Source organism: Mycobacterium sp. Soil_C_30 (assembly GCF_057656995.1).
Window position 1 is genome coordinate 1 of sequence record NZ_JBDGJH010000012.1, and the last position, 112,737, is coordinate 112,737.

112 protein-coding genes, 2 tRNA genes, 1 other RNA gene and 2 pseudogenes (1 of these 117 only partly in view) are annotated in these 112,737 nt (G+C 66.8%); 52 read left to right on the forward strand and 65 right to left on the reverse strand.

Going from position 1 to position 112,737, the window contains the following annotated elements; translation table 11 throughout:
* Positions 1–89: 89 nt before the first annotated feature.
* Positions 90–1,388 carry an aspartate aminotransferase family protein gene (locus tag AC3A6P_RS21225; RefSeq protein ID WP_487693726.1) on the reverse strand — a complete coding sequence of 433 codons (1,299 nt, stop codon included), beginning with the start codon at positions 1,386–1,388 and terminating at the stop codon, positions 90–92.
* A gap of 66 nt (positions 1,389–1,454) precedes the next feature.
* Here AC3A6P_RS21225 and AC3A6P_RS21230 point away from each other — a divergent pair, with 66 nt between their 5' ends.
* From AC3A6P_RS21230 to AC3A6P_RS21250, 5 genes are all read left to right on the forward strand, one after another.
* Positions 1,455–3,332 carry an alkyl/aryl-sulfatase gene (locus tag AC3A6P_RS21230; RefSeq protein WP_487693727.1) on the forward strand — a complete coding sequence of 626 codons (1,878 nt, stop codon included), beginning with the start codon at positions 1,455–1,457 and terminating at the stop codon, positions 3,330–3,332.
* A 77-nt stretch (positions 3,333–3,409) separates the two neighbouring features.
* Positions 3,410–4,210 carry an LLM class flavin-dependent oxidoreductase gene (locus AC3A6P_RS21235; RefSeq protein ID WP_487693728.1) on the forward strand — a complete coding sequence of 267 codons (801 nt, stop codon included), beginning with the start codon at positions 3,410–3,412 and terminating at the stop codon, positions 4,208–4,210.
* A gap of 55 nt (positions 4,211–4,265) precedes the next feature.
* Positions 4,266–5,522, forward strand: a complete 1,257-nt coding sequence (locus tag AC3A6P_RS21240; protein WP_487693962.1) for an LLM class flavin-dependent oxidoreductase — start codon at positions 4,266–4,268, stop codon at positions 5,520–5,522.
* Between the two features lie 22 nt (positions 5,523–5,544).
* Positions 5,545–6,159 (forward strand): histidine phosphatase family protein, encoded by a 615-nt coding sequence (locus tag AC3A6P_RS21245; protein WP_487693729.1) that lies wholly within the window; start codon positions 5,545–5,547, stop codon positions 6,157–6,159.
* Positions 6,160–6,240: 81 nt separating this feature from the next.
* Positions 6,241–7,044 carry a transglutaminase-like domain-containing protein gene (locus AC3A6P_RS21250; RefSeq protein WP_487693730.1) on the forward strand — a complete coding sequence of 268 codons (804 nt, stop codon included), beginning with the start codon at positions 6,241–6,243 and terminating at the stop codon, positions 7,042–7,044.
* A gap of 65 nt (positions 7,045–7,109) precedes the next feature.
* Here the strand turns inward: AC3A6P_RS21250 and AC3A6P_RS21255 are convergent, their stop codons facing one another.
* A complete protein-coding gene (locus AC3A6P_RS21255) occupies positions 7,110–7,466 on the reverse strand; it encodes a LapA family protein (RefSeq protein WP_487693731.1) in 357 nt (118 codons plus the stop codon).
* 93 nt (positions 7,467–7,559) lie between these two features.
* Between AC3A6P_RS21255 and AC3A6P_RS21260 the strand changes: the two genes are divergently transcribed.
* From AC3A6P_RS21260 to AC3A6P_RS21280, 5 genes are read left to right on the forward strand one after another with little or no spacing between them, the layout of a single operon-like run.
* Positions 7,560–8,516, forward strand: coding sequence for a glycine betaine ABC transporter substrate-binding protein (locus tag AC3A6P_RS21260; RefSeq protein WP_487693732.1), 957 nt, complete (start codon positions 7,560–7,562; stop codon positions 8,514–8,516).
* A gap of 7 nt (positions 8,517–8,523) precedes the next feature.
* The gene (locus AC3A6P_RS21265; RefSeq protein WP_487693733.1) at positions 8,524–9,627 is read left to right on the forward strand and encodes an ABC transporter ATP-binding protein; all 1,104 of its coding nucleotides are present in this window, start codon (positions 8,524–8,526) and stop codon (positions 9,625–9,627) included.
* A gap of 3 nt (positions 9,628–9,630) precedes the next feature.
* The gene (locus tag AC3A6P_RS21270; RefSeq protein WP_487693734.1) at positions 9,631–10,296 is read left to right on the forward strand and encodes an ABC transporter permease; all 666 of its coding nucleotides are present in this window, start codon (positions 9,631–9,633) and stop codon (positions 10,294–10,296) included.
* The gene (locus AC3A6P_RS21275) at positions 10,296–11,081 is read left to right on the forward strand and encodes an ABC transporter permease (protein WP_487693735.1); all 786 of its coding nucleotides are present in this window, start codon (positions 10,296–10,298) and stop codon (positions 11,079–11,081) included. The genes AC3A6P_RS21270 and AC3A6P_RS21275 overlap by 1 nt, the downstream gene beginning before the upstream one ends.
* Entirely contained in the window at positions 11,078–11,671 is a 594-nt protein-coding gene (locus AC3A6P_RS21280; RefSeq protein WP_487693736.1) for a putative glycolipid-binding domain-containing protein, read from the forward strand. The genes AC3A6P_RS21275 and AC3A6P_RS21280 overlap by 4 nt, the downstream gene beginning before the upstream one ends.
* Here AC3A6P_RS21280 and AC3A6P_RS21285 read toward each other — a convergent pair.
* Positions 11,634–12,605 carry a prephenate dehydrogenase gene (locus AC3A6P_RS21285; RefSeq protein WP_487693737.1) on the reverse strand — a complete coding sequence of 324 codons (972 nt, stop codon included), beginning with the start codon at positions 12,603–12,605 and terminating at the stop codon, positions 11,634–11,636. The two genes, AC3A6P_RS21280 and AC3A6P_RS21285, sit on opposite strands and share 38 nt — an antisense overlap.
* A gap of 79 nt (positions 12,606–12,684) precedes the next feature.
* Between AC3A6P_RS21285 and AC3A6P_RS21290 the strand changes: the two genes are divergently transcribed.
* The 3 genes from AC3A6P_RS21290 (at position 12,685) to AC3A6P_RS21300 (ending at position 13,871) form a co-directional block, all read left to right on the forward strand.
* A complete protein-coding gene (locus AC3A6P_RS21290) occupies positions 12,685–13,212 on the forward strand; it encodes a tRNA adenosine deaminase-associated protein (protein WP_487693739.1) in 528 nt (175 codons plus the stop codon).
* Positions 13,209–13,661: a nucleoside deaminase gene (locus AC3A6P_RS21295; RefSeq protein WP_487693740.1), complete on the forward strand. Its 453-nt coding sequence runs from the start codon at positions 13,209–13,211 to the stop codon at positions 13,659–13,661. Before AC3A6P_RS21290 ends, AC3A6P_RS21295 begins: the two co-directional genes overlap by 4 nt.
* A gap of 119 nt (positions 13,662–13,780) precedes the next feature.
* A tRNA-Ser gene (locus AC3A6P_RS21300) sits at positions 13,781–13,871 on the forward strand.
* A 31-nt stretch (positions 13,872–13,902) separates the two neighbouring features.
* On the opposite strand, the gene AC3A6P_RS21305 is transcribed toward AC3A6P_RS21300, so the two are convergent.
* The 6 genes from AC3A6P_RS21305 to AC3A6P_RS21330 all read right to left on the reverse strand — a co-directional run bounded on the left by AC3A6P_RS21305 (position 13,903) and on the right by AC3A6P_RS21330 (position 23,729).
* Positions 13,903–14,877 (reverse strand): alpha/beta fold hydrolase, encoded by a 975-nt coding sequence (locus AC3A6P_RS21305; RefSeq protein ID WP_487693742.1) that lies wholly within the window; start codon positions 14,875–14,877, stop codon positions 13,903–13,905.
* Positions 14,874–16,643, reverse strand: a complete 1,770-nt coding sequence (locus AC3A6P_RS21310; protein ID WP_487693743.1) for a hypothetical protein — start codon at positions 16,641–16,643, stop codon at positions 14,874–14,876. Before AC3A6P_RS21310 ends, AC3A6P_RS21305 begins: the two co-directional genes overlap by 4 nt.
* A gap of 53 nt (positions 16,644–16,696) precedes the next feature.
* Positions 16,697–18,412 carry a hypothetical protein gene (locus AC3A6P_RS21315; RefSeq protein WP_487693744.1) on the reverse strand — a complete coding sequence of 572 codons (1,716 nt, stop codon included), beginning with the start codon at positions 18,410–18,412 and terminating at the stop codon, positions 16,697–16,699.
* Positions 18,413–18,506: 94 nt separating this feature from the next.
* Positions 18,507–20,258 (reverse strand): hypothetical protein, encoded by a 1,752-nt coding sequence (locus tag AC3A6P_RS21320; RefSeq protein ID WP_487693745.1) that lies wholly within the window; start codon positions 20,256–20,258, stop codon positions 18,507–18,509.
* Positions 20,259–20,549: 291 nt separating this feature from the next.
* On the reverse strand, positions 20,550–22,256 hold the full coding sequence (locus AC3A6P_RS21325; RefSeq protein WP_487693746.1) for a hypothetical protein: 1,707 nt from the start codon (positions 22,254–22,256) through the stop codon (positions 20,550–20,552).
* A 516-nt stretch (positions 22,257–22,772) separates the two neighbouring features.
* Positions 22,773–23,729, reverse strand: a complete 957-nt coding sequence (locus tag AC3A6P_RS21330) for a threonine ammonia-lyase (RefSeq protein ID WP_487693747.1) — start codon at positions 23,727–23,729, stop codon at positions 22,773–22,775.
* Between the two features lie 143 nt (positions 23,730–23,872).
* Between AC3A6P_RS21330 and AC3A6P_RS21335 the strand changes: the two genes are divergently transcribed.
* Positions 23,873–25,219 (forward strand): NAD-dependent succinate-semialdehyde dehydrogenase, encoded by a 1,347-nt coding sequence (locus tag AC3A6P_RS21335; protein WP_487693748.1) that lies wholly within the window; start codon positions 23,873–23,875, stop codon positions 25,217–25,219.
* Positions 25,220–25,302: 83 nt separating this feature from the next.
* Here AC3A6P_RS21335 and AC3A6P_RS21340 read toward each other — a convergent pair whose 3' ends face one another.
* On the reverse strand, positions 25,303–25,956 hold the full coding sequence (locus AC3A6P_RS21340) for an SGNH/GDSL hydrolase family protein (RefSeq protein WP_487693749.1): 654 nt from the start codon (positions 25,954–25,956) through the stop codon (positions 25,303–25,305).
* 102 nt (positions 25,957–26,058) lie between these two features.
* On the opposite strand from AC3A6P_RS21340, the gene AC3A6P_RS21345 reads away from it, so the two are divergent.
* From AC3A6P_RS21345 to AC3A6P_RS21365, 5 genes are read left to right on the forward strand one after another with little or no spacing between them, the layout of a single operon-like run.
* The gene (locus tag AC3A6P_RS21345) at positions 26,059–27,318 is read left to right on the forward strand and encodes a L,D-transpeptidase (RefSeq protein WP_487693750.1); all 1,260 of its coding nucleotides are present in this window, start codon (positions 26,059–26,061) and stop codon (positions 27,316–27,318) included.
* 20 nt (positions 27,319–27,338) lie between these two features.
* A complete protein-coding gene (locus AC3A6P_RS21350) occupies positions 27,339–27,716 on the forward strand; it encodes a BlaI/MecI/CopY family transcriptional regulator (protein WP_487693751.1) in 378 nt (125 codons plus the stop codon).
* The gene (locus AC3A6P_RS21355) at positions 27,713–28,627 is read left to right on the forward strand and encodes a M56 family metallopeptidase (RefSeq protein WP_487693752.1); all 915 of its coding nucleotides are present in this window, start codon (positions 27,713–27,715) and stop codon (positions 28,625–28,627) included. Before AC3A6P_RS21350 ends, AC3A6P_RS21355 begins: the two co-directional genes overlap by 4 nt.
* 53 nt (positions 28,628–28,680) lie before the next feature.
* Positions 28,681–30,042: a WS/DGAT/MGAT family O-acyltransferase gene (locus AC3A6P_RS21360; protein WP_487693754.1), complete on the forward strand. Its 1,362-nt coding sequence runs from the start codon at positions 28,681–28,683 to the stop codon at positions 30,040–30,042.
* Positions 30,043–30,066: 24 nt separating this feature from the next.
* Positions 30,067–30,528 (forward strand): NUDIX hydrolase, encoded by a 462-nt coding sequence (locus AC3A6P_RS21365; RefSeq protein ID WP_487693755.1) that lies wholly within the window; start codon positions 30,067–30,069, stop codon positions 30,526–30,528.
* 65 nt (positions 30,529–30,593) lie between these two features.
* On the opposite strand, the gene AC3A6P_RS21370 is transcribed toward AC3A6P_RS21365, so the two are convergent.
* Positions 30,594–31,121 carry a lipoprotein LpqH gene (locus AC3A6P_RS21370; protein ID WP_487693756.1) on the reverse strand — a complete coding sequence of 176 codons (528 nt, stop codon included), beginning with the start codon at positions 31,119–31,121 and terminating at the stop codon, positions 30,594–30,596.
* A gap of 110 nt (positions 31,122–31,231) precedes the next feature.
* Positions 31,232–31,672, reverse strand: a complete 441-nt coding sequence (locus AC3A6P_RS21375; RefSeq protein ID WP_487693758.1) for a lipoprotein LpqH — start codon at positions 31,670–31,672, stop codon at positions 31,232–31,234.
* 183 nt (positions 31,673–31,855) lie between these two features.
* Between AC3A6P_RS21375 and tgt the strand changes: the two genes are divergently transcribed.
* Both tgt and AC3A6P_RS21385 read left to right on the forward strand, forming a co-directional pair.
* Entirely contained in the window at positions 31,856–33,097 is a 1,242-nt protein-coding gene (tgt, locus tag AC3A6P_RS21380) for a tRNA guanosine(34) transglycosylase Tgt (RefSeq protein ID WP_487693759.1), read from the forward strand.
* Between the two features lie 51 nt (positions 33,098–33,148).
* Positions 33,149–34,375 carry a cytochrome P450 gene (locus AC3A6P_RS21385; protein ID WP_487693760.1) on the forward strand — a complete coding sequence of 409 codons (1,227 nt, stop codon included), beginning with the start codon at positions 33,149–33,151 and terminating at the stop codon, positions 34,373–34,375.
* 18 nt (positions 34,376–34,393) lie between these two features.
* On the opposite strand, the gene AC3A6P_RS21390 is transcribed toward AC3A6P_RS21385, so the two are convergent.
* The 18 genes and pseudogenes from AC3A6P_RS21390 to AC3A6P_RS21475 form a co-directional block, all read right to left on the reverse strand.
* Entirely contained in the window at positions 34,394–35,758 is a 1,365-nt protein-coding gene (locus AC3A6P_RS21390; RefSeq protein ID WP_487693761.1) for a flavin monoamine oxidase family protein, read from the reverse strand.
* Positions 35,759–35,840: 82 nt separating this feature from the next.
* Positions 35,841–36,611 (reverse strand): amino acid ABC transporter ATP-binding protein, encoded by a 771-nt coding sequence (locus tag AC3A6P_RS21395; RefSeq protein WP_487693762.1) that lies wholly within the window; start codon positions 36,609–36,611, stop codon positions 35,841–35,843.
* On the reverse strand, positions 36,608–38,056 hold the full coding sequence (locus AC3A6P_RS21400; protein ID WP_487693963.1) for an ABC transporter permease subunit: 1,449 nt from the start codon (positions 38,054–38,056) through the stop codon (positions 36,608–36,610). Before AC3A6P_RS21400 ends, AC3A6P_RS21395 begins: the two co-directional genes overlap by 4 nt.
* Positions 38,048–38,809: pseudogene (locus tag AC3A6P_RS21405) on the reverse strand (amino acid ABC transporter substrate-binding protein); the annotation flags it as partial. The pseudogene AC3A6P_RS21405 and the gene AC3A6P_RS21400, both read right to left, overlap by 9 nt.
* Positions 38,810–38,853: 44 nt before the next feature.
* A complete protein-coding gene (gluQRS, locus tag AC3A6P_RS21410) occupies positions 38,854–39,735 on the reverse strand; it encodes a tRNA glutamyl-Q(34) synthetase GluQRS (RefSeq protein WP_487693763.1) in 882 nt (293 codons plus the stop codon).
* 103 nt (positions 39,736–39,838) lie between these two features.
* Positions 39,839–40,138 (reverse strand): hypothetical protein, encoded by a 300-nt coding sequence (locus AC3A6P_RS21415; protein WP_487693764.1) that lies wholly within the window; start codon positions 40,136–40,138, stop codon positions 39,839–39,841.
* 192 nt (positions 40,139–40,330) lie between these two features.
* Positions 40,331–40,990 (reverse strand): MBL fold metallo-hydrolase, encoded by a 660-nt coding sequence (locus tag AC3A6P_RS21420; RefSeq protein WP_487693765.1) that lies wholly within the window; start codon positions 40,988–40,990, stop codon positions 40,331–40,333.
* Positions 40,971–41,354, reverse strand: a complete 384-nt coding sequence (locus tag AC3A6P_RS21425) for a hypothetical protein (RefSeq protein WP_487693767.1) — start codon at positions 41,352–41,354, stop codon at positions 40,971–40,973. Before AC3A6P_RS21425 ends, AC3A6P_RS21420 begins: the two co-directional genes overlap by 20 nt.
* Positions 41,355–41,396: 42 nt before the next feature.
* A complete protein-coding gene (locus AC3A6P_RS21430) occupies positions 41,397–42,167 on the reverse strand; it encodes a GntR family transcriptional regulator (protein WP_487693768.1) in 771 nt (256 codons plus the stop codon).
* 44 nt (positions 42,168–42,211) lie between these two features.
* The gene (gene fabG / locus AC3A6P_RS21435) at positions 42,212–42,991 is read right to left on the reverse strand and encodes a 3-oxoacyl-ACP reductase FabG (RefSeq protein ID WP_487693769.1); all 780 of its coding nucleotides are present in this window, start codon (positions 42,989–42,991) and stop codon (positions 42,212–42,214) included.
* A 19-nt stretch (positions 42,992–43,010) separates the two neighbouring features.
* On the reverse strand, positions 43,011–44,036 hold the full coding sequence (locus tag AC3A6P_RS21440) for a phosphotransferase enzyme family protein (RefSeq protein ID WP_487693770.1): 1,026 nt from the start codon (positions 44,034–44,036) through the stop codon (positions 43,011–43,013).
* The gene (locus tag AC3A6P_RS21445) at positions 44,036–44,701 is read right to left on the reverse strand and encodes a microcompartment protein (protein ID WP_487693771.1); all 666 of its coding nucleotides are present in this window, start codon (positions 44,699–44,701) and stop codon (positions 44,036–44,038) included. The genes AC3A6P_RS21440 and AC3A6P_RS21445 overlap by 1 nt, the downstream gene beginning before the upstream one ends.
* Positions 44,702–44,708: 7 nt before the next feature.
* A complete protein-coding gene (locus tag AC3A6P_RS21450; protein ID WP_487693773.1) occupies positions 44,709–44,990 on the reverse strand; it encodes a BMC domain-containing protein in 282 nt (93 codons plus the stop codon).
* Positions 44,991–45,021: 31 nt separating this feature from the next.
* Positions 45,022–45,273, reverse strand: a complete 252-nt coding sequence (locus AC3A6P_RS21455; protein ID WP_487693774.1) for a EutN/CcmL family microcompartment protein — start codon at positions 45,271–45,273, stop codon at positions 45,022–45,024.
* On the reverse strand, positions 45,270–45,749 hold the full coding sequence (locus AC3A6P_RS21460) for a hypothetical protein (protein WP_487693775.1): 480 nt from the start codon (positions 45,747–45,749) through the stop codon (positions 45,270–45,272). Before AC3A6P_RS21460 ends, AC3A6P_RS21455 begins: the two co-directional genes overlap by 4 nt.
* Positions 45,746–46,351 carry a BMC domain-containing protein gene (locus tag AC3A6P_RS21465; RefSeq protein ID WP_487693776.1) on the reverse strand — a complete coding sequence of 202 codons (606 nt, stop codon included), beginning with the start codon at positions 46,349–46,351 and terminating at the stop codon, positions 45,746–45,748. Before AC3A6P_RS21465 ends, AC3A6P_RS21460 begins: the two co-directional genes overlap by 4 nt.
* 3 nt (positions 46,352–46,354) lie before the next feature.
* Positions 46,355–47,899, reverse strand: coding sequence for an aldehyde dehydrogenase family protein (locus tag AC3A6P_RS21470; protein ID WP_487693777.1), 1,545 nt, complete (start codon positions 47,897–47,899; stop codon positions 46,355–46,357).
* Positions 47,896–49,176: a class-III pyridoxal-phosphate-dependent aminotransferase gene (locus AC3A6P_RS21475; RefSeq protein WP_487693779.1), complete on the reverse strand. Its 1,281-nt coding sequence runs from the start codon at positions 49,174–49,176 to the stop codon at positions 47,896–47,898. Before AC3A6P_RS21475 ends, AC3A6P_RS21470 begins: the two co-directional genes overlap by 4 nt.
* 214 nt (positions 49,177–49,390) lie before the next feature.
* Here AC3A6P_RS21475 and AC3A6P_RS21480 point away from each other — a divergent pair, with 214 nt between their 5' ends.
* Genes AC3A6P_RS21480 through AC3A6P_RS21495 form a run of 4 tightly spaced genes read left to right on the forward strand, consistent with a single transcriptional unit; the run spans position 49,391 to position 55,228 of the window.
* Entirely contained in the window at positions 49,391–50,923 is a 1,533-nt protein-coding gene (locus tag AC3A6P_RS21480; RefSeq protein WP_487693780.1) for an APC family permease, read from the forward strand.
* A gap of 26 nt (positions 50,924–50,949) precedes the next feature.
* Positions 50,950–53,190 carry a propanediol/glycerol family dehydratase large subunit gene (locus tag AC3A6P_RS21485; protein ID WP_487693782.1) on the forward strand — a complete coding sequence of 747 codons (2,241 nt, stop codon included), beginning with the start codon at positions 50,950–50,952 and terminating at the stop codon, positions 53,188–53,190.
* On the forward strand, positions 53,187–53,522 hold the full coding sequence (locus AC3A6P_RS21490) for a diol dehydratase small subunit (protein WP_487693784.1): 336 nt from the start codon (positions 53,187–53,189) through the stop codon (positions 53,520–53,522). The genes AC3A6P_RS21485 and AC3A6P_RS21490 overlap by 4 nt, the downstream gene beginning before the upstream one ends.
* Complete coding sequence (locus AC3A6P_RS21495) at positions 53,519–55,228, forward strand: diol dehydratase reactivase ATPase-like domain-containing protein (RefSeq protein ID WP_487693785.1); 1,710 nt, start codon at positions 53,519–53,521, stop codon at positions 55,226–55,228. The genes AC3A6P_RS21490 and AC3A6P_RS21495 overlap by 4 nt, the downstream gene beginning before the upstream one ends.
* A 4-nt stretch (positions 55,229–55,232) precedes the next feature.
* Here AC3A6P_RS21495 and AC3A6P_RS21500 read toward each other — a convergent pair whose 3' ends face one another.
* On the reverse strand, positions 55,233–55,652 hold the full coding sequence (locus tag AC3A6P_RS21500; RefSeq protein WP_487693786.1) for a VOC family protein: 420 nt from the start codon (positions 55,650–55,652) through the stop codon (positions 55,233–55,235).
* A gap of 92 nt (positions 55,653–55,744) precedes the next feature.
* Positions 55,745–56,389: a TetR/AcrR family transcriptional regulator gene (locus AC3A6P_RS21505; protein WP_487693787.1), complete on the reverse strand. Its 645-nt coding sequence runs from the start codon at positions 56,387–56,389 to the stop codon at positions 55,745–55,747.
* 95 nt (positions 56,390–56,484) lie between these two features.
* On the opposite strand from AC3A6P_RS21505, the gene AC3A6P_RS21510 reads away from it, so the two are divergent.
* The gene (locus tag AC3A6P_RS21510; RefSeq protein WP_487693965.1) at positions 56,485–57,915 is read left to right on the forward strand and encodes a cytochrome P450; all 1,431 of its coding nucleotides are present in this window, start codon (positions 56,485–56,487) and stop codon (positions 57,913–57,915) included.
* On the opposite strand, the gene AC3A6P_RS21515 is transcribed toward AC3A6P_RS21510, so the two are convergent.
* From AC3A6P_RS21515 to AC3A6P_RS21530, 4 genes are all read right to left on the reverse strand, one after another.
* Positions 57,887–58,525, reverse strand: coding sequence for a TetR/AcrR family transcriptional regulator (locus AC3A6P_RS21515; RefSeq protein WP_487693788.1), 639 nt, complete (start codon positions 58,523–58,525; stop codon positions 57,887–57,889). The genes AC3A6P_RS21510 and AC3A6P_RS21515 overlap by 29 nt on opposite strands.
* A 37-nt stretch (positions 58,526–58,562) precedes the next feature.
* Positions 58,563–59,627, reverse strand: coding sequence for an ATP-dependent DNA ligase (locus AC3A6P_RS21520; RefSeq protein ID WP_487693789.1), 1,065 nt, complete (start codon positions 59,625–59,627; stop codon positions 58,563–58,565).
* Positions 59,628–59,660: 33 nt separating this feature from the next.
* On the reverse strand, positions 59,661–60,014 hold the full coding sequence (locus AC3A6P_RS21525; protein ID WP_487693790.1) for a J domain-containing protein: 354 nt from the start codon (positions 60,012–60,014) through the stop codon (positions 59,661–59,663).
* A gap of 632 nt (positions 60,015–60,646) precedes the next feature.
* Positions 60,647–61,069: an Hsp20/alpha crystallin family protein gene (locus AC3A6P_RS21530; protein ID WP_487693791.1), complete on the reverse strand. Its 423-nt coding sequence runs from the start codon at positions 61,067–61,069 to the stop codon at positions 60,647–60,649.
* A gap of 111 nt (positions 61,070–61,180) precedes the next feature.
* Here AC3A6P_RS21530 and AC3A6P_RS21535 point away from each other — a divergent pair, with 111 nt between their 5' ends.
* Positions 61,181–61,507, forward strand: a complete 327-nt coding sequence (locus AC3A6P_RS21535) for a MerR family transcriptional regulator (RefSeq protein WP_487693792.1) — start codon at positions 61,181–61,183, stop codon at positions 61,505–61,507.
* Between the two features lie 42 nt (positions 61,508–61,549).
* Here the strand turns inward: AC3A6P_RS21535 and AC3A6P_RS21540 are convergent, their stop codons facing one another.
* From AC3A6P_RS21540 to AC3A6P_RS21555, 4 genes are all read right to left on the reverse strand, one after another.
* Positions 61,550–62,515, reverse strand: coding sequence for an anti-sigma factor RsbA family regulatory protein (locus AC3A6P_RS21540; RefSeq protein ID WP_487693793.1), 966 nt, complete (start codon positions 62,513–62,515; stop codon positions 61,550–61,552).
* Positions 62,512–63,600, reverse strand: a complete 1,089-nt coding sequence (locus AC3A6P_RS21545; protein WP_487693794.1) for an MEDS domain-containing protein — start codon at positions 63,598–63,600, stop codon at positions 62,512–62,514. Before AC3A6P_RS21545 ends, AC3A6P_RS21540 begins: the two co-directional genes overlap by 4 nt.
* Positions 63,601–63,746: 146 nt before the next feature.
* Positions 63,747–64,376 (reverse strand): hypothetical protein, encoded by a 630-nt coding sequence (locus tag AC3A6P_RS21550; protein WP_487693796.1) that lies wholly within the window; start codon positions 64,374–64,376, stop codon positions 63,747–63,749.
* The gene (locus AC3A6P_RS21555; RefSeq protein WP_487693797.1) at positions 64,357–65,571 is read right to left on the reverse strand and encodes a hypothetical protein; all 1,215 of its coding nucleotides are present in this window, start codon (positions 65,569–65,571) and stop codon (positions 64,357–64,359) included. The genes AC3A6P_RS21550 and AC3A6P_RS21555 overlap by 20 nt, the downstream gene beginning before the upstream one ends.
* Before the next feature lie 571 nt (positions 65,572–66,142).
* On the opposite strand from AC3A6P_RS21555, the gene AC3A6P_RS21560 reads away from it, so the two are divergent.
* Genes AC3A6P_RS21560 through ligD form a run of 3 tightly spaced genes read left to right on the forward strand, consistent with a single transcriptional unit; the run spans position 66,143 to position 69,347 of the window.
* Entirely contained in the window at positions 66,143–67,159 is a 1,017-nt protein-coding gene (locus AC3A6P_RS21560; protein ID WP_487693798.1) for a class I SAM-dependent methyltransferase, read from the forward strand.
* A 30-nt stretch (positions 67,160–67,189) separates the two neighbouring features.
* Positions 67,190–68,293 (forward strand): ATP-dependent DNA ligase, encoded by a 1,104-nt coding sequence (locus tag AC3A6P_RS21565; RefSeq protein ID WP_487693966.1) that lies wholly within the window; start codon positions 67,190–67,192, stop codon positions 68,291–68,293.
* A 1-nt stretch (position 68,294) separates the two neighbouring features.
* On the forward strand, positions 68,295–69,347 hold the full coding sequence (gene ligD, locus AC3A6P_RS21570) for a non-homologous end-joining DNA ligase (RefSeq protein ID WP_487693799.1): 1,053 nt from the start codon (positions 68,295–68,297) through the stop codon (positions 69,345–69,347).
* Between the two features lie 31 nt (positions 69,348–69,378).
* On the opposite strand, the gene AC3A6P_RS21575 is transcribed toward ligD, so the two are convergent.
* On the reverse strand, positions 69,379–69,552 hold the full coding sequence (locus AC3A6P_RS21575) for a hypothetical protein (protein ID WP_487693800.1): 174 nt from the start codon (positions 69,550–69,552) through the stop codon (positions 69,379–69,381).
* A gap of 3 nt (positions 69,553–69,555) precedes the next feature.
* On the opposite strand from AC3A6P_RS21575, the gene AC3A6P_RS21580 reads away from it, so the two are divergent.
* Positions 69,556–70,212 carry a sigma-70 family RNA polymerase sigma factor gene (locus tag AC3A6P_RS21580; protein ID WP_487693802.1) on the forward strand — a complete coding sequence of 219 codons (657 nt, stop codon included), beginning with the start codon at positions 69,556–69,558 and terminating at the stop codon, positions 70,210–70,212.
* A 52-nt stretch (positions 70,213–70,264) separates the two neighbouring features.
* On the opposite strand, the gene AC3A6P_RS21585 is transcribed toward AC3A6P_RS21580, so the two are convergent.
* The 5 genes from AC3A6P_RS21585 to AC3A6P_RS21605 all read right to left on the reverse strand — a co-directional run bounded on the left by AC3A6P_RS21585 (position 70,265) and on the right by AC3A6P_RS21605 (position 73,879).
* The gene (locus tag AC3A6P_RS21585; RefSeq protein ID WP_487693803.1) at positions 70,265–70,564 is read right to left on the reverse strand and encodes a hypothetical protein; all 300 of its coding nucleotides are present in this window, start codon (positions 70,562–70,564) and stop codon (positions 70,265–70,267) included.
* Between the two features lie 229 nt (positions 70,565–70,793).
* The gene (locus AC3A6P_RS21590; RefSeq protein WP_487693804.1) at positions 70,794–71,828 is read right to left on the reverse strand and encodes a S1C family serine protease; all 1,035 of its coding nucleotides are present in this window, start codon (positions 71,826–71,828) and stop codon (positions 70,794–70,796) included.
* Between the two features lie 77 nt (positions 71,829–71,905).
* Positions 71,906–72,967: an NAD(P)H-dependent amine dehydrogenase family protein gene (locus AC3A6P_RS21595; RefSeq protein ID WP_487693805.1), complete on the reverse strand. Its 1,062-nt coding sequence runs from the start codon at positions 72,965–72,967 to the stop codon at positions 71,906–71,908.
* A gap of 51 nt (positions 72,968–73,018) precedes the next feature.
* Positions 73,019–73,729: a lipid uptake coordinator LucA gene (gene lucA, locus AC3A6P_RS21600; protein WP_487693806.1), complete on the reverse strand. Its 711-nt coding sequence runs from the start codon at positions 73,727–73,729 to the stop codon at positions 73,019–73,021.
* Between the two features lie 64 nt (positions 73,730–73,793).
* Positions 73,794–73,879 (reverse strand) — tRNA-Ser (locus AC3A6P_RS21605).
* Between the two features lie 115 nt (positions 73,880–73,994).
* Here AC3A6P_RS21605 and ffs point away from each other — a divergent pair.
* From ffs to AC3A6P_RS21620, 3 genes are all read left to right on the forward strand, one after another.
* Positions 73,995–74,089: signal recognition particle sRNA small type (gene ffs / locus AC3A6P_RS21610), an RNA gene on the forward strand.
* A 27-nt stretch (positions 74,090–74,116) separates the two neighbouring features.
* Positions 74,117–75,406 carry an aspartate aminotransferase type Ic gene (locus AC3A6P_RS21615; protein WP_487693807.1) on the forward strand — a complete coding sequence of 430 codons (1,290 nt, stop codon included), beginning with the start codon at positions 74,117–74,119 and terminating at the stop codon, positions 75,404–75,406.
* An 88-nt stretch (positions 75,407–75,494) separates the two neighbouring features.
* Positions 75,495–77,426, forward strand: a complete 1,932-nt coding sequence (locus AC3A6P_RS21620; RefSeq protein ID WP_487693808.1) for a DNA polymerase III subunits gamma/tau — start codon at positions 75,495–75,497, stop codon at positions 77,424–77,426.
* 28 nt (positions 77,427–77,454) lie between these two features.
* Here the strand turns inward: AC3A6P_RS21620 and AC3A6P_RS21625 are convergent, their stop codons facing one another.
* Both AC3A6P_RS21625 and AC3A6P_RS21630 read right to left on the reverse strand, forming a co-directional pair.
* On the reverse strand, positions 77,455–78,768 hold the full coding sequence (locus AC3A6P_RS21625) for a class I SAM-dependent methyltransferase (RefSeq protein WP_487693809.1): 1,314 nt from the start codon (positions 78,766–78,768) through the stop codon (positions 77,455–77,457).
* Positions 78,765–80,144 carry an FAD-binding oxidoreductase gene (locus AC3A6P_RS21630; protein WP_487693810.1) on the reverse strand — a complete coding sequence of 460 codons (1,380 nt, stop codon included), beginning with the start codon at positions 80,142–80,144 and terminating at the stop codon, positions 78,765–78,767. The genes AC3A6P_RS21625 and AC3A6P_RS21630 overlap by 4 nt, the downstream gene beginning before the upstream one ends.
* 88 nt (positions 80,145–80,232) lie before the next feature.
* On the opposite strand from AC3A6P_RS21630, the gene AC3A6P_RS21635 reads away from it, so the two are divergent.
* Positions 80,233–80,670, forward strand: coding sequence for an SRPBCC family protein (locus tag AC3A6P_RS21635; protein ID WP_487693812.1), 438 nt, complete (start codon positions 80,233–80,235; stop codon positions 80,668–80,670).
* Here the strand turns inward: AC3A6P_RS21635 and AC3A6P_RS21640 are convergent.
* Complete coding sequence (locus AC3A6P_RS21640) at positions 80,667–81,410, reverse strand: Rv3717 family N-acetylmuramoyl-L-alanine amidase (protein ID WP_487693967.1); 744 nt, start codon at positions 81,408–81,410, stop codon at positions 80,667–80,669. The two genes, AC3A6P_RS21635 and AC3A6P_RS21640, sit on opposite strands and share 4 nt — an antisense overlap.
* 104 nt (positions 81,411–81,514) lie before the next feature.
* On the opposite strand from AC3A6P_RS21640, the pseudogene AC3A6P_RS21645 reads away from it, so the two are divergent.
* Positions 81,515–81,814 (forward strand): annotated as a pseudogene (locus AC3A6P_RS21645) (YbaB/EbfC family nucleoid-associated protein); the annotation flags it as partial.
* A gap of 45 nt (positions 81,815–81,859) precedes the next feature.
* On the forward strand, positions 81,860–82,471 hold the full coding sequence (recR, locus tag AC3A6P_RS21650) for a recombination mediator RecR (protein ID WP_487693813.1): 612 nt from the start codon (positions 81,860–81,862) through the stop codon (positions 82,469–82,471).
* Between the two features lie 5 nt (positions 82,472–82,476).
* Here the strand turns inward: recR and AC3A6P_RS21655 are convergent, their stop codons facing one another.
* The 7 genes from AC3A6P_RS21655 to AC3A6P_RS21685 are packed head-to-tail and all read right to left on the reverse strand — an operon-like array spanning position 82,477 to position 87,468.
* Positions 82,477–82,785, reverse strand: a complete 309-nt coding sequence (locus tag AC3A6P_RS21655) for a hypothetical protein (protein ID WP_487693814.1) — start codon at positions 82,783–82,785, stop codon at positions 82,477–82,479.
* Positions 82,782–83,834, reverse strand: coding sequence for an LLM class flavin-dependent oxidoreductase (locus AC3A6P_RS21660; protein WP_487693815.1), 1,053 nt, complete (start codon positions 83,832–83,834; stop codon positions 82,782–82,784). The genes AC3A6P_RS21655 and AC3A6P_RS21660 overlap by 4 nt, the downstream gene beginning before the upstream one ends.
* Positions 83,831–84,082: a tautomerase family protein gene (locus AC3A6P_RS21665; protein WP_487693816.1), complete on the reverse strand. Its 252-nt coding sequence runs from the start codon at positions 84,080–84,082 to the stop codon at positions 83,831–83,833. The genes AC3A6P_RS21660 and AC3A6P_RS21665 overlap by 4 nt, the downstream gene beginning before the upstream one ends.
* A 1-nt stretch (position 84,083) precedes the next feature.
* The gene (locus AC3A6P_RS21670) at positions 84,084–85,571 is read right to left on the reverse strand and encodes an aldehyde dehydrogenase (protein WP_487693817.1); all 1,488 of its coding nucleotides are present in this window, start codon (positions 85,569–85,571) and stop codon (positions 84,084–84,086) included.
* Complete coding sequence (locus AC3A6P_RS21675) at positions 85,564–86,295, reverse strand: alpha/beta fold hydrolase (protein WP_487693818.1); 732 nt, start codon at positions 86,293–86,295, stop codon at positions 85,564–85,566. The genes AC3A6P_RS21670 and AC3A6P_RS21675 overlap by 8 nt, the downstream gene beginning before the upstream one ends.
* Positions 86,296–86,308: 13 nt before the next feature.
* Entirely contained in the window at positions 86,309–86,860 is a 552-nt protein-coding gene (locus tag AC3A6P_RS21680; RefSeq protein WP_487693819.1) for an amino acid synthesis family protein, read from the reverse strand.
* A complete protein-coding gene (locus AC3A6P_RS21685) occupies positions 86,857–87,468 on the reverse strand; it encodes an amino acid synthesis family protein (RefSeq protein ID WP_487693820.1) in 612 nt (203 codons plus the stop codon). The genes AC3A6P_RS21680 and AC3A6P_RS21685 overlap by 4 nt, the downstream gene beginning before the upstream one ends.
* A 267-nt stretch (positions 87,469–87,735) precedes the next feature.
* Here AC3A6P_RS21685 and AC3A6P_RS21690 point away from each other — a divergent pair, with 267 nt between their 5' ends.
* The 5 genes from AC3A6P_RS21690 to AC3A6P_RS21710 all read left to right on the forward strand — a co-directional run bounded on the left by AC3A6P_RS21690 (position 87,736) and on the right by AC3A6P_RS21710 (position 91,955).
* Entirely contained in the window at positions 87,736–89,385 is a 1,650-nt protein-coding gene (locus tag AC3A6P_RS21690) for a BCCT family transporter (RefSeq protein ID WP_487693821.1), read from the forward strand.
* Entirely contained in the window at positions 89,378–89,806 is a 429-nt protein-coding gene (locus tag AC3A6P_RS21695; RefSeq protein ID WP_487693822.1) for an ester cyclase, read from the forward strand. The genes AC3A6P_RS21690 and AC3A6P_RS21695 overlap by 8 nt, the downstream gene beginning before the upstream one ends.
* The gene (locus AC3A6P_RS21700) at positions 89,803–90,300 is read left to right on the forward strand and encodes a flavin reductase family protein (RefSeq protein WP_487693823.1); all 498 of its coding nucleotides are present in this window, start codon (positions 89,803–89,805) and stop codon (positions 90,298–90,300) included. The genes AC3A6P_RS21695 and AC3A6P_RS21700 overlap by 4 nt, the downstream gene beginning before the upstream one ends.
* Positions 90,301–90,314: 14 nt before the next feature.
* Positions 90,315–90,989 carry a GntR family transcriptional regulator gene (locus tag AC3A6P_RS21705; RefSeq protein ID WP_487693824.1) on the forward strand — a complete coding sequence of 225 codons (675 nt, stop codon included), beginning with the start codon at positions 90,315–90,317 and terminating at the stop codon, positions 90,987–90,989.
* Positions 90,990–91,106: 117 nt separating this feature from the next.
* On the forward strand, positions 91,107–91,955 hold the full coding sequence (locus AC3A6P_RS21710; protein ID WP_487693825.1) for a type IV toxin-antitoxin system AbiEi family antitoxin: 849 nt from the start codon (positions 91,107–91,109) through the stop codon (positions 91,953–91,955).
* A gap of 59 nt (positions 91,956–92,014) precedes the next feature.
* Here the strand turns inward: AC3A6P_RS21710 and AC3A6P_RS21715 are convergent, their stop codons facing one another.
* Together AC3A6P_RS21715 and AC3A6P_RS21720 are read right to left on the reverse strand one after the other, a co-directional pair.
* Complete coding sequence (locus tag AC3A6P_RS21715; RefSeq protein WP_487693827.1) at positions 92,015–92,722, reverse strand: type 1 glutamine amidotransferase; 708 nt, start codon at positions 92,720–92,722, stop codon at positions 92,015–92,017.
* The gene (locus AC3A6P_RS21720; RefSeq protein ID WP_487693828.1) at positions 92,719–93,939 is read right to left on the reverse strand and encodes a MurT ligase domain-containing protein; all 1,221 of its coding nucleotides are present in this window, start codon (positions 93,937–93,939) and stop codon (positions 92,719–92,721) included. Before AC3A6P_RS21720 ends, AC3A6P_RS21715 begins: the two co-directional genes overlap by 4 nt.
* A gap of 90 nt (positions 93,940–94,029) precedes the next feature.
* Here AC3A6P_RS21720 and AC3A6P_RS21725 point away from each other — a divergent pair, with 90 nt between their 5' ends.
* A complete protein-coding gene (locus tag AC3A6P_RS21725) occupies positions 94,030–95,019 on the forward strand; it encodes a DEDDh family exonuclease (protein WP_487693830.1) in 990 nt (329 codons plus the stop codon).
* Here AC3A6P_RS21725 and AC3A6P_RS21730 read toward each other — a convergent pair.
* The 3 genes from AC3A6P_RS21730 to AC3A6P_RS21740 all read right to left on the reverse strand — a co-directional run bounded on the left by AC3A6P_RS21730 (position 95,016) and on the right by AC3A6P_RS21740 (position 97,459).
* On the reverse strand, positions 95,016–95,927 hold the full coding sequence (locus AC3A6P_RS21730) for an NmrA family NAD(P)-binding protein (RefSeq protein ID WP_487693831.1): 912 nt from the start codon (positions 95,925–95,927) through the stop codon (positions 95,016–95,018). The two genes, AC3A6P_RS21725 and AC3A6P_RS21730, sit on opposite strands and share 4 nt — an antisense overlap.
* Positions 95,924–96,751, reverse strand: a complete 828-nt coding sequence (locus tag AC3A6P_RS21735) for an alpha/beta hydrolase (protein ID WP_487693833.1) — start codon at positions 96,749–96,751, stop codon at positions 95,924–95,926. Before AC3A6P_RS21735 ends, AC3A6P_RS21730 begins: the two co-directional genes overlap by 4 nt.
* A gap of 108 nt (positions 96,752–96,859) precedes the next feature.
* Entirely contained in the window at positions 96,860–97,459 is a 600-nt protein-coding gene (locus AC3A6P_RS21740) for a TetR/AcrR family transcriptional regulator (RefSeq protein ID WP_487693834.1), read from the reverse strand.
* A gap of 102 nt (positions 97,460–97,561) precedes the next feature.
* Here AC3A6P_RS21740 and AC3A6P_RS21745 point away from each other — a divergent pair, with 102 nt between their 5' ends.
* Together AC3A6P_RS21745 and AC3A6P_RS21750 are read left to right on the forward strand one after the other, a co-directional pair.
* Positions 97,562–98,398, forward strand: a complete 837-nt coding sequence (locus tag AC3A6P_RS21745) for an oxidoreductase (protein ID WP_487693835.1) — start codon at positions 97,562–97,564, stop codon at positions 98,396–98,398.
* Positions 98,395–98,700, forward strand: a complete 306-nt coding sequence (locus tag AC3A6P_RS21750; protein WP_487693836.1) for an antibiotic biosynthesis monooxygenase — start codon at positions 98,395–98,397, stop codon at positions 98,698–98,700. Before AC3A6P_RS21745 ends, AC3A6P_RS21750 begins: the two co-directional genes overlap by 4 nt.
* Before the next feature lie 78 nt (positions 98,701–98,778).
* On the opposite strand, the gene leuA is transcribed toward AC3A6P_RS21750, so the two are convergent.
* Positions 98,779–100,584: a 2-isopropylmalate synthase gene (leuA, locus tag AC3A6P_RS21755; protein ID WP_487693837.1), complete on the reverse strand. Its 1,806-nt coding sequence runs from the start codon at positions 100,582–100,584 to the stop codon at positions 98,779–98,781.
* Between the two features lie 203 nt (positions 100,585–100,787).
* Between leuA and AC3A6P_RS21760 the strand changes: the two genes are divergently transcribed.
* Positions 100,788–101,822 (forward strand): hypothetical protein, encoded by a 1,035-nt coding sequence (locus tag AC3A6P_RS21760; RefSeq protein ID WP_487693838.1) that lies wholly within the window; start codon positions 100,788–100,790, stop codon positions 101,820–101,822.
* A gap of 23 nt (positions 101,823–101,845) precedes the next feature.
* Positions 101,846–102,301 carry a hypothetical protein gene (locus tag AC3A6P_RS21765; protein WP_487693840.1) on the forward strand — a complete coding sequence of 152 codons (456 nt, stop codon included), beginning with the start codon at positions 101,846–101,848 and terminating at the stop codon, positions 102,299–102,301.
* Between the two features lie 39 nt (positions 102,302–102,340).
* Here the strand turns inward: AC3A6P_RS21765 and AC3A6P_RS21770 are convergent, their stop codons facing one another.
* Positions 102,341–102,925 (reverse strand): nitroreductase family protein, encoded by a 585-nt coding sequence (locus tag AC3A6P_RS21770; RefSeq protein WP_487693841.1) that lies wholly within the window; start codon positions 102,923–102,925, stop codon positions 102,341–102,343.
* Between the two features lie 83 nt (positions 102,926–103,008).
* On the opposite strand from AC3A6P_RS21770, the gene AC3A6P_RS21775 reads away from it, so the two are divergent.
* On the forward strand, positions 103,009–104,274 hold the full coding sequence (locus AC3A6P_RS21775; RefSeq protein ID WP_487693842.1) for an aspartate kinase: 1,266 nt from the start codon (positions 103,009–103,011) through the stop codon (positions 104,272–104,274).
* A gap of 4 nt (positions 104,275–104,278) precedes the next feature.
* Positions 104,279–105,313, forward strand: a complete 1,035-nt coding sequence (locus tag AC3A6P_RS21780; RefSeq protein WP_487693843.1) for an aspartate-semialdehyde dehydrogenase — start codon at positions 104,279–104,281, stop codon at positions 105,311–105,313.
* Positions 105,314–105,327: 14 nt separating this feature from the next.
* Here the strand turns inward: AC3A6P_RS21780 and AC3A6P_RS21785 are convergent, their stop codons facing one another.
* Positions 105,328–107,199 (reverse strand): HNH endonuclease signature motif containing protein, encoded by a 1,872-nt coding sequence (locus AC3A6P_RS21785; RefSeq protein WP_487693844.1) that lies wholly within the window; start codon positions 107,197–107,199, stop codon positions 105,328–105,330.
* Between the two features lie 102 nt (positions 107,200–107,301).
* The gene (locus tag AC3A6P_RS21790; RefSeq protein ID WP_487693845.1) at positions 107,302–107,892 is read right to left on the reverse strand and encodes a helix-turn-helix domain-containing protein; all 591 of its coding nucleotides are present in this window, start codon (positions 107,890–107,892) and stop codon (positions 107,302–107,304) included.
* A gap of 186 nt (positions 107,893–108,078) precedes the next feature.
* Between AC3A6P_RS21790 and AC3A6P_RS21795 the strand changes: the two genes are divergently transcribed.
* The 3 genes in view from AC3A6P_RS21795 to AC3A6P_RS21805 are tightly spaced (at most 33 nt apart) and all read left to right on the forward strand, a layout consistent with a single transcriptional unit that may run on beyond the window.
* Positions 108,079–109,515: an APC family permease gene (locus tag AC3A6P_RS21795; RefSeq protein WP_487693846.1), complete on the forward strand. Its 1,437-nt coding sequence runs from the start codon at positions 108,079–108,081 to the stop codon at positions 109,513–109,515.
* A complete protein-coding gene (locus AC3A6P_RS21800) occupies positions 109,512–111,995 on the forward strand; it encodes a CehA/McbA family metallohydrolase (RefSeq protein ID WP_487693847.1) in 2,484 nt (827 codons plus the stop codon). Before AC3A6P_RS21795 ends, AC3A6P_RS21800 begins: the two co-directional genes overlap by 4 nt.
* A gap of 33 nt (positions 111,996–112,028) precedes the next feature.
* Positions 112,029–112,737 carry the start of a N,N-dimethylformamidase beta subunit family domain-containing protein gene (locus tag AC3A6P_RS21805; protein WP_487693849.1) on the forward strand. It continues 908 nt past the right edge of the window, so 709 of the gene's 1,617 nt are visible here — the first part of the coding sequence; it begins with the start codon at positions 112,029–112,031; its stop codon lies beyond the right edge, outside the window.

Sequence of the window (112,737 nt, forward strand, 5' to 3'; positions counted from 1 at the left end):
CCGACAAACACCTCAACCACACCCACGACAAACCCCTCCAGGCAGTCGCCGCTTGACATAGGAGCAATGCTCGCTCGCGCCGAGAACCGCTAGAGCAGGTCGTCCAGCACCGACTCGAGGATGTCCAACCCGGAATGCAACTCGAACTCGGAAACCGTCAGCGGCGGGGCGATGCGGAAGATGCCGCCCATCCCGGGCAGCTGCACGATGTTCATGTGCAGACCGCGCTCCAGACATGCCGACGTCACCGATGCACCGAGGGCGTCGGCCGGCGCCTTGGAACTCTTGTCGGCCACCAACTCCAACCCCTGGAGCAGACCCCGCCCGCGGATGTCGCCCACCTGCTCGAATCGCGCTTGCAGCGCCGACAGTCGGGCACCGAGCTGTTCCCCGAGTTCGGCGGCTCGGTGCACCAACTTCTCGCGCTCCACCACCGAGAGCACGGTCAACGCGACGGAGGCCGCCAGGGGATCGGACACATGAGTGGTGAAGAACAGGAAACCCCGTTCATGGCAGACACTTTCGATCTCTTCGCTGGTCACCACCACGGCAACCGGCAGCCCGGCGCCCAGCGTCTTGGACAACGTCAGCAGGTCGGGCACGATCCCGTCACGCTCGAAGGCATACATCAGTCCGGTGCGACCCACCCCGGTCTGGGCCTCGTCGACGATCAACAACATTCCCCGCTCGGCGCACAGCTCCTTGAGGCGGCGCAGATACCCGTCGGGTAGCGGGATGATGCCGCCGCTGGACAGGATGGGCTCCACCAGGCAGGCCGCCAGACTGCCGGAGGACTGCGCGTCCACCGCGGCGAATCCGTAGGCGAGTTCGGACTCCCAGTCGTATGAACCGTCGGCGTGCCGGAACGGCGACCGGTACGCATTCGGGGTGGGCAGCGTGAAGTTGCCCGGCATCGGCGGCCCGTAACCGCGGCGACCGGCGCTGAACGTCGCCGACGATGCGCCCGAGGTCATCCCGTGCCACGACCGGTCGAAGGAGACGATCTCATAGCGGCCGGTGTACAGCTTGGCCATCTTGATGGCCGCTTCGTTGGATTCGGCGCCGGTGCTCAGCAACAGGGTCTTGGTCAAGGGGTCGGGAAGGGTGTCCGACAACATGCGCGCCAGGTCCACCACCGGCGCGCTGAGCATTCCGCTGTAGAGGTGGTCCAACCTCGACACGGCGCCCGACACGGCCGCCACGATGTCGGGGTGCGAATGTCCCAGCACCGAGCTCATCTGACCGGAGGTGAAATCCAGAATGGCGTTCCCGTCGCGGTCATAGACGTAGCTTCCGTTGCCGCGCTCGATGATTCGCGGGACGAACGTCGCGCCGTAACGCACGACGTGCTTGTCGACATGACTCCAGAACTGATCGCTTCCGTCCATGTACAGACATGCTAGGTGGGCGCGGTCTACTGTGAGGGCACACCAGCGTCGAGGGGGACATCAGCCATGGACCAGAAACCGCCTTCCGCACCGATCGAGGCCGCTCACGCCCAGCATCTGAGCACCCTGCCGTTCGACGACACCGCAGACTTCGCCGACGCCGACCGCGGCTTCATCGGCGCACTCCAGCCGTGTGTGGTCAAGGCCGCCGACGGCAGGGTCGTCTGGGACAACGACGTGTACGGGTTCCTGTCCGGTGAGGCTCCGACGTCGGTGCACCCCAGCCTCTGGCGGCAGTCCACGCTGGCGGCCAAACAAGGCCTGTACGAGGTGGTCGAAGGCATCTACCAGGTGCGCGGCCTGGACCTGTCGAACATCAGCTTCATCGAAGGCAACACCGGCATCATCGTCATCGACCCCCTGGTCTGCACCGAGACCGCCGCCGCGGCACTCGGGCTGTACCGCGCCCATCGCGGCGACCGCCCGGTGATCGCGGTGATCTACACCCACAGCCACGTCGACCATTTCGGTGGTGTTCTCGGCGTGACCACCCAGGCGGACGTCGACGCCGGCAAGGTCGCCGTCATCGCCCCGCAGGGGTTCATCGATCACGCCGTGCAGGAGAACGTGTATGCCGGTACCGCGATGGCCCGCCGCGCCTCCTACATGTACGGCACCGTGCTGGACCGCGGACCGCAGGGCCAAGTGGGTTGCGGCCTGGGCCAAACCCCGTCCACGGGTGAGGTGGCGGTGATCGTGCCGACGCTGGACATCACCACTACCGGCGAGACGCACACCATCGACGGTATCGAGATCGAGTTCCAGATGGCGCCCGGTACCGAGGCGCCCGCCGAGATGCACTTTTACTTCCCGGGGTTCCGCGCGTTGTGCATGGCCGAGAACGCCACCCACAATCTGCACAATCTGCTGACGCTGCGCGGTGCCCTGGTGCGCGACCCGCACGGTTGGTCGGGTTATCTCACCGAGGCCATCGACAGTTTCGGTGACCGCACCGACGTGGTGTTCGCCTCCCATCACTGGCCCACCTGGGGCCGCGAGAGAATCGTCGAATACCTTGGGCTGCAACGGGATCTGTACGCCTACCTGCATGACCAGACGTTGCGGCTGCTCAACCAGGGGCACACCGGCATCGAGATCGCGGAGAACTTCGCCATGCCGCCGGCCCTGGAGAAGGCATGGCACACCCACGGCTACTACGGTTCGGTCAGCCACAATGTCAAGGCCGTTTACCAGCGGTACATGGGCTGGTTCGACGGCAACCCGGCCCGGCTGTGGGCGCACCCGCCAGAAGCCATCGGGCCTCGCTACGTGGCGGCGATCGGCGGGCCGGACCGCGTGGTGGAAGTAGCTCGGCAAGCCTTCGACGACGGTGACTTCCGCTGGGCCGCAACCCTGTTGGATCACGTCATCTTCACCGACGAGAATCATGCCGCAGCGCGCGAACTCTACGCCGACACGCTGGAACAGCTGGCCTACGGTGCCGAGAACGCGACCTGGCGCAACTTCTTCCTGGGCGGCGCCACCGAGCTGCGAGTCGGCAATTTCGGTACCCCGACCTCACCGAATTCGCCGACCTTGCTGTCGCAGCTGAGCCCGGAGCAGATCTTCGACGCCCTGGCCATCAACATCAACGGGCCCAACGCGTGGGAACTCGAGCTGGCAGTGGACATCTCGTTCACCGACCTGGGCGCGAACTACCGCTTGACGCTGCGCAACGGCGTACTGGTGTACCGCAAGGTACCCGCGGACCGGTCCACCGCCGGAGCGACCCTCACGCTCGCCGCCAAGGTGCGGATCCTGGCCCTGGTTGCCGGGGACTTCACCTCACCCGGCCTCGACATCGACGGTGACCCGCAGGTGCTGCAGCAGTTGGTGGGGGTGCTCGACCGGCCGGACCCGTCGTTCAACATCGTCACACCCTGATCACCCGGGTTTGCGCTACCGAATATGTGAAGCGGTACTGCGTTGATCGATGCCGGTCGCTGCCGGACGCTGGTCAGATGCCCTCATCTGTCATCGGTGCGGTGCTCAGCGCGGCGCAGATCGTCGACGTGCTCGGACCCGGCGCCGCCACCACCCCCGCTGAATTCGGGCGCCTCCTCGACGCATCGGGGATCGACTTCGTGATCCTGCGGCCGGACTCTCCCGCCGACGCGCCCGCGGTCCGCTTCGATCCGACCATCGCGGCGACCGTGCTGGCGCGGCACACCCGTTCCGTCGGACTGGTGGTCGCGATTGCTCCGCTTCGCGACCACCCCTACAACCTGGCCCGTCGCGTCGCGTCGCTGGATCACCTCAGCGGCGGCCGCGCCGGCTGGCTGGTCCTGCCGGACGATCCGGCCGCCCCGCACGGCAGCCTCTGGGCCGAGGCGTCCACCGCCGATGTGCTGGCCGACGCGGTGACGGTGGCCCGTGCGTTGTGGGAGAGCTGGCCGGCCGACTCCATCATCGGAGACGCGCAAACCGGGACGTTCGCCGACTCCTCACGTATCAGCTACGTCGACCATGCTGGGGTGCATCAGGTTTCGGGACCGCTCAACGTCCCAGAACCTCCCCAGTCGAAAGTGCCGATATTCGCGGAGACGGCCCTGGTGCCTCATGCCGATGTATATCTCGACGCTGACCAGGTGACACTGGTATCCCGGCCCGGACCCGCAGAAACCGCGATCAGGGCTGCCGCAGAGCATGTTCGGCCGGGATCCGAACCAGCGCCCGGCACGACCTTGCGCCGACGTCTTGGCCTGCCGGCACCCCATTCCGTCCTGCGCGCGCCGCTGCGCAGCGCGTTCCCGGCGGCCTGAGAGACGAAAGGACAAGCCCGTGACCGAACCATCCCAGGTGATCCTCAACGTCAACGTGCTCGATGTCGGAATCGCCCCTGGCGCATGGGCACTCGACGACGTACACCCGCGGTCATTCGTGGACGCCGAGCATTTCGCCAACGTCGCACGCATCGCCGAGCGCGGCACGCTGGATGCGTTCTTCCTCGCCGACGGACCCGGGTTCTGGGACAACCCACGCTTCAAGCCGACCCGCGGCCTGGAACCCACCGTCATCCTGGCCGCGGCGGCCGCGGCCAGCGAGCGGCTGGGCCTGATCGGCACGCTGTCCACCACCTTCAACGATCCGATCGAGCTCGCCGAGCGCATCCTGTCCCTGGACACCGTGAGCGGTGGACGCGTGGCGTGGAACGTCGTCACCACCTATGCACCGCAGGCGGCCCCCAACTTCGGCCTGCACACCCTGCCCGACCGCGACGAGCGGTACCGGCGCGCCGAGGAATTCATCGCGCTGGTCACCGCACTGTGGGCCGGCGCCGGACAGGGTGCGCCGGTGCGCCACCACGGCGAGTTCTTCCCGAACGTCAGTCACGCCGTCGCGGTCCCGCCGTCCGCCCAGGGCTATCCGCCGCTGGTTCAAGCCGGGGGATCACCTGCGGGCCGGCGACTCGCGGGCCGCACCGCCCACGCCGTCTTCTCCGCCGAACTGACTCTGCAGCAGGGCATCACGCACTACAACCGGGTCAAGGACATCGCCCGCGCGGCCGGCCGCAACCCCGATGACGTCAAGATCCTGCCCGGCCTGATCACCACCATCGGCTCCACCGAAGCCGAGGCCGTCGCCCGCCACGCCCACCTCAACAACTCCACCGCCGCCAAGGCGACGCTGGCCCGTCTCGAGCTCACCTTGGGAGTGTCGCTGGACGAATTGGATTGGGACCGGCCACTTCCGGCAGCGCTGCTCGACGGCCCGCCCGATCCGCAGACCTACTCCGGTTCGCTCGGCTTCCGGGAATCGGTGGTGGGGCTGGCGCGCGAGCGGAACCTGACCGTCGCTCAACTGGTCCGTGAACTCGCCGGCAGCAGCGGGCACCGGGCCGTGGTCGGAACGCCCGAGCAGGTGGCCGACACCATCGAGGAGTGGCTCCGGCGCGGCGCGGCCGACGGTTTCAATCTGATGCCGGACGCCATTCCGTCCGGATTGGAAACCTTCGTCGACGAGGTGGTTCCGATCCTGCGTCGCCGCGGGCTGTTCCGCCACGAGTACCAGGAGACGACGCTGCGCGAGCGGTTCGGTGTCCCTCTGCACCAGGGCGCGCTGCAACCCCTGTGACGGGGCCCCTAGGGTGGCCGCCATGCAACTGCTTCTGATCCGCCACGCGTTGCCCCACCGCACCGAGCACGGGCAGGGATCGGACCCGGACCTGGCCGCCGAGGGCATCGAGCAGGCGCGACGGCTCCCGGAGGCGTTGCGGCGGTACCCACTGGCGAGGTTGGTCAGCAGCCCGCAGCGTCGCGCCGTGCAGACCGCAGGCCCGCTGTCACAAGCGTGCGGCCTGCCCGTCGAGATCGACGAGCGACTGGCCGAATACGACCGGGACATGGCCGCCTACGTGCCGGTGGAGTTGTTGCGTTCGGAGCGGCCGCAGGACTGGGCCAGGATGGCCGATGGGCATCTGCCCGGTGGTGTCGACGAAGAGGCGTTCCGCGCACGGATCGGTGCGGCGCTGGCCGACATCGTGGCCGACGCTGCTCACGAGGACACCGTTGCGGTGTTCAGCCACGGAGGGGTGATCAATGTCCTGTTGCACGAGATCCTGGGCACCCGAAGGCTGCTGTCATTTCCGATCGATTACGCCTCGGTGACGCGGCTGCTGTACTCGCGGACCGGCCAGGCCACCGTCGCCGCGGTGAACGGTACCGAACACGTGTGGGACCTCTTGCCCCGCAACCAACGCCGAGCGAAGTGATGCGAGTCATGGTTTCATCAGTTGGCAGTCAGGGTAGATAGCGGCGTGCCCTTGCGACTTCCCAAGAGAAAGCGTGCCGAGATGAAGCGTGACGTCGGTGCCGAACTCGATGTGGACATCACCGCCCCCACCACCCTCGAGTTCCAGATCGCCGTCGCCCCGCAGCCCGGCGCGCAGGTCACCGAGGAATTGTCGTTCACGTTGGACGGTAAGGAGATTCGTCCGCAAGAGATCATCGGTGAGCACGGCAACCGGATCCACAAGTTCGACGCGGGTGTCGGCAACCTCAGAGCGTCGTATACGGCGACGATCCTCGGCCAGGCCGACCCGGCGCCGGTCACCGATATCGAGCTGTCGACGTATCTGCGGCCCAGCCGTTACGCCGAGGCCGACAAGTTCTTCGGTTTCGCCGGCACCGAATTCGGTGCCTACGCCGACTCGGCGACCATCCTGGAGAAGGTGTCGTCGTGGGTGGGGACCAGGCTCTCCTATGTCCCCGGCTCCAGCGACCCGATCGACGGCGCCGTCGACACCCTGCTGGCGGGCGCCGGTGTGTGCCGCGACTACGCGCATCTGACGGTGGCGTTACTCCGGGCGGTCAACGTGCCGGCCCGGCTGGTCGCGGTGTACGCGCCGGGTTGCCAGCCGATGGATTTCCACGCCGTCGCGGAAGCATTCGTCGACGGACACTGGCGGGTGGTCGACGCCACCTGCCTGGCGCCGCGTCAGGCCATGGTGCGAATCGCGACCGGCCGCGACGCCGCTGATACCGCGTTCCTGGACAACCACAACGGCGCAATCACGTTGAACAACGCCACCGTCACCGCCGTCGTGGACGGCGACTTGCCCAGGGACTCGGTGGACCAGCTGGTCTCGATCCGTTAGATCGACCGGGTGCGATTGTCTCGCTCCTCACCGGCTTCGTCCCTCAGCCGGATCGGTCGACTCGACTACAACCCCGCCTTGAGGTTCTTCTTCGCGGCCCGGCGCAGCTGGAAGATCCGCACGGCACCGACGGCGACGGTCAGAAGACCGCCCGCCACCGCGGCGAACAGGATCGCCACACCCAACGGCAGGCTCCAGTGCCAGCCCAGGAACGCGAACTCCGCGTATTCGGTGTTCTGCGCGATGAAGATCAGCAGCACGATCAGGATGAGGAAACCCAGGATGAGTGATCCCCAGAGGGCGGCGGCGCGGGTGCGTTTCACGGCCGACTGCGGCAGGGGTTTGGCACCGTGCGGGGCGACCGCCGGGTCGAAGGGGTCCGGCTCCCCGGAATGAGGTGCCATGGACGGATCGGTGCTCATAGCCTCATCATTGCCCTCAAAATGGCCGATGCAAACCATTCAGCGGGAGCTAAAAGATGTCGTGAACCGGCATACCACGCTAGGGTCGGCCAGATGACCACGCTGCGAGAACGCACGCGGACCCTGTTGCTTGCGGTGTGGGTGATCGCCCTTGGTGCCGCACTGACCGCCTGCGGCAGTTCCAATCCGCTCGGCGGGGGCGAGATCTCCGGCGACCTCAAGACGCTCACCGTCGGTTCGGCGGACTTCCCGGAGTCAAAGATCATCGCCGAGATCTACGCCCAGGCGCTGGAGGCCAACGACTTCACCATCTCCCGCCAGTTCGGGATCGGCAGCCGTGAGACCTACATCCCGGCGTTGCAAGACTTCTCCATCAACCTGGTCCCCGAATACACCGGCAACCTGCTGAAGTATTTCGATCCGGAAGCCACCGCCACCACACCCGATGACGTGGAGTTGGCCCTCTACCGGGTACTGCCCGGTGCGCTGTCGATGCTCACCCCGTCGCCGGCCGAGGACGTCGACACCCTGGCCGTCACCGCACAGACCGCTCAGCGCTGGAACCTCAAGACCATCGCCGACCTCGCAGCGCACTCCGCCGAGGTGAAGCTGGGGGCACCGTCGGAGTTCCTCAACCGCACCGAGGGGGTGCCGGGGCTGGCGCGCAACTACGGACTCAACATCACCCCCAACAACTTCATCGCGATCAGCGACGGCGGCGGACCCGCGACCGTGCGGGCGCTGGCCGACGGTACGGTCACCGCCGCCAATATCTTCAGCACCTCGCCATCGATCCCGCAGAACAACTTCGTGGTGCTCGAAGACCCGAAGAACAACTTCCCGGCGGCCAACGTGGTGCCCGTCGTCAGCTCGCAGAAGATGTCCGATGAACTGAAGAACATCCTGAACGCGGTCTCGGCCAAGCTCACCACCGAAGGCCTGATCGAACTCAACAGCGCAGTGGAGGGTAATCAAGGTGTCGACCCGGACGAAGCGGCGCAGAAGTGGGTGCAGGACAACGGCTTCGACAAGCCCTTCGCAGAAAAGTGATGCATAGATGATCACCTTCGACCAGGTGACCAAGCGGTACCCCGACGGGACGGTTGCCGTCGACGCGCTCGATCTGGAAGTTCCGGAGGGCACCCTCGCGGTGTTCGTCGGTCCGTCGGGCTGCGGCAAGACCACATCGATGCGGATGATCAACCGGATGATCGACCCGACATCAGGCACCTTGACCGTCGACGGAAAAGACGTCACCAAGGTCGACCCGGTCAAGCTGCGCCTCGGGATCGGCTACGTCATCCAGAGCGCCGGACTGATGCCGCACCAACGGGTGATCGACAACGTCGCCACCGTTCCCGTGTTGCGCGGCGAATCCCGCAGGACCGCACGCAAAGCCGCCTACGGCGTGCTCGAGCGCGTCGGCCTGGATCCCAAGCTGGCCAACCGGTATCCGGCACAGCTCTCCGGCGGCCAGCAGCAGCGTGTCGGCGTTGCTCGTGCCCTGGCCGCCGACCCACCGATCCTGCTGATGGACGAGCCGTTCTCCGCCGTCGACCCGGTGGTGCGCGAGGACCTGCAGACCGAGATCCTGCGCCTGCAAAGCGAGTTGAAGAAGACCGTCGTCTTCGTCACCCATGACATCGACGAGGCCATCAAACTCGGCGACAAGGTGGCGGTATTCGGCCGCGGCGGGGTGTTGCAGCAGTACGACGCGCCCAGCCGGCTGCTGTCCAACCCGGCCAACGACGCGGTGGCCGGGTTCGTCGGCGCCGACCGCGGCTACCGCGGCCTGCAGTTCTTCGGCGCCACCGGCATTCCGCTGCACGAGCTCCGGCACGTCACCGAAGCCGAGATCGACGCATTGCAACTCGGTGACGGCGACTGGGTGCTGGTCACCAAGGACGACGGCACACCGTACGCCTGGATCGACGCCGAAGGGGTGAAGCTGCACCGCGGCGGCAGCTCCCTGTATGACAGCACCATCGCGGGCGGCTCCCTGTTCCGGCCCGATCACACCCTGCGGCAGGCCCTGGATGCGGCGCTGTCGTCGCCGTCGGGCCTCGGCGTGGCCGTCGACAACGCCGGTCAGGTGGCCGGCGGGGTGAAGGCCGACGATGTACTCGTCGCGCTGGAGAAGCAACGCGCGAGTCGGGCCTGACACGTGCAGTACCTGTTCACCCACCTCGACGACCTGTGGACGTTGACGGTCATCCACCTGCGGCTGTCGCTGGTGCCGATCGTCCTGGGGCTGATCATCGCGGTGCCGCTGGGAGCGCTGGTGCGGCGCACCACGTTCCTGCGGCGGCTCACCACCGTCACGGCCAGCATCATCTTCACCATCCCGTCGCTGGCGCTGTTCGTGGTACTGCCGCTGATCATCCCGACCCGCATCCTCGACGAAGCCAACGTGATCGTCGCCCTGACGCTCTACACCGTGGCCCTGCTGGTGCGGGCGGTGCCCGAAGCGCTGGACGCGGTGAACCCGGCGGTGCTCGACGCCGCCACCGCCGTCGGGTACAAACCGTTCACCCGGTTGGTGAAAGTCGAACTGCCGCTGGCCATTCCGGTGCTGGTGGCCAGCCTGCGCGTGGTCGCGGTCACCAACATCTCGATGGTGTCGGTGGGTTCGGTGATCGGTATCGGCGGCCTGGGCACCTGGTTCACCGAGGGCTATCAGTCCAACAAGAGCGATCAGATCGTCGCCGGCATCATCGCGATCTTCATCCTGGCCATCATCATCGACACACTCATCATGGTGCTCGGTAAAGCCGCCACCCCCTGGACGCGCGCCAGCCGACCGAAGGCCCGAGCAAAGGTGGAGGCCTGATGGGACCCGCGAATTTCCTCAGTGAGGCCTTGAGCTTCATCTTCACCGCCGCCAACTGGGGCGGCCCGGCCGGCCTGGGCGCCCGCATCCTCGAACACCTGCAGTACACCTTTGTCGCCGTCCTGTTCTCGGTGCTCGTCGCCGTCCCGGTGGGCATGCTGATCGGCCACACCGGGCGTGGCACCTTCCTGGTGGTCACGGGGGTCAACGCGCTGCGCGCCCTGCCCACCCTCGGTGTGCTCCTGCTCGGTGTGCTGCTGTGGGGGCTGGGTCTGGTGCCCCCGACGGTGGCGCTGATGCTGTTGGGCATCCCCCCACTGCTGGCCGGCACCTACTCGGGCATCGCCAATGTCGACCGCAACGTCGTCGACGCCGCCCGCTCGATGGGGATGACGGAGTCGCGGATCCTGCTGCGCGTCGAGACACCCAACGCGTTACCGCTGATCCTCGGCGGGCTGCGGACCGCAACTCTGCAGATCGTGGCCACCGCCACGGTCGCGGCCTACGCGAGCCTCGGTGGTCTGGGGCGCTACCTGATCGACGGGATCAAGGTGCGCGAGTTCTACCTGGCGCTGGTCGGCGCCCTGATGGTGACCCTGCTGGCGCTGATCCTGGACGGCTTGCTCGCGCTGGCGGTGTGGGCGTCGGTACCGGGGACGGGCCGGTTCGGGCGAGTACCACAGCCCCTCCTGGATGACGAGGTTGCCCTGGAATCCCGTCCGGTCAATTCAAGTGCCGGACCGGGCTACGAACGTGGCGGCTCGTCGCATACGGTAGAGGAATGAGTGCAGCCACCGCTCAGAACGACAGTGCCTGGCCGAAGATCCTGACGTGGAGCGCCCACGATGTCCCGCGGATGGAATCGGTACGGGTGCAGCTGTCGGGCAAGCGAATCAAGGCCTACGGCCGAATCGTGTCCGCCGCCACCGACGCCACACCGGCGTTCAGCGCGTCCTATGACCTGGTGACCGACGAACGGGGCGCCACCAAACGGCTGTCGTTGACCGTCACGTGCGCCGAGCGGGAAAGACAGCTCTCGATCGCCCGCGACGAAGAGAACATGTGGGTGATCCAGCAGCATTCCGGGCAGACGTCGCGCTCGGAGTTCGACGGTGCGCTCGACGTCGACGTGGTGTTCAGCCCGTTCTTCAACGCGTTGCCCATCCGGCGTACCGGCCTTCACGAACATGCCGATTCGGTCACCCTGCCCGTGGTGTACGTGCGGATCCCCGATCTCGAGGTGGCGCCCGCCACCATCAGCTACACCAGCGGCGGTGACGGCATCAAGCTGCACTCACCGGTCGCCGAGACCACCGTCACCGTCGACTCCGACGGTTTCATCCTCGAGTACCCCGGGTTGGCAGGGCGGATCTGATCACCCCGCCCGCGCGGCCGGCCGCGGCCAGCGCGGTGCGCCACCCGTTCTCACCGATGGTGATGGTCATGATGTCGGGGCGGGTGAAACTGTCGTAACTGATCCGTGCGGCGTGGCCTGCCTCCACCAGCGCGGCAACCGACTGCTTCTCGGCAAGCGACGTGCGCGCCTTGGACAGCAGCTCGATCGCGCGGTCGAGCACGGTCAGTAGTTCGTCGGCGTTGGCTTCACACATCGCCCGGACCAGGTCCGGTGCGGTGGCCGCCACCCGGGTGCTGTCCCGGAACGAACCGGCCGCCAGCGCAAACGCGAGCGGGATGTCGGCCGCGGTGGCGGCCAGGGCTTCGGCTGTCAGGTGCGGCAGGTGGCTGATGGCCGCGGCGGCGGTGTCGTGCTCGTCGGCGCGCGCCGGGACCACGAACGCGCCGCAGTCCAGGGCCAGCGTCATGACCGTCGCCCACACACCGGCGTCCACATGCTCGTCCACCGACACCACCCAGGCAGTCCCGGTGAACAGATCGGCGTCACCGGCGGCCCACCCCGAAAAGGCGGTGCCGGTCATCGGGTGCCCACCGACGTAGCTGGTCAACAGACCGGCGGCGGCCACCTCGGCGCGTACGGCGCCCTTGACGCTGATCACATCGGTCAGTGGGCAGTGCGGTGCGACCTCCGCGATGTGGGCCAGCATCAGAGGCACTGCGGGCATCGGAACGGCCAGCACGATCAGCGCCTCGTCCCCGGCGGCGCGGCGCAACGTCGAGGTCAGGTCGGTGGAGGCGTCGAATCCGTCGGACGTGGCGGCCTGGGCGCCGTCGACGGAACGGTTGTAGCCGTAGACAGTTCGGCCGGCTGCCGCGGCCGCCCGCATCAACGAGCCGCCGATCAATCCGAGTCCGAGCACGCAGACCGGCGTGCCTGCCTTCGCGACGTTCACCCACCAAGGGTTCCACATTCCCCGACGTCAACCGTGATGCCCTGGTCAACGGGGTGGGTGAGTATTAGCGTTAGCAACCATGGGACCGCAGCGCGCCTCGCAGCAGGATGCGACACAAGCGCCGGACACGCCTGACGGCTTCGGTGTCGCGGTCGTCCGGGAAGACGGCAAATGGCGCTGCACGGCGCTGAAATCCGCCGCGCTCAACAGCCTCAAGGCCGCTGAAACCGAACTGCGCGAGTTGCGCAGCAGTGGAGCGGTGTTCGGTCTGCTGGACATCGATGACGAGTTCTTCGTGATCGTGCGGCCGGCGCCGTCGCGCACCCGGTTGCTGCTGTCCGACGCCACCGCCGCCCTGGACTACGACATCGCCTACGAGGTCCTGGAGAAGCTCGACATCGATGTCGACGAGGAGGAACTCGAGGAGTCCGATCCCTTCGAGGAGGGCGACCTCGGCGTGCTGGCCGACCTCGGGCTGCCGGAGGGTGTGCTCGGGGTGATCCTCGCCGACGCCGAGTTGTACGCCGACGAACAGCTGGTCAGGATCGCGCGGGAGATGGGGTTCGGCGACGAGCTGACGGCCGTGCTGGACAAACTCGAGCGGTGATCTCGGACGAACAGCTGATTCGCTCCGCGCTCGATGCCGCCGCTGCGGCCGGGCCGCGCGATGTGCCCATCGGAGCGGTGGTGTTCGACGCCGCGGGCATCGAACTGGCGCGGGCCGCCAATGCCCGGGAGGCGTCGGGCGATCCGACCGCCCATGCCGAGATCCTGGCCCTGCGCGAGGCCGCGGTGGTGCACGGCGACGGATGGCGGCTCGAGGGTGCGACGTTGGCGGTGACCGTCGAACCCTGCACCATGTGCGCCGGTGCGCTGGTGATGGCACGGGTGGGACGGCTGGTGTTCGGCGCGTGGGAACCCAAGACCGGCGCCGTCGGCTCGCTGTGGGACGTGGTGCGTGACCGGCGGCTGACCCACCGGCCCCAGGTGCGCGGCGGGGTGCTGGCCGCCGAGTGCGCAGCGCCGCTGGAGGAGTTCTTCGCGCGGCAGCGGTGATTCGGGGCGCCGCGATTGCAGCCGTGGTTGCGCACGGACCTTGGCCGCAGCCCTGGGTGCAATCTCGAGGCCGATCCACCGATTAGGGCGTGCGGCGAGGGACCGGTAAGCTGCCACACGGTGGCGTGTCCGAGCGGCCTAAGGAGCACGCCTCGAAAGCGTGTGACGGGTAACCCCCGTCCGAGGGTTCAAATCCCTCCGCCACCGCCACAAGCTCACCCGCCATCCAGTGCAGGTCGAGCTATGTCTCGAGCCCGGCCAGCCACTCGTCCAACGTGGCGACGTAGGTCTGCGGGTCGCTGCCGTGCATCGAATGCGGCATCTCCGGGAACGTGCGCAACGTGAACGGATTGCCCGCGCCCTCGATCAGCCGGCGCGCGTAGGCCACCTGCTGGTCGCTGACCGCGCCCAAGAGATTGCCCGTCTCCGGATCCACGAAGTGGAAGTGGTGGGTGAACAACACCGGCACCTTGACCTGGCGCAGCATCGCCTCATGGTCACAGGTGAGCGCCACGCGGCCCGAGACGAACGCATCACCCCATTCGGGGTCGTACTCGCGCAGGTTCTGCGGTGGCTCGCCTGCGTCGTTCGCGGCCCCGCCGACCAGTTGCATCCGGCGTAGCCACTCGGGCAGTTCACGACCCATCGCCGCCTGCATCCCGGCGTAGTCCCCGATGGACCACTGCGGGCCGAGCCACTTGTGCCACACCTGGAAGATAGCCCCGATACCCTGGCGGATCGACTGTCCGACAGCAGGATTCGTCTGTGACGAGAACAGCGGCGGATCCTCGTAGTAGGCGGCCCGGATCTGCCCGGGTGCCGCGAACGCCGACAGCCACGCCGCGATCACGCCACCGGAGGACAACCCGCACACCACAACATCTCGTCGGGGCTGGGCCGCCCGCACCACCAGTTCGATGAAGCGCACCAGGTCACCGCCGAACAGGTCCAGGCTGTAGCGGCCAGGTGTCCACGTCGAGCGACCCTGGCCGCGCAGGTCGACGGCGTACACCTGATAGCGGTCGGCCAGCAGCGTCATCACCTGCTCGTAACCCCACCACGATTCGCTCTGCCCCGGAATCAGCAGTAGAGCCGGACGGGCCGGGTCGCCGGCGACGGCGTAGTTCATCCGGATCTCGCCGAGGTCCACCAGGTGTTCGGGAAACGCGTGCTCGACGAACAGCTCTGGGTGGTCGCTGTATTCGAGGTAGGTCATGGCACCAACGTAGCCAGCCCCCGTCGTGGGTTATGCCGCAGCGTCGCTGCTCTCTCGCTGTCGGAGTCGGTTTTCCCGGCATCACGCTCGGCCCGCCTGGTGTCGTTGCGCGAGGAGTAGCTGCCGTCGGAATCGGCCTCTGACTCGGTGTCGTCGGACGGGGCGGTGTCGTCGTCCTCAGCGTCCGGCTCCTCGTCGGCCGGTGTCTCCTCGTCGGCCGGTGTCTCGTCGGTTACGTCGTCCTCGACCGGGGAGTCCTCGACCGGAGCTTCCTCGACCGCGGCGTCTTCGGTCGGCGCATCCTCGCTGCTGTCGTCGGCGACCGGCACGACGTCACCGGACGGCTCGCTGCCGGCCTGCCGTGCATCCGGTGCCGCATCGGCCTCAGGAACCGGCAGTACTCCCAGGATCACGCTCTCGACCTGCTCCGAGACATCGATGACAAAAGCGGTGCTCTGGTTGATGACGTTGTTGGCGGCGTCGAAGGCGCCGACCAAGGCCCGTGCACCGGCGTAGATGGCATCGTCCACCTGCTCGGCTATCACGTGGGGCAGGGCCACGATGTCCTCGGGAAGGCCGAATGCCTCCAGCAGGTGTGAGACGGCATTGGCGATGTCGCGGTTGGCGAAGACCAGTGCTGCGGTGATGGTTCCGCGCTCGGAGTCCGGCGAGAACAAGTTGATGCCGAAGTCGAAGGGCACCTGTGCCACCTCACCGAGCGTGTCGACGGTGAGGTTGAACGAGTCGAAGCTGCCTGCGACCAGAACGGCCGTGGCGGCGAGATACCGTTCCGGGCTCAGCGGGCCGTCGCCGATCTGGGCCAGCGCATCGATCACCGCCGACGTGGCTGTCGTGATGACACCCGGAATCGGCACCCCTTCTGCGTCCTTGTAGCCGAAGATGCCGTTGAAGACAGAGTTGAACCCCTGTTGCGCCGACAGCAGACCTTCGTCGACGACACTGGCCGGGATCCGGACACCCAGTTGCAACGGGGCAAACGCGATGGCCGTCACCGCATTCGTGACGGTTTCGATCAGCGCGCTCCCGGTGACCATGGACCCGGCTCCGATCACACGGCGGACGGTCTCGAGGGCGTTGAGGGTCTCGATTCGGACCAGATCGACCGCGCCGTACGACAGATCGAAGCCGGCGTTGGCAACCGCCTGCGCTATCAGGCCGCCCCCGTTGGCGGCCAACGCGACGCTGCCGATGCCGGAGGACACCAGGTTGGTGTAGTTCCTGAATGTCAACGGGTCGTTGAGAACGGCGACGGTCGCGGAGAGCACGTTCGACAGCGACCCGAGTACCACGCTGCTGAGCAGATCGGCGACCTGCTCCCCCGTCAACACCACCACGTCGTTGCTGTCGCCGACGAAGAACGCCAGCTGGCGCAAGGAGCGTTCGTTGTTGACGTCCAAGGTCTCGAACAAGAACCGCAGAGCCCGGCTGTCGGTGGCGTCTATCAGGGAATCGAAGATCTGCCTGTTGAGCGTGATCGCCGAGTTGAGCCCGTCGACCAGGGTCTGACCCGGGACGGCGGCTATCTCGGCGACGGCTGCATTGAACTGCTTGACCTGCACGAGTAGATCGTTGAAGAACGCGATGACCTCACCCGGGGTGACCGTCAGCTGGATGTCGGTGATGGTGACGTTCGGGACGGTCACCGTGCGGTCGTTTGCGGGGATGGCGATCGGTGCCAAGGCGACGGCAGTCGCAGCCGTCAGCGAGACGCCGGCGGTCAGGTAGGACCGGGCAGAGATCTGCATGCGTGTGAGTTCCTCGGGTTGATGGGCTGATGCGTAATTGATGTGACGTTCGCTTACGCTGCAGCGCTGCCGGCGGTTTCGCTGTCTTGCTTTTCGGCTTTCTCGGCTTCGCGCTGCGCCCTGCGGTCATCGTTCCTGGACGTGTAGCTTCCCGTGTTCTCGGACTCCTGGTCAGCGGCAGTGTCGTCGCCGGCAGGTGCGTCGTCCTCCGTGGAAGTCTTGTCCTCCGCGGGAGTCTCGTCCTCGACTGCATCCTCTTCGTCCGAAACCGCCTCAGTTGCAGTGTCTTCCGCGGAGGACTCGTCGTCGGAGCTGTCATCGACCACCGATGCGGTGGCGATCGGCGACGGCTCTGAGGACGTTTCGGGCGCAGAGGGCTCCGGCTCGGCCTCGGATCCGGTTCCCAGGATTGCGTTTTCGACCGAGTGAGATACGTCGACGATGAACGTCGCGCCGTTGTCGATCACATCGATGGCGGCGTTGAGGCCGCCGACGGCCGCGCCGGCTCCGGCGCGAATCACGTCGTTGACCTGGCTGGTGAGCGCCAACGGCACATTCACCACGTTCTCCGGCAGGCCGAGGGCCTGCAAGAGTCCGGCGATGGCACCGGCGACCTGATTGTTGAAGCGGATGATCACGTTGGTGAGGCTGGGGGCTTGCTCGTCCGGGTCGAGAATGTTGATTCCGAGATCGAAGGGAACCTTGGAAACGGCGGCCGCGGTATCGACGCTCTTGTTGAAGACGTCGAACCCGCCGGATGTCAGCAGCCGGGCGGCGCCCGTGTAGCTCAACACGCTGAGCGGGTCTTCGCCGATCGCGCGGATGGCCAACGACAGCGCGGTCCCCGCGATCGAGATGATGCCGGGGACGTATTCGCCGTCCGGACCGCTCCGGGTGCCGACCAGGCCGTCGAACACAGCGTTGAATCCGTCCTCCAATCCGCCGAGGACGTCGCCGGTCAGCGCGAGAGGGAGGATGGCCCCCAGTTGCAGGGGCGCAATGGTGATGGCCTGCGCCGCGGCCACGACGGCCTGGATCAGCGGGCTCCCGGTTGCCTGGGCTCCGACATTGATCAAACCTCGAACGGTATTGATGGCGTTGTTGATCTGGGCTTCCATCAGCTCGACACTGGTGTGGGCGAGCTCGAACCCGAGATTGCCGACGGTCCGGACGCTTTGGGCCGCAGCGTTGGTCACCAGCGTGGCCGACGCCACGACCGCTGCCGGCACCCGTACCCACTCGTAGAACGACAGCGGATCGTTGGCCACCCTGACAACTGCTGCAACAACATTCGCCAACCCGCCATTGACGATGGCGCCGAGCAGATCGGCGAGGTCCCTGCCGGAGAACACGATCGCGTTGTTGGCGTGGCCGATCGCCGCCGCGAGCGAACCGAGGCCGTTGTCGCCGCTGAGCCGCAGCGTCTGGAACAGCGCCTGAAGTGTCAGGTTGTCGGTGGAGCTGACCAGCGTGTCGAAGAACTGATCGTTGAGCGCGATGGCCGAACGCAGTGCCTCGACCACCGTCTGACCGGGAATCCGCGCGGCCTCGGCCACTGCGGCGTTGAACTCGGTCAGCTGTGCCTGCAGGTTGGCGAAGAACTCTCGCACCTCGCCGGGGGTGACGGTCAGTTGGATGTCCGAGATGGTGACGCTCGGGACAGTGACCGTCCGATCGTTTGCGGGCGCGGTGATCGGCGTCAGCGCGATAGCGGTCGCGGTAGTGAGGGATAGGCCGGCGGCGAGGCACGAGCGCGCGGAAATCTGCATGAATTGGCCGTTTCTGGTTATCGAGGTGTGTGAGGATGAGTCGAGCTGAAGTGGGCCCACCCTCGCGAGTGGGCCCTCTCTTCGGGGTCACTGGTTACGCAGTGGCGCCACCGTCCGAGCTGTTGTCCGAAGCGCTGTCGCGTTCTGTCTTCCTGGCCTCGCGCGCCGCCTTGCGGTCGTCGTTCTTGGACGCGTAGCTGCCCTTGTCGTCGGGGTTGTCATCGTCAGCGGGAGCCTCGATGTCATCGGAGGCTTCATCGTCCGCGGGGGTCTTGTCGGACACCGTGTCCTCGTCCGTGACGGTGTTTTCCACCGCGTCCTTCCCGGTGTCGTCGACGACTGCAACCTCGTCACCCGACGGATCCGGCTCACGAGCGTTGGACAATGCGGGAGGTGCCGACGGGTCGGCACCCACGCCCGCGCCGGGCAGGACCCCGAAGATCGTGCTCTCGATCTGGTTGGAGACGTCGATCACGAAGTTCGACGTGTCGGCGACCAGGTTGTTGGCGATGACGAGACCCTCGGTCAGCGCTGCTGCCCCCGCGTTGATGACGGCGTTGAGTTGCCCGGCGATGGCCAACGGCAGGTTGGCAACTGTTTCCGGAAGGCCCACTGCCGTAAGCAGATTCGACAGGGCCGCGGCGATCTCGGTGTTGAGACCGGTGAGGGCCGTGGTCAGGCTCGGACCGTCATCGGCGGGAACCGGATTGATGAGTTCGACGCCGAGCTGGAACGGCAGCTGTGCGACATTGCCGACCGTCTGGACCGACTCGTTGAACGTCGCGAAGCCGCCGGCGAGCAGCGCGGCGGTCGCGAACAGGTAGCTGCTCGGGTCCAGCGGGTTGTTGCCGATGGCTCCAATGGCGTCCTGCAGTGAGCCGCCGATGATGTTGACGATGCCGGGGTCGTCGCCGTACGAACCGATCAAGCCCGCGAATACCTCATCGAACCCGACCTGCAACGCGTAGAGGGTCTCATCGGCCACCCAGAACGGGAGGTCGATCCCCAGCTGCACCGGCGCGATGAAAATGCTTTGCACCGCGGCGTTCACGGCCTCGATGATCTGGCTCCCGGTGGCGCCGGCGGCGACGTCCATCAGCCCACGCACCGACCAGACGGCGTTGTCGATCTGGTCCCAGACCGCCTCGACACCGAACTCGGCGAACTCCAAGCCGGCAGTGCCAAGGGTGTGAACGATGCCGAGGCTGTTGTCGGCGAGCAGTTGGCCGGTGGCCACGCCAGCACCCAGGAGGCCGGCGTAGTTGGCGAAGCTCAGCGGGTTGTTGGCCACTGCGACCACGGCGGACAAGACGTTCGACAGCGACCCGGTGACCGCACTGGTCACGAGATTCAGGACGGTGTCGGTAGTGGTGTAGATGGTTCCGGTCGAGAGTTCGACGGTCTCGAGGAGTGAGTACAGCCCGTTGTCGGACGTGGCCTGGAGGGCGTCGAGCAATGCCAGGAGCGTCGCGTTGGTGGTGGCGCTGCGCAGGCTGTTGTACAGCGAGTCGGTCAGGCCGATTGTGGTGAGAAGCCCGTCGGCCAGAGTGTCACCCGGCAACGCCACCGCGGCTGCGATCGACTCGTTGAAACCTGCGAGCTCTGACTGCAGGGCGGAGAAGAAGGCCTGGATGTCGGCGGGCGTGACGGTCAGTTGGATCTCTGAGACCGTCACGTTCGGCACGGTGCTCACGCGATCGTTTGCGGGCACAGCGATGGGGGTCAGCGCAATGGCACTGGCCGTAGTTAGCGACAGACCTGCGGCGAGGTATGAGCGGGCTGAAAGCTGCATGTCCAGGCGCTTCCTAGTTAATTGGTCGAATGCATTCAACAGCTTAAGCGACACTCTCAGCTTCTGCTAAGGAACCACCGAAAACGCACCCCCGGATCGCACTTTGAGCTCTAGGCCCGGGGATTTGTTCCGGTCTTGGGTCTACTCCGGGCAGAATCAGCAAAACCGATCACGCTGGCTGTAATCATCCTCATGCTGCAAGCCTCGGTTTGCCAACCGCGGACCCGGTGACGCTTTGCGCTGTTTATTGACGTTAACGGTGAATATGGGGGATAACCGGGCGCCTGACCGGCGCACGAGAATGGGCCCACTCTTCGAGTGGGCCCATTCCGGTGGTGCTACTGACTACGCTGCGGCGCCGCTGTCCGAGCTGTCGGAACCGCTGTCGCTGTCCGAGCTGCTGTCGCTGTCGGAGGCGGAGCTGTCGTCGCTGTCGGCCTTGGCAGCTTCGCGCTCGGCCTTCTTGGCGTCGCGCGCAGCCTTGCGGTCCTCGCGCTTGGAGGAGTAGCTGCCCTTGTCGTCGGCGTCGTCATCGCTGGCGGCGTCGTCATCGGCGGGAGCCTCGTCGTCGGCGGCCGGGGCGTCGTCGTCGGCGGCGGGAGCCTCGGCGGCCGGAGCCTCTTCCTCGGCGACCGGAGCCTCGTCCGCAGCCTCTTCCTCGCTGTCGTCGGCAACCGCAACCACGTCACCCGACGGGTCACCCGCGGGCTCGGCAGCGGAGCGCTGCGTGGCGAGAGTGGTGTCACCGGCAGCCTCGGGGGCCGGGACGATGCCGATGATGGCGTCCTCGATGTCATTCGACACGTCGATGACGAAATCGGTGCCGGTCTCGATCACACCGTTGACGATCTCGAAGCCGCTGACGATGGCATCGGCGCCGGCCTCGATCACCGCGTTGAACTGGGTGGCCAGGGTGACCGGCAGGCTGGCGATGTCCTCGGGCAGACCGACAGCGGTCAGCACGCTGGACAGCGCGGTGGCGAACGTCAGGTTCAGGTCGGTGATGACACCGGTGACGCCGTTGGTCACGTTGATGCCCAGGTTGCCCGGGATCTGCGCGACGTTGCCCACCGTGCGGACACTGGTGTTGAACGTGCCGAATCCGCCGGCGAGCAGAGCGCCGGTGGCCTCCAGGTAGTTCCCCGGGTTCAGCGGGTTGGAGCCGATGACGTCGATGGCGACCTGCAGCGAGGAGCTGACGATCTGGACGATGCCGGGAACGAAGATCTCGTCTTCGCCGTCTTCGACGTAGTAGCCATTCAGGCCACCGAGGATCTCGTTGAAACCGGTCTGGAACGCACCGAGGACGTCACCGGTGACACCGAACGCAGCGTCGCTGATGGCCTGAGCCGGCGCCAGCGTGACGCTCTGGACGGCCTGGGTGACCGCGGCGATCAGGGCGCTGCCGGTGGCGTCGGCTGCGACGTCGCTCAGGTCGGCGATGGTCGCGATGGCGTTGTCGATCTGGTCCTGGAACAGCCAGAGGCCGGTGGAAACGAAATCGAAGCCGGAGTTGCCGACGACCGAGACGGCCGACAGCGCGTTGGAGGCGATGATCTCGCCGGTGTCCACCAGGCCGGTGCTGAGGAGCCCGGCGTAGGCGCTCACCTCGAAGGGGTTGTTGAGCACGGCCACGAACGACGACAGCACGTTCGACAGCGATCCGGTGATGGTGCCGGCCAGCAGGTTGGAGAGCTGGTTTGTGGTCAGAACCAGGTTCTCGTTGAAGCCCACGACTCCGAGCTCCCCGTCGCCTTCGATCGCGATCTGCAGCGATTCGAGCCCGTAGGTGCTGCTGAGCTCCAGGGCATCCAGCAGATCCAGCAGCGTCTCGTTGGTGGTCAGGCCGCGGAGGGTGTTGTAGAAGTCCTCGTTGAGGTCGATGGCGCTACCCAGAGCGTCGGCCAGCGTCTGACCGGGCAGGCCGACGAGCTCGGCGACACCGGCGTTGAACTCCTCGAGTTCACCCTGCAGGTTCGCGAAGAACGCCTGAATTTCCGCAGGCGTAACAGTCAGTTGGATGTCGGAGACGGTGACGTTGGGGATCGTCACTGCGCGCTCATTTGCAGGGATTGCAAGAGGCGTCAGCGCGATGGCGCTAGCAGCAGTTAGCGAAATGCCGGCGGTCAGGTAGGAGCGGGCAGAGATTTGCATGATGTTCTTCCCCCTTTGGTTACGGATGGGCTGTGTGAGAGATCGTAAGCCTGATCTCAGGTTGCGTTAAGGAATCTAGCAAAATTCCTGCTTAAGAGTTTTTTGAGATGGGTGCAGACATGCTTATTGACGTTACGGAAAGGTCAATCTCTGTATCCAGCAAACGTCTTCCGGTGCCGGTACGCGCGGAAGCTAGTTGCTCTAGGTAAAAGTTGCTAGAAACGCCGGGGTCGGTGGTCTTCCCAGATAAATTGACGTTAGCGAGGCAAGCCTATGAATAACTTGCGTTCTGGCGTGGCGCAGATCACATCCGCGTCATTCGGTGCGCCTCACGCAACAGTTCTGATTTCCGGCCGCAACCTGGCCGTCACATGGAGTTACCAAGATCACACCCGTCTCCGGGGTGAGAAGTCCTCAGGAGGGATCTCCGCCGAGGATCTCGCTCAGCATCGTCGGCTCGATGTTGCCGCCAGACATGACGACCACGGTGCGCCCGGGCGGTGTTGAACCCTGCCGGTACCCCGCGAGCGCCACGGCTCCGCTCGGCTCGGCGACCAGGTGCGCGCGGTACGCGAGTTCGCGTACCGCGGAACGGATCTCGTCCTCACTCACGGTGATGATGCCGTCGAGCACCTTCTGTAGGTGCGCGAAGGTGAGGTCGGACAGCACGGATCGCAACCCGTCGGCGATCGTGCGGTTGCGGTCCTGTATCGACCACTCCACCCGCCGGCCCACCCGCAGGCCTTCGGCGGCATCAGCGGCCAGTTCGGGTTCGACGCCGTACACCGCTGCGTTGGGGCACAGCGCCTTGATCGCGGTGCCGATCCCGGACGCCAGGCCGCCACCGCTGACCGGAACGAGCACGATCTCGACATCGGGCAGGTCTTCGGCGATCTCGAGCCCTATGGTGCCCTGCCCGGCGATGATCGCGGGATGGTCGAACGGCGGCACCAGCACACCGCCGGTTTGCTCGACCAGTTCGGCAGCCACCTTCTCGCGCTGGCCCGCGCCGCACAGCACGACCTCGGCGCCGTGGTCGCGGGTCGCCCGGACCTTGATGTCGGGGGTCTCTTCAGGCATCACGATGTGCGCCGGAATCCCGTACCTGGCTGCCGCATAGGCGACGGCTTGAGCGTGGTTGCCGCTCGAGTAGGCCACCACTCCGCGGGCCCGGATGGCCTCGTCGAGACTGTCGATGGCGTTGAACGCCCCACGCACCTTGAACGCACCGATCGCCTGCAGGCTCTCCGGTTTGATCCAGAGCGGTCGATCGCTGTCGGCCCACAGCGCCGGCATGAGGGGAGTACGGATCACCGAGCCGCGGATCCGCTCTGCGGCTGCCCGGATGTCGTCGAGGCTGACCAAGTGCATGCGGCGATTCTCCCCGATTTGAACAACCGCTGGCGCAACGTCGGATTCCGGCGAAGGATGGGCGAAGACGGATTCTGTGGTCGAAAGCCGGCCAAGCTAGGGAATCCGCGCCGAAAACTCGAAAAGACGACGAAGGGCAGGGCATGAGTCTGTACGCGGTGGTTGATCCGGCGACCGGTGATGTGGTGAGGGAGTACCCGACTGCGACCGACGAGCAGATCGAGGCTGCACTGGCGTCGGCGGCCAAGGCGTTCAAGGACTGGTCGAAGTCGACGACGGTGGCCCAGCGCGCCGAGCTGATCCGCAAGGTCGCCCAACTGCACAACGAACGCAAAGACGAACTCGCCAAGATCATCCAGCGCGAGATGGGCAAGCCGCTGGATCAGTCGGTCGGTGAGGTCGAGTTCAGCGCGGCGATCTATGAGTTCTACGCCGACAACGCCGAGAAATTCCTGGCTGACGAGCCGATCGAGCTGCTCGACGGCGAAGGCAGCGCGCTGATCCGGCGCGGCCCGGTCGGGGTGCTGCTGGGCATCATGCCGTGGAACTACCCCTACTACCAGGTGGCCCGATTCGCCGGACCCAACCTGGTACTGGGCAACACCATCGTTCTCAAGCACGCCCCGCAGTGCCCCGAATCGGCGGCGGCGTTGCAGAAGATCTTCGATGACGCCGGCTATCCCGAAGGCGCCTACGTCAATGTCTATGCCACCAACGAGCAGATCGCCGAGGCGATCGCCGACCCGCGGGTGCAGGGGGTGTCGTTGACGGGTTCGGAGCGCGCCGGCGCGGCGGTGGCCGAGATCGCCGGGCGCAACCTGAAGAAGGTGGTGCTCGAACTCGGTGGCTCGGATCCGTTCATCGTGCTGTCCTCTGATGACTTGGATGCCACCGTGGAGGCCGCGGTCGACGGGCGGTTCGAGAACACCGGGCAGGCCTGCAACGCGGCCAAGCGCATCATCGTCGCCGAGAACCTCTATGACGAGTTCCTCGACAAGTTCACCGCCCAGGTCAAGGCCAAGGCCGACGGGCTGGCGCCGCTGTCGTCGGTGGCCGCCGCTGAGCGCCTGGCCGAGCAGGTTGATCGGGCGGTCGCCGACGGGGCGAACCTGGTGTCCGCGGGGGAACGCAAGGGGGCGTTTTTCCCGCCGGGTGTGCTGACCGGGGTGTCGAAGGATTCGCCGTCGTACAAGGAGGAGCTGTTCGGGCCGGTGGCCACGGTGTACAAGGTCGCCGATGAGGACGAGGCCGTCGAGTTGGCCAACGACACCCCGTTCGGGCTGGGGTCATATGTGTTCACCACCGATTCCGAGCAGGCCAAGCGGGTGGCCGACAAGATCGAGGCCGGCATGGTGTTCGTCAACGCCGTCGGCGCCGAAGGTGTCGAGCTGCCCTTCGGCGGTGTGAAACGCTCCGGCTTCGGCCGCGAACTCGGCCGCTTCGGTATCGATGAGTTCGTCAACAAGAAACTCATCCGCATCGCCGGCTGACGCGGCTCAGCTCGAGATTCACTGTAGGGCGGGATTCGGCGACGAATCCCGCCCTCATGTGACTCTCGACCGAGCGGAGGCCGTCAGAGCAGGGCGCGAACCTGCTCGGCCAGCGCGACGCCGAGGTCGCGGTTGTTCTGCTCGGTGAAGTGGATACCGTCGACGCCGTCGGTGCTGATCACCGAGCCGGCGTCGAAGAACGGCACCTTCATGAACGAGGCCAGCGCGCTGTACACCCGGGCCAACTCGGCAGTCTTCTCCCGGCCGCCCTCGAAAACCAGGTCGAACCACGGGTGCGGCATCTCGGCCAGCGGCGGCGGCGCCACGATCAGCACCTGCGGCGCCGGGTAACTGGTGCCCACCCCGCCCGCGCTGGTGAGTACCTGGGTGGCCAGCACGCCCATTCCACTGGCGATGTCGACCGGCGTGCGGTTCAGATTCACCTTGGTGTCGTTGGTGCCGAGCATCACGATCACCAGATCCAGCGGCAGGTGGCTGGCCAGGCATGCGGGTAGGTAGTTCGAACCGTTCAGGCGGGGATCGGTAGGGTCATCGGCGGTTGTGGTGCGCGCACTCAACCCCTCTTCGACAACCTCATAGCCTGGACCGAGTTCGTCGGCCAGCACCCCGGTCCAGCGCGCCTGCCGCGGAAACCGTTGGGTGGGCACACCTTCCTCGACCGGGATCCAGCCCCACGTCAACGAGTCACCGAAACACAGGATGCGTTTGTTGGTCATACCGGTCAGGCTACGGTCACGTCACGGAGGCGCAGGACCGCCCGTGAGCACCTACTATGTTGGTACGTAGACCCCCCGCCCTCGTCACCCCGGAGTAGTTTCGTGTTCCTCGATCGCCGACGTAATCGTGTTGCACTCGGCGTGTGCGCAGTGGTCGTCGTGGCAGCCGCGGTCCAAACAGGTTCCTCTGCAACACGTTTGGTGACCGAGATCGCCGCACCGCAAGCCCCGGCCGAACTTCCGCCGCCCCCGCCGGCGCCGCCTTCGGTGACGATCGTCCCCGCCGCGGATCAGCAGGGGGTCGCCCCGGTGGACGCCGTGCGCGTCACCGCCACGTCGGGCACCCTGACCGACGTCACGATGACCAACGAGTCCGGCCGCGTGGTCAGAGGCGCCTTGACTCCCGACGGTGATGCGTGGATGCCGGCGGAACCCCTGGGCTACGGCCGCACCTACGCTCTGACCGCGACCAGCCGCGGTACCGACGGCACCACCATGACGCGGACGTCGACGTTCTCGACGGTGGTGCCGGACCGGCAGGCGTCGGTCTCGTTGAACACCACCCTGGGTACGAGGCTGACCGAAGGGGCCACCTATGGGGTCGGCACCGTCATCGTCGCTCAATTCGATGCCGACATCGAAGACCGCGCGGCCGCCGAACGGCAGTTGAAGGTCACCACTTCACCCCCGGTGCAGGGGTCGTGGATGTGGATCAACGACCGGAAGGCGCACTGGCGGCCCAAGGAGTATTTCCCCGCTGGCACCAAGGTGAGCGTCAACGCCGACATCTACGGCGCGGACCTCGGTGGCGGCGTCTACGGGCAGGACGACTCCAGCGTTGATTTCACGATCGGCCGCGCGCGGGTGAGCATCGCCGACGACACCACCAAACAGGTCAGCGTCTACGAAGACGGCAAGTTGATCCGCACCATGCCGACGTCGATGGGCCGCGGCGGCACCACGACCGCCGGCGGCCGGACCATCGCGTTCTGGACCCAGCCCGGCACTTACACCGTGATGGAGAAGCAGCGCTCGGTGGTGATGGACTCCTCGACGTACGGACTACCGGTGGGCGCTTCGTCCGGGTACCGGCTCAACGTCTCCAACGCGGTCCGGATCAGCCCCGACGGCATCTATCTGCACGAGCTCGCCTCCACGGTGTGGGCGCAGGGCAGCCAGAACGTCTCGGCCGGGTGTCTCAACCTCAGCCCCGAGCACGCCGCATGGTTTTACGAATTCGCGCAGCCCGGCGATGTCGTCGAAGTGCGCAACACCGGCGGCGCTCCGCTGGAGCAATGGCAGAACGGCGACTGGAGCGTGCCGTGGGAGACCTGGTTGGCCGGCAGCGCGCTGCGCGCCTGAGCACGCGTTAGCCTCAACACGTGCAGCAACGAGGATTCGGTGATCTCGAAGCCGTTGTGATGGACCAGGTGTGGGCCAGCGATGGCGCCGTCAGCGTCCGCGAGGTGTTCGTCGAACTGGCCGCGCAGCGCGACATCGCCTACACCACCGTGATGTCGACCATGGACAACCTGCACCGCAAGGGTTGGCTGGAACGTGAACGCGACGGTAAGGCCTACCGCTACTGGGCGACGATGACCAGAGAGGAACGCTCCGCCAATCTGATGAGCGATGCGTTCCACTCGGGCGGCGACGCCGATCTGGTCCTGAGTTTCTTCCTGGGCAAGATGAACGCAGAGGAGTCCGATCAGTTGCGGGCCGCGCTGCGCAAGGTGTCGCGGCGGCGGCCGGTCTCGTGAGTGCCACTCTCTGCCTGATGTCCTACGGCGCGGTGTTGGCGTGGCTGTGCCCGGCACTGCTGGACCGGCTGACCCGCAACGGCCTGAGTCCACGACTGTCGGTCGCGGTGTGGCTGGCCGCCATCGCCGTGGCGGCCGGGGTGTGGGTGGTGGCCGGCGTCGGACTGATCGCGAACTTCACCGTCGTGCACTGGGGCGCCGACCCGGTGCGCTACTGCCTGGATGTGGTCCTGGCGGTACACCGATTCGGCTGGATCGGAGATCTGGTGCTGATCGCCGCCGCTTTCGCCGGTGTCATCGGCACCGCTCTGGCGGCCCGGCGGATCGTCCGCACCATGCGCCGGCTGTCCGCGCGCAGCTGCGAACATGCCTATGCCGCACACATGTTGGGGGCGGCCGGTGATGGCGTGGTGGTCGTGCCGTCGGACAAGCGGGCGGCTTACTGCGTGGCGGGGCGACCGTCGGCGATCGTCGTCACCTCCGCTGCGGTGTCCAGTTTGCAGGCCGACGAGCTGAGCGCCGTGCTGGCTCACGAACGTGCCCATCTGCGTGGCCGCCACCCGCAATTGATGATGCTGCTGAAGGCGCTGGCGGCCACGTTGCCGCGGCTGCCTCTGGTGCGGGTGGGCGCCGAGGCGGTGGGCCGGCTGGTCGAGATGTCCGCCGACGATGCCGCCGCCCGCCGGCACGGCCGCGACACCTTGCTCGGCGGACTGCTGGCGTTGGCGGGTCAGCCGCGGGCGACGGGCACCGCGCTGGCCGCCGGCGATACCGCGATTCTGGCGCGGGCTATGCGGCTGGCCGACCCCGCCGGTGTAGGCGCGCGGCTGCGGCAGCAGATGGTCCTGGTGGCGGTGCTCGCGACGGTGATCGTGGCGCCGGTGACGCTGCTGGTGCTGGCACATTCCTGACAGCTGTTCAGAAAACGAAGTTTGACGATCGCTCAGCGCGTCTAATTGAAGGCATGCAACTCATCTCGCCGACCGATTCCATCTTTCTCGTCGGCGAATCACGCGAACATCCCATGCACGTCGGTGGGTTGCAGCTCTACCAGCCACCAGAAGGCGCGGGCGTGGACTTCGTCCGCGAGATCTACCAGGGGATGATCGCCCACACCGAGTTCCAGCCGACGTTCCGCAAGCACCCGTCGACCATTCTCGGTGGCATCGCCAACCTCGGATGGGCGTTCGACGAGGAGATCGACATCGACTACCACCTACGGCGGTCGGCTTTGCCGCAGCCCGGCCGGGTTCGGGACCTACTGGAGATGGTGTCGCGGGTGCACGGCACTCTGTTGGATCGGCACCGCCCGCTGTGGGAGGCCTACCTGATCGAGGGCCTCAACGACGGCCGGTTCGCGGTGTACACCAAGGTGCACCACTCGCTCATCGACGGGGTGTCGGCGCTCAAACTCACCGAACGGACCCTCAGCGAGGACCCGGCCGACACTCAGGTCCGGGTGCCGTGGGACCTGCCGCCCAAGTCCCGGGCCAGAAACAGCGACGGCGCCGGCACACTCGCCACCGTCGCTGGAACCGCGAGTTCGCTTGCCGCCCTTGTCCCCTCCACCCTCGGGCTGGCGCGGGCGGCGTTGCTCGAACAGCAGCTGACGCTGCCGTTCGCCGCGCCGAAGACCATGTTCAACGTCAACATCGGCGGCGCGCGACGCGTTGCTGCCCAGTCGTGGTCACTGGAACGCATCCACCGGGTCAAGTCCGCGGCCGGTGTCACGGTCAACGATGCCATCCTGGCGATGTGTGCCGGTGCGCTGCGGGCCTATCTGCTGGAACACAGCGAACTTCCGGACGCCCCGTTGATCGCCATGGTGCCGGTCAGCATGCGTGAGGACGACGACGCCGACGGCGGCGGCAACCAGGTGGGTGCCATCCTGTGCAACCTGGCGACCAATGTGGACGACCCGGCTGCCCGGTTGGACGTGATCGGCGAATCCATGCGCAGCAACAAGAAGGTGTTCTCCGAGCTGCCCAAGGTGCAGGCACTGGCGTTGTCTGCGGTCAACATCGCGGCGCTGGGTCTGGCCATGGTGCCGGGTTTCGTCGGGACCACACGGCCACCTTTCAACATCGTGATCTCCAATGTCCCCGGCCCGCGTAAACCGTTGTACTGGAACGGGGCCCGGCTCAACGGCAACTACCCGTTCTCGATCGCACTGGACGGTCAGGCACTGAACATCACCATGGCCAACAACGGGGACAACCTGGACTTCGGGCTGGTGGGGTGCCGCCGCAGCGTCCCGCATCTGCAACGGCTGCTCGGGCATCTGGAGGACTCGCTCAAGGATCTCGAGCGAGCGGTGGGGGCTTAGCAGTGACCGGCTTAGACTACGCGGGTGCCGAAGCTGAGCGCAGGTCTGCTGCTGTACCGGACGGGCGACGAGGGCCTCGAGGTGTTGATCGCTCATCCCGGTGGGCCGTTCTGGGCGCGAAAAGACGACGGCGCCTGGTCGATTCCCAAGGGGGAGTACGGCACTGACGAGGATCCGTGGGAGGCGGCGCAGCGTGAGTTCGCCGAAGAGCTCGGTCTAGCGGTCCCGGAAGGCCCCCGCGCCGATCTGGGGGAGGTGCGCCAAGCCGGCGGAAAAGTCGTGTCGGCCTTCGCCATTTGCGCTGATCTGGATGTCACCGAGGCCCGCAGCAACACCTTCGAGATGGAGTGGCCCCCGCGGTCTGGACGCATGCAGGAGTTCCCCGAGGTGGACCGGGTGGCGTGGGTGACTGTCGAGGTGGCCAGGGCCAAGCTGCTCAAAGGGCAGTTGCCGATTCTGGATCGACTGATCGCCACCCTGGCCTGAGGCCACATGGTCGAGCGGCGGCACCCATAGGTGCCGCCGCTCGAACGATGCTGTGACGACCGGACTTACGGGCAGGTCACCGCGAGCTCGAACGGTTTGGTCACCGGCTGCGTCGGGTTGGCCATGTCGATTCCGGTGGCGCTGCCGCTGATCTTGTAGGTGTTGCCGTCCTTCTCTGCGGACGCTTCACCACCGGGCACACCTTCGGTGTAGCCGAGGGCGACGCCGTTGACATTGCCCAGACCAACCTGTTTGACCACCGGCGGGTCGGCCTCGGTGACTTGGGCGCCGATTCCCTGGGTCGCGTTGCCGATCGCGATCTGGATGTTGCCGCCGAGATTGGTGCACACCGCCTGGCCTTCGATGTTCTGCTCTTGGCCGTCGATGGTGACCGTGGCCGCACCGGGCGGAGGGTTGCCCTTGGCGACGTCGGTGGCGGAAGTGATGACGCTGGTCGCCGAACTCGCTCCGCTCTCGACGGTTTCCGTCGCCGAGGACACGCTTTCTTCAGCAGATTTGTCACCGGAGCAGCCGACCAGACCCGCGACCACAATGGCCGCGCCGCCCACGGCGACTCCTAACGCACGCTTCACCAGTGTTTCTCCTTCGTATCGGGACCCGTCAACACTGACGGACCTCTCAGCAGTATGGGTGGCCGCTGAGGTCCGGTTCGGAGATTGCCCAAAACTCGGCCGGGTATGCCTCAGCAGGCCGCCTTGATCTCGAAGGTGCCCTCGGTGCGGAAGCTCGGTTTCTCGGTGTCGAACCCGTCGGCGCGACCGCTGATGGAATAGGTGTTGCCCGTCATCTCGACCTCGGCGCTGCCCCCGAGATCAAGGTTGTAGCTACCGGTGAACCCGCCGAGGTCCCTGATGTACACCGACTGCGCGGTCAGTCCTTCGGCGTTGGACACCACCGACGTGCTGCCCGAGGTCTCGGTGCCGGTGGTGATCGTCATCAACGGGCCGGCGGAGGTGCACTGCACAGACGTGACCTCGCCGACAGGACGATCGTTGATGGTGATGCTCGCCGTACCCGGTGTCAGCGCGCCGGGCGCCAGCGGCTGCTGCTCGGCATCGGACGAACAGCCCACGGCAGTGGCGGTCAGCAAGGCGGCCGCGGCCACACAGACTCCGTTGTTCACCCGACGAATGTAACGAGGCGATGCGGTTCCGTCCGGGGTTCGTGCATCTGGACTCGCCGCCTCGTCGCCCGGCTCGTGCCTCGCCGCCTCGTCGCCCGGCGGGTTCGATGGCGCCGGCTCTCCTCCCCGGCTCGTGCCTCGCCGCCTCGTCGCCCGGCGCGTCCCCAGTGTTGAATACCTGCTGTGACGGACGGCTTCTTCTCGGTACACGATGTCCTACCCGGTGAACGTGGACGCACGGGTGTGATCCACACCCCCCACGGGGACATCCACACCCCCGCGTTCGTCGCGGTGGGTACCAAGGCCACGGTCAAAGCGGTGTTGCCGGAGACCATGAAATCGCTTGGTGCGCAGGCAGTTCTGGCCAACGCCTATCATCTGTACCTGCAACCGGGGCCCGATGTGGTCGACGAGGCCGGCGGTCTCGGCGCTTTCATGAACTGGGACGGCCCGACGTTCACCGACAGCGGCGGTTTCCAGGTGCTGTCGCTGGGGTCGGGTTTCCGCAAGGTGCTGGCCATGGACACCACCCGTGTCCAGGCCGACGACATCATCGCCGAGGGCAAGGACCGTCTGGCCCGGGTGGACGACGACGGTGTGACGTTCACCTCGCACCTCGACGGATCGACGCACCGTTTCACCCCCGAAGTGTCGATGCAGATCCAGCATCAACTGGGCGCCGACATCATCTTCGGGTTCGATGAGCTCACCACCCTGGTCAACACCCGCAGCTACCAGGAATCGTCGGTCGAGCGCACCCATCAGTGGGCCATCCGCTGCCTGGCCGAGCACCGGCGCCTCACCGAGGAGCGGCACACCAAGCCGTATCAGGCGTTGTTCGGGGTGGTGCAGGGCGCGCAGTACGAAGACCTGCGCCGGCAGGCCACCCGCGGCCTGGTGGGGCTCAGGGATTCCGACGGGCGCGGCTTCGACGGCTACGGCATCGGCGGGGCGCTGGAGAAACAGAACCTGGCCACCATCGTCGGCTGGGTGACCGACGAGCTGCCCGAGGACAAGCCGCGGCACCTGTTGGGCATCAGCGAGCCCGACGATCTGTTCTCCGCGGTCGAGGCGGGTGCTGACACCTTCGACTGCGTGTCGCCGTCGCGGGTGGCGCGCAACGCGGCCATCTACTCGGCCACCGGCCGGTACAACATCACCGGCGCCCGCTACAAACGCGATTTCACCCCGCTCGACGCCGAGTGCGACTGCTACACCTGCGGCCACTACACCCGGGCCTACCTGCATCACCTGTTCAAGGCCAAGGAGATGCTGGCCTCGACGCTGGCCACCATCCACAACGAGCGGTTCATCATCCGTCTCGTCGATCAGATCCGGGGCTCGATCAGCGACGGCCGGTTCACCGAACTGCGCGAACACGTGCTGGGTCGCTATTACGGGGCCAAGAACGCGCCGTCGCGTTGATCTCGGCGCAGCGCTGACCAGCACCATCTTCAACGCGTGCACAATAAGACCATGGATGGTGCACTCGCCGAATCCCAGGAGCTGCTGCTGCGACTGCTCGATCCGGGTAATCGCGCCGATCCCTACCCGCTCTACGGAGAGATCCGTGACCGCGGTCCGCTGCTGCTGCCCGATATCAACCTCGTGGTGTTCTCCGGGTACGACGACTGCTTCGATGTGCTGCGCCACCCGGACTCGGCCAGCGACCGGCTCAAGTCGACCGTCGCCCAGCAGGCCATCGCCAACGGTGAGCCGGCCCGGCCGTTCGGGCCGCCGGGCTTCCTGTTCCTCGACCCGCCGGATCACACCCGGCTGCGCAAACTGGCGCAGAAGGCGTTCGCGCCGAAAGTGGTCAAGGCGATGGAAACCGAGATCGCCGTACTGGTCGATGCCCTACTCGACAAGGTGGCGGCCGCAGGCGAATTCGACGTGATCACCGACCTGGCGTATCCCCTGCCGGTGGCCGTGATCTGCCGGCTGCTCGGGGTGCCGTTGGAGGACGAGCCCGAATTCTCGCACGCCTCAGCGTTGTTGGCGCGGTCTCTGGATCCCTTCATCACCTTCACCGGCGAAGTGCCCGACGACATGGACGAACGCCTCCAGGCGGGTCTGTGGCTGCGGCAGTACCTGCGCGACCTGATCGCGCGGCGGCGGGCTGACCCGGGCGAGGACCTGATGTCGCGGCTGATCGCCGCCGAGGAGGACGGTGATCAGCTCACCGAGGACGAGATCGTGGCCACGTGCAACCTGCTGTTGATCGCCGGTCACGAAACCACGGTCAATCTGATCGCCAACGCCATCCTGGCGATGCTGCGGGAGCCGCGGCACTGGGCCTCGTTGGCCTCCGACCCCACCCATGCCTCCGCCGTGATCGAGGAGACGCTGCGCTACGACCCGCCGGTGCAGTTGGTGGGCCGCATCGCAGCCGAGGACCTCGACATCAATGGCACGACGGTGCCCAAGGGGGATACCGCGATGCTGCTTCTGGCTGCGGCGCAACGGGATCCGTCGGCGTTCGTCGACCCCGATGTATTCGACCCGCACCGTGCCTCGATCAAACACCTGGCCTTCGGCCACGGCGCGCACTTCTGCCTCGGTGCGCCGCTGGCCCGGCTGGAGGCGCAGTTGGCGCTGACGATGGTGACGGCGCGGTTCCCCGATGCCGAGTTGGCCGGACCCGCCGAGTACAAGCCGAACCTGACCCTGCGCGGCCTGTCCACGCAGCGAATCACCATCTAGTCCGCGGTCGAGGTTTGACTAGCCCAGCGCGTCGATGACCTCGGCGGCGGCCCGTTCGCCGGCGTCCACCGCGCCCTCCATGTAAGCACTCCAGAAGGTCGCGGTATCGGTGGAGGCCCAGTGGATCGCCCCGATGGGTGTGGACAGCGCCGAGCCGTAGGTGGTCCACACGTGCGGACCGTGGTTGGCGTTGTAACAGCCCCGCGTCCACTGCCGGTCCGACCATTCCCCGTCGACGTAGGCGTCGGGATGTGCTGCCGCAGTTCCGTAGTGGCGCACCAGCTCGTCGGTCAGCAGTTGGCGGCGCTGCGCCTGCGGCAGCTGGCCGTACCTGCGGGCCTCGTCGCCTTCGAGGAACATCAGGATCACGCCGTGGTCGTCGCCGGGGATGCAGGTGTCGTTCGACATCCGGGCCGGTCCGATGTCGGAGATCAGTTGTCCATTGAAACCATCTGCGCGCCAGAAGGGTTCGCTGTAGACGAAGAACGCCTTCATCGCCGAACCGTTGGGCATCCGCTGGGTCAGCTGATCCCGCACGCCGGGCAGCGGCGGGTCATACATGATGCGCCCCGCCAGCGTCGGCGAGATGGCGACTATGACCCGGCGACCCCGCACCACCTGCCCACCACGGCAGGTCACCGTGACCTCGGTGGCGCTGTGTTCGATCAGCTGCACCGGCGCTTGGAGCACGATGTGCTCGGAGATCAACGCCGCCAACCGCTTTGGTATCTCACCGGTACCACCGACGAATCGGGTGGTCTGCGCGCCGCCTTCGGATTCGGCGAACAGCTCCGAGGTCACGCCGCAGGTCTGGATGGTGAACAGGAGATGCAGGAACGACACTTCGGCGGTCGGTACAGCCAGGATGCCGACGGTGCAGATCTCGACCAGAGTGCGCGCCACCGGTGAAAGGCTTTGGCTGTCATACCAATAGCCGGCGGTGATGGTATCCCACTCCAGCGCTCGGGGCGCCTCCCACGGTGCCTGCACGGGTACCTCGGCGGCAAGCTCGTCGAGCCGTCGCAGCACCTTCTCCAGTTCGGCGAGTTCGTCGGCGAACCGGGTGTGGAACTCGTGTTCCCGCAGTACCCCGGTGCCCCCGAGTTCGTAGGACGTCTCCCCTTGGTCGTACTGCGGGTAGGTCTCGACGCCGAGTTCGGCGGCCAGGGCGAACATCCGCTGATGGGTGTCACCGATCCATTGCGCGCCGATCTCGACCGGCACACCGGGCAGTACCTCCTCGGTGAGGATGCGTCCCCCTACCCGGTCGTCAGCCTCGAGCACCAGGGGCCGCAGACCTGCGGCCAGCAGCGTCCGTGCGGCGATCATTCCGGAAAGGCCGGCACCGACGATGATGACATCTGCTTCTCTGGCCGCTGGCATGCAGGCCATCTTCTATGGCGCGAGCGCACGTCTTTGTACGCGACACGCCGCGCCGGGGCGTACAGACACGCTCGGTCGGCCTTTAGAGGGGGTTGAGGATTCGCTGCAGGAACTGCCGCGTCCGCTCCTCTTTCGGGTCGCCGATCACCGCTTCGGGCGGGCCCTTCTCCAGGATCACGCCGCGGTCGGTGAACAGCACCTGGCTGGAAACCTGACGGGCGAACTGGATCTCGTGGGTGACGACCACCAGCGTCCAGCCCTCGACGGCCAGGTCCTTGATGACCGAGAGCACCTCGCCGACGAGTTCGGGGTCCAGCGCCGAAGTCGGTTCATCGAAGAGCACCAGCTTGGGTTTGAGTGCCAGGGCCCGGGCGATACCGACGCGCTGCTGCTGACCACCGGAGAGCTGATACGGGTACTGGTCCTTCTTCTCGGCGAGCCCGACCTGAGACAGCAGTTCGAGAGCCTCGGCGACCGCCTCGTCCTTGGGCCGTTTCTGCACGATCACCGGTCCCTCGATGATGTTCTGCAGCACCGTCTTGTGCGGGAAAAGGTTGTGCGACTGGAACACGAACCCGCTGCGTGACTGGAACTTGCGGATCTCGGGTTTCGGTGTCGGCGTGGCGAAGTCGATCTCGACGTCGTCCACGCGGATGACGCCGGCGTCGGCGCGGTCGAGCGCATTCAGCGTGCGCAACAACGTCGTCTTCCCGGATCCCGACGGGCCGATGATCGCCGTGGCGGTGCCTGCGGGCACCTCGAAACTCACACCTTTGAGCACCTTGTTGTCGCCGAACGCCTTCTCCACGCCTTGGGCGACGACTCGGTACTCCACTTCTTCTGAAGAAGTCATCGGACCACATACCTTTCCAGCCGGCGTTCCAACCGACTCTGGCCGAACGACAACACCAGGCAGATCACCCAGTAGTAGATCGCGGCGGTGCCGTACAGGGCGAAGAACTCGAATGTCGGCGCGGCGATGATCTGCGCCTGCCGCAGCAGCTCGGTGACCAGGATGGTCGAGGCCAGCGAGGTGTCTTTGACCAGCGAGATCAGGGTGTTCGACAGCGGCGGCACCGCCACCCGCGACGCCTGCGGCAAGATGATCCGTCGCAGTGCGCCCACGTAGTTGAAGCCGATGGTCTCGGCGGCCTCCCACTGACCCTTGGGGATGCTCTGGATCGCTGAGCGGATGATCTCCGCCGCGTAACCACCGACGTTCAACGAGAAGGCGATGACCGCCGCCGGGAACGGATCGATCTTCACCCCGAACTCGGGGAGCGCGTAGAACACGATGAACAGCTGCACCAGCAGCGGTGTGCCCCGGATGATCGAGATGTAGAACCGCGCGACATTGGTCAGGATCACGTTCGGCGACAGCCGGGCCAGCGCCACCGCCAGTGCGATGACCAAGCCGATGGCGAAGCTGATGATCGTCAGCGGGATCGTCATCGTCAGGGCCGCCTTGGCCAGCGGCCACAGGTTGTCGAGTACCAGCTGCAATGCCGAGCGGACCTGCGGCGGGTTCTCGCCCTCGGCCGCCTGCGGGGTGCCCTGGGTACCAGTCGCGTCGGCCTTCAGGTATTTCTGCGAGATCTCGGTGAGCTTGCCGTCGGCCCGCAGTTCGTCGAGCGCCCCGTTCAGTTCCGGCAGGAACCCACTGTCCTTGCGGGCGGCGAAACCCTGCTCGCTCTTTTCCCCGGTCTGCGCGGCGATCTTGACCGACGTGTCCCCGGTCTCGGCGAGGTAGGCGTACACGGCGATGCTGTCGTTGACGGTGGCATCAACGCGGCCCTGGTTGAGCAGGGTGATCGCCTGGGCGAAACCCTCGACGCCTTCGACGGTCGCGCCGGCGTCCCGCGCGACCTGCGCCCAGTTGCTGGTGATCGACTGGGCGGTGGTCTTGCCCTTGAGATCGTCCAGCGAGGTGATCGAGTCGTCATCGGCTCGGGTGACGATCACCCCCTCGCCGATCGAATACGGCGACGACAGGTCGTATTTCGCCTGCCGTTCCGGGTTGATGGTCACCTCGTTGGCCACGATGTCGAAGCGGTTGGCCTCCAGCGCGGCGAAGATCGAGTCCCATGGGGTCTCGACGAACTGAACGGGGACGCCCAGTTTCTCTCCGACGGCCCTGGCGACGTCGACGTCGTATCCGGTGAGTTCACCGGTCGCCGGATCGTGGTAGCTGAACGGCGAGTACGTGCCCTCGGTGCCGACCCGTAACACCCCGGCCGTCCGGATCGGGGTGGTCGCGGGTGCCCCCGTGGCGTCGGCCTTGAGGTAGCGCTGCGAGATCTCCGACAGGGTGCCGTCGGCGCGCAGTTCGCTCAGTGCGTTGTTGAGTTCCGGGAGGTAGCCGCTGTCCTTGCGGGCGGCGAAGCCCTGTTCGCTCTTCTCGCCGACGGTGCCGGCGATCTTCACGGACTTGTCGCCCGTTTCGGCGAGGTAGGCGTACACGGCGATGCTGTCGTTGATGACGACGTCGACGCGGCCCTGGTTGAGCAGGGTGATGGCCTGGGTGAAGCCTTCGACGGCCTCGACGTTGGCGCCGGCGTTGCGGGCGACCTCCGACCAGTTGCTGGTGGCGTTCTCGGCGGCGGTCTTGCCCCTGATGTCGGCCAGCGACTTGATCGAGTTGTCGTCGGCCCGCGTCACGATGACGCCCTCACCGACGGTGTACGGCTGGGACAGGTCGTACTTGCCCTGACGTTCGGGGTTGATGGTCACCTGGTTGGCGACGATGTCGAAGCGGTTGGCCTCCAGCGCGGCGAACATCGAATCCCACGGGGTCTCGACGAATTCGACCGGCACGCCCAGCTTCTCGCCGACGGCCTTGGCGACGTCGACGTCGTAGCCGACGAGTTCGCCGGTGGCGGGGTCGTGATAGCTGAAGGGTGAGTAGACGCCTTCGGTGCCGACGCGCAGCACGCCGGCGGCCTTGATCGGCTCGTCACTGGTGTCGTCCGATGAGCTGCAGCCGGCCGCGCCGAGAACCACCGCGGCGACGAGGAAGACGGCAAGCAGCGCCCGCCGGAAGTATCCGAACATCGGCGGAAACTACCAACTCCACCGCGGCCCACAAAGGGTTTTCTTCAGCTGGGCTGATAAATCCAAGGCTTCCGCGGCAGATGGGCCGGGTCGAACTCGTCGAGCATCCCGTCCAGCGTCACCGCGCGATAGTCCAAGGACTCCGCGATCTGCGCCAGCGCGGCATCCACGCCGATCTGGGCGAGTGTCACCGCGCCGTCACGTTTGGCCAGGCGCTTGCCGTCGGTGTTGAGCGCCAGGGGGACGTGCGCGTACACCGGGGTCGGGTAGCCCAGCAGCATCCCGAGGTAGGCCTGCCGCGGCGACGAGGGGAGCAGGTCGTCACCGCGGACCACCTGGTCGATGCCCTGGGCGGCATCGTCGACGACGACGGCCAGGTTGTAGGCGGTGACCCCGTCGCCGCGGCGTAGCACCAGGTCGTCCACGACGCCGGTGTAGCTGCCGTGGAGCAGGTCGGTGACGGTGTAGCTGTAGGTGTCCGACCGCAACCGCAGCGCCGGTGGCCGGGACCCGGCACGTTTCTCGGCACGCTGCGCGTCGGTCAGGTGCCGGCAGGTGCCCGGGTAGGCACCCTCGGGGGCGTGCGGCGCCCGTGGCGCCTGTTGGATTTCTTTTCTGCTGCAATAACATTCATAGACCAAGCCGCGCTGCTGCAGTTCTTCGATGACGCGGTCGTAGCGGTTCTCGTGCGCGGTCTGATACTCCGGGTTCTCGTCCCAGGTGATGCCGATCGCGGCCAGATCCGCGACCTGCCGCGCCGCGATCTCGGGAAAGGTGCGGTCGTCGAGATCCTCGACGCGGACCAGGAACCGGCGGCCGGTGGACCGGGCGAACAGCCAGGCCAGCGCGGCGGTGCGGAGGTTGCCGATGTGCAGATCGGCCGACGGGCTGGGGGCGAACCGCCCCGCGCCGGCGGAGCGGGTCATGCCCGCAATCTAGCGTCGTCCGCAGACTCGGTCACACCGCACACCGTGAACACGAAAAGGGGCACCCCTCGGGGGAAAGGGGTGCCCCTGGCTCGTGGTGCGCTCAGCGCACGTTGACGTAGACCGTGGTGAGGGCGACGGGTCCGTACAGTTTGTCGCCCTGGTTGCCGGTACCGGAGTCGCTGAAACTCTGACCCCGGCCCAACGACACCACGTTCGCTTGGTCCAGCGGTGTGGCGCTGAGGCGGTTGACGATGACGTCGTAGCCCTCGGCTTGCAGCGACTCGATGGTTTCCTGGGCGCTGCCCGCCCCGGTGGGGGCTGCCATCGCCGGCGCCGCCAGGCCTACGAAGCCCGCAGCGACCGCGCCCGTCGCCAGTGCGGCAAATCCAAACTTCTTCATGGTCAACCTCTTTCGTTCTTCGTCTGGTGGTTCAAACCACCTGTCCTGGCGGTTCCATTTCCGTTGGCAGGAATTGAGCGTCGATTGGCAGAATCTGCTCTGTTGCCGCGACGGTAATCATGGTTGCTGGCGCGCGGCATCGCCGATATTCCCATCGCGGGGGAATATTCGTCTCGATCTGGCAAACGGGAGTTATACGGCCGCGCGCAATCCGTCGAGGGCTTCGTCGACGCAGGCTGCCCAGGACCGGCCGTCGAGAACGTGCACAGCGGTGTCGCTGGGGAAGGCGCTCGAGATCACCACGTCAGGCGACAGTGTGCGCAACAGCTCGAGGCTGCGGGTCAGGGTGGTCGCGTCGCTGATCGGCGGAATGTAGCCGGCCGCCCACCTGCCGTCGGCGCCGCGGAACAGCGTGTCCCCGGTGAACAGGCCACGCGCACCGTCGTCGAAGGTGACCAGGTAGCAGGTGCTGCCCACGGTGTGGCCGGGGGTGGGGATCACCTCGATGCCGTTGCTGTCGACATGCCGGCCCTCCAGCGGCACGTCGACGTGCGCGTGTGAGCCGATGCTGTCGAGTTCGGCTGCCGGCGCGTGCAATCGGGCGTCGAATCGCTGCTTGATGCGGGCCAGTGTGGGCCCGGCTTCGTCCTGGTGGGACAGGTACTGGTGGCGTACCCCGCCGAGCCGGTCCAGCTCGTCGAAATCGGCCTCGGTGGCAGGGGAGTAGAACAGCACGTTGTCGGCACCGGAGGTACCCGCGGCCCCTGCGGTCCACAGGTAGGCGTGGGTGGTGAGTCCGGGGAACGGGCTGTCGACGCGGGTCTCCCACAGATCAGAGCGGATCTGGCGCATGATCGTCCTCCTTGGTGTCAGTGGCGGGATGGATGACGCGGGCGAGGGTGAATCGCGGGGGCCCCGTCATCTGGGGCACCGCGGTGCCGGAGACGCCGGCCACGGAGGCCTCGATGGCCGCGACGCGACCCGCGGTGTCCGAGACCTTCTCGAAATGCTCGAAATCGGCCCGGCTGGCCCACTGCACGAGGTTGTAGACCCGTCGGCCGTCGACACTCGCGAACAGCCGGGCCCCGCGGTACCCGGGGTAGAAGCACACCCAGCGCTGCTGGATATCGGCGAACGCGTCGATCAGCTCTTGCTGGCTGCGCTCGCCGTCGACGGCGTAGTCGATGATCGAGAAGAACCCTTGCTGGTCATCCATGTGCCCCAGGCTGCAACATGAACCTTAGTTGAGGTCAAGGTTTCAACTGGCTTTGGTGCGGCTCTGCAGCGTCACCGAGGCGATATCGGCAGCGGGCACACCGATGCCGCGGCCGTTGACGGTGACAGCCAGTCGGGTGCGGTCACCGCGGAAAAGGTCATGGGAGAACTCGCACGGAGCGCCGTCCTGGTCGTAGGCCGTCCGCGTGATCAGCAGCAGTGCCGAACGCTTCTTGATGCCCAGCAGGGTGGCTTCCTCCGGAGTGGCGTTGACCGCTTCGATGCGTTCGTCCGCGCGGGAGGTGACCAGGCCGTACTGCGACTCCAGGACTTCGTAGATGGAGCCGCCGAGTTGCTGCTCGAGCAGTCCGGGGAACCTGTCGGCGGGAAACTGGGCCCGCTCCAACGAGATCGGCGAGCCGTCGGCCAACCGCACCCGCTGGATCTCGACGACGAACTCGCCTGCGCCCAGCCGTAACGCCTGCTGGGTGGGGCGGTCGGGGACCGCGATCTTGGTCGACAGCACACGGGTGCCGGCCACGTACCCCTGGTTGGCCAGGAATGCGGGTACGCCCACGACATCGGTGAGGCTGCGCTGCACCTGCACATGGCTGATGAAAATGCCTCCGGCGCGGCCGATCACCCGCTCCACCAGACCGGCCTCCTCGAGCGCCGCCAGGACTTGGCGCAGCGTGGACCGACTGGTGGCGTACCGTTGCGCGAGCTCTCGCTCACTACCGAGTTTGGTGCCGGGGGTGCCGGCGTTGACGTCGGCGACGATCTGGCGCCTCAACTCCTCGACTCGCGATGGCACCTGATCCCCCTCGTCAATTGGTCATACCAAATATACGCACCCCGCTACATGTCCGCGATAGCTTCGGCCGACTCGGGCAGGATCTGCCCGCCGTCGACCACGAGCGACTGCCCGGTGATGTAGGCCGACTCGTCGGTGGCGAAGAACAGTGCGGCGTTGCCGATGTCGGACACACTGCCGAGCCGGCCCGCCGGCACCGAGGCCGCCATCCGGTTCATGTACTCCTCGCCCATGTCGATGAGGCCTTCGGTGATGATGTTGCCGGGCAACACCGCGTTCACGGTGATCTTCTTCGGAGCGAGCTCCATCGCGGCCGTACGCAGGAATCCCAGCTGCGCGGCCTTGCTGGCCCCGTAGTGCGACCAGCCCGGGTAGCCGGTGATGGGCCCGGTGATCGAGGAGGTGATGATCACCCGGCCGTGCCCGCTGGCGGCCAGGGCCGACAGCGCCGCCTGCACCATGAACACCGTGCCCTTGAAGTTGACCGACATCACCTGCTCGATGTCGTCAGGGGTCAGATCTTCCAGGCGGCCCGACGGGAAGATGCCCGCGTTGGCGCACACGATGTCGAGCCCGCCGTTGCGTTCGACCGCCGTGGCCACCACCCGGCGGCAGTCAGCCGGGTCGGACACGTCGGCGGCCACGCCGGTGACCGTGCCGGGTGCGCTCGCCAATGCGTCTGTGGCAGAGTCGATATCGGACTGATTACGGCCGGTGATGACGACGTTGACACCGGCGCGGGCGAAGGTCTCGGCGATGCCGCGGCCGATCCCCTTGCTCCCACCTGTGACGATGGCCGAGCGGCCGTGAAGTGATGCAAACATCTGCGTGCCTTTCAACGTGTCAGGCCAGTCGACGGCCGTTGTGGGTGAGGTAACGCTCGGCCAGCCCGCAACTGCCCGCTGCATAGGTGACCGACATGGCCTGGGATTCCCGGCTGTGACTGTGTGATCCCATCCACGCGAGCAGGAGAAGCCGGCGCAGCAGGACGAATGAGGGCAGCATGTCCTCGTGCTCGGCCGCCAGCGGCAGTCTGGTGCGGTATCCCGCTGTCCAGGCGTCCTGCCACTCGGGCAGCGCCGGGTCGTCCTCCATGAACGACACGGCGGTGCCGAAATCATAGAAATACCAACCGAACCCGCAGTCATCGAAGTCGATGACGGTGACCGTCGAAGGAGATCCGGCGCTGTCAGTGGTGTCGTCGTCGACGAGCAGGTTCGCCAACCGCAGGTCGGCGTGCACCAGGCCGAAGGTGTCGGCGCCGGTGCCGTACTCGGACAGCCGGTGGTGCAGCAGCTCTTGGGCCTGCTGCAGCACCGCCGCCTCTCCCGGACCCACTCCCACCGCGTCCTGCCAACGGCCCCAACGGGGCTCGTCACCCAGGCAGTGCGCCCAATCCCAGGAGAACCGCCCGAAGGACGGAGGGCGGGTCCACCTCCGGGCGTGATCGTGCAGGGCTGCGGTGATCCGGCCCAAGGTGTGGAAGTCGTCCACGGTCAGGGTTTCGGGGTCCGGCTCGGCACCCGGAACCATGGCGAAGTGCACCACATGGCGCTCGGTGCCGTCATGGTCGACGGTCACCACCCGTTGGCCGTCGCGCGTCGGCAGTACCGTGGGCACCGTGACGTCGCTGTCCCGGCCGAGGGCTGCCAGCCAGTCCAGTTCCGATTCGATCTCGTGGCGACGATGGTAGTTCTGCCGGTGCACCCGCAGAATCGAGCGCTCGCCGGTCTCGGCGTCCTCCACCGCATAGGTGGCGTTCTCGGAGAGGTTGAGCAGCTGCAGCTTTGACGCGGGCGGCAGGTCGTAGTTCCGCAGCGCGTGTTCGGCGACCACCAGATCGTCGCCGATGAAGTCGGCCCCCGCCATCAGTGGTCGCGGCCTTCGATACCGGCCAGGACGGCGGTGATGCGGTCCCGCGCCGTGGTGACGTCGGCGGTGCTGCCACCGATGTAGAGCCGGCCTGCGGCCCCGATCATCTGGACGTCGACGAGGTTGAGTCCCGGTGCGGCCCGCTCGGCCTCATTGGCGGCGACCGCGGCGAACAGCGCCGGAGTCATCTCGTAGACCAGCAATGACTCGCCGGGTAACACCATCGAGGCCTGCCTGTTCCGGTTCAGGATCACCGCATGCTGATCGGTGATGTCTTCGATGATGTCGTGGTAGAGAACCCGTGGCCGCAGTTGATCGGTTGCGGAGTTGCCCGTGCCCGCCAGGATGGCTTCGCCGGCCCGCCGGATCTCGGCGAGCTCGGCGGAGTGGATCTCCAGGACACCGAATTGGCGTTCCACGTAGAGGATTCCGGGCTGAACGCCGGGCACCTCGCGCAGTGCCAGATCGATCACACGTTCGATCGCCAACGCGGGTGACACTTCCACGATCAGCGCGTGTTCGCCGGCGTACGGAGGATAGCCGCGCGCCCGGGTGGGGGTGCCCAGATATGCGGCGAACTGTGGTTGCAGGTCTTCCACCGGTAGGTAGACCCGGATGTCGGTGCGGGTACCGGTGGCGGTGTGCTGGTCGGTCACGGCCATCGGCGCGCTACTGGGTGGACACGGAGAAGTGTGCGCCGAGTTCGTTGTGCGGGCGCGGAATGACGTGCACGCTCACGAGTTCGCCGACCTGGGAGGCGGTTTCGGCGCCGGCCTCGGTGGCGGCTTTGACCGCTCCCACCTCACCGGTGACGATGACGGCGACCAGCCCGTCGCCCACCTGCTGACGGTCTGTGATGGTCACGTTCGCGGCCTTGACCATCGCGTCGGCCGCTGCGAGTGCGGCGACGTAACCCTTGGTCTCGATCATCCCGATCGCATTGCTGGCCATGGTATTTCTCCTTCTTTCGAGTGTCGAACTGTTATCCGGTGGTATCGGGGTCGATCGAGCCGATGATCAGAGCGTCGATGGGTGGGGGACTGCCGGCGAACCAGCCGGCCGCCACCGAACCCTGGGTGACCAGGACGTGCTCGCCGACACCGCTGCCGAGTACGTCGAACGCGATCAGCCGGGATCCGCTGCCGTCCACCTCGACCTCGAGCAGCGCCCCGGCGGGCATCCCGTCGACGCAGCGGGTGGACCAGACGTGGCCGGTGACCGTGCCGGTGATCATGTGCGCTCCTTCTGGACGGTGATGCCGAGGGCTCGGGCCCGTTCGCGAGCCAGCGGGGTGAGCACGGCCCTGGGGCCGAGCACCAGCGTGGCGCCGGTGCCGCCGAGTTCGGCGATGTGGCGCTCGGTGACGGCGCCCCGGTCGATGCGGTGGGTGCTGCCACCGGCGCCCGGCCGGGTGGCGGCGAGCCGGAACTTCAGCCGCCCCTGCCGCACGTCGGCCCGGGTCTTCGGGTTCTCGAACAGCTGCAACAGTTTTCGTACGAAACCGTCGAGGTCGGCATCGGTGGCGATCCGGACGGTGTCGGTGCGCGACTTCTCGTCCGCGGCCAGCGGGCCGGTGGGGACGACGGTAGCGGCCGGAGCAGGCTTTGGTGGCGCAGGTGCGGGCGCCGCGGGTGCGGTCGGCTTCAGGTCTCTGACGGCCTCACGGACCACCTCGCGAACGAGGAGGCGAAGCTGGTCGCGGTCGATCATCCGAGGCTCCGCCGCAACGCGTCCTCGGCGGCACCCGCGGCCTGGCGGACGTCGGCCTCGGTGCCCGACAGGTAAACCCGGCCGGTGGCGCCGATCATGCGGAAGTCGACGACCTTGATGTCGGCGGCCTTCTCGGCCTCGTTGGTGGCCAGGATCGCATACGACGCCGGTGCCACCTCGAGCACGTACAGCGATTCACCGGCGAGCACCATCGACCCGATCTTGTTGCGGTTGATCAGGAATGCATGCTGCTGATCGATGCTCGAGATGATGCGCGAGGCCAGGATGCTCGGCGGCAGCGCCGAGCCGGCGTCACCGCCCAACTCGTCGAGCGCGGCATCGGCCGAGGCCTTGACCGCACCCGTCTCGCCGTGGAACTCCAGATACCCGAACTGCCGCTCCACCACCAGAACGCCGGCTTTGACCTCGGCGTGCTTGAGCGCCACGTCGGTGATGCCCTCGATGTCCAATCCGGGCGCCACCTCGATGATCTGGGCGGCCACATCAGCTCGGGGAAGGGCGCCTTTGATCCAGGTGCCCAGATACGACATCGTCTGCGGCTGAAGCCGATCGATGAAGATGAACGAACGCAGTTCAGCCACGAATCACCTCTTGATCAGTTGGGCGAGTTCTTCGACGACCAACGCGCGCAACTCCGCGCGCAGCGCCTCGATGCCGGGGTCGCCGGACCGGACGGCCGGCCGCGAGCCTGATGTGGGTGGGCCAGCCTCGCCCACGTCGTTGGACGCACGCGGATAGGCCGGCACCGGGCCCGACGGCGCGCGCCATGGCGAGACACCGGCGAAGTTCGGCATGGTCACCCCGGCATCGGCGTTGTAGGCGACGCGTGTCCAGTTGACCAGATGCCCGGGCTGCAGGTTCTCCCCGATGGAGCTGCGACCGACGAACCCGGTCCCGAGTGTCATCGACGGAGCCAGGTTGGTCTCCAGGCCCGAGCTGCCGGTGCTGTTCCCCACGTTGACCGACACCCTCAGCACCGGAACCCGGGCGGCGAAATCGGTTATGACACGGGCATTCTCACTGTGGATGGCCGCGGAGTGGCCCGCCCCACCGATGCGGATGACCGCACGGGCCGCGCGGATTCCGCGGTCGGCATCGGCCACCGTGGTCATCCCGAGAACCGGTGAGAGTTTCTCGTGGGTCAGCACTTCCTCGGCGAGCACGTCGGTGAACGGGGCCACCAGCACCCGCGTCTTGGCGGTGACCCGGATACCGGCCTGCTCAGCGATCCAGGCGGCGTCGCGTCCCACCACATCGGTGTTGAGCGCGCCGCCGGGGAACATGTAGTGCCGCAGCCGCCGGGCGGCCTCGTCATCGAGGATGGCGGCGCCGTTGCGGTTCATCGCCGAACTCAGCTTGGCGGCAACGGATTCCTCGGCGATGAGCACCGACTCGTTGGTGCACAGCACCGAATTGTCGAAGGCCTTGCTGTCCACGATGCGCCGGGCAGCGGCGTCGATGTCTGCGCTGGCGTCGACGAACACCGGCACATTGCCGGGCCCCACCCCGAGGGCCGGATTGCCCGACGAATACGCCGCCCGCACCACCGCATCACCCCCGGTGGCCACGATGACGTCGGTGCGCTTGTCCGCCATCAACGCCTCGACCAGCGGGATGGACGGCTCGTCGATCACCTGGATGATGCCGTCCGGCGCCCCGGCAGCGCTGGCCGCCTCGGCGAGAACCCGGGCGGCATCCACCGAGCACTGCCGTGCCCGTGGATGCGGGGCGACCACCACGGCGTTCCGGGTCATCAGCGCCAGGATCACCTTGAAATACACGGTGGCCACCGGGTTGGTGGTGGGTGTCAGCGCCAGCACCACACCCGCGGGCCGCGGGATCTCGACGATCTTGCGGGTGGCGTCGATACGGGGCGTGACGAAGTCGTCGTCGCGGTAATGCTCCACGATCCCGCGTGAGCAGGCCCGGTTCTTCACGATCTTGTCGGCCACCACTCCCATGCCGGTTTCGGCGACGGCGGCCGCGGCGAAGCGTTCCGCCTCGTGGTAGGCGGCGTCGGCCACCGCGGTCACCACAGCCGCAACCGCGGGGGCGTCGTAGTCGGCGAAGGCGGCGGCGGCCCACCGGGCACGTTCCAGCAGCTGACCCACCGCAGCGAAGTCGTTCACGCTGACCTCCGTCCCATCGCGGCCCGCCGCGCCTGGCCGACGGCCACCTCGAGGCGGTCCAATACGTCCTCGCACAGTTCGCGATCCAGCAGCAGCCCCGGTTTGAACTGCAACACACGGGGATCCAGCGTGGAGAAGATCGCCCACACACCCCGCTCGTAGAGTTCGCGCATCACGAACTTGGCGCCCTCGGGATGGTCGAACTCCAAGCCGATCACCACACCGTTCTGCCGGATGCCGATGAACCAGTCCGGGTAATCGGCCTGGATCCGGGCCAGGCCGCCGGCGAAGAGGTCGGCGATGTAGTGCACCGACGACCTGACCTCGGGCCTGCTGCTGATCTCGAGAGTCTTGATGGCCGCGACACATCCGAGTTCGGCGCCACCGAAGGTGGAGATGTGGCCGAACCCGTCCTGGTTGAGCCATTGCGCGGCGCGCTCGCTGAGCATGGCCGCGGTGATCGGATACATGCCGCCGGACAGTCCCTTGCCGGTGACGATGATGTCGGGTTCGATACCGTGTTTGGTGATCGCCCACATCTCGCCGGTGCGCATCAGGCCGGTCTGCACCTCGTCGGCGATGTAGAGGGCGTCGTAGCGCACACAGAGGTCTTTGACCGTTTCCAGGTAACCCGTTGGGGGCAAAGGGAATCCGTAGGTGGCGGGAATGGTCTCCATGATCACCGCGGCGACATCGCGGCCGCGTAGTGCCTGCTCCATGGCGTCGAGGTCGCCGAAGGGGACCTGTACGAACTCGTCCGGGCGGTCGGCGAGGAACAGTTTGGCGAACCGGTCGTCGCCGGTGGCCACCGCCAGCCCGGTGTGACCGTGATAAGCCTTGACGATCGAGACGATCTTGCGGCGCTGCATGGCGTGGCGGGCGCTCTTGAGTGCGATGTCGATGGCTTCACCGCCGCCGGAGCCGAAGGCGACCTTGGTGATGGACGCGGGCGCGGACTCGACGAGCTTCTGGGCCAGGGCGGTCCGCGCGACGGACGGGAAGTGGTGGTTGCCGACGTCGAAGTACTTCATGCCATCGGAAAGTGCTTGCATCACTTCGGGATTGCGGTGCCCGAGGTTGTAGGTACCGCCGTTGAGGTGCATGTCGATCAGCCGTCGACCGCCCATGTCCCAGAGGAAGTAACCTTCGCGGCGGTCGATCACCAGGTCAACCCCGGTGTCGGTCCAGAACTGGGTCTTGTCCGGGTTCCAGAATGTCTTCGCCCGCTCCAGAACCTGTGCCTTGGACTCGAACGAGAAGGTGCCGTAGTCGTACACGAGTCTCCCTGCGTGTTCGTCTGGCCGTGTCGCCGAGAACGTTAAATGGGCCGACCATTTATGTCAATGGTCTAAAAAGTCGGCCCGAATCGAAGATTCATGTGGCGGAACCGCTTGCGCTCGGTATTTGGTAGTGCCAATATAACCGAGTTCACTGTGGGCTGGACCACACCACCGGACGCTTCACTGCCTCATCTGGAAGGTATTCCCAACGATGACCGATCGAGTGTTGTCACGCGACGAAAACACCGGCGGCGGGGTGCAACGGCTGAAACGCAACGCCGTCGGTACCTTTGGCGTCATCTTCATGGCAGTGGCGACGGCCGCTCCCATCACCGCGATGGTCGGTAACGTGCCGATCGCAGTCGGTTTCGGCAACGGATCCCACGCACCGGCCGGCTACCTGGTCGCCACGATCGTGCTCGGCCTGTTCGCGATCGGCTACGCCACCATGGCCAAGCACATCACCGCCACCGGCGCCTTCTACGGATACATCTCCCACGGGCTCGGCCGCATCATGGGGATGGCCAGCGGCCTCATCATCACGATGGCCTACATCGTCTTCGAGGGCTCGCTGATCGGCATCTTCGCCTACTTCTTCCAGAACCTGTTCGCATCCCAGTTCGGGATCACCGTCCACTGGCTCATCCCGGCGTTGCTCATGCTGGCGCTCAACTGCATCCTCACCTACTTCGACGTCAACCTCACCGCCAAGGTGCTCGGCGTCTTCCTCATCACCGAGATCATCATGCTGTCCCTGGGCGCACTGGCCGTGCTGTTCCGCGGTGGCGGCCCGGACGGCTTCGCGGTCGCCGAAACGCTGAACCCGATCGGTGCCTTCACCCCGGCCGCCATCGCCGGCGCCAGCGCGGGCCTGGGGTTGTTCTTCGCGTTCTGGTCGTGGGTCGGCTTCGAGTCCACGGCGATGTACGGCGAGGAATCCAAGGATCCGAAACGAATCATCCCGCGCGCCACCATGATCGCCGTCCTCGGGGTGGGCATCTTCTACGTCTTCGTGTCGTGGATGGCCATCGCCGGCACCGGACCGCAGCAGTCGGTGGAGCTGGCACAGGACCCGGCCACCGCCGGTGACATCTTCTTCAACCCGGTGCGCAGCACCTACGGGGAGTGGGCCATCACGCTGTTCAACATCCTGCTGGTGACCGGATCCTTCGCGTGCGGCATGGCATTCCACAACTGCGCCTCGCGCTACCTGTACGCCCTGGGCCGGGAAGGCCTGTCCACGGGGCTGCAGAAGACCCTGGGTGCCACCCACCACTCGCACGGTTCGCCCTACATCGCGTCGTTCGTGCAGACCGGCATCACACTGGTGCTGATCCTGGCGTTCTACTTCGCCGGAATGGATCCGTATGTGCACATGTACACGCTGCTGGCGATCCTGGGCACCATGGCGATCCTGATCGTGCAGTCGCTGTGCGCATTCGCCGTGATCGCCTACTTCCACTTCCACAAGAACCATCCATCCAGCGCGCACTGGTTCAAGACGTTCCTGGCGCCGCTGCTCGGTGGTATCGGCATGCTCTATGTGGTGTACCTGCTGTGGGAGCACAAGGACGCCGCCGCCGGCGCCGCGTCGGGCACACTGCTGTTCAAGCTGACACCATGGATCGTGGTCGGTGTGTTCGTACTCGGAGCGGTACTCGCGTTGTACTTCAAGCTGCGCGACCCCAGGCGCTACGAACTGATCGGCCGGGTTGTGTTCGACGACAGCGAGATCCGCGACTAACAGATCCACGACCTCAGGAGGGCGCATTGGCGCAGGAGTTGGGCCGGTTTCGGGTACTGAACTCGAAACCGGTCAACCTCGACGGGTTCAGTGTCGCCGACGCCGACCTCGGTCTGGTCGCGATGCGCAGCCCGCATGACCCGGCCCCCTCGCTGGTGATCGAGAACGGCACGGTGGTCGAGCTCGATGGCAAGTCCGTGGCCGAATTCGACGTCATCGACGAGTTCATCGCCCGATACGGGATCGACCTGTCGGTGGCCGAGGAGGCGATGGCCCTCGAGGACGCGGCGCTGGCGCGGATGGCCGTCGATGTCAATGTGCCCCGCGCCGAGGTGGTGCGACTGATCGGCGGCACCACACCGGCCAAGCTCGCCCGCGTCATCGCGGTGATGTCACCGGTCGAGATGCAGATGGCCATGGCCAAGATGCGGGCCAGGCGCACCCCGAGCAACCAGGCGCACGTCACCAACCAGCTCGACGATCCGCTGCTGATCGCCGCCGACGCCGCCAGCGCGGTGGCCTACGGATTCCGCGAAGTCGAGACCACGGTGCCGGTGCTCAGCGACGCACCGTCGAATGCCGTCGCCTTGCTGATCGGCAGCCAGGTCGGCACGCCCGGGGCCATGGCGCAGTGCTCCATCGAGGAAGCCCTGGAGTTGCGTCTCGGGCTGCGTGGTTTGACCAGCTACGCCGAGACCATCTCGATCTACGGCACCGAGCAGGTGTTCGTCGACGGCGACGACACCCCGTTCAGCAAGGCCATTCTCACGTCCGCCTACGCGTCGCGCGGACTGAAGATGCGGGTCACCAGCGGGGGTGGCGCCGAGGTGCTGATGGGCGCGGCCGAAAAATGCTCGATCCTCTACCTCGAGTCGCGCTGTGTCTCGCTGGCCCGGGCCCTGGGATCCCAGGGGGTGCAGAACGGCGGTATCGACGGTGTGGGCGTGGTGGCCGCGGTGCCCGAGGGCATGAAAGAGCTGCTGGCCGAGAACCTCATGGTGATGATGCGGGACCTGGAGTCCTGCGCGGGCAACGACAACCTGATCTCGGAATCCGATATCCGGCGCAGCGCCCACACCCTGCCGGTGCTGCTCGCTGGAGCTGACTTCATCTTCTCCGGCTTCGGCTCGATTCCGCGCTACGACAACGCTTTTGCGTTGTCCAACTTCAACTCCGACGATATGGACGACTTCCTGGTCCTGCAGCGTGACTGGGGTGCCGACGGTGGGCTGCGCACCGTCTCGCCCCAGCACCTGGAGTCGGTGCGTCGGCGCGCCGCCACCGCGGTGCAGGCCGTGTACCGGGATCTGGGTCTGGCCGATTACGACGACGACCGCGTCGACGAGGTGGTGGCGGCCAACGGCTCCCGTGACCTGCCCGCCGGCCATCCGAAGATGGTGGCCGAGGCAGCCGCCTCGATCGAAGCCAAACAGCTCACGGTGTTCGATGTGATCGCATCGCTGCAGCGGACCGGTTTCACCGATGAGGCGGACGCCATCGCCCGGCTGACACGCGAACGGTTGCGCGGTGATCAGCTGCAGACCTCGGCGATCTTCGACAAGGACTTCCGGGTGCTGTCGAAACTCACGGACCCGAACGACTACGCCGGGCCGGGTACGGGCTACGCGCCGACACCGCAGCGGGCCGCGGAGATCGACGGCATCCGCCAGGCCCGCAGTGCCGCGGAGCTCACGGCAGACCAGGAGGAACACCGCGGGCACCTGATCGTCACCGACGGTGAAACCGCCCGGCAGAGCGGTGATCCCCGGGAGGTGTGCATCGGTCTGTCGCCGGCCTGGGGTCGCAGCGTATGGCTGACGCTGTGCGGGCTGCCGATCGGTGAAGTGTTACGTCAGATCTCGGCCGGGCTGGAGGAGGAGGGCTGCGTGCCGCGGTTGGTGCGGGTGCGTTCCACCATCGATGTCGGGCTGATCGGTCTCACCGCGGCGCGGCTGTCGGGTTCGGGGATCGGAATCGGCTTGCAGGGCAAAGGAACAACGCTGATCCACCGCCGTGATCTGGCGCCGCTGGCCAATCTCGAACTGTTCAGCGTGGCGCCACTGCTGACCGCGCAGATGTATCGCGAGCTCGGTAAGAACGCCGCCAGGCATGCCAAGGGTATGGCCCCGGTACCCATCTTCACCGGAGGCACCGATGAGTCCATCTCGGCGCGCTACCACGCCCGTGCCGTTGCGCTGGTCGCCCTGGAACGGCAGGCCTGTCAGCCCGGCGAACCACCGGTCACCGTGGAGGTCGTTCGCCGATGACACCGGACAACATCACCGTGGGCAACGCCGTCGACGGCAAGCTGAGCCTGTCGGATCTGCGGATGGACCCGGCGGTGCTCGCTCACCAAGCCGTGGTCGCCGAGGCGGGCGGCAACCCGCAACTGGCCGAGAACTTCCTGCGCGCAGCCGAATTGGCCACCATGGATGATGACGACGTGATGAACCTGTACGAGGCGTTGCGGCCCCACCGGTCCACGGCCGAGCAACTCGCCGAGCTGGGGACCAGCCTGGAGGCCCGCGGTGCCTCCCGGTGTGCGGCCCTGGTGCGCCAGGCCGCCGAGGCATACGCCCGGCGGGGTCTGCTGCGTTGAGGTCTGGGCACTGCACCGTTGCCGGGATAGACATCGGTAACCACACCACCGAGATCGTCCTCGCACGGGTTTCCGGGACGACGGTGGCAGCGGTGGCTCATGGCCAGGCGCCGACGCGCGGCCGCAAGGGATCTCGCGATTCACTGCACGGTGCGGCGGCGCTACTGCACCGCATCGAGGTTGATGCCGGTGTGGTGGCCGACGAGCTGCTGCTGGCGGTGTTGCGGCCGGTGGACACCGCCACCGCCCCTCTCCCGCGTGCGCAGGCCCCCGACTCCCCGGTCCGCAGCCTGCGCGCACCCGAAGCCAGTACCGCGGCGGGGCGCGGGCACGGGGTGGGCCGCCATGTGCGGCTGGACGATCTGACCGGCGCGGTCACCGACGGCCCGGTGATCGTATCCGTCGGCCAGGACTGCGATTTCGAGGAGGCTGCGGCCCGGATCACCGACGCGGTGGGCCGCGGCTGGCCGATCGTGGGTGTGCTGGTTGCTCAAGATGATGCGGTCCTGATCGCCAACCGCATACCGTTGGATGTTCCCGTTGTCGATGAAGCCGACATCGACATCGAGCCCGGCGCACTGGTGGCCGTCGAGGTCACCGAGCCGGGCCGGGCGTACCGGGCGCTGGCGGATCCCATCGCGCTGACCGCCGCGCTGCAGTTGTCGCCGGACCGGATGGTCCAGGTGGCCGAATTCTGCCGGGAGCTGGCCGATGCCTCGGCCATCGCCGTCACCGCCCGCACCACACCCGCCACACCGCCGACCACGGGTGACGACTACGTGGAGGTGCAGACAGTCGACGGTACGGTGCGATACTCACCCGCACAGGCACATTCGGTCCTTCGACTGTCCGGTCCGGGCTCCGCGCGCCGCGTGCGGCTGGCCGCTGTGGCCGCCGCCAAGGAGGGCTTGGCGGTACACGATGCCTTCTTCACCGACATGTCCGCCATCGACAACGGAGTGTGGTTGCGCCGCGGTGTCGCCGAGGCGCAGGGCACCGTTGTGGCGTTGCTGGCCGCTGACGAGATCGCCGATGCGGCAAGCACTCTGGCGGAGCTGAGTGGGCGCCGGGTGCGCACCTTGGCCGGCGAACCCGAGGCCGCGGCGCGCGGTGCCCGCACCACCCCCGGCCTGCCGCCCGGTGCGGCGGTCTGTGACATCGGTGGCGGCACCATCGACGTGATCGGCAACGGCGCCACCGTCGTGGCGGCCGGGGCGGGCGAGACGATCACCGTCGCGGTGGCCCGCGTCCTCGGGATTCCGAAGGCCCTGGCCGAGACGGTCAAACGCACCCCGGCGGTGCGGGTCGAGGGCCCGCACGTGGCGCACGAGGAGGACGGTCGGCGGGTCTTCCTCGACGCCCCTGCGGCAGCCGACGCGATCGGCAGACTGTGCACCCGTGGTGGCGCGGGCCTGGTGCCGTTCTCGAGTCGGTTGGCCGCAGAGGAGTGGCGCAGCCTGCGGCTGGCGATCAAACAGGAAACCGTCGCGGCCAACATCGCCCGAGCGCTGCGGGCGTTCGACACACCCCCGGCGGCGATGGTGCTCGCCGGGGGCGGCGCCCTCGACGACGAACTGCTGCGCACCGTCACCGAGGCGCTGCGTACCGTGCCGGTGGTGGTGGGGCGGGCCAATGTCGACGGTATCCACGGTCCCCGCTTCGCAGTGGCATCTGGTCTGGTGCACCTTTTCGCGGATTCACGCTAGGCCCTCACCCGGGCGGTTCCTCCACGACCATCCACTGATGACCGTCGGGGTCGGCGAACACCCCGCAGTATCCCCAGGGCTTCTCCTCGGCGGCGCTGACGATCGTGGCGCCCGCGTCACGCGCCGACGACAGCACCGCGTCCACTCCGGCGCGGTCCGGCGCGGTGAGTCCGATCTGGCATTCGACGGTGCCGGGTGCGGCGACCTGGCTGCCGCCGGTCACCCAGCCGAACCCGCCGGTCGGGACGAGCATCAACCACAGCGCGTCGTTCACCACCACTTGAAGGGGTTCGGGCACACCGTCGTCGGCGGGTTCACCCGGCGTCGCGAAACCCAGCCCCTGTGCGTAGAACCGGAAGGATCGCTGCCGGTCGGCGGTCGGAAATGCGACAACAGCGCGGGTGAAGGATCGTGGATCGGCCATACCGGATACGACTCGCGGGCGCGCCGGGACTCATCGAGACGGAGTTATCCACAGGAGTTATCCACACTGGGGATGAATCACACGGGTGTCATTCACGGCTTCCGGGTGCGGGCCACCTCCGCCGCACCGTTGCCGGTGACCACCCACAATGTGGCCAGGCTCTGCGCCAGGTCGTCGACGGAGACCCGCACCCGGCCGTTGACATACGCCAGGATGGCGTCCGCGGTGCCGCCGATCATGAACGCCGGCCCCACCTGAGCCAGCGGGTCCTTCTCGAGCGCGACGTCGTGCACGCTGCGGGCATGGGACACCAGCACGCCGGTCAACCCCCGCATCACCGTGGCCCGGTGCTGATGCAGAGCCGGTGAGGTCGCCACCCCGCCGAGCAGCACCTGGGCTCGCCGCGGGTCCGCGGTCAATGTCGTCACCACCGCCCGGGCAGCTGCCAGCGCCTGCTGCGAGAGCGGCAGTGTTGCGGTCTGCGCCAACGCCGAGAGGGTCACCGTGCGGACGTCCGCGGCGATCTCGTCGACGGCGGCCGCGGCCACCGCGTCGAGGGTGTCGAAGCTCTCGTAGAAGTACCGTTTGTTCAGGCCCGCGGCGGCGCAGAGCTTGTCGACAGTGACCGTGCGCCAATCGTTTCCGGCCAGGACGTCCAGCGCGGTGTCGAGCAGGCGCGCCCGCCGCTGCCGGCGACGATCGTCAGCCGACTGGCCGGCGTAGCTGCGTCGGGGCATGTCGGGCACCACACAATCGTCGCACCCTTGACGCCGGTCGACGGAATTTGGCACGATCTCGTACCAGAAATACGGAAGGAAGCACCGTGGCAGTGTTGAACGCCGGAATCGCAGACTCGACGAAGTACCGAGCCCAATCGGTGGCCGCGTCGGTGACATCGCATTACCCCAGCCGGGCGCGCGCGCTGGCCGAACCGCCACGGGGATCCGGCCTCAAACCGGTCATGGGCAATTACGGTTTCCCGTTCCTCGGCCACATCATGAGCACGCTGGTCGATCCGCTCGACTTCGCGCGGCAGCGCTACGCGCAGTACGGGCCGGTCTCCTGGGCGGGCGGGGTCGGCTTCCGTGTGGTCGCCCTGATGGGTCCCGAGGCGCTCGAGTGCGCGTGGATCAACAAGGACAAAGCCCTGTCCAGCACCCTGGGCTGGGCGCCGGTGATAGGACCGTTCTTCCATCGCGGAATCATGTTGCTCGACTTCGAGGAACACCGCGACCACCGCCGGATCATGCAGCAGGCTTTCACGCGGTCCGCACTGGACGGGTACCTGGGCCTGATGTGTCCGGGTATCGCCCGCGCCGTCACCGATTGGGTTCCAGCCCAGCGGTTCCCGTTCTACACCGCGGTCAAGCACCTGCTGCTGGAGCAGGCCGCCGAGGTGTTCGTGGGCACCGAACTGGGTGCCGAATCGGATCAGCTCGCCGCCGACTTCCACGACACCGTCTGCGGCGGCCAAGCCATCGTGCGTGCCGATGTGCCCGGCGGGGTCTGGTCCAGGGGCCTACGCGCCCGGGAACGCCTGGAACGCTACTTCGCCGACCAGTTGCCCAGCCGTCTGCACGGTGACGGCATGGACCTGTTCTCGATGCTGTGCCGCAGTGAAAGCGAAGACGGTGCCCGCTTCAGCCACGCCGACATCGTCAACCACATGATCTTCCTGCTGATGGCGGCGCATGACACCAGCGCGATCGCCATTTCGATGCTGGTCTACGAACTCGGCCGAAACACCCAGTGGCAAAGCGACTTACGAGCTGAGGCGCGGGCGGACCCCCATGACACCATGACGCTGGCCGACGTGGATTCCTACCCCCTCCTGGACGCTGCGTTCAAGGAGGCGTTGCGCATGTACGCACCGGCCGGCACCCTGTTCCGGCAGGCGGTCAAGGACACCGAAATCGCGGGACACTACATCCCCCGCAAGAGCCAGGTGGCGATCAACGTGTACGCATCGATGCGGCTCGCGCAGTGGTGGCCCGACCCCGACACCTTCGATCCCGGCCGGTTCACCTCGGGCGGCGACGCCGGTGCCGTCACCCGATACGCGTTCGCGCCCTTCGGCGGTGGTGTGCACAAATGCATCGGACAGCAGTTCGCAGACATGAACGTCAAGGCGATCATGCATCAGCTGTTACGTCGGTTCGAATGGACCGTGCCCGCGGGCTACCGGCCACGCCTGACGTGGGGAACGGGGCCGACGCCCGCCGACGGGCTCCCGATCACCCTGCGCCGGCTGAACTCTCACTGAAACGCGCTGTCTCGGAGCGCTCCCGCACCGCGGGCGCGACCCACCGGTGCAGGTAACCGCGCAGTTCGGAACCGTGTCTGCTGGGACCGCCCGGATCCAGGATGAACGACTGCAGGGTGCGCAGCATGAATTCGACCAGTTCGTCCAGGCCGGCGCCGCTGAAACCCTCGGCCGCCCAGTCGACCGAGAAGCGTTCCAGGATCGACCGGCCGAACGAGATCGACATCTCCGAGGTGATGCCGGCGGTGAAGGCGCTGGCCTTGCCCGGCTGCATGACAAGTCCCAGATACCGGTCGTGGGGCAGCTGTTCGAGCGTGTAGGCAATTCCCTCGACCACCGCTTCGGTCGGGTCGGTGATGGACTGCAGATCGGCGGCGAGCCGCTCCAGGAACCCGCCGACCGCCGAGAGTGCGGTCCCCGCCAGCAGGGCCTCCAGGGTGGGGAAGTAGCGGTAGACGGTTTGGCGGGTGACGCCGAGCGCGGTGGCCACCTCGGACACGGTGACCGATCCGCGGGCGTCGATGGACGCCCGGGCCGCGCCGACGATGCGGCGCACCGCGTCGTCGTCGTCGTCGACGGGGATGTCCCCGGCCCAGCCGTGTCTACGCACCCCCGCATCGTTTCACGCCGGCGAACGCGGTGAGTCTTCAGTCCAGGCCGGGAACGATATCGTGCAAGCTGAACGTCAAGGGTTGCTCCAACTGGGCGTAGGTGCAGGTCCGTGGGTCCCGATCGGGGCGCCAACGATTGAATTGTGCTGTGTGCCGGAATCTCTCGCCTTCCATGTGGTCGTAGCGCACCTCGACCACGCGTTCGGGGCGCAGCGGTACGAAAGACAGGCTCTTGCCTGCGTTCCACCGTGAGCCCATGTTCCTGGCCAGGGCGGTGTTGTCGGCCACCTGGGCCGCCCAGTCCCACGGATGCCCGTCGAATGTCGTTACCAGCGGTTGTAATTCGGTGAAGAGTTTCCGCCGGGTGGCCATGGGGAACGCGCCGATCACACCCACCGACGCCAGGTGGCCGTCGTCTTTGTAGAGGCCCAGCATCAGCGAGCCCACCGCGTCGTCGCCGGATTTGTGCAAGCGATACCCGGCCACCACACAATCCGCAGTGCGCTGATGCTTGACCTTGAACATCAGCCGCTTGTCCGGTTGGTAGGTCAATGTCAACGGTTTGGCGATCAGCCCGTCCAGCCCGGCGCCCTCGAACTCGTGGAACCACCGGCGCGCGGTGTCTGAGTCTTCGGTCACCGGCGTGAGGTGAATCGACGGGCCCGAACCGGCCAGAGCCGTCTCGAGGACGGCGCGGCGTTCACTGAACGGGCTGTCGGTGTAGTCCTGGTCGCCGAGCGCCAGCAGATCGAACGCGATGAACGCCGCCGGCGTTTTCTGCGCCAGCATGGCGACCCGGCTGGCTGCCGGGTGCAGTCGCAGCTGCAGCGCCTCGAAATCAAGGCCCCGGTCTCCGGCGATCACGATCTCGCCGTCGATGACACACCGCTGCGGCAACTCGGCTCTGGCCGCCGTGACCAGTTCGGGAAAGTACCTTGTGAGCGGGCGTTCGTTGCGACTACCGAGCTCCACCTCTTCACCGTCGCGAAAGACGATGGAGCGGAACCCGTCCCACTTCGGTTCGTAGGCACAGTCAGCCGGGATGTCGGTGACGGCTTTGGCCAGCATCGGTGACACCGGCGGCAGCACGGGAAGTTTCATTGCCTCATTGTCGCCGCTGCCGGCCGGCGATGGTCACCGGTGGCGTCGCACCGGTCCGGCCCACAACGGGTACCCGGGCCCTCGGCCGCGGTGCTGAGTGACCGGGATCGGCAGTGGCCCAGCGGAGTTCGCAGCCACACGGTGCGATGGCGCGGTGGCCGCGGCCGCATTGCGGTCGTGTTGGGCGCGGTCCTCGGGATCGCGCAGCAGGTGGTAGGCCGCAATGAGCTGCTCCAGCTGTGTGGTGCCGGTGGTGCTCCCCGTACCGGCGTGGGAACTATCGGGGTGCAGGCCGCGCAACTTGGCACGAAACGCGCGGTTGATCTCGGCCGGGGTGGCGTGGGAAGTCACCCCCAGCACATCGTAGGGATCGAGATCGTGGTTCATCCGGGTTCAACCTCCAGCTGGCTGTCGCCGCAGGTAGGTGTGCGCTCAGACGCCCGCCGCCGGTACCGGGTACCGGCGGCGGGGCCCGGCTGCATTGACGTCGCACGCGGCCCGCGTCAGAGGTGCCACTGTCGTGGCGGTGCGCACGCAAGTCCCACGGGGGATGTTGCGGTAGGCGCGGTTGCACAGTGTGATCGGGCTGCTGCGGGCGACGTGCGGGTCACTGCCCACGCATGGTGATCGTTGAGGCATCACCTCCTTGCTCACAATGTTCGGCCTTCTTGCTCACAATGTTCGGCGCGACCCGGGGGAGACCGCTGTGTAGGCCACATCTGTCGCCGCGATCCATCTCTGGGCGGCCATCGCCCCAACCGTCTCGGGGGTGCCGGCGGTGACCGTCGACGGGTCGCGGTCACCACGGCGACCGATCTGAGGTGGAACCGGGCGGCAGGCATCTCGCCGGGAACTGCGCAGCGTCCGCGCTCACGGGGGGCGTTGTCGCGCTGCACGCGCATCCACTCGGCGCGCACAATGGCCTCCGCTTCCTCGAACACGGCGTCGGCCGGCGCGTCAGTGATCATTGTGCTCACCTCCCCTCCGGCGGGATGCTCGCCACCGCCCGGCCCCCCGGGTCAGGCGTTGATGGCTTCCTTGCCTTGACCGCTGGCGATCTCGATGCGCCGCGGTTTCGCCCTCTCGGAGACCGGGATGTTCAGCCGCAACACCCCGTCCTGGTAACTGGCCTGGATCTGCTCGGTGTCGAGTGTCTCGCCCAGGAAGAGTTGGCGACTGAACACCCCGCGGGGGCGTTCTGCGGACACCATCTCCCGGTTCTGATCCAGGCCCGGCCTTTCGGCGTGCACGGTCAGAACGTTGCGTTCGACGTCCAGGTGAACCGAATCGGGCTTCACCCCGGGCAGGTCGAACTCGACGATGAACGCGTCTCCCTCGCGCCAGGCATCCATCGGCATGACCGCGGGGCGGGCTGCGGTGCCCAGCACCTGTTGGGTCCAGCGGTCGAGATCACGGAATGGATCGGTACGCATCAACATCATCTCCACCTCCCATAGTTGCCATCAGATCATCTATGTTATCTGCCATAGATTAGTTATAGCTCCGAGTGATAGATTGCGGCAAGAACTTTTTTCGACAGATTGGGCGATCTGGTGAGTGAGGATCCGGCAGACCGATCCGGGCGCGGGGTGTACAGCATCTCGGTCGCCGCCGAGCTATCCGGTGTCGGCGAGCAGTCCCTCCGGCTCTACGAGCAGCGTGGGTTGCTCACTCCCGCCCGGACCGCAGGCGGCACTCGCCGCTACAGCGACGACGATCTGGTGCGGCTGCAGCGCATCAGTGAGCTGCTCGCCTCGGGGGTGAACGTCGCCGGGGTCGGCCAGATCTTGGACCTGCAGGACCGCAACAGCCAGCTGGAAGCCGACAACACCGCACTGAAATCCGACAACGCCCGCCTCACGGACGGGGAACGAACATGACCCGGTCGGGGGTAGAAGTCGCCGCGGTGAGCGCCACGAAACTCAGTCGGCGTGCGCGGCGGGTACCGATGTTCTCCTGCGCGCGCCCAGTCTGACGGTGAATCCCTCGGGCGCCCTGATGAGATCGACGTCGACGGCCAACTGGTGAATCAGCCACAGCCCGAGGCCGGCGCCGGTCTCGCTGCTCACCGGCATGAGCCCGGTCAGGGCGCCGCGTGGGCCGGGTCCACTGTCGTGGACATGCGCGATCACCTGGTCGGGATCGGCCCACATCCGGAAGCGGACAGGTGGCCGGCCGTGCACCAACGCATTGGACACCGCCTCGGATACGGCCAGGATCAGGTCGTGGACGGTATCGCCGTCAAGGCGCGGTGCTGCCAGAGCCCGGATGATCGCGCGGGCCTCGGCGGGGCTGATGTCGTTTCGAGTCACCAGCGGCGCTGCGGATTCGAGTGCGTCGGGGACGGCCTCCAGTGGGACGAAGGGGTCTTCGTAGCGGGCACTGGCCAGCCGCTCGCCGGGCGCGGTGAGTAGGCAGGGATGCGTCCGTTCCACCACGTCCCGGACCCGGGGCGAGACGGTGCTGGCGTCGTACAGGCACAGACTTCGCACCGGGTAGTCACTCCAGACCGTGTTCACCGCCGCCTCGTAGCGATCCCAGCCGTGGAAGCGCCGGCCATTGCCTTCGTGGGGCACGTCGCCGGCGACGCGGATCCGAGAGGCGCCGTCTGCCACATGCCGAGCGAACAGACGCCGGAAGGTGGCGATCGCCCGCGCGGGGGTGGCGTACAAGCTCGCGCCCGCGAGGAAGGTGGCTCGCGCCGAGGCGGGCAGCCAGGTGCGGAGAAGCTTGTTCTTGCGCTCGTCGTAGCCGAAGATCAGCGGTTCCCCCGCCGCCAGACTCTCCTCGACGAATGGTGTTATGAGCGAACGGAATTCGGCGTCTGATCCATAGAAGCCGGCCTCATGGACGTGGCCCGTCTCCCGTGCGATGGCGTCTGAGGTCACGCGAGTCGGTTCCTGAGCGCTACGAGGGCAGCCATGCGCGCTTGACGCTGATGGCCCGGGGAGTGGTCGGCCAGATCGTCACGAATCCCGGCGGCAAGGTCGCGCATGGTGATGTCGCTTCCCTCGGACAGGTTCCTGAGCACGGTCAGGACGTCGGCTGAGGTCCAGCCCAAAGTGTCGGCCAGTAACTCGTTCACCTCCTCGATCATGGCGATCGCATCGGCGAAAGTGCTGTCGCGCCACGGTGTTACCGAGACACCGGGCACGTCGAGCAGATCGAGGATCCTGCCGATGAACTGCTGATCGGTATGCAGCACCACGGTGCTCGAATGCCGACGACCGACCTGACTCAGCGCGATCAGTGACCGGTGATCGACGAAGGACAGTTCCCGGGCGTCGATGTGCAACGTGGTTCCTGCGGTGAGGGGCCAGACCCGGCCCAGGGTGGTGGTGAAGACGTCCTGGGTGAACGCATCGAGTTCACCTGTCAAGATGAAATCGACCTCTGGTTCAGGGTCCGCGAACAACTGGAAGTTCACCGAACCGGCGCTGACGTAGGGATGGAGGCACAGGAGTTCACCGGCCGCCGCCCCCAGTTGCGTGACGTTGTAGGCGCACATCGCGGAGAACGGCAGCACCGCCATCTGCTGGTCGACCAGGAACTCGAGTTCGGCCAGCGATTCTCGTTGTTTTTCGGTGCGAGCCACCGGGGTCACGTCGACGACGGCGCGGAACCCGTTGTAGCCCCTGGACACGGCGTCCTCGGCGGTGGCGATGTAGCGCCCGAGGGCCGCTTCGGCGTCCAGCACGTCGGTTCCGGGTTGATAGACGTAGTAGTCGGCTGCGGTGATCGTGTTGACCGCCGCGAGGTCGAGGCCGGCCAACGCCGGCATCGCGTCGAGTTCGGACCGCAACGTGGGTTCGTCCGCCTCGCCGACGTAGGTGACCAGCTGGTTCTGGCGGATACCGTCGGCGATGTACTCCGCAGCGCGCGCCAGGAACTCCGAGCGGTGGTGAAAACCCCATCCCATGTGGCCGAAGGGCGTCAGACCCGCGGCGGATTCAACGGCTGCATGCGGTCGCATCAGAGTGTTTCGGCGACACGTGGTGTCATGGTCATGCTCGTGGCCCCCAGGCAGTCGGACCGGACTTCGTGTCAAACGACCTCACTGCCGAAGTCAACTCCCGAACTGGGAGTCGACACCACGATACGCGGCCCCGGGCCACTCTTCTAGCGGCGCCAGATACCCACGGGTGCGCCGGCGTTCGGGGCGTCCGGCTCGCCCGCCAGCAGCGGTACCCCATGTCGCAACCAGATGGCTCCGGGTAGGTCGAAGGGCCGCTTCCGCTCGGCGAGGACGGCCTGCTGGGCGGCCAGCGAGGCGCTCACGGTGAATCTCCCGGTGCGGACACCGGTCAGCCAGCCCTGCCGGACCACGGCGAGCACACCGGAGAGGGCGAAAGTGATCGTGAGATCGATGTTGATGGTGGCGATCGAGGTGCCGTCGACGAACACTTCGATTCTCGGGCGTTGGCTCGATTCGATGGTGTGTCCCACCAAAGCGACGATCTCCTCGGTTGTCGGGGCGTCGAGGGTCCGCCGCGCCGCTTGCCTGAGCGCGTCGTATCGCTTCCAGCCGGCGATCGCCACATCCGCCAGGTTGGTGGACAGGAGTTCGTCGGCCTTGGCCGCCAACTCGTGCTCGAGGACGGCGTTGAGGCCCGCCGCCCCGGGGACATGGGCACGCACCGTCCCATTCCGGCGCAACGATTCGGCCAGGGCGCCAGTCGGCCCGGACCGGGCCTCGCCGAAGAGCAGGTCCCGTACGGTCGCGGTTCCGTCAAGAGCGGGTGTGGTCATCGTCCACCTCCGTGATCGTGTGATTGCCCGCCCCGGCGTGAACCTGCAGGCGGAGTGCGAAGGAACGCTGCCCGGGCGTCTCGCGCAGCGCGACAGCCGGTGGGCCGCCGAGATGTGATTCGACGTGCACGCGTGGGTTCGGTGGGTGTGCACGCGGTGTGCGCCACCGGCGATAAGCCCAGACGGCCATGATCGCCACGGCGAGGATCAGCACCAACAGCCAGAAGGCGGAACCGTCCTCCGGCGGGGGATCCGTACCCGGCGGTGTCGGTGTGGGCGTGACCGGACTGGCGACGACGGTGAACGAAGCGGTCTGCGTCGCCGCGCCGTCTGCGCAGGAGGCACGCAGGGTGCGCGTGCCGGCGCCGGCCCCGACCGGCACCGTGAATCGGGACTGGAACGATCCTGACGCATCGGTGCGGGCATCGGGCAGGGTCTCCCCGTCGTCCCAGGCCAAGGTGACCAGCTGAGAGTTGTTGTAGCACAAGAATCCTCCACCCGTCACCGTCACCCCCTCACCTCGGCCGGCGCTGGCCGGAGTCAGAGTCAGCGTGGGGTTCTGGGGTAACACTCGGGGCTCTGTTGTGGTCACTTGGCTGGTGACTGCCCCGGTCACGGTGAAGGATGCGGTGTCGGCGACGTCGGGGTCATCGGTACAGGCTGCGCGGACCGTGTACTCACGAGGAGCTGCCCCGGTGGGAACGGTGAGTGGCACGCCGAACGCGCCGGCTGGGGCTGCGGTGGCAAGAACCTCATCCCAGTGGATGTCCACACCGCCTGCGCGGCAATCGAATCCACTGCCTGTCGCCGTGAATCCCGAGCCGGGCGCACCCCGGTCGCTGCTGAGTGTCAGGCTGGGCTGCGGGACAGCGGTGACGACGAATTCGGCGGAGTCTCGGGCCGTATCGCACGTCGCGGTGACCGCGTGCGGCCCAGGGGAGGCCGTCGCCGGCACTGTGAAAGTGCCTGATCCATCCAGAGGTTCACCGTCCCAGTCCAGTACCGCCGGCTGGAGTTCATCGGGACACCCCGTGACCGTGGCCGTCACCGCGGTGCCTGGGCGGCCCTCGGTGACGGACAAGCCCAGGTCTATGACGATCGGCGCACGGGTGACCGTGAACGGCGCGGGCGCTGCCGTGACCCCGTTGCATGACGCGGTGATGGCGTAGGTTGCCGGGTTGGCTTTCTGCGGCACAACAAAAGTCGCCGTAGTGGCAGTCGCGCTGTCAGGCCCCCCGTATTCCCATGAGAAGGACACGACGCACTCGTCCGAGAACCCGACAGGCGTTGCGGTTGCCTCGAACCTGGTTCCAGGTCCACCTTCGGCCGGCGACACCAACAGAGTGAGCTCTGGACCGGGCAGTGGCTTCGCCACCATGGGTCCCGTGTCTTCGATGGGCGCTGCGGGGTCGGTTGTGGGAGGCGGACCGGGAAGAGGTTCCGCCCCGGCAGTACCGCCGGGCAGGGGTGACAAGGCACCACACCCGACGGCCACGGCCGCCAGGAAGTACCTCACGCATTTTGATGCCACGGTCGCAGTGTGGCGCGGTTGACCGCCCGCAGCACGAGTACCCCACTACCCGAGTTCTCGCCGCAGATGGTGCCTAACGTGGTGGATGGAAGGCGGCGTAGGGGGGAACAATGAATGAAAGTAACCTGGCGGTAGCAACATTCGATCAGCGGTCGGATCGAACGGACGACGTGCGATGACTGAGAACAGTGTCTGCGCCGAGTCCTGCACCACGGTGACACCGATCAGTGTGAGCGTGCACAAGGGCATCCGCGTTGAGCGCGTATCCGTGTCAGATATCTCGCAGGACGCCCGCTACGTGGCGGACAGGATGCAGACGCAGGCGGACATCGACCTGATCGACAGCCGACTGGCCAGCGAAAGGCACTGGGCGGCACCATGTCTTGCGGATATCGGCGGCCGCCGCCGACTTCGATTCAACAACCCGGTGGCCGCCCAGTTGTTCGGCAGCGCCCCGGCGTTGCGGATCTGGCGGGAACGTTTTGTTCCCAGAGCGATTGCGCTGACGCCGGTTTACGAAGCTGAGTCGTGGTTCCTGCCCACCGGTGAGCCGATCGACCCGAAGACCAGAGGTATCTTTCTGTACTCGTTGGATGCAATCGGCGTTCGTACCCGCGCGTCGATCCTGGCGCATCGGGTGTCGCGCTATGTCGAGCCACATTCGGTCACCAGGTGGACCAGCATCGCGAGCGGTGCTGCGATCCCCGTGCTCAACGCAGTGGCGCGCAATCTGGCCGGACGTCAGGTCAGCGTCACACTCGTTGACATCGATCCGGAAGCGTTACACCACGCGAGGCAGAAGGCGTCGGCACTCGGCCTCGTCGAGGGGCGGCATTACGAGCTGCTCCGACGCAATGTCATCAGCGACCTGATCGTGACCGACAACCTGGTGCGCGCACTCGGTGAGCATTCGCAGAACATGGTGGACATGCTCGGCATCTTCGAGTACATCGATGAAGAGTTCGCCGGGAGGAAGTCCGCGGCGACATTCTTGGTCAATGCGTTTCGTCTGGTGAAGCCGGGCGGCGCGCTTGTGGGGGCCAACATGCTGAACACCCGCCCGCAGCTGCACTTCAATCAGCGAGCGGTCGGCTGGCCGCGCATCATTCCCCGATCCCTCGATCAGATCCACCGGATCATCGTCGATGCCGGGATAAACCCGAACTGGGTCACGATGAGGATCGCGGCTGACGGCATCTACGCGGTGTTCGAGATCGCCAGGCCCAAGCTGGACCCGGGAAGTGGGCGATGACATTGCCGGAGTTCGCGGGTCTACGTGAGTATGGAACCCGTGGACCTTCCCGTGCAGCCTCCGCTCGAACCGATGCTGGCCAAAGCCCAGGCCAAGGTGCCCACCGACGAGGGGGTGTGGTCGTACGAGCCCAAATGGGACGGATTCCGGGCGCTGGTGTTCCGCGACGGTGACGAGGTGGCGCTGATCTCGCGCAGCGGCAAGGACCTCGGCCGGTACTTCCCGGAGATGGTGGACGCGCTGCGCGACGAGCTCGCCTCACGCTGCGTGCTCGACGGCGAGGTGGTGGTGCCCCGGGAGATCGACGGCCGGATCCGGCTGGACTGGGAATCCCTGAGTCAGCGCATCCACCCCGCCGAGAGCCGGATCAAGCTGCTGGCCAAGGAAACCCCCGCCCATTTCATCGGGTTCGACGCGCTGGCCACCGGGGACCGGTCGCTGCTCCGGGAGCCGTTCCGGATGCGCCGGGAGACCCTGCTCGAGTCGGTGAACACCACGACCTGGTGTCACGTCACCCGCACCACCGAAGACCCGGACGTGGGACAACAGTGGCTGACCACCTTCGAAGGAGCCGGCCTGGACGGCGTGATCGCCAAACGGCTCGACGGCGCTTACCTGCCCGGCAAACGGGAGATGGTGAAGATCAAACACGCGCGGGACGCCGACTGCGTGGCAATGGGATACCGCATCCACAAAAGCGGTGAGGGGGTGGGGTCGATTCTGCTGGGCCTCTACCGCGATGACGGTGAGCTCCAGATGGTGGGCGGCGCGGCGTCGTTCTCGGTGAAGGACCGGGTGAAGCTGCTCGCCGATCTCGAGCCGCTGCGCGAGGGCGACGAGGTGCGGGAAGGCGATCCCAGCCGTTGGAATTCCGCGGCCGACAAGCGCTGGATCCCGGTGCGGCCGGAGAAGGTCGCCGAGGTGGCCTACGACCAGATGGAGGGCAGCTCAGGGGCGAGCGGAGCGATGGGGGATTCAGCTCGGGCTGGCCGGCGGTTCCGGCACGCGGTGAAGTTCCGCCGGTGGCGCCCCGACCGGGACCCCGCGAGTTGCACGTTCGGGCAGCTCGACGTGCCGCTGAACTATGACCTCTACGATGTCCTTGAAAAAGGCGACGGTCTGGAGAAATCCTGAAATGGCGACTGCTGCACAAGAATTGGATGTCGACGGGGTCAAGGTCCGGCTCACCAGCCCGGACAAGCCGTACTTCCCCGAGCTCGGGTCCGACGGCCTGAAAGCGAGTCTGGTCCAGTACTACCGGGCGGTGTCGCTGGCCGGGCCGATGATGCACTCGCTGCGTGACAGGCCCACCCACCTGCAGCGCTTCCCCGACGGCATCGACGGTGAGGAGATCTACCAGAAGCGGGTGCCACAGAAACACCCCGACTATCTGCAGACCTGCCAGGTCACCTTCCCGTCCGGCCGCACCGCGGACGCGCTCAAGATCACCCACCCGTCGGCCATCGTGTGGGCCGCGCAGATGGGTACCGTGACGTTTCACCCGTGGCAGGTGCGCTGCCCCGACGTCGAGCATCCGGACGAACTGCGCATCGACCTGGACCCCCAGCCCGGCACCGGCTTCGTCGAGGCCCGCACAGTGGCCTGCGAGGTGCTCAAGCCGCTCTTGGACGAGTTGGGTTTGGCCGGTTACGCCAAGACCTCCGGCGGCAGGGGGGTACACGTGTACCTCCGCATCGCCGCGGAATGGGATTTCATCGCCGTCCGGCGGGCCGGTATCGCCCTGGCGCGCGAGCTCGAGCGTCGTGCCCCGGATCTCGTCACCACCTCGTGGTGGAAAGAAAACCGGGGTCAGCGCATCTTCATCGACTTCAACCAGAACGCCCGTGACCGCACCATGGCCTCGCCGTACTCGGTACGACGGACCCCGATCGCCACGGTGTCGACGCCGCTGTCCTGGGCGGACCTGGCCGACGCCGACCCGGATGACTACACCATGGCAACGGTGCCCGATCTCGTTGCGAGCCGGGATGATCCGTGGGCGGCCATGGAAGAGACAGTCCAGTCACTGCAGCCGCTGCTGGACATGGTGGCCGCCGACGCGGAGCGCGGCCTCGGCGACATGCCGTACCCGCCCAGTTACCCGAAGATGCCGGGGGAGCCGCCACGGGTGCAGCCGAGCAAGAAAGTCGCCGAGCACTGGGACGAGGACGGCAATCGGCGTACGTGAGGAAGTCCGGCCTCGCCGGTATAGGTGGAATTCACCGTAGCGAGCCCCGATGCCGCGCCCGGCCACGGTCGGGTCGGTAACGGTCGGCGACGGTATGGGTGGCTTTCACCGACGCGAAGGTGCCGCCGTCGCTGCGAATCTGGTGGTACGGAAAACGGCGGGCCAATCCGGCCTCGCCCGCCCGCACCACCGGACCAAGGGGCACACCATGCGATGTATCACCGTCTTGAAGGCGAACACCGACAACGACACCAACACCCTCGACGAGACCGACGCCGAAACAGCGGCGCGTTTCGAGCGCGAGGTGGTTCCGTTCCTGGACCAGCTCTACGGCGGGGCCATGCGCATGACCCGGCAGCGTGCCGACGCCGAAGACCTCGTGCAGGAGACCATGATCCGGGCCTACCGAGGCTTCCGGACTTTCGAGCAGGGAACGAATCTGAAGAGCTGGCTCTTCCGCATTCAGACCAATGCCTACATCAACAGCTACCGCAAACAGGAGCGGCGGCCCGTCGAATTGCCCACCGGCGAACTGACCGACCGGCAGTCGGCCGCCGCCGAATGTTCGACCAGAGCACTGTGCTCGGCGGAGATGCAGGTGTTGGAGTCGTTGCCCGACCATGACATCTCGAACGCCATGAACGCACTGCCGCAGGAGTTTCGGATGGCGGTGTATTACGCCGACGTCGAGGGATTCACCTACAAGCAGATCAGCGACATCATGGGTACGCCGCTGGGCACTGTCATGTCCCGGATCCATCGCGGCCGGGCCCAGCTGCGTGAGCTGTTGGCCACCGTCGCGGCTGACCGCGGGTACTTCCGCGACCGGCAGGTCCGCGAGAGCCGCACGCTCGCCGCGGTGTGAACGCAAAAGACGGCACCCCATCGCTGGGGTGCCGTCCTCAGTGGTGTTGGTGTCAGCGCACGTTCACGTAGATGGTGCGGGTGCTGACGGGCACGGAGTAGTCGCTGCTGCTGCCGTCCGCGGCGACGTTGTGGGTGAAGGCCGGGCCCTCGCCGACGGAGACCACAGTGGCCTCACTCAGGGGGGCCATGCTCATGCGGTTCACGACCACCTTGTAGCCCTGGCTCTCCAGGCTGGCGATGGTGTCCTGGGCGTTGCCCGCGGTGGGGGCGGCCAGTGCGGGGGCGGCGAGACCCAGCGCGCCGGCGGTCAGAGCGGTAGCGGCGATGGTGGCGAATCCGAGGTTCTTCATGGTGTTCTTCTCTCTGCGCGGTTCGATTGTCGTCGCGGTTCGGGAGGGGAGCCGATCCGTTATGACTGGTCCAACCAGCAGGGCTGCGGAATTGATTTCCGCTGGCAGAGATTTACCGCAGGGTGGCAGGAAGTAGTCGGTCTGCTGCACTGACTTCGCTGAAAATTCCCGTCCGCGACGGTGATTCAGAACTCAGACGGCTGAGCCCTGTGTCGATCGCCGCGCCGGCTCAGCTGGTGGCGCCGCTGGTGAGAACGGTGCGGCCCACCCGCTCGATACCGGCGCGGTCTCGCCACACCACCTCGATGTTGTTGCCCGGGTACCGCTGATCCAGCACGCCGGTCAACGCGTTGGCCGAGGTGATCGGCACGCCGTCGATGCGCAGCAGGGTGTCGCCGGGGCGCAGGCCGGTCAGATCGGCCGGGCCGCCGCGCAACACCGACTGGATCGGTAGTCCGTCACCCTCTTCGACCGCGTTCACGCCGACGCCCAGAATCGCCGAGGGCCCGATGTGCACCTCGGCCGTGCCCTGGCCGGACCGGATCTGGTTCACGATGCCCAGCGCGTCGTTGATCGGGATGGCGTAGCCCTGCCCACCCGGGGTGGACTCACCGTTGAGCCGGAAGTTGTAGGTGGCGGCGGCGTTGAGGCCGACCACCTGGCCGGCGCCATTGACCAGCGCGCCGCCCGAGTCACCGGAACGCAGGTTCGTCGATGACTCGATCAGGTTGTCGAGGCTGTGCGAGCTGCCGGTCAGCTCGTCCTCGGCGTTGATGGTCTCGCCCAGTGCGGTGACCGCGCCCTGCTCGCGAGTCAGGGGGTTGCCGGTGCCGTTGGCGTTGCCCAGTGTCGTGACGGGCTCGCCCACCCGCAGGTTCGCCGAGTCGCCCAGCGGGGCGGGGATCAGGCCGGAGGCACCGCGCAACTGGATCAGTGCGACGTCGTCATTGCGGTCGTAGCCCAGCACGTCGGCGTCGTAGGTCTGGCCGTTGCTCAGTGTCAGCGCCCGGATGGAGTCGGCGCCCTGGATCACGTGGTGATTGGTGAGCACCACGCCCTCGGGCGTCAGGACGATGCCCGTGCCGTTGCCGACGATGCCCTGGAAATCGACCCGGGTGGAGATCTGCACCAGGCTGTTCTCGATGGGCGCCGGCTCGGCGTGCGCGACAGCGCCGCCGCCCAGCGGGACGACGAGCGCCATCAGGACAGCACTGATCAGCCCCAGCAGGAAGCGGGCACGAAGACGTGGTCGGTACGCGGCCATTACTTGCCTCTCGGGCCAGGGGATCGATTCGTTACGTGACCATATTGCCTGGCAGCCCCGAGCAGAAACGCGAGCAGCTACCGCGGCACCACCCCGCGGGGCAGGATCAGCGGCAAATCGTTGTAGGTGACGATGCCGGGTGTCGCGGCCACCACGGCCGGGATGGCGTTCAGCGGAGGGGTGGCCGTCATGATGTGCCCGAGCACCATGAACTCCTCCAAGGTCGTCGCCTCGAAGTCCGGCGGCGGCAGGAAACCGACCTTCATCGTCACGGTCGGCCGGCCGGCAACCTCGATCACCCAGCCGTCCTGATCGATCTTCCAGTCGGGCTCGAGCGTCTGTCCCTTGCGCCACCGGACATTGATCTCGACTCGCGTCTCACCCGCGACGATCCCCTTCCAGCTGGCGTACACCCCGGCCACACACCCCGCGCCGATGGTCCACGAACCGAGATCCAGATCCGCGGTGGTCTGCGCGTACTCGGCATCACAGCGCACCTCGTCGAGTTCGATGCCGAGTGCGTCCGCTACCATCCGCACCGCCTCGCCGAACACCCCGGTGCCGTGCGCGGTCATCGCGGGCAACTCGGGATCGTCGATGGGCCGGCCGAAACCGACGGGCTTCTCGGTGGCCGGGGAATCGTAGAACGTGGTGTCGGCCGCCTCGTTGACGGTGATCCGATCCACTCGGTCGCAGATACCTGCGGCCACCACCGACAGCTGATTGACGTAACCGGGACTGATGCCCGAGCCGAACATGGTGGCACCGCCGCGTTCGCACGCTTCGGCGATTCTGGCGCGGCCCTCACCTTGGTTGTGGCCGGTGATGAACGACGCGGTGGCCACCACGTTGATGCCCGCGGACAGGATGCGGACCAGTTCGTCGACGTCGATCCACATCGGGTTGTAGACCACGACGTCCGGTTTGAGCGCCAAGAGGGCGTCGATGTCGTTGGTCGCGGTGACCCCGAGCGGTTCGATACCGGCGAGCTCGCCGACGTCGCGGCCCACTTTGTCCTGCGACCAGGCGTAGCAGCCGACGAGTTCGAGGGTGGGGTTCTTGGCGATCGCCGCTACCGAGCTCTTGCCGACGTTGCCTGTCGTCCATTGGACGACGCGATAAGACGATGTGTTGAGCACTCGCTCAGCATAGGGAGGCCCGATCTGTCGCGGGCGTGAATTCCGGGGATGTCAGTCTTCGGAAACGGCCACGCCGCCGGAGCGGCCCCGGCTCTTGCCGGACGGGCGACGGTTCCGCAACCGACCACCCGCGGCGGCGGGTTCTGCTTCCGGCTCGTCTGCGCTCTCCCCGGCGGGAGTGTCCTCGACCGAGACCTCGGCCGGGCTGTCCTCGGCGGTCTCGTCTGCCGGCTTGTCCTCGACGGCTTCCTCGGCCGGAGTCTCCTCGTCGTCGGAGACGGCCTCGTCGGCCTTCGCCGTCTTCGCCTTCTTCGGCTTGAGGGGTTTCGGTGGAGGTGGCGGCGTCTCGGCGACGAACGCCAGATAGAAGGCCGCGGCGCCGAGCACGGCGATGGCCGCGGCGGCGCCGTACACGCCGAACAGCCACTGACCGGCGGATTCCAGCGTCACCCAGATCTCGGTGACGGCGGTCCCGACGATCAGCACACCGGCCAGCACATGGCCCACGACGGACCAGACCCGCAGCGTCAGCGCGAGCTGCGGGGTGCCGAACTCCGGCTTACGGGCCTTGACGAGGTTGAGTGCCACCGGCAGGGCGGTCAGCCCGATCAGGACCCCGGTGATGATGCGCAGGGTGGTTCCCACGGTGTGGGAGACATCGCCCATGAGTTCCCACCAACGCGGCAGGACGAAGACGAAGTACAGAATCGCGGCGAGAAGGAAAGACAGTGCATGCCATGACACAGCGATCCCGCGGCGCATACCCCTCCTTGGGTTGGGTTCCGGGGTGCCGCCCTCTGCGGGTCGACACCCCGGAACCGAAGTGCGGAGGATAGGGGATTTGAACCCCTGAGGGCTGTTAACCCAACCCGCGTTCCAGGCGAGCGCCATAGGCCACTAGGCGAATCCTCCGTCGGTCATGGTAACCGAGTCACCCCCGAAGGCCAGAATCGTTGACGTGCGCGCAGGTCGGAGGCCTTCCGGCAGCAGTGTGGTCAGCCGGCGCTCCGCTGGGTATTACACTCTCTACGGACCCCGCGCGGCGTCTATCCTGTGAACTCCCCCAGGGCCGGAAGGCAGCAAGGGTCAATGGGCTCTGGCGGGTGCGCGGGGTCCCCTTCATGTTCACCCCGCCGTGAAAGGCCCCAGGTGTCGTTCCTTTCCCTCGGCCGCGACGAGTTGGTTGCCGAGCACGAGCAGCAGCAGCGCAACTACGCCGAACTGCAAGCCAAGAAGCTGACCCTGGATCTGACCCGCGGCAAGCCGTCCCCGAATCAGCTCGACCTCTCCGATGCGCTGCTCGCCCTGCCCGGCGCGGGTGCCTACCGCGACGGCGAAGGCACCGACACCCGCAATTACGGCGGTCTGCACGGCCTGCCCGAGCTGCGGGCCATCTTCGGTGAGCTGCTCGGTATCCCGGTTCAGAATCTGATCGCCGGCAACAATGCCAGCCTCGAACTGATGCACGACGTCGTGGTGTTCTCGTTGCTCCACGGTGCGGTCGATTCGCCCCGGCCCTGGATCGAGGACCTGCGAGACGGCGGCGTGAAGTTCCTGTGCCCCTCGCCGGGCTATGACCGGCACTTCGCCATCACCGAGACCATGGGCATCGAACTGGTTCCCGTCCCGATGCGCGAGGACGGACCCGACGTCGACCTGATCGAAGAACTGGTCGCCGTCGACCCCGCGATCAAGGGCATGTGGTGCGTCCCGGTGTACTCCAATCCCACCGGCGCGGTGTACTCCTGGGAGGTGGTCCGGCGTCTGGTGCAGATGCGCACGGCCGCACCGGATTTCCGGCTGTTCTGGGACAACGCGTATGCGGTGCACACCCTCACCCATGATTTCCTGCGTCAGGTCGACGTGCTCGGGCTGGCGGCCACGGCCGGCAACCCCAACCGTCCATATGTGTTCGCCTCGACGTCGAAGATCACCTTCGCCGGTGCCGGCGTCAGCTTCTTCGGTGGTTCCCTGGGCAACATCGCCTGGTACCTGCAGTACGCGGCCAAGAAGACCATCGGCCCGGACAAGGTGAACCAGCTGCGCCACCTCAAGTTCTTCGGTGACGCCGACGGGGTGCGGTTGCACATGCAGAAGCATCAGCAGCTCCTGGCGCCGAAATTCGCACTCGTGGCCGAGATCCTCGACGACCGACTCGGCGACTCCAAGGTGGCGTCCTGGACCGACCCCAAGGGCGGGTACTTCGTCAGCCTCGACGTGCTTCCCGGCACCGCCAAGCGGACCATCGCGCTGGCCAAAGACGCCGGGATCGCGGTGACCGAGGCGGGTGCGGCGTTCCCGTACCGAAAAGACCCGGACGACAAGAACATTCGCATCGCACCGACCTTCCCCTCGGAACCGGAACTGCGGGATGCGATCGACGGACTGGCGACCTGCACCCTGTTGGCGGCCACCGAGTCGCTGCTGGCCCGTGACTAGCCCGGTCGCCCATGCGGCGACGAAGGAGCCGGGGAGGCAGGGCCGGTCTACGACGGAACTAGTCGGACCCTGTAGGTAGCCTGCTTCCGTGGCTCTCTATCGCAAATACCGACCGGCGACGTTCGCCGAGGTGGTGGGGCAGGAACACGTCACCGCACCACTGTCCGTGGCGCTGGAGGCCGGCCGCATCAACCACGCCTATCTGTTCTCCGGTCCGCGAGGCTGCGGTAAGACGTCCTCGGCGCGCATCCTCGCGCGCTCGCTGAACTGTGTCGAGGGGCCGACGCCCACGCCGTGCGGGGTGTGTGACTCATGCGTCGCGCTGGCCCCCAACGGGCCCGGCAACGTCGACGTCGTGGAACTCGACGCGGCCAGCCACGGCGGTGTGGACGACACCCGCGAACTCCGCGACCGCGCGTTCTACGCCCCGGCGCAGTCGCGCTACCGCATCTTCATCATCGACGAAGCGCACATGGTCACCACGGCGGGCTTCAACGCGCTGCTCAAGATCGTCGAGGAACCGCCGGAACACCTGATTTTCGTCTTCGCCACCACCGAACCGGAGAAGGTGCTGCCCACCATCCGGTCGCGCACCCACCACTATCCGTTCCGGCTGCTGGCACCGCGCACCATGCGCACCCTGATCGAATCCATCTGCGCCAGCGAGAGCGTCGATGTGGACGACGCGGTGTATCCGCTGGTGATTCGGGCCGGAGGTGGTTCGCCTCGTGACACCCTCAGCGTGCTGGATCAGCTGCTGGCCGGTGCCGAAGGCAACCGCGTCGTCTACCAGCGGGCGCTGTCTCTGCTGGGAGCCACCGACGTCGCGCTGATCGACGACGCGGTCGAGGCGTTGGCCGCCAATGATTCCGCTGCGCTGTTCGGCGCGGTCGAATCGGTGATCGACGCCGGCCACGACCCCCGTCGGTTCGCCACCGATCTGCTGGAGCGCTTCCGCGATCTCATTGTGCTGCAAGCGGTTCCCGACGCCGCCGCCCGCGGGGTGGTGGACGCGCCGGAGGACGAGCTGGAGAAGATGCGCTCGCAGGCCGACCGGATCGGTACCGCGACGCTGACCCGGTACGCCGAAGTGGTGCACGCAGGTCTGGGCGAGATGCGCGGGGCCACCGCGCCCAGGCTGCTTCTCGAGGTGGTGTGCGCGCGGCTGCTGCTGCCCTCGGCCAGCGACACCGAGGCCGCCCTGCTGCAACGGGTGGAACGCATCGAAACCCGGCTCGACATGTCGATTCCCGCCGGTGAGGCCGCAGTGGGACAGCCCGCCGCGCCCAGCGGGCGGCAGTTCGTGCGCAAGAGCGCGCAAGCCGAAACGCCGGCGCCGGCCCCCGAGCCCCCACCCGCGCCAGTCGCCCCACCAGCGGCAGTCGCACCACCCGCGCCGGCTCCGCCCGTCGCCCCGCCGCCGGTCCGTCGGCCCGAACCCGAGTCCGTCGCCCCGGCAGCACCGGTCGAACCGCCGGCACCGGTGCCCACTCCGGCACCTACGCCGCCGGCGCCCGCACCCACCCCGGCGCCTGCTCCCACGCCTGCCGCAGCATCGGTCGCCGGCGAACCCGACGCGGCTGCGGTCCGCAGCATGTGGACCACCGTGCGCGAGAAAGTCCGTCAGCGCAGCCGCACCACCGAGGTGATGCTGACCGGCGCAACCGTGCGGGCGGTCGACGGGGACACGCTGGTGCTGAGCCACGAGTCGGCGCCGCTGGCCAAGCGACTCTGCGAACAGCGCAACACCGACGTCATCCGTGAGGCCCTCAAGGACGCCCTCGGGGTGAACTGGCGGGTGCGGTGTGAACCGGGCGGGCCCGCGGGTGCGCCGGCGGCGCAGACCGCCGCGGCAGCGCCCGCGCCGGATCCCGTTGAGCAGCAGGCCGCCGAGCGCGCCGAAGAAGACGCCATGCTGGCTGAAGCCGCCGACTCGGTGTCGGTGCCGCGGCGCGACCCCGAAGAAGTGGCGTTGGAGCTACTGCAGAACGAGTTGGGCGCCCGCAAGATCGAGGGTTAGGCCGGTCGCCGAGGCGGCGACGAAGGACCTAGGCGGTCCACCACTGCCGCAGCGGCAGGCCGCCGTCGCTACCCTTGCCGTCGAGCTTGACCGCCAGAACCTGGTGCAGCTGCACCACATTCGATTCGAAGCCCAAACGAGATCCGGCCATGTACAGGCCCCAGACCTTGGCTGTCGGCAACCCGACCTCGGCAACCGCCTCATCCCAGTGTTCGACGAGGTTGCGGCACCAGTCGCGCAGGGTCATCGCATAGTGGTGGCGCAAGTTCTCCTCGTGCACCACTTCGAGCCCGACGTCCTGGGCGTCGGAAATGATGCGGCCCGAGCCGGTCAACTCACCGTCCGGGAACACGTAGCGGTCTATGAAACCGCCGGCAGCCGCCCCCGTTCTGTTGTCGGGCCGGGTGATGCAGTGGTTGAGCAGCAACCCGCCGGGGCGCAGCTTCGACTGCAGGAACCGGAAGTACGACGGGTAGTTGTGCACCCCGATGTGTTCGGTGAGCCCGATCGAGGACACCGCGTCGAACTGGGATTCCCGCACGTCGCGGTAATCGGTGTGACGCACCTCGGCCAGGTCCGCCAGACCCTCGTCGGCAATGGCCTTCTGCGCCCAGGCCGCCTGCTCGGCGGACAAGGTGGCGCCGATGACCTTGACGCCGTGCCGGGCCGCGTAGCGCACCATGCCGCCCCAGCCGCAGCCGACGTCCAGCAGTCGATCGCCGGGCTTGAGCCGCAGCTTCTCGAACACCAGGCGGTACTTGTTGTCCTGCGCCGCTTCCAGTGAGGCGTCGGCGTCGGGGTAGTAGGCGCACGTGTAGGTCATCGACGGGCCGAGCACCCACTCATAGAAGGCGTTCGACACGTCGTAGTGGTGGTGAATGGCCTCGGCATCACGAGTCTTGCTGTGCCGCAGCCCCTCTGCGACGCGCCGCCAGCGTGGCAGCGCCTCCTGCGGCGGCGGCGCGATGGGCTTGAGATGCTCGAGGCCGATGGAGCGGACGATGGCGGCCAGCGTGCGGGCCGGGGGGAGCTTGAAGTTCAGCTTGTCGCTGAGTGCCTTGAGCAACGGATACGGATCACCGGGGTGCACGCCGCGGGCATCGAGGTCACCGGCGATGTAGGCGCGGGCCAGGCCCAGATCGCCGGGTGCGGTAGCCAGATAGGTGGTGCCCCGGGGGGTGAGCAGATCAAGCCCCAGGTCGGCGTTCTCCGGGCCCGCCGTGCTTCCGTCATAGGCGGTGAACTTCAAGGGGAGTTCGCCACCGGCGGTGAAAATCTCGAGGATCTCCGCCAACGTGAACTTGGCCGGCTTGGCCGGGGCAGGGTCTTTGAACAGCGTCATCGTCGTTGCACCGCCTTCGCATACAGATCGAGCAGCCGTGAATCTGGATCGTAGGTCTTCTTCACCGTCTTGTAGGCCTCGCCGCCGTACAAGTCGTCGAACTCATCCTCTGAGTAATAAGCGTCCGAGTACAGCGACTTATGCCCGTCCAGCGCGCTGACTTTCCGTTCGATCAGTTTGTTGGTGTACCCGATTTCGGGGCCGACGGGCACCGAGGACCAGAAGCCGACATTGACATAGGTGTGACCAGGACGGATCGGGTAGAGCGGCCAGCTCTCGGGGCCGCGTAACCGCAAGGGGCACAGCCAGATCGGTTCGATGGGTACTTCGGCAAGGAACCACTCGAGAAACTCGGCGGTGCGCTCGATGGGCACTTCGATGTCCTGTACCACCCTTTCGCGCGGTGGGCGGCCGTTGCGCTTCTCTATCCTGTCGGCGATGTCGAATCGCTGGTCGTACCCGATCAGCTTCCAGTAGAAGCTGCTTCGGCGGTAGCGGCGCGGCCACAACCGACGGATCCGGGGGTTCTGCGCGCCGAAAGCCCGTGAGCACCAGAACCAGTCGGTGTCCCAGCGCCACAGGTAGTCGTGAATGGTCAAACGGTCGTGCTTTTCCCCCGATTCGTGACGGATCGACTGATAGTAGATGTCGTTTCCTGTGTAATCGCTGACAGGACCCGGTGTTTCAGTTTGGATCCCGAGGATCAGGTAGGACTCGTCGGCGGTGAACACCACGCCGTCGAGGTAGTCCACCCGCGTGCCGTCGTGGCCGCCGGTCTCGACGATGCGGTCCATCTCCGACATCAGGTCCGTCAACGAGTGGAAACGCAGATGTTTGAGCGCGACGAACGGTTTGACCTGCTCCAGCTCGATGCGTAACCGAACCGAGTAACCAAGGGTGCCATACGAATTCGGGAACGCCCGGAAGAGGTCCGGATTCTGCTCGGGGGACGCGGTGAGGATCTCGCCGGTGCCGGTGAGGATGTCCATCTCCAGCACCGACTCATGCGGCAACCCGTTGCGGAACGACGTGGATTCGATCCCGAGCCCGGTGACGGCGCCGCCGAGGGTGATCGTCTTGAGTTGCGGCACCACCAACGGTGACAACCCGTACGGCAGCGTCGCCGCCACCAGGTCCTCGTAGGTGCACATACCGGCCACGTCGGCGGTGCGGGCCTCGGCGTCCACCGAGATGACCCCCGTCAGTCCCGAGGTGTCGAGACCGGGAGCGTCGCGCTTGGCGCGGGCCCGGAACAGATTGGACGTTGGTTTGGCGAGGCGGACGGTGGCGGTGGACGGGATGGCGCGGTAGCTAGCCAGTAACCGCTCGACGCCGGAAGCGTGAGCGGAACGTGCGTCGGCTACGGGAACAGACACGCATATACGCTAGTCCGGGACTACGGCCGATGCGACCGCACGGCTGTGCACCGAGCGTCACGATTTCGCGACAGAGGAGTTTTACCTGATGGGACAGGTCAGCGCGGCCAGCACGGTCCTGATCAACGCCACGCCGGAGGCGGTTCTGGCCGCCGTCGCCGACTACGAGAACGTCCGGCCGAAGATTCTCTCCGAGCACTACAGCGAGTACAAGGTGCTCGAAGGCGGGCACGGCGCGGGCACCGTCGTCACCTGGAAACTGCAGGCCACCAAGTCGCGCTCCCGTGTGGTGAAGGCCAGCGTCGACGTGGCCGGGCGCACCGTCATCGAGAAGGACGCCAACTCGTCTCTCATCACCAACTGGACGGTGGCTCCCGCGGGCACCGGCTCGACCGTCACCACCAAGACGTCGTGGACCGGCGCCGGCGGGGTCAAGGGCTTCTTCGAGAAAACGTTCGCGCCGCTGGGCCTGAAGAAGATCCAGGCCGAGGTGCTGGAGAACCTCAAGAAGCAGGTAAAGGGCTAGCCCGTCTGCAGGAACGCGACGACGCCGCGCACCACGGCGTCGGCGTACTTCTGCCGGCCCTCCGGGGTGGTGATCAGTGCTTTGTCGGCGGGGTTCTTCATGTTGCCCAGCTCGACCAGGATCGACGGGTACTGCGCCAGGTTGAGGCCGGCGATGTCGGAGCGCGGGTTCAGACCGCCCTGGCCGATGTAGTTCGACGGCGGGAGCCCTGAGGCCTGCAGCTGGTCGCGCATCAACTGCGCGAACCGGATCGAGGGACCGGCCTGCGCGTTGTTCAGCGGGGGCGACGAATACAGCACGTGGAACCCCCGGCCGGTGGCCGGTCCGCCGTCGGCGTGGATCGACACGATGGCATCGGGCTGCAACTGGTTGGCCATGGCGGCGCGTTCGTCGACGCAGGGCCCCAGCGCGTTGTCGTTGCCGCGGGACATCGCGGTGCGCACGCCGAGGGCGGTCAGCGCCTGCCGGACGCGCAGGGTGGTCTCCCAGGTGAACGAGTGCTCGGGGTAACCCTCATCGGTGGAAGTGCCGCTGGCCTGGCAATCCTTGGTGCCGCCTCGTCCGGTCGGCACCTGCCTGCTGATCGAGGCGTCGTTGGCGCCGTTGTGCCCCGGATCGAGAAAGACGATCTTGCCGGCGACGCCTGCGGGTAAGGCCGAAGCGGGGGACGCAGTGATCACGGACGCGGCGACGAGCACACCGGTGACCATCGCGGCCCCGACACGCAGACAGGCTGGCACTGGCACGGCGTCACCGTAGCGGCCGGGCGTCTAGGCTTGAAAGGGCAAAAGCCCATCACGCCGCAGTCGAGACCAACACGAAATCAAGATGCAAGGGGACTGTCATGCAACCCGGAGGCACGCCCGATATGTCAGCACTGCTGGCTCAGGCGCAGCAGATGCAGCAGCAGGTGATGGAAGCGCAGGAGGCACTCGCCAACACCGAGGTGCACGGGCAGGCCGGCGGTGGCTTGGTCCAGGTGACCATCAAGGGCAGCGGTGAAGTCACGGGTATCGCGATCGACCCCAAAGTCGTCGATCCGCAGGACATCGAGACTCTGCAGGACCTGATCGTCGGCGCGTTCGCCGACGCGTCCAACCAGGTGGCCGCCTTGGCGAAGAGCCGGCTGGGCGGGTTGGCCGGAATGGGCGACGCCCTGGGTCTGCCGGGATTCTGAGATTGTCCCGGAATGTTTGAGGGCCCCGTCCAGGATCTGATCGACGAGCTGGGCAAGCTGCCCGGCGTCGGCCCCAAGAGCGCGCAGCGGATCGCTTTCCACCTGTTGTCGGTGGAACCGCCGGATATCGACCGGTTGACCGCGGTGCTGGGCCGGATCCGCGACGGCGTCACTTTCTGCGAGGTGTGCGGCAACGTCTCCGATGCGCAGCGCTGCCGGATCTGCGGTGACCCACGTCGGGACGGCACGATGGTGTGCGTCGTCGAAGAACCCAAGGACGTCCAGGCCGTCGAACGCACCCGCGAATTCCGCGGCCGCTACCACGTACTGGGCGGGGCGCTGGATCCGTTGTCGGGGGTGGGGCCCGAGCAGTTGCGGATCCGGGAACTGCTGAACCGCATCGGTGAGCGCGTCGACGGGGTCGACATCACCGAGGTCATCATCGCCACCGACCCCAACACCGAGGGCGAGGCCACGGCCACCTACCTGGTGCGGATGCTCCGCGACATCCCGGGGCTGACCGTCACCCGGATCGCGTCCGGCCTGCCGATGGGTGGTGACCTGGAATTCGCCGACGAGCTGACCCTGGGCCGCGCCCTGGCCGGCCGCCGCGCGATGGCCTGACCCGGTCAGGCTGCGGTGAAAAGCTCCGCCATCATCATGTCCACCACTCGCTTCTCGTCGGCGGTCACCAGCACCACACCGTCGGCGATGCCGAGGCGCTGCACGTCGGCGATCAAACCGGCCAACCCGCGTGGCGTCCCGACATAGCGCAGCGACTCCGACGGCGGTCGACTGTCCAGTGCCCGGAATGCGGCGGTGGCGTCGGTGTCGATGAGCACCTCGACGTCGAGATAGATCGCGGCGGTGCCGTGGGCACGCAGCGCACGGGCCTTGCGGGCGGCGTCGCGGAGATCCGCGGCCTGGATCCTGGTCATGACAGCTCCTGGAATGCCGGAACCACTTCTTTGATGAACAGTTCGAGCGACTTTCGTTTCTCCTCGTGCGGCAGGCTGTTGTCACACCAGAAGCTGAACTCGTCGATGCCCAGCTCCTGATAGAACCGCAACCGCTCGACCACCTGTTCCGGGGTGCCGATCATGGCGGTGCGGTGCAGCGAGTCCAACTCGAACTCGGGCCGGCTCGCGAACTTCGACTCCGGGCTCGGCTCGAGGAACCCGTCGACCGGAGTGCTCTTGTTGCCGAACCACGCATCGAAGGTGCGGTAGAACTTCGAGATCGCCGCGGCCGCGGGTCGCCACCCGTCGGGTTCCTCGGCGGCGTGCACGTGCGTGTGGCGTAGCACCATGATCTCGGGCCGCGTGACCTCGGGATGGTTCTCCACCGCGGTGTCGAACTTGCGCTTGAGGTCGACAACCTCTTCGTCGTCCTTCATCAGCGGCGTGACCATCACATTGCAGCCCTCGCGCACCGCGAAGTCGTGCGAGTCGGGGTCACGCGCGGCCACCCACATCGGTGGGGTCGGTTGTTGAATCGGTTTGGGGACGCTCGTCGAGGTCGGGAACTGCCAGATCTCCCCGTCGTGGGCGTAATCGCCCTGCCAGAGTTTGCGCACCGCCGGAACCAGCTCACGCAGATGTTTACCCCCGTCGGTGGCCGGCAGCCCGGCCGCCATCCGGTCGAACTCGAATTGGTAAGCACCACGGGCCAATCCGATCTCGGCGCGGCCGTTGCTGATCACGTCGAGCAGCGCGCATTCGCCGGCCGCACGAATCGGGTGCCAGAACGGCGCGATGATGGTCCCCGCACCGAGTCGGATGGTGGTCGTTTTGCCGGCCAGGTAGGCCAGCAGCGGCATCGGACTGGGCGAGATGGTGTATTCCATGCTGTGGTGCTCGCCGATCCACACCGTTCCAAAGCCGCCGGCTTCCGCCAGCAGAGTGAGTTCGGCCAGGTTCTCGAACAATTCGCGGTGGCTTACCTGGTCATCCCACCGTTCCATGTGCACGAACAACGAAAATCTCATGACTGCTCCCTGGTTCTGGTTTGGGAATCCGGTGTCGGTCGAGCGTCCGGTGTCGGTCGAGCGTCCATCTCGGTCAAGGTGACGTCGCCGGTGGCCCAGTGGGCCCGGGGGATTTCGCGCACGATGACGCGGATGTGTTCGGGTGCGGTGTTCACCGTGCGGAGGACGGCATGGTGCACTTCGTGCATCATCGCGCGGATCTGTTCCGCGGAACGGCCCTGTCCGATGGTCACTTCGACGAGAGGCATGTCAGCTCCGCATCACGAACGGGTCGGGAACCGGACCCTCGTTGGTGTTGATCCAGATGCTCTTGAGCCGGGTGTACTCTTTGATGGTCTCGGCTCCGTGCTCGATGCCGACACCGCTGCTCTTGAAGCCCTGACGCGGTGACATCGGTGACATGGCGCGGTAGGTGTTGACCCAGATGGTGCCGGCTTCGAGCCGGCTGGCAACCCGATGTGCGCGAGCAAGATTCGTTGTCCACACGCCGGCCGCGAGACCGTACTCGGTGTCGTTGGCCAGCCGGAGAACCTCGTCCTCGGTGTCGAAGGGCATGATGGCGGCGACGGGACCGAAGATCTCCTCGCGCACCACCCGCATCTGGTTGTCGACATCCACCAGCACCGTCGGCTCGTAGAAGTACCCGCCGAGGCCGGCATCGGTGGCGCGCCCGCCGGCGAGCACCCGCGCGCCTTCAGAGCGCCCGATGTCCACGTATGAGGCCACCTTGTCACGCTGGTCGGCGAAAGCCAGCGGGCCCAGCTCGGTGTCGTCGTCGAGGGGGTTACCCATCCGAATACTCTTGGCGCGCTGGGTGACCCGCTCCAGCAGCTCGTCGTAGATGGCCCGCTGGGCGAATACCCGGCTGCCGGCGATGCAGGTCTGGCCTGCCGCGGCGAAGATTCCGGCCACCACACCGGTGGCAGCGTTGGCGATGTTGGCGTCGTCGAAGACGATGTTGGGTGACTTGCCACCGAGTTCCAGGGTGGAACCGATGAACCGGCCCGCAGCGGCAGAGGCAATCCGCGACCCGGTCGCTGTGCTGCCGGTGAACGAGATCTTGCCCAGGGCAGGATGATCGACCAGCGGCTGACCGGCCTCGGCGCCGAAACCGGAGACCACGTTGACCGCCCCGGGCGGGAAACCGGCCTCGACCGCCAACTCCGCCAGACGCAGCACGGTCGCGGAGGTGTACTCCGACGGTTTGATCACCACGGTGTTCCCGACACACAACGCGGGGGCCAGCTTGCTGGTGGTCAGAGTCAGCGGCGAGTTCCACGGCGTGATGGCGCCCACAACACCGAGCGGCTCGCGGGAGGTGTAGTTGAGCACCTGGCGGTCGGAGGTCGGGATGACATCGCCGTTGATCTTGTCGGCCAGGCCGGCGTAGAAGTAGTAGTACTCCGGCAGCGTCGCGAGCTGACCGCGCATCTCGCGCAACAGTTTCCCGTTGTCCAGCGATTCGGAGCGAGCCAACTCCTCGGCGTTCTCACCGATGAGGTCACCCAGGCGGCGCAGTAGATGACCGCGACGGGTCTGGCTGAGATCGCGCCAGCGCGGGTCGTCGAAGGCTTCGCGCGCGGCAGTGACCGCGGCGTTGATGTCGTCGGCGTTGCCCCGGGCGGCTTTGTACAGCACCTCGCGGGTGGCGGGGTTGGTGCTCTCGAAGTACTCACCGGAGGTGGGTTCGACCGGTTCACCACCGATGAAGTGCTGCAACCGTTTCAGATCAGACATGGGTGAACCTTCCAAGGAATGTGGACAGGTGGTCGGCGAGTACGCCGGGTCGCTCGACGGGCAGCATGTGACGGGTTCCGGGTACGACGACCGCCGTGCATCCCGGGATGGCAGCGGCCAGTCGATGCGTCATGGCGGGCGTGGACCCCGGGTCGCACTCCCCGGTTATCGCGAGCGCAGGCACGGTGATTCCGCGCAAGAACGGCGCGACCTCCGCGTCGGCGGTGGCGAACACCCTGTAGCAGTTGACGAAGCTTGCCGGATCGTTGGCCAGCAGCGTCCTCCTGGTGTGCTCCACCAGCTCGGCGTCGACATCGGTGCCGTCGTACCAGCGGCGCAGCGACGCTGAAACGCTGCCCTGGAAATCGGTGGACGCATTCTCGAGGCGGGCCAGCACGGCGGCCCGCTCGTCAGGGGTGCGGTCACACACCGAACTCACCGACGTCAACGACGCTGCCAGTTCGGGCCGGTGGATCGCCAGATGCTGGGCGACCAGTGCGCCGAGTGAGAATCCCACGAGGTGCGAATGCGCCGGAATCTGTTCGGCGACAGCGCCCGCCAGATCTGCGAGGGTCACGCCAACGGGTGCCTGCGGGTTGGTGCCGTGCCCGGGCAGGTCAGGGCTGATGACCTGGACCTGCCCGGGTAGGCGAGCGATCACCGGCTCCCACACGCTGTGGTCAAGACCTACCCCGTGGAGGAGAACCAGTGTCGGCGCTGACATGACCTGTGCCCGTTTACTGTTCGGTGGACAGCGCAGCCAGGCGCTGTTGCGGGCGGCCCTGTGCAGCCGCGGCGAGCGCGACGATTATCTCGTCGGGGTGCGGTGCGTCGGGGATGCGTACTTCCACGGTCTGGTGATGGGAGCGGATGGTCGCGTCGGTGATGTGCTTGAGCGGGATGTCGAACAGAACGCCTGCGGGCCCACGCTTCTCGACCGCCGGCAGCAACGTGGTGGCGTTGGCGGCCTTGCGGAAGTGGTCGCCGAACTTGAGGGTGTGGATCAGGCCGGAGCCGTGCTCGATCTCTCCGTTGAGCCCGACGATGGCGGCTTTGCCGTAGGCCTCGGCGGTGGCGTCGAGCGCGTCGAGAACCTGGGGCGCGAGCAGCGCTCCGAGGTCGGAAGCGGTGCTGTCGATGCCCGGTCCCAAGTCTTCGACGAAACCTTCTCCCGCCCAGGGGTTGTCGATGACGGCGGCGACGATCGCGACCCGCGCCGGCGGGTACACCTCGCGGCCGCCTTCGGTGCGGATCTCTTCGACAACGCTGACGATCTTGCGGATCTTCATGACAGAACGCTCTCCAGTTTCTCTAGGGTGACGGCGGGATCGGTACTGCGGTCCCCGATGCGGGGATGGGGGCGGGAGCCGGTCGAGGCCGCGGCGATGATGACGATCTCGTCGTGCCGAGGCGCGTCGGACACCCGGGTGGACACGGTTTGGTAGTGACTGCGCGTCGCTGCCTGCGTCTTGTGCCACAGCGGCACCACCAACGGCTCGCCCGCCTCAGCGCGCGCGTCTGCGAAGCAGATGATCGACGTGCCGTCGAGGAACTCACGCAGCAGATTGCCGAAGTACGGAGTGTGGATCAGCGCCCCGCCGTGCTCGATCTCGCCGCTGCTGCCCACGATGGCCGCCTTGCCGAAAGCCTCGACGGCATCAACACCACCCAGGGTGTCGAGCAAGCGTTCGCTGACAATCTTCGCCAGCACCGGCGCGATGTGGGCGACCTCGGGCGACAGGTCATGTGTGGGGCCGGTGCCCATCCACGGGTTGCGGATGACCGCCGCCACGCTGGCCTGAAGCGCCGGCCGCAGCGGTGCTACCCCGGCCTCCGTGAGGACGGCCTCGCGGTGAACAACCAGCTTTCGCAAACCGATCTCCGTGCTTTCTTGCATGCAACAGACGGTAGTGCATGCACGCAAGAGGGTCAAGGGTGAGGTGGCGTGGAGATGACGCCAGAGACGGGCCGACTCACCTAGGCATGGGGCTAAAGAGCAGTTCAAAGGCGTTCCTGGCGCAGGTGAGGACCATACCGCCGCCGCGTGAGCTGCCCTTGATGTGTCAGCGCGCCCCGCTACTGTTGACACTGGCTTGTGATGGCTATTACATTCTGTTGTATGCCAGTGATGTCGCCTGGCATACCAACGCCTGAGGAGTAACCCATGGCCAATCGCCTGAGCGCCCGCACCGTCGCGACCAAGACCGCTGCACCTGACGCAGCCCAACCGACCTCGTCGGCTGAGGAGCCGGCGCCGCCGTCGTCGGAGTCGTCGGTGATCGGCAGGCTAGGCACCGTCTTCTGGACCTCGGTGGGCGTCTCGGCGATCTTCGTGGCCTGGGCGGTGCTGTTCACCGACAACCTCAACGCCGTCACCACGACGTCACTGAACTGGGTGACCGGCAGCTTCGGCTGGCTGTACCTGGTGGTGACCCTGGCAATCCTGGTGTTCCTGATCTTCTTGGCCTTCAGCCCCTACGGCGACATCAGGCTCGGCAAGGACAGCGACCGCCCCGAGTTCGGGACCATCTCGTGGTTGGCGATGATCCTGAGTGCGGTGATGGGCATCGGCTTGGTCTCCTATGGCGTGGCCGAACCGATTTCACATCTGGCAGACCCTCCGCACGGGCTGGCTCAGCCCGGCACACCCGAGGCCGCGGTCCGCGCGCTGCAATACTCCTACTTCGACTGGGGTCTGCACGCGTGGGCGATCTTCGCCGTGTTCGGTCTCGCCATCGCCTATTCCACGTACCGAAAAGGCCGGCGGATCCTGGTGAGTCAGTTGTTTCGTCCGTTGCTCGGTGACAAAGTGGACGGCCCCATCGGCAAGGTGATCGACGTGATGGCAGTGTTCGCAACACTGTTCGGCACCACTACCTCGCTGGGGTTGGGCGCGCTGCAGGTCAACAACGGGCTGGGTTCGCTGTTCGGGGTTCCGGTCAACAACGTCACCCAGGTGCTCATCATCGCCGCCGTGACCGCCATCTTCACCATGTCAGCGGTCACCGGTGTCAGCAAGGGCATCAAGTTCCTCAGCCAGGGCAGCGCAGTCCTGGCGATCGCGCTGTTCGTGTTCATGCTCGTCGTCGGACCCGCCGTGTTCATCGCCAATCTCTACATCGAGTCGCTGGGCACCTGGGCTTCTGACTTCTTCCGGATGTCGCTGCAAGGCACCGCTTTCGGCGGCCTCGAATGGATGCAGTGGTGGACCTACTTCATGCTCGCCTGGTGGGTGGCCTGGGGTGCCTTCGTCGGCGTCTTCCTGGCCAGGATCTCCCGGGGACGCACCATCCGCGGATTCATCGTCGGTGTTCTCGTCGTCCCCAGCGTCGTGTTCTTCACCTGGTTCACCGTCTTCGGCGGCACTGCCATCCACGTCGACATGTTCGAGGGCGGCAACATCGCCGAGCGCACCGCCGCCGACATCAACAGCGCCTTCTTCGCAACCCTGGAGAACTTCCCGTTCGCGACGGTAACCTCGGTGATCGCCATCCTGCTGGTCGTCATGTTCTTCGTCTCCGGCGCTGACGCCAACACGTTTGTACTCGGCATGATGACCTGCAACGGATGCCTCACCCCCAAGCGCACCGTTCTGATCCTGTGGGGCGTTCTCACCGGGCTCACCGCGATCGTGCTGATGCTGGCCGGTGGCCTGACCGCACTGCAGAACACCGTCATCGTCGCCTCACTGCCCTTCCTCGTGATCATCGCGGGATTGACCGTCTCGTTCTGGATGGACCTCATCGCAGACCGTCGCGCCATGACAGCCAAGGCCGTAGCCGAACTCGCCAAGAAAGTGGAAACGCATGTCTGACAACAATATTCGGCGCAGTCAGATTCGCGCCGCGTGGGAAGCGGCCTGGGACAAGGGCGAAGTCGACGCCCTCGACGCCATCCTAAGCCCGGAGTACCGGCGCATCGGTGCCAGCGGCGACCCACAGGGCCTCACCGAGTTCAAAGCGTCGATCATCGCCACCCGGTCGGCGTTCCCCGACCTGACCACCGTCATCGACGAGCTGGTGGTCGAGGGGGACAAGGCCGCGATCCGCTGGCACAGCAACGGAAATCATCAGCACTCGTTCCTGGGGGTGCCTGCGACCAAGCGTCCGGTCGCGGTCAGTGGAGCGACGTTCGCGCGCTTCGACGGCGAACGCATCGTGGAGGAGCACGTCACCTGGGATCCGCGAACCCTGTTGTCGGCGTTGGGCATCCTGGCAGTCGGGATGGACCGGTGAGCACCACAGCACCCGACCTGGACGTGATAAAGCAGGTCAACCGGCAGTTCGTCACGGGTGTCACCGTGGTCACCGCTATGGACGGGGACACCCCCCGCGGCTTGGCGGTGAATGCGTTCGCGAGCATCTCGCTGGCCCCGCCGACGGTGATGGTGGCGGTGCAGCACACCTCGTCCACGCATGAGTGCCTGTTCACCGCGGAACATCTGGCGATCAACATCCTGTCCACCGAGCAGCTCGATGTGGTGACGACGTTCGCCACCAAGTCGACAGACAAGTTCGCCGACTTGGATTGGCGGCCCGGCCCGTTCGGGAGCCCGCTGATCGCGCGTAGCGCTGCCGTCATGGAGGTGGAGATCCGCGAGCGTCTGCAGGCCAGTACCCACACCGTATTCATCTGCCGGGTCGTTCACGCCGAGGTCAGCGAACACCATCCCATGGTGTACAGCGCCGGTAAGTTCTTCGATGGCGGCGCGCTGGCAGCGCTGCACTGACACGAGGAATGCAGGTGGCGGGCACGAACGGTTCGAGCAACGGCTCGATTCAAGGGCGGTTGATCGCCGAGATCCGTCGGCGGATCATCGCCGGTGAGATCTCACCCGGGGTCAACATCTCCGAGCTGGCGATCGCCGAGGAGTTCGGGGTGTCCCGAACCCCGGTCCGCGAGACTTTCAAACAGCTGCAGACAGAAGGCTTGATCGAGATCCGGCCTCGGGTCGGCACCTTCGTCACGGCGCCGTCGCGGCGTGAGATCACCGAACTGTTCGAGATGAAAGAACTGCTCGAGGGCGCCGCCGCCCGGCTGTTGGCACAGCGGGGCCGGGTGCCGGAGATCGACCAGTTGGAGGAGAACCTCCGGCAGGCCGACGACGCCGTGGCCCGCGACGATCGCGAACGCTACGCCGAACTGGTCGAGGAGTTCCACAACCTGCTGATCCAGGGCGCCGACAACAGCAAACTCGAGGCACACTATCGCACCCTGATGAACCAGCTGGCGTATGCGCGTCTGGTCAACACGTCGCTCAGTCAGCCGGGCCGGCCGCTGCAGTCCGACCGCGAACACCACCATGTGCTGGACCTGATCATCGCCAAGGACGGTGACAGTGCCGAGTGGGTGATGCGTGAGCATGTCCGGGCCAGCCGGCGCGCGTTGTTGGCCGGTCTGGAGAAATCCGCGCGCTGACCTCCTGGCCGGGCCCTGTTCCCACGCGACACGTAACCATTTGCGACGACACGCCGGTATCCGTCGCAGACGTTTACGTTTCGACAAGGTGTCGGTCCCCAATGCCACATTGCGCGCATGAAAGATGTCTTCCTGGGCGGCGAGGCGGTCCGCCGTGGCGAGCTCACCCCTTACCAACTGCGAACCGGTTTCGTCCCGATGTTTCCCGGCGTGCACATGCCGAATCACACCGTGCCGTCGTTACGGGCACGGACGATCGGCGCCTGGAAATGGTCGCGGAGCAAAGGCGTGGTGGCCGGGCTGGCGGCGGCCGCGCTGCATGGCTCCGACTTGGTTGACGACGACATACCGATCGAGCTCATCTCTCGCAACACCAATCCGCCGGCCGGCATCATCACACGCAACGAACTACTGACTGACACCGAACGCGGCAGATCGTGTGGGGTGATGGCGACGACAATCGAGCGCACGGCATTCGATCTGGGGCGTCACCTCGAGAGATCAGACGCGTTGGGTCGGCTGGATGCGCTGAAGCGGGCGACGGCGTTCAAACCGGCGAGGGTCGAGGCGCTCAGCGCGTTGCATCCCGGCACTCGGGGGTTGCGCCAACTGCGTGAGCTGTTGCCCCTCGTCGACCCAGGCGCGGCGTCGTTGAAAGAGAGCTGGTTGCGGTTGCTGCTCATCGACGACGGCCTGCCTCGTCCTCGAACGCAGATCCCTGTGGGCGCAGACGGCTGCCTGATCGGAATCCTCGACATGGGTTGGGAGCAGTACAAGGTGGCTGCTGAGTACGACGGCGATCAACATCGGTGGGACCGCAAACGATATGTGCATGACCAGAGAAGGCTGCGGCGACTGCAGCGAGCGGGCTGGATTGTCGTCCGCGTCATCGCCGAGGACACGAGGGCAGACATTCTGGCCCGCGTACGTGCCGCGCTCCATCGTCGCGGCTACCGCGACACTTGATCATTTGCGACGACACGCCGCTATACGTCGCAACCGTTTACGTCTGGAGCACCGTCTGCCTAGGCCCGGCGGGGCGCCGCCAGGCGTTCGCGCCGAAGCCGGTCCACCTCGGACAGCTCCAGCGGCGGGAGCTCGCCGACCACCTGCGCCAGCAGGTGATCAGCCAGTTCGGGATTGCGGGCCAGACACGGCCCGTGCAGGTAGGTGGCAATGACACTGCCCTGAACCGCACCGTCGTACCCGTCACCCGCGCGGTTGCCCGCTCCCTTGGTCACCGCCGCCAAGGGTCGGGCATCCGGTCCCAAAACGGTTCCGCCACGGTGGTTTTCGAATCCGGTCAAAGGTGCGGACAGTCCCTGGAGCAGCGGAGTCGACGCCACCTCACCGATGGTGCGCGACTCCTGCGGTGAGGTCGTGACATCGAGCAGGCCCACACCTTCGACGCGTTCACCGGCCGAGGTCTCATACCAGTGCCCGAGCACCTGAATGGCCGCGCAGATCGCCAGCACCGGCGCGCCCCGAGAAGCGGCCTGCTGCAGGCCGGGGTAGCGCAGCAGGTGTTTGGTGGCCAACCGCTGCGCGTAATCCTCGGCACCGCCGAGGGTGTACAGGTCGAGTTCGGAGGGCACGGGATCGGCCAACGTGATCTCGACGATCTCGGCGTCGATGCCCCGCAACAGCAGTCGCTGCCGCAGCACCACCGCATTGCCGCCGTCGCCGTAGGTGCCCATGACGTCGGGCAGCACGAGCCCGATCCGGACGGTCACGAGAGCACCCGATTCAGCGCCAGGAACGCGGTGTAGTTGGCGACGACCTCGACGTGCCCGGGCGGGCATGACGCGATGGCCGCGACGGTGTCGTGAACCAAGGAGTGCTCGACGCCGGCGTAGCCGAGCCGGACCGCCAGATCGGTGCCGCGCTCGCCGGCGGCCACCACCGACGTCCCCTCGAAATGTTCGAAGCGCACGTCCCACAGCCACGACAGGTCCTCGCCGTCGGGCACCTGTCCGTTGACCGAGATGACGACGCCGGCCGCCTGCTTGTCGATCATGGACAGCGCCTCCTGCCAGCCGGCGGGGTTCTTGGCCAGCAGCACCCGGACGGTGTGCGCACCCAGGCGCACCGTGCGGTACCGGCCGGCCACCTCGTCGACCAGCGACACCGCGGCCACCGCCTCGGCCGGCGATGCTCCCAGGGCCACCGCAGCCGCAACGGCCTGGGCGGCGTTACCCCGGTTCACCGTCCCGGGCAACGCCAACGTCATGGGCAGCACCAGCCCGTCGGGCCCGTACAAGGACTCGTCGTCGAACCACCACTGCGGGCTGGGCCGCTTGAAATCGGTGCCCGTCGAGTACCAGTGGGAGCCGTCGCGGACGATGATCTCGCCGCTGCGGGGGCAACTGACGGAGTCGTTGGCCCAACCGCCGCCGGCGGCCACCCACACGACGTCGGGGCTGTCGTAGGCGGCCGAGGTCATCAGCACGTCGTCACAGTTGGCGACCACAACCGCAGCGGGGTGGCGCGCGAGACCGGACCGGAGCGTGCGCTCGATGTGGTTGATCTCACCAACCCGATCCAGTTGATCGCGGGACAGGTTGAGCAGCACGATGACCGACGGCTCGATCGCATCCGCCACATGCGGCACATGCATCTCATCGACCTCGAGCGCGGCGAGGTCTGCCGTCCGTGCCGACGCCAGGGCGGCGACGAGTCCGGCGTCCATGTTGGCGCCTTCGGCGTTGGTGGCCACGGGACCGACGGTCGCCAATGCGGCCGCCGTCATCCTGGTGGTGGTCGACTTGCCGTTCGTGCCGGTCACGACAACGGAACGGCGACCGCGGCCGAGCTGACCCAGGATCGACTTGTCCAGCGTCATGGCCACCAGACCACCGATCATCGCGCCCGCGCCGCGGCCCGTCACCCGGGATGCCCAACGCGCGCCGGCACCTGCTGCCAGGGCGGCACGTCCTCGCGGTGAGATCACCGGGAGAAGTTTAGTGGCGCCCGGTCGACACGGTTTTCCACAGCGCGACGAAGAACCCGGTTTGTCGGAGGCGCGTGCCATCCTGGCTGCGTGAGGCATGAATGGGGCCGACCGGCGGCTGACTCCGCAGAGGGCTGGGTGGTGGTGGATCTCGAGACATCGGGATTCAGCCCGGGCCAAGCCCGCGTGATCAGCCTGGCTGCGCTGGCCCTCGACGCGGACGGGCGGGTGGAGGAGTCGGTCGTCAGCCTGCTCAACCCCGGTGTTGATCCCGGGCCCACGCACGTCCACGGCCTCACCGCCGAGATGCTCGAGGATCAGCCCACCTTCGGTGACATCGCCGCCGACGTCGTGCAACTGCTGAAGGGCCGCACCCTCGTGGCGCACAACGTCGCCTTTGACTACTCGTTCCTGGTCGCCGAAGCCGAACTCATCGGCGCCGAACTGCCCACCGAAACCGTCATGTGCACTGTCGAGCTCACGCGGCGGCTCGGGCTCGAGCTGGAGAACTTCCGCCTGGAGACGCTCGCCCGGCACTGGGGTGTCGCGCAACTACGGCCGCACGACGCATTCGACGACGCGTCGGTGCTGGCGCAGGTGTTGCAGCCGGCCCTGCAGCGCGCCCATGAGCGCGGTATCTGGCTGCCGGTGCGTCCCGTCACCCGCAGGACCTGGCCCAACGGCCGCGTCACCCATGACGAGCTGCGGCCACTGAAGATGCTGGCCGCGCGGATGCCCTGCCCGTACCTCAACCCGGGCCGCTACATCAGCGGCCGGCCGCTGGTGCAGGGCATGCGGGTGGCGCTGTCGGCGGAGGTGCGCCGCACGCACGAAGAACTGGTGGAGCGGATCCTGCACGCCGGTCTGGCGTATTGCGACACCGTCGACCCGGAGACCTCGCTGGTGATCTGCAACGACGACAGCCCCGAACAGGGCAAGGGCTTCCTGGCGCGGGAGTTGGGTGTCCCCGTCGTCACCGATACCGAGTTCATGGACTGCGTGAACGGCGTCGTCGGTGGTACCGGTGTCGATCAGTTCACCGATACCACCGTCGACGGCGAGCAGTTCGCGCTGTTCTAGAGTGGGCGCACCGTGCGCCAGAACGACTCCTGCCCGGGATCGTCAAAAGCCGCCCGGTTGGCCGCCGTGAACGCTTGCACCGTGGTCGCGGGTGCGCCGGTGAGGGATTCGACGACGTCGTTGGTGCCGGCGAAAATGCCGTCACGGTAGTCCTGCGCCACGTTGGTCAGGTGTTGAATGAGGAAGTCGCCATGCCCCTGGGCGCGCAGGGCCTGCGCGAACTCGGCGATTTCGACGGGTTCGTACCGCACCCGAACCCCCAGTGCTGCAGTCATTTCCCGCGCGATCTCGTAGTGGTCGAACTCGACGGGGCCGTAGAGCGGGTAGACCGCCCGATCATGGGCTGCGGGGTCGCGCAGGATCGCTACGATGACCCGTGCCTGGTCAGCCGCGGCGATGGGAGCGTGTCTGCCGTCGGCGAACGGCAGTCGAAGTACACCACCCTCGGCATCTCGTGACCACTGCCACGTGAGCCATTCGGCGAAGAAGGTGGGTCGCAGATGTGTGGTCGCGAAGTCGAAGCGGTCGAGCAGTTGTTCGCCGAGCCAGTGATCGCGGGCCGCGTGACTGCGTGCCTGGCGTCGCGCGCTGATCTGAGACATGTTGACCACCGCCCGGACGCCCTGCTCGGCGGCGCTCTGTGCGAATACTGCCGTGGCCTCCAGCAACCCACCTGGGTCGATGGGATAGCAGAAGTACGCCGCGGTGACGCCGTTCAGGGCGGTACTCACCTCATCGAGGTCGCGAAGGTCACCGGCGACGACTTCGGCGCCGAGCCCGGCGAGCTTCGCGGATCGGTCGTCCACACGGTGGACCAGCGCGCGAACCTGGGCGCCCTGCTCGCGCAGCAGTTTCACCACGTTGGCACCCGTTTTCCCGGTCGCGCCGGTGACCAGATAGCGGCTCATGACCGCACCTCCTGCGCCCGGCCCGGTTCGGTCGCCGGGTGCGTGACCACCCAGCCGAGGACGAAGTCGGCGACCTCGCGCCATCGCGAGTCCATCACCAGCGAATGCCCGCGGTCGGCGAACACGTGGTAGTCGGTCACGGCGCGGCAGGCCGACTGCAGTTCTGCGGCCTCGCGGCTCACCGACTCCGCGACGATGTGGTCGCGGCCGCCGCCGATGATGAGCAAGGGGCCACGACCGTCGTTGCGCACGTCAACCGTTGTCGGTGAAAGCGGATCCTTCTTTGCGGCAACAAGCTCGAACAGTGGCTTGCCCGGAGCGGGAATCGCGTAGCGACGGTATAAGTCACCGGCTTCGTCGCGGGGGATGGCGTTGGCGATGGCATAGCGGAACTGCCGCTCGGTGAGGGTCACCTCGCGGTCGCGGTTCTTGGGGTTTCGCAGCACCGGGAGCGTCGAGCGGATCTGGGAGAGCGGGAGCTTGGTCACGCCCCGGATCGGTGCGGGGCTGATCGCGACGGCAGCCGACGCGCGCCCCTCGTCGAGCAGGCGCTGTGCGATCAGGCCGCCGAAGGAGTGGCCGATCACCAACGGCCGCACGGGCATTGTGTCCACCAGGCCCCTGTAGTGGGCTACGACGTCGTCGATGCCTTGTCCGCCGACGTCATGGCCGTGGCGGCGGGTGGCCTCGGCGGTGGGGCCGTCGCCGGGCCATCCGGCGACGACGGGCTGATAGCCCTCGCGCCGGAAGAGCGCGGCCCAGGGGTTCCACGACGATGCGTGTACCCACAAGCCGTGGATGAAGAGGACGGGATGGTTGTGCATTCGCGTAATCCATTCTGTTGCAACCGTTTTCGGCAACAAAGGTCACCAATACGCGAAAGGGGGTGGGACTCCTCGTTCATTCCGGCCGGCGCAGGAATGTGATGCCAATCACTTTGTCCGGGTGTGGCGGCGCGGCGGGATGGCGACGGCGATGAGTTCGCTGGCGGCTTCGCGGGCGTCCTGGATCGGCTGCGGATCGTTCAAGGAAGTGGCCAGCGCCATGGCGCCTTCGAACAGCACTGCAAGTTGACGAGCGAGTCGATCCGGTTGCCGCGCCCCTGCCGCGGAGGCCATTTCCTCCAGTGCGACTATTGACCTGCGCTTGAAGTCCGTCACCAGTGTCTGCACGCCGGGCATTTCGTCGGCAGCCTCGACGGCCGCGTTGTGAAAGGGGCAGCCGCGGACGCGTCCCGCCGCCTCCATGTCGAAGATGGCAAGGAGCCGGTCGCGGGGATTCGCTTCGGGTGTTGAGCGCGGGTCGAGGTCGTCGGCGAGCTCACGAAGGTAACCCTCCACAACCGCGGATTTGGTCGGGAAGTGTTTGTACAGGGTGCGTTTGGATACGGATGCGACTTCTGCGAGACGCTCGACGCCGGTGGCATTGATGCCGTGTTGGTAGAAGAGCTCGGTTGCCGCTGTCAGAATACGTTCGCGTGCATCAGGTTTCGTTGGTGCTGATGCTCCCTTGAGGGGCTTTGACGCTGCCATGGCAAGCAGTATACCGATCGGTTTACATCTCATGGTCGTTGGTCTACCATCGGTCGCAGCGGCCGGTGTAAACCGGTCGGTTTACCGTAGAGGAGACAAGCCATGCCACCGGTTGTACTGATCAGCGGGGTGTCATCAGGTATCGGACGCGCCGCGGCTCTGTCGTTCGTCCGCAGAGGTTTCCGGGTTTTCGGAACTGCACGTCATCGGCACGGCACCGAACCACCGAGCGGCGTGGAGTTGCTCGAACTGGACGTCACCGACGGCGAGTCCGTCACCGCGGCAGTGTCCGCGGTGCTCGAACGGACCGGCCGCATCGACGCTCTGGTCAACAACGCCGGTATCGGCCTGCTCGGTGCTGCCGAGGAGTCGTCCGACGAACAGGTCCGCTGGGTGTTCGACGTCAACGTCTTCGGACCCATCCGGTTGACCCGCGAAGTGCTACCCCATATGCGTGAGCGCGGCAGCGGCCGGATCGTCCACGTCAGCTCAATTCTGGGGACCATTCCGCAGCCGTATATGGCGTTGTACGCGGCGACGAAACATGCGATCGAGGGTTACTCCGCGTCCCTCGACCACGAGGTGCGTGAGTTCGGGATCCGATCGATTCTCGTAGAACCTGCGTACACCAAGACCTCGTTCGACACGAACCTGCTCATTTCCGACGTTCCCGCAGCGGACTACGCGTCACGGCGTGTGGTCGCGCGGGCGCTGATCGACGAGACTCAACGCACCGCCGACGACCCTGATGTCGTCGCCCGTGTGATCGTGGCGGCCGCCAGCACACCCAAGCCGGCGCTGCGGTACACGGCGGGTTCCACCGCGAAGCGCGTATCGGTCCTGCGCCGCCTGGTTCCGCCGGCGCTGTTCGACCGACAGATCCATGCCATGAACCGGCTCGGGGCTCCGGCGGCACCACCGACCGCGGTGATTCGATGACGTCGCCGAATGTCGGCTTCCTGGTGACCCTGCACGCCAGTGCCGGCCGCGAAGACGACGTCGCCGCTTTTCTCCTGGCGGCCAGAGAGCTGGTCGAGGCCGAACCCGGAACCCGAACGTGGTCGGCGTTCCGAAGCGGGGACTCGACTTTCGGCATCTTCGACACGTTCGATTCCGAGTCAGACCGCGACGCTCATCTGCACGGCGAGGTGCGTCGAGCACTCGAATCGCACGCCGACCTCTTCAGGACGCCACCCGTCATCACCGCGGTCGACGTACTCGCATCGAAGCGCCAGCTGTGAGCTTCGCCGAGACCGACGTTCTGCCGGAGATCATTCGCACTTTCGGGCCCAAACCGACGTTTGGGCCGAAAGGGAAGCTCAGTCTCGCGCGGCGCGGTTGACCGCCGAGACCACCGCGCGCAGTGATGCCGTGGTGATCGACGTCGCGATCCCGACACCCCAGACGGTCTTGCCGCCGATGGACGCCTCGACGTAGGCCGCGGCTTGGGCTTCCTCGCCGGAGGACATGGCGTGTTCGGAGTAGTCCAGCACGTTGACGTCGAAACCGATGGCGCCCAACGCATCACAGAACGCGGCCAGCGGGCCGTTGCCGGCGCCGACGATCTCGCGTTCCTCGCCGTCGACCTTGACCACGGCGGTGATGGTGTCGGTGCCGCCGTCGACCTCGGCGGCGTCGACCTTCTGGCGCATCCGTTCCAGCGGCCGGATGGGCTTGAGGTACTCCTCGGAGAAGGCGTCCCACATGACCTTCGGCGATACCTCGCCGCCCTCACCGTCGGTGATCTTCTGGATGGCCTGACTGAACTCGATCTGCAGCCGCCGTGGCAGCGCCAGACCGTGGTCGGCCTTCATGATGTAGGCGACGCCGCCCTTGCCGGACTGCGAGTTCACCCGGATGACGGCCTCGTAGGTGCGGCCGACGTCCTTGGGATCGATCGGCAGGTACGGCACCTGCCACAGGATGTCGTCGACATCGGCATCTGCGTCGTCGGCGGCCACCTTCATGGCGTCCAGGCCCTTGTTGATGGCGTCCTGGTGGCTGCCGGAGAACGCCGTGTACACCAGGTCGCCGCCGTAGGGATGACGCTCGTGCACGGGCAGCTGGTTGCAGTACTCGACGGTGCGCCGGATCTCGTCGATGTTGGAGAAGTCGATCTGCGGGTCCACACCGCGGGTGAACAGGTTGAGCCCCAGCGTCACCAGGCACACGTTGCCGGTGCGCTCGCCGTTGCCGAACAGGCAGCCCTCGATACGGTCGGCGCCGGCCTGGTAGCCCAGCTCGGCGGCGGCCACCGCGGTGCCGCGGTCATTGTGGGGGTGCAGGCTCAAGATGATGGAGTCGCGCGGGGTCAGGTGCCGGTTCATCCACTCGATGGAATCGGCGTAGACGTTCGGGGTGGCCATCTCGACGGTGGCCGGCAGGTTGACGATCAGGGGCACCTCAGGGGTGGGGGCCACGATCTCGGCGACGGCGTTGCACACCTCGACGGCGTATTCCAGCTCGGTGCCGGTGTAGGACTCGGGGGAGTACTCGAACCGCCACTGTGTATCCGGGTACTTCTTGGCCTCGTCGACGCACATCCGGGCGCCGTCGGTGGCGATCTTCTTGACGGCCTCGCGGTCGGCGCGGAATACCACCCGCCGCTGCAGGATCGACGTCGAGTTGTAGAAGTGCACGATCGCGCGGGGTGCGCCCTGGCAGGCCTCGAAGGTGCGGGTGATCAGTTCGGGCCGGCACTGCGTCAGCACCTGGATGGTGACGTCGTCGGGGATCGCGCCCTGTTCGATGATCTCGCGTACGAAGTCGAAGTCGGTCTGGCTCGCCGACGGGAAGCCGACCTCGATCTCCTTGTAACCCATCCGCACCAGCAGGTCGAACATCCGGCGCTTGCGCTGCGGGCTCATCGGGTCGATCAGCGCCTGGTTGCCGTCACGCAGGTCCACCGCACACCACGACGGAGCGCGGTCGATCACCTTGTCCGGCCAGGTGCGGTCCGGCAGGGTGATGTTCTCGACCTCGGCCGCGAAGCTGCGGTACCGGTTCACCGGCATGGATGTGGCCTGCTGGGTGTTCCAGGCGGGCTGGCCGGGGTTGGCGCCACCGGCGGGGGTGTTGATGGTGCGTACCGAGCTGTACGCGTCAGGATTGAAGTTCTCAGTCATGGGGTCTGCTCCGGATTCGTCTGGGATTCACATCAGACCGGCGCATCGCGAAACACCCGCGACGGGAGGCCAGTCTGGATCAGACCCCGTCGCGGCGTCCGAGAAGGAGCACCCGCTGCACGAGGTCCACCTTAGCGCGCTCGACTGCCAGCCCCAAAACCCGTCCGCCGGGACAGCAGGTGGCATTGTGCGAAGATCTGCCGATGTGGCGTGTCCTCGTGGCGCTGTCCGGGGTCGCCCTGCTGCTCACCGGCTGCGGCGCTCCGGTGGATGGCAACGCCCGCCCGGGGAACCGCGACGGTGACCCGGCCACGTTCTTTCATGGTGCGGTGCCGACGTACGGGCAGCGCGTCAGCTCGTACGACCGGATCCGGCTGGCGTATCTGCGCGCGTTGCGCCGCATCGACGTGTGCGGCCTGACCGATCAGGACGCGCTCGCCAGAGTCGGCGAGATCAATTCTGTGGGAACGCTTTTCGGCCTCGATCAGTGCGATGTCAACGTGAAGGTGCCCGGTGCCGTCGCGCCTCGCTTCATCAGTGCCACCGTGGAGCTCGCGCAACCCCTGGGGCCTGAGGTGTTCAGCGCCGAGGGGCTGCCGGTGCGGGAGGCTTACGCCGGGGCGTGTGAGTTCCTGGTGCCCCTCGACCTGGCCGTATTGCCCGGGGCCAGCCCGCTGTTCGGTCCTGAACAACCGCAGTTGCGGGTCGCGATGGTGGCCGAATCCGACTGCGGCGTGGTTCGCCGGGTGGCGTCGTTGATCGCCGCGCGGGTGGCCGGCTCATCGCTCCCGGTGCGAGACGGTGCTGCGGCTTACACCACACCCCTGGCCGAACGTGACCCGTGTGAGGTGCTCACCACGCTGGCCGACCAGGAGATCGGCTACTGGAACATCCCGGGCAGCGGGCCCTACCGGTGCGAGTTCGGCATCGCCCGCAACACCGACGAGGGGGCGGTGCCGATGGCACTGTCGCTGCGGCCGCGGGTGGTCGACGCCGGCATCGACGGCCGTGATCTGGTCCGCAGTGGTGGTGCCGAGGTGTATCTCGACCGGGAGTCCTGCTCGGCGCTGGTGTTCGTCGGGCCGGAACTGCGGCGTCGCCTCGGCAACGGCGATCTGGTGGACACCGGCGACGTGCGCATTCGGCCCGCGGTCGACGTCGACAGCGAGGAGGAGTCCTGCACCGGAACCACCTTGGTGGAGCAGATTGCCGCGCGCGCAGCGGCGCTGTACCGCTGAACGCTGCCGCTACAGTGGCGCCGGTGAAACTCAATCGGCGCTGGTGGGTGGCGATCGCCGCCGTCGTCGTGGTCGCGGTGGCCATCGTGGTGTCGGAGACGGTGCTCAATCGGACCTCCGAGGAGTGCCGTCCGGTGGTGGACTTGTTGGAGTTCAACCAGGCGCAGGCTCAGAAGATCGAAGAGCACTCCGGAGAGTCCGCTGGTCTGCCGACGGTTGCCGATGACGCGGCCTACCAGCAGTGGGCTGACGGGCTCGCGCAGCGCGCCCAGCAGATCAGCGATCCCGACCTGGCCGCCACCGCGATCCGGATGGCCGACCTGGCCTCGCAGTTCGTCACCAAGCTGCCGCAGCTGCGGGCCGAGGCCGACGCCCACACCCCGGGTGCACCGACGCCTGATGTGGTCACCGACATGAACTTCCTCAACGCCCGGATCAGTCAGGAGACCGCGGAACTGACCGACGCCTGCGTCAACTGATCGCGGGTTACAGCGCGGACCCGGGTGTTGACACCGGCGTCAGAGCGGCCAGTTGAGCACGATCTGCGACAGCGGCAGCCGGGTGCGCGGCCGACTGTCGCGCTCGGCGATGTCGTCGGCCACGCCCGCATAGTCAGCCAGCCGCCCGACGGCGACGATCGCCAGCGGTCGAAGGCCCTCGGGCAGGTCGAAGGTGTTCCGGGCGCCGTCGACGTCGAACCCCGCCATCGGGTGGGCGACCAGCCCGCGCGAGACCGCCTCGACGGACAGGTTCGCCATCGCCGCACCCGCGTCCACGCCCGAATACAGCGCGGTGCGTTCGTCTTCGCCCTCGTCGGCGCACACCAGGATCAGCGCGCTGGCGGCTTTGGCGTAACTGTTGCCGCGGCGCAGCAGCTCGGCCAGCGAGGTGAACGACGTCTGCCCGCGCCGACCCACGACGAAGCGCACCGGCTGGCGCCCTCCCCAGGTGGCGGCCCACCGCGCGGCTTCCAGCAGTGCCACCAGATCACCTTCGGCCAGCACGGCGTCGGCATCGAAGGCGCGGGGGCTCCACCGGGCGGCGATGTCGGGATGGATGGGCACCGAGGTGGACGCCGACCGGTCGTCAGGAGGTTGCGGCACCGCACCAACTTAGCGAGGGAAAAACCACGTGCTCGCCTCCCTTATCCTTGGTGGGATCAAATTCGACCCGGAAAGGGCAGATAGTGGCGCTCGTCGTGCAGAAATACGGCGGATCCTCGGTGTCGGACGCCGAGCGGATCCGCCGCGTCGCCGAGCGCATCGTCGAGACCAAGAAGGCGGGCAACGACGTCGTCGTGGTCGTCTCGGCGATGGGCGACACCACCGACGACCTGCTTGACCTGGCCAAACAGGTGTGCCCCGCGCCGCCGGCCCGGGAACTCGACATGCTGCTGACCGCCGGTGAGCGGATCTCCAACGCGCTGGTCGCGATGGCCATCGAGTCACTGGGGGCCCAGGCCCGGTCGTTCACCGGCTCGCAGGCCGGCGTCGTCACCACCGGCACCCACGGCAACGCCAAGATCATCGACGTCACCCCCACCCGGTTGCGCTCGGCGCTCGACGAGGGGCAGATCGTGCTCGTCGCCGGGTTCCAGGGCGTCAGCCAGGACACCAAGGACGTCACCACGCTGGGCCGCGGCGGCTCGGACACCACGGCCGTAGCCGTGGCCGCGGCACTGAACGCCGATGTCTGCGAGATCTACACCGACGTCGACGGCGTGTACACCGCCGACCCGCGCATCGTCTCCAACGCGCAGAAGCTCGACACCGTCTCATTCGAGGAGATGCTCGAGATGGCGGCGTGCGGCGCCAAGGTCCTGATGCTGCGCTGCGTTGAGTACGCCCGCCGCTACGACCTGCCCATTCACGTGCGTTCGTCGTACTCCGACAAGCCCGGCACCATCGTCAAAGGATCGATCGAGGACATCGCCATGGAAGACGCCATTCTCACCGGAGTTGCCCACGACCGCAGCGAGGCCAAGGTCACCGTCGTCGGCCTTCCCGACGTGCCTGGGTACGCCGCCAAGGTGTTCCGCGCCGTCGCCGATGCCGACGTCAACATCGACATGGTGCTGCAGAACATCTCCAAGATCGAAGACGGCAAGACCGACATCACCTTCACCTGCGCCCGCGACAACGGTCCGGGTGCGGTCGAGAAGCTGACGTCACTGCAGGACGAGATCGGCTTCACCCGCGTGCTGTACGACGATCACATCGGCAAGGTGTCGCTGATCGGCGCCGGGATGCGCAGCCACCCGGGCGTCACCGCCAAGTTCTGCGAGGCGCTGGCCGAGGTGGGCGTCAACATCGACCTGATCTCGACCTCCGAAATCCGCATCTCGGTGCTGGTGAAGGACACGGAATTGGACAAGGCCGTCGCAGCGTTGCACGAGGCGTTTGGGCTCGGCAGTGATGAAGAGGCTGTCGTCTACGGCGGAACGGGACGTTGATCAGATGGTGAATATCGCGGTAGTGGGCGCGACCGGACAGGTCGGCCAGGTGATGCGCACGCTGCTCGAGGAGCGCAATTTCCCGGCGGAGTCGGTGCGGTTCTTCGCTTCGGCGCGGTCGGCGGGCAAGAAGCTGAGCTTCCGCGGCCAGGAGATCGAGGTCGAGGATTCCGAGACCGCCGACCCGTCGGGCATCGATATCGCGCTGTTCTCCGCCGGCGCCACCATGTCGCGGGTGCAGGCGCCGCGCTTCGCCGCCGCCGGTGCCGTGGTGGTCGACAACTCCTCGGCGTGGCGCAAGGATCCTGAGGTGCCGCTGGTGGTGTCCGAGGTGAACTTCACTCGTGACGCCGCGAACCGGCCCAAGGGAATCATCGCCAACCCCAACTGCACCACCATGGCCGCCATGCCGGTGCTCAAGCCGCTGCACGACGAAGCCGGGCTGACCCGGTTGGTGGTGTCGAGCTATCAGGCCGTCTCGGGGAGCGGGCTGGCCGGTGTCGAAGAGCTGGCGTCGCAGGCGCGCGCGGTGATCGACGGCGCCGAGCAGCTGGTGCACGACGGCAGCGCGCTGGAGTACCCCGCGCCGGTGAAATACGTTGCGCCCATTGCCTTCAACGTGGTTCCGCTGGCCGGCTCGCTGGTCGACGACGGTTCCGGTGAGACCGACGAGGATCAGAAGCTGCGCAACGAGAGCCGCAAGATCCTCGGTATCCCGGAGTTGCTGGTGTCCGGCACCTGCGTGCGGGTGCCGGTGTTCACCGGGCACTCGCTGTCCATCAACGCCGAGTTTTCTCAACCCCTTTCGGTCGAGCGCGCTCGCGAACTGCTGACTGATGCCCCTGGAGTGAAGCTCGTGGAGGTGCCCACTCCGCTGGCCGCCGCAGGGGTGGATGAGTCGCTGGTGGGCCGGATCCGCCAGGACCCCGGTGCGCCGGAGGGGCGCGGCCTGGCCTTGTTCGTCTCCGGCGACAATCTGCGTAAAGGTGCCGCACTCAACACCATTCAGATCGCCGAACTGCTGGCCGCCGAGCTCTAGTGCCTTCACGCTGCTCAGAAGGGCGGCGGGTTGTTGGGGTCGGCGATTTGGGTGTGGTCTTCGAAGAAGAGGCGGTAGCCCCAGTTGTCTTTGGGGGCGGCTGCGCGGTGGGTGGGGGTGCCGCCGTTGGCTCGGTGGGCAGCGTTGAGTGCGCGCTCTGCGGCGATGCGGTAGGCGCGGTCTTTGGCTTTGGTGCGTTTTCGTTTTGGCATCTTGACCGACTTGTCGGCGGCCGCTTCTTTTCTCGGGCTGCCCCGCTGCACCGGCGCCGAAGTGGTGTTCACGCCCGGGAACAGGATGCGGCTCAGCGGGATGCTGGTGTAGGTGTGGCCGGTGGGGGTGGTGACGATGACGGTGCCGTCTGGTTTTTGGATCTCGGACCAGCCGTCGCGGAAGGTTTTGATCAGGTGGTGATGGTGGCAGTGGCCCTTGAGGTTGGAGGCATGGGTGGGCCCGCCCTCACCCCAGGGGATGGTGTGGTCGAGGTCGGCGTCGCGGATGGGGCGATCGCAGCCCGGGACCCGGCAGGTCAGGTCACGGGCTTGCACGAATTCGCGGTCCGCGGCGCGGATGCGGTAGCTGTCGGTCGGGTCGACCGCCGGGGTCTTGATGTGGCGGACTTCGGCACCGGCGGCGATCAGGGCCGCGATCAACGCATTCGGCACCACCCCGTAGCCGGGGATGAACCCCGGCGCCGTGCCCGTCTTGGGAGGTGGTGTGGCAGAGATGGTTTCGGCAGCCGCTTGCGCTTCTGGTGCCGCGGGCTCTGACCCGGGCTCCTCGGCTGCCGGTAGCTCGGCTTCTTGGTCGGCGGGAGCCGGGCAGTGTCGCGGAGCCGATGACGGCGGCTCCTGGTCCGAGTCGGACTGCGCCGGTTGCCCGTGTGGTGTCGCGGGGTCCTCGCTGGCGCTGGGCTCCGCTGCGGCTGCCTGCTCGGGCTGGCCGGCCGCAGTCTTCGTGTCCTTGGTGGGGTATGTGATGGTGACGTTGGTGGGGCCGGTGGGGAACACCCCTTTGCCGTGGATCAGCGGATCGGGATCACCGTCCAGCGCAGGGGCGTCGGCGTAGATGTGCACCACGAACCGCGAGGCCACCCCGTCCTCGGCGGCCGCGGGGCAGATCTCGGAGCCGCACAGGCATTTCAGGTGATCGGCATCAGCGCCGAGGGCTTCGGCGGCGTCGGCGAGCCGCTGGTCCAGCGTGCGGGGATCATTGGGGCACACCGCTTTGGCCATGGTGCGCAGTCTGCCCATCAGCAACGCCCCACCCGGTTTGGTCAACCGAAACGTGAGGGTGGTGATGCCGGCCTTGTCATCGGTGTGCTCCACCGTGACCCCACGCCCGCGCACGGTGTTACGGACCCGCCGCACCGCATCCGGGTCGAACCGTTCGACCCACACATCGACGGCGTTCTTCAACTTGTAGTACGACAGCCCACTCCATCCGCACGTGGTGGCGGCCTCGACGCACGCGGAATCAATGGCAGCCAGAGCCTGCTCGTCGACCACCAAGAAGGTGCGTTCTACCACGGTGCACATCACCCGCGCGGAGATCTCCCCGCGATGGAACAGGGCGGCGAGTTGGGGGAAGCGTTCCCGCATCGCCGCGCCGACCTGCAGATCGTTGAACGCCCAGCGCGCCGAGATGCCGAACGCGATCCCCATCTGGGCCACCACATCGTCTTCGGCGTCCACGGCACACAAACCGGCGTCCTCGTCCTCGGCGGCGTCGGCCAGGAACACCGCTGCCCACTCGGCCAGCGCCGCCAACCGCTGTGCTTCCGCGGCGGCGGCCACCCGAGCCCAGCTCACCGCGGCATCGACGACCGGGGCGGCAGCACTGCCACCTCGCAACTCGTCGATCATCGTCGGTAACTGGGGGAACATGCCCCGACCATACCGACCACCACCGACAAAAAACCTTCACCAAAAGGTAAGCAGCAGAACCCTTTTACTGTCGCTCGATTGTCGCGCCCAGGTGGGCACAGCTCAGTCGGCGATGGTGCCGCTCCACGCGGCGGGCACCAGGATCCAGACCACCTCGCAGGGGTCGGGTCCCGGGTTGCGCCACGTGTAGGGCTCGCGGCCGGGCATGGTGAGGGTGTCACCCTCGGCCAGGGTGAGTGTTTCTGTGGGAAAACGGATTTCGAGCGCGCCGGACATCACGTGCGTCACCTCGACATCGCAGTTGACGGTGAACATCTCGTCACCGCCGCTCGCGCCGGGGTCCAGGGTGGAGCGCAGTACCTGAACCTTCGCCTGAGCGCGGGGGGTGAGCAGCCGCTCGACCGCGCCCTGGCCACCCATCCGGATCGACGGGGCGGCGGCCAGGGGAATAACCCCGGTTTCCGAGCTCTTGAACAGCGACCCGACGTCGAGAGACAGCACCTGACACAGACTCACCAGAGTGGTGACGCTCGGTGAGGTCTCGTCGCGCTCGACCCGGGACAGGAATCCGCCACTGACGCCGGATGCAGTGGCGAGCTGTTCGATCGTCAGTCCCTGCGACTTGCGGGCGGCGCGCAACCGAGCGCCGATGCGCACCGGGTCGCCGGAGGCGGTCGGGTGTATCGGTCTCACGCAGTCCTCCCAGTGCAGTACAGCGCCATGCCTAGATCATCGACCAGTGCGGCTTCAGTTCGGAAATCTTGCGCTGCGCTTGACCGACGATTGGTGCAATATTACCGTCATGCAAGAGTTCATGCCTAAAAGGCAAGATTCACGCGGGCCGGCCATCGGGCCCGCTGTCATCGGAAGAGGGACGCCATGAGCCAACCCACCGCCAACCGCCTGGCGCAGAACGCGCTGAGCCTTCCGGAGTTGGTGTTCACGGTGCTGGCGACATTGGCGCCACTGACCTTGGTGGCCGCGGTCGCGCCACTGCACTTCCTCAAGGGCGGGGCGGCGGTCCCGGGCGGATATCTGGTGGCGGCCGCGGTGATGGCGCTCTTCGCGGTCGGGTTCTGCACCATGACCCGCTATGTGCGCAACACCGGTGCGTTCTACGCGATCATCACCCAGGGCCTCGGGCCCGTGACCGGTGCGGCGGCCGCCGGGTTGGCGGTCGTCGCCTACAACGCACTGCAGGTCTCGACCTACGGCGCCATCGGGTACTACGCCGGCAGTACGGCGCAGCGATTCTTCGGCGTCTCGTTGCCCTGGTGGGTCTACGCCGGTGTGGCCCTGGCAGTCGTGGGATTCCTGGGATTCCGAGGCATCACCGCGAGCGCGAAAGTGCTTGCCGTCGTGCTCATCGCCGAACTGGCAGTCCTGGTCGTCATGGTGGCGGCCGTGTTCATCGCCGGCGGACCGGAGGGGTTCAGCGCTGAACCGTTCGAACCGTCAACGGTGCTCTCCACACAGAACAGCGCGATGTTCGCCCTGATCTTCGGTGCGTTCATGGGATTCGAGTGCACGGCCATCTACTCGGAGGAGGTCAAAGGCGGCGCAGCGACCGTCCGCCGCGCCACCTACGTAGCGGTCGGCTTCATCGGAGTGTTCTACGCCATTGTCACCTACGCGATCGTCACCGCCTACGGTGCCAGCGCGATCGCCGAGGCCGCAGAGTCCGACCCCGCCGGCCTCGTCCTGGTGGTGATCGGCGACTTCACGGCGCCCTGGCTGCTCGATGTCACCGAGGTGCTGCTGTTGCTCAGCGCATTCGCCGCGCTGCTGGCACTGCACAACGCCTCCAACCGCTACGCCTACGCGCTGGGTCGAGAAGGCCTGCTACCGCGAGCTTTCGGGCGCACCCAGGAGCACACCCATTCGCCGTACATCGCCGGTCTGGCACAGTCGGCGCTGGCGCTTGTCGTCATCGTCGTCTTCGCCGCCTTCGGTCTGGACCCCTACCTGGGTCTGCTGTTGTGGGGCAGCGCGCTGGGTTTTCTCGGCATCATCATCCTGTGGGCACTGTGCTCGCTCGCGGTCATGCGGTACCTGCGCCGCCACGCCGCCGACGCCGGCATATGGCGCACCACGGTGGCCCCGTTGCTGTCGTTTCTCGCGCTCGCGGTGGTGGTGGTCCTGGTCTTCCAGAACTTCGACTTCCTCACCGCCGGTGGGCCGTTGGTCAACACCATTCTGATTGTGCTGGCCGCCGGCGCCATGATCGCCGGCGCCGCGCGCGCCGCCGTACTTCGCAAGAGTCAGCCCGCGGTGTACCGGGAGCTGGGCAGGATCGACGCGGATGTGGCCGGGTGACGGGTTACCACCCGATCGACCTGCGCGGTCTGCGGAACCGGGACGCGACCATCTTCGACGACCCCGGCAGTGTGACGTTCGGGCCACAGACGTTGTACGGCTTGCCTTTCCAGTTCGGTGACCCGGCCGAGTCCGTGGTGCGGGTGGCCTCCGGTGAACGGGTGTCGGTACCGCTCGCGGGGCCGTGCCGGTGGCTGATCCTGGCCCATGCGCTCCACGAGACGGACCTCTACGACGGCGCTCCCGTCGGTGAGCCCTGTGCCACGTACACCTGGCGGTACGCCGACGGATCCCAGCATGCTCACACGGTGCGGCAACGGTTCGAGATTGGGCCCTCGCCGCGACTGTGGGAGGGGCGGCCCTTGCCGCTGGACTGGGGACAAACACCGTTTCTGGCGCACAACGCCGCCGAGCACCAGTTGATGGACCGTATCTGCGGCCGATACGACGAAGCCGGAGCACGGTTGGTCGACATCGAGGACGCACAATCCCGGGTGCCGTACGTCCTGCCGTACCGCTACTACCTGTGGGCATACCAGAATCCATTCCCTGAGCGGGAACTCGAGGCATTAGAGATCAGCGCCCGCCGGCCGCTTCTCGTCGGAGCGATCACCTGCAGCGATCTCGAGGAAGAACCGTTCACCAGGGATGTCTCCCGCGAGGTGCTGATCACCGTGCCCGATGCGCTCGACGAACATGTGGCGCTGACCGTGGACCGGGGAACCGCGACCTACGTCTACCGTCGGGTGGGTCCCGACCTCGCGGTGGCCACGCCCGCCTGGGGGCAGCCGGCGCACCTCGGTAATGAAGGGTATGCGCGCGTGTCGGCATCACCGTCGGCCACCGTGACGCTACGACATGCCGGCCGCGAGCTCGGCCGGTGCCGATGGCAGGACCTCATGGACGGCGAAACCCACACGCTGGCAGGCGGAGCGACGATCACCCTCGCCCCGGCGGCCAAAGCGTGGGTGCGGGCCAGCATCAGAGATGCCCGCACCGGTGAGCTCCTCACCGCCCGGGTCCACATGCACACTCCCGACGGCGTGCCGATCGCCCCGTATGGCCACCACGGTCACATCAACTCCGACGGTGGCACCTGGAACCTCGACATCGGTGGCGACGTCCGGCTCGGTTCGCGCACTTACGCTTTCGTCGACGGCATTTTCGAGGGCTGGCTGCCGGTGGGCGATCTGGTGGTCGAGGTGGCCCACGGCTTCCACTACCGGCCCGAGCGTAGGACGATCCGTATCGAACCCGGGCAGCGTGAGCTCGAGCTGACCCTGGAGCGGCTGTTCGATCCGCGGCAGCGGGGCTACTACAGCGGTGACACCCACGTACATTTTGTGTCCACGCAAGGTGCCGAGCTCGAGGCACGTGCCGAAGACGTCGACGTCGTCAACCTCCTGATGAGCCAATGGGGACATCTGTTCACCAACACCGAGGACTTCACCGGGCACCCTCATGTCTCCCATGACGGCCACACCGTGGTGTTTGCCGGCCAGGAGAACCGGACGAACATGCTCGGTCACATCAACCTGCTGGGGCTTCGCGGGCCCATCATGCCCTGGTGCACAGGGGGATCCGAGGAAGCCGACTTCGGTGGGGGACTGGAAACCACCCTGTCGCACTGGGCCGACGAGTGCCGGGCGCAGGGCGGCACCGTGGTCTTGGCGCACTTCCCGGTTCCGAACGGAGAGACCGCCGCGCTGATCGCGACGGGACGGCTCGACGGTGTGGAGACCATCGCCTACGACGCCTACAACATCGGTGAGTACTACCGGTATCTCAATGCGGGCTACCGGCTTCCGCTGGTGGCCGGCACCGACAAGATGACCAGCGAGGTACCCGTGGGCCTCATGCGCACCTACGCGCGTCTGGGGGCGCAGCAGGAGTTCGACTACTGGGCCTGGTGCGATGCGGTCCGCTCGGGGGATACCTTCGCCAGCAGCGGTCCGCTGCTGTACCTGACCGTCGATGGACACCCTCCGGGTACCCAGACCCGAATCGACGGTGCTGCAAGCATTCACGTGGAGATGCAGTCCATCTTCCCGGTCGGGTTGCTGGAGATCGTCGTCAACGGCGAGGTGACACACCGCCTCGAATCGGCCGATGGCGTCTACAGGTGGGATGAACATCTGACACTCGAGATCGCCGAGGACTCATGGGTGGCGGCTCGATGTTTCGGAGTCGGCGCAGACATCCTGCGTCACAACGACACGTGGCAACGTCCAGTCGTGGCGCATACTTCGCCGGTGTACCTGGTGACGGGTGACGAGTACAGCCGGTACGACGAAGCGGTGGTGAGCGCGATGCTCGCGTTGGTGGAGGGAGCCGCCCACTACATCGAGAAGCGGGCCCGCCGTTTCTGGCCTGACGCCGTATGCCATCGGCACGGCCGCGACGACCACCTCGCGTTCCTGCTCGAACCGCTTGACGAAGCGCGAACCCGGCTCGAAACCCGGCTGGCCGAACAACGTTGATGAACCGAACAAGTGAGCAACACAGGAGAATGTGTGTCTGTTGATACGGATCTGAAACCCGCCTTCGCGTGGTCACCGGTGGACTGGCCTTCGGAGCGTCCCTTCACCTCGGGCGGTCCGGAGACCTGGGTCTACACCGACAAACTGTCCTACTTTCCCGGCGAGGAAGTCGCCTTCCACCTCAACAGCTCAGCCGATGTCTTCGAACTCGAGATCGTCCGTGACGGTGCGCATCCGGTGACCGTGTACACCGTCTCAGATCTGGCGGCGGACCCCCAGGACACCCCGGACGACGCCTACGCCTCAGGCTGCGGCTGGTCCGTGGGGCACCGCTGGGTGATCCCCCAGGACCTGCGGTCCGGGTTCTACCTGGTGACCGTCCGCAACCGGCGGACGGACGGCATGTTGTGGGAGCGTGAGCACTTCTTCGTAGTGAAAGCAGCTGCGGCGCAACGGGGACGGATCGCCCTGGTGCTCACCACCAGCACGATGCTGGCCTACAACGACTGGGGCGGGGCCAACCACTACCGCGGGCTGGGGAACGACCCGCGCAGTGACGCCGGTACTCCGGTGGTCTCAGTTCATCGTCCGATCGCCCGCGGGATGGTGCGCAAGCCGGTTGGCGCTCCCCGCGAGTACCACCCCTACACTCCGCCGATCGGGTGGGCGCCACGCTACGACAGTTACGAGTGGGCGCGGCTGCACGGCTACAGCCGCCACCATTCCGACGCCGGATGGGCCA

Excerpts from the sequence above, each read along its gene's own strand:
- AC3A6P_RS21225 (WP_487693726.1), bottom strand. The coding sequence starts at position 1,388 with ATGGACGGAAGCGATCAGTTCTGGAGTCATGTCGACAAGCACGTCGTG.
- AC3A6P_RS21230 (WP_487693727.1), top strand. The coding sequence starts at position 1,455 with ATGGACCAGAAACCGCCTTCCGCACCGATCGAGGCCGCTCACGCCCAG.
- AC3A6P_RS21235 (WP_487693728.1), top strand. The coding sequence starts at position 3,410 with ATGCCCTCATCTGTCATCGGTGCGGTGCTCAGCGCGGCGCAGATCGTC.
- AC3A6P_RS21245 (WP_487693729.1), top strand. The coding sequence starts at position 5,545 with ATGCAACTGCTTCTGATCCGCCACGCGTTGCCCCACCGCACCGAGCAC.
- AC3A6P_RS21250 (WP_487693730.1), top strand. The coding sequence starts at position 6,241 with ATGAAGCGTGACGTCGGTGCCGAACTCGATGTGGACATCACCGCCCCC.
- AC3A6P_RS21255 (WP_487693731.1), bottom strand. The coding sequence starts at position 7,466 with ATGAGCACCGATCCGTCCATGGCACCTCATTCCGGGGAGCCGGACCCC.
- AC3A6P_RS21260 (WP_487693732.1), top strand. The coding sequence starts at position 7,560 with ATGACCACGCTGCGAGAACGCACGCGGACCCTGTTGCTTGCGGTGTGG.
- AC3A6P_RS21265 (WP_487693733.1), top strand. The coding sequence starts at position 8,524 with ATGATCACCTTCGACCAGGTGACCAAGCGGTACCCCGACGGGACGGTT.
- AC3A6P_RS21275 (WP_487693735.1), top strand. The coding sequence starts at position 10,296 with ATGGGACCCGCGAATTTCCTCAGTGAGGCCTTGAGCTTCATCTTCACC.
- AC3A6P_RS21280 (WP_487693736.1), top strand. The coding sequence starts at position 11,078 with ATGAGTGCAGCCACCGCTCAGAACGACAGTGCCTGGCCGAAGATCCTG.
- AC3A6P_RS21290 (WP_487693739.1), top strand. The coding sequence starts at position 12,685 with ATGGGACCGCAGCGCGCCTCGCAGCAGGATGCGACACAAGCGCCGGAC.
- AC3A6P_RS21305 (WP_487693742.1), bottom strand. The coding sequence starts at position 14,877 with ATGACCTACCTCGAATACAGCGACCACCCAGAGCTGTTCGTCGAGCAC.
- AC3A6P_RS21310 (WP_487693743.1), bottom strand. The coding sequence starts at position 16,643 with ATGCAGATCTCTGCCCGGTCCTACCTGACCGCCGGCGTCTCGCTGACG.
- AC3A6P_RS21315 (WP_487693744.1), bottom strand. The coding sequence starts at position 18,412 with ATGCAGATTTCCGCGCGCTCGTGCCTCGCCGCCGGCCTATCCCTCACT.
- AC3A6P_RS21330 (WP_487693747.1), bottom strand. The coding sequence starts at position 23,729 with ATGCACTTGGTCAGCCTCGACGACATCCGGGCAGCCGCAGAGCGGATC.
- AC3A6P_RS21335 (WP_487693748.1), top strand. The coding sequence starts at position 23,873 with ATGAGTCTGTACGCGGTGGTTGATCCGGCGACCGGTGATGTGGTGAGG.
- AC3A6P_RS21340 (WP_487693749.1), bottom strand. The coding sequence starts at position 25,956 with ATGACCAACAAACGCATCCTGTGTTTCGGTGACTCGTTGACGTGGGGC.
- AC3A6P_RS21360 (WP_487693754.1), top strand. The coding sequence starts at position 28,681 with ATGCAACTCATCTCGCCGACCGATTCCATCTTTCTCGTCGGCGAATCA.
- AC3A6P_RS21385 (WP_487693760.1), top strand. The coding sequence starts at position 33,149 with ATGGATGGTGCACTCGCCGAATCCCAGGAGCTGCTGCTGCGACTGCTC.
- AC3A6P_RS21390 (WP_487693761.1), bottom strand. The coding sequence starts at position 35,758 with ATGCCAGCGGCCAGAGAAGCAGATGTCATCATCGTCGGTGCCGGCCTT.
- AC3A6P_RS21395 (WP_487693762.1), bottom strand. The coding sequence starts at position 36,611 with ATGACTTCTTCAGAAGAAGTGGAGTACCGAGTCGTCGCCCAAGGCGTG.
- gluQRS (WP_487693763.1), bottom strand. The coding sequence starts at position 39,735 with ATGACCCGCTCCGCCGGCGCGGGGCGGTTCGCCCCCAGCCCGTCGGCC.
- AC3A6P_RS21415 (WP_487693764.1), bottom strand. The coding sequence starts at position 40,138 with ATGAAGAAGTTTGGATTTGCCGCACTGGCGACGGGCGCGGTCGCTGCG.
- AC3A6P_RS21420 (WP_487693765.1), bottom strand. The coding sequence starts at position 40,990 with ATGCGCCAGATCCGCTCTGATCTGTGGGAGACCCGCGTCGACAGCCCG.
- AC3A6P_RS21425 (WP_487693767.1), bottom strand. The coding sequence starts at position 41,354 with ATGGATGACCAGCAAGGGTTCTTCTCGATCATCGACTACGCCGTCGAC.
- fabG (WP_487693769.1), bottom strand. The coding sequence starts at position 42,991 with ATGTTTGCATCACTTCACGGCCGCTCGGCCATCGTCACAGGTGGGAGC.
- AC3A6P_RS21440 (WP_487693770.1), bottom strand. The coding sequence starts at position 44,036 with ATGGCGGGGGCCGACTTCATCGGCGACGATCTGGTGGTCGCCGAACAC.
- AC3A6P_RS21445 (WP_487693771.1), bottom strand. The coding sequence starts at position 44,701 with ATGGCCGTGACCGACCAGCACACCGCCACCGGTACCCGCACCGACATC.
- AC3A6P_RS21450 (WP_487693773.1), bottom strand. The coding sequence starts at position 44,990 with ATGGCCAGCAATGCGATCGGGATGATCGAGACCAAGGGTTACGTCGCC.
- AC3A6P_RS21455 (WP_487693774.1), bottom strand. The coding sequence starts at position 45,273 with ATGATCACCGGCACGGTCACCGGCCACGTCTGGTCCACCCGCTGCGTC.
- AC3A6P_RS21460 (WP_487693775.1), bottom strand. The coding sequence starts at position 45,749 with ATGATCGACCGCGACCAGCTTCGCCTCCTCGTTCGCGAGGTGGTCCGT.
- AC3A6P_RS21480 (WP_487693780.1), top strand. The coding sequence starts at position 49,391 with ATGACCGATCGAGTGTTGTCACGCGACGAAAACACCGGCGGCGGGGTG.
- AC3A6P_RS21490 (WP_487693784.1), top strand. The coding sequence starts at position 53,187 with ATGACACCGGACAACATCACCGTGGGCAACGCCGTCGACGGCAAGCTG.
- AC3A6P_RS21500 (WP_487693786.1), bottom strand. The coding sequence starts at position 55,652 with ATGGCCGATCCACGATCCTTCACCCGCGCTGTTGTCGCATTTCCGACC.
- AC3A6P_RS21505 (WP_487693787.1), bottom strand. The coding sequence starts at position 56,389 with ATGCCCCGACGCAGCTACGCCGGCCAGTCGGCTGACGATCGTCGCCGG.
- AC3A6P_RS21520 (WP_487693789.1), bottom strand. The coding sequence starts at position 59,627 with ATGAAACTTCCCGTGCTGCCGCCGGTGTCACCGATGCTGGCCAAAGCC.
- AC3A6P_RS21525 (WP_487693790.1), bottom strand. The coding sequence starts at position 60,014 with ATGAACCACGATCTCGATCCCTACGATGTGCTGGGGGTGACTTCCCAC.
- AC3A6P_RS21530 (WP_487693791.1), bottom strand. The coding sequence starts at position 61,069 with ATGATGTTGATGCGTACCGATCCATTCCGTGATCTCGACCGCTGGACC.
- AC3A6P_RS21545 (WP_487693794.1), bottom strand. The coding sequence starts at position 63,600 with ATGCGACCGCATGCAGCCGTTGAATCCGCCGCGGGTCTGACGCCCTTC.
- AC3A6P_RS21550 (WP_487693796.1), bottom strand. The coding sequence starts at position 64,376 with ATGACCACACCCGCTCTTGACGGAACCGCGACCGTACGGGACCTGCTC.
- AC3A6P_RS21565 (WP_487693966.1), top strand. The coding sequence starts at position 67,190 with ATGGAACCCGTGGACCTTCCCGTGCAGCCTCCGCTCGAACCGATGCTG.
- ligD (WP_487693799.1), top strand. The coding sequence starts at position 68,295 with ATGGCGACTGCTGCACAAGAATTGGATGTCGACGGGGTCAAGGTCCGG.
- AC3A6P_RS21580 (WP_487693802.1), top strand. The coding sequence starts at position 69,556 with ATGCGATGTATCACCGTCTTGAAGGCGAACACCGACAACGACACCAAC.
- AC3A6P_RS21585 (WP_487693803.1), bottom strand. The coding sequence starts at position 70,564 with ATGAAGAACCTCGGATTCGCCACCATCGCCGCTACCGCTCTGACCGCC.
- AC3A6P_RS21590 (WP_487693804.1), bottom strand. The coding sequence starts at position 71,828 with ATGGCCGCGTACCGACCACGTCTTCGTGCCCGCTTCCTGCTGGGGCTG.
- lucA (WP_487693806.1), bottom strand. The coding sequence starts at position 73,729 with ATGCGCCGCGGGATCGCTGTGTCATGGCATGCACTGTCTTTCCTTCTC.
- AC3A6P_RS21625 (WP_487693809.1), bottom strand. The coding sequence starts at position 78,768 with ATGACGCTGTTCAAAGACCCTGCCCCGGCCAAGCCGGCCAAGTTCACG.
- AC3A6P_RS21635 (WP_487693812.1), top strand. The coding sequence starts at position 80,233 with ATGGGACAGGTCAGCGCGGCCAGCACGGTCCTGATCAACGCCACGCCG.
- recR (WP_487693813.1), top strand. The coding sequence starts at position 81,860 with ATGTTTGAGGGCCCCGTCCAGGATCTGATCGACGAGCTGGGCAAGCTG.
- AC3A6P_RS21655 (WP_487693814.1), bottom strand. The coding sequence starts at position 82,785 with ATGACCAGGATCCAGGCCGCGGATCTCCGCGACGCCGCCCGCAAGGCC.
- AC3A6P_RS21660 (WP_487693815.1), bottom strand. The coding sequence starts at position 83,834 with ATGAGATTTTCGTTGTTCGTGCACATGGAACGGTGGGATGACCAGGTA.
- AC3A6P_RS21665 (WP_487693816.1), bottom strand. The coding sequence starts at position 84,082 with ATGCCTCTCGTCGAAGTGACCATCGGACAGGGCCGTTCCGCGGAACAG.
- AC3A6P_RS21670 (WP_487693817.1), bottom strand. The coding sequence starts at position 85,571 with ATGTCTGATCTGAAACGGTTGCAGCACTTCATCGGTGGTGAACCGGTC.
- AC3A6P_RS21675 (WP_487693818.1), bottom strand. The coding sequence starts at position 86,295 with ATGTCAGCGCCGACACTGGTTCTCCTCCACGGGGTAGGTCTTGACCAC.
- AC3A6P_RS21680 (WP_487693819.1), bottom strand. The coding sequence starts at position 86,860 with ATGAAGATCCGCAAGATCGTCAGCGTTGTCGAAGAGATCCGCACCGAA.
- AC3A6P_RS21685 (WP_487693820.1), bottom strand. The coding sequence starts at position 87,468 with ATGCAAGAAAGCACGGAGATCGGTTTGCGAAAGCTGGTTGTTCACCGC.
- AC3A6P_RS21690 (WP_487693821.1), top strand. The coding sequence starts at position 87,736 with ATGGCCAATCGCCTGAGCGCCCGCACCGTCGCGACCAAGACCGCTGCA.
- AC3A6P_RS21695 (WP_487693822.1), top strand. The coding sequence starts at position 89,378 with ATGTCTGACAACAATATTCGGCGCAGTCAGATTCGCGCCGCGTGGGAA.
- AC3A6P_RS21710 (WP_487693825.1), top strand. The coding sequence starts at position 91,107 with ATGAAAGATGTCTTCCTGGGCGGCGAGGCGGTCCGCCGTGGCGAGCTC.
- AC3A6P_RS21730 (WP_487693831.1), bottom strand. The coding sequence starts at position 95,927 with ATGAGCCGCTATCTGGTCACCGGCGCGACCGGGAAAACGGGTGCCAAC.
- AC3A6P_RS21735 (WP_487693833.1), bottom strand. The coding sequence starts at position 96,751 with ATGCACAACCATCCCGTCCTCTTCATCCACGGCTTGTGGGTACACGCA.
- AC3A6P_RS21740 (WP_487693834.1), bottom strand. The coding sequence starts at position 97,459 with ATGGCAGCGTCAAAGCCCCTCAAGGGAGCATCAGCACCAACGAAACCT.
- AC3A6P_RS21745 (WP_487693835.1), top strand. The coding sequence starts at position 97,562 with ATGCCACCGGTTGTACTGATCAGCGGGGTGTCATCAGGTATCGGACGC.
- AC3A6P_RS21750 (WP_487693836.1), top strand. The coding sequence starts at position 98,395 with ATGACGTCGCCGAATGTCGGCTTCCTGGTGACCCTGCACGCCAGTGCC.
- leuA (WP_487693837.1), bottom strand. The coding sequence starts at position 100,584 with ATGACTGAGAACTTCAATCCTGACGCGTACAGCTCGGTACGCACCATC.
- AC3A6P_RS21760 (WP_487693838.1), top strand. The coding sequence starts at position 100,788 with ATGTGGCGTGTCCTCGTGGCGCTGTCCGGGGTCGCCCTGCTGCTCACC.
- AC3A6P_RS21780 (WP_487693843.1), top strand. The coding sequence starts at position 104,279 with ATGGTGAATATCGCGGTAGTGGGCGCGACCGGACAGGTCGGCCAGGTG.
- AC3A6P_RS21785 (WP_487693844.1), bottom strand. The coding sequence starts at position 107,199 with ATGTTCCCCCAGTTACCGACGATGATCGACGAGTTGCGAGGTGGCAGT.
- AC3A6P_RS21795 (WP_487693846.1), top strand. The coding sequence starts at position 108,079 with ATGAGCCAACCCACCGCCAACCGCCTGGCGCAGAACGCGCTGAGCCTT.